Annotated in this window: 110 protein-coding genes, 1 riboswitch and 2 other annotated features; of the genes, 22 read left to right on the forward strand and 88 right to left on the reverse strand. The window is 29.7% G+C overall.

What is annotated here, in order from left to right; all coding sequences use genetic code 11:
• Positions 1 to 441: 441 nt before the first annotated feature.
• The gene (locus tag B2S02_RS09645) at positions 442 to 1,092 is read right to left on the reverse strand and encodes a hypothetical protein (RefSeq protein WP_346847011.1); all 651 of its coding nucleotides are present in this window, start codon (positions 1,090 to 1,092) and stop codon (positions 442 to 444) included.
• Positions 1,093 to 1,189: 97 nt separating this feature from the next.
• Between B2S02_RS09645 and yyaC the strand changes: the two genes are divergently transcribed.
• Positions 1,190 to 1,720 (forward strand): spore protease YyaC, encoded by a 531-nt coding sequence (gene yyaC / locus B2S02_RS09650; RefSeq protein WP_035135412.1) that lies wholly within the window; start codon positions 1,190 to 1,192, stop codon positions 1,718 to 1,720.
• Positions 1,721 to 2,043: 323 nt separating this feature from the next.
• Here yyaC and B2S02_RS09655 read toward each other — a convergent pair whose 3' ends face one another.
• The 18 genes from B2S02_RS09655 to B2S02_RS09740 form a co-directional block, all read right to left on the reverse strand.
• Positions 2,044 to 3,078: a rod shape-determining protein gene (locus B2S02_RS09655; protein ID WP_346847010.1), complete on the reverse strand. Its 1,035-nt coding sequence runs from the start codon at positions 3,076 to 3,078 to the stop codon at positions 2,044 to 2,046.
• 96 nt (positions 3,079 to 3,174) lie between these two features.
• A complete protein-coding gene (spoIIID, locus tag B2S02_RS09660) occupies positions 3,175 to 3,429 on the reverse strand; it encodes a sporulation transcriptional regulator SpoIIID (protein ID WP_035135408.1) in 255 nt (84 codons plus the stop codon).
• A 121-nt stretch (positions 3,430 to 3,550) separates the two neighbouring features.
• Entirely contained in the window at positions 3,551 to 4,243 is a 693-nt protein-coding gene (locus B2S02_RS09665; RefSeq protein WP_346847009.1) for a M23 family metallopeptidase, read from the reverse strand.
• Positions 4,244 to 4,380: 137 nt separating this feature from the next.
• A complete protein-coding gene (gene spoIID / locus B2S02_RS09670; protein WP_346847008.1) occupies positions 4,381 to 5,490 on the reverse strand; it encodes a stage II sporulation protein D in 1,110 nt (369 codons plus the stop codon).
• A gap of 146 nt (positions 5,491 to 5,636) precedes the next feature.
• Positions 5,637 to 6,890 carry a UDP-N-acetylglucosamine 1-carboxyvinyltransferase gene (gene murA / locus B2S02_RS09675; RefSeq protein WP_035135404.1) on the reverse strand — a complete coding sequence of 418 codons (1,254 nt, stop codon included), beginning with the start codon at positions 6,888 to 6,890 and terminating at the stop codon, positions 5,637 to 5,639.
• Between the two features lie 28 nt (positions 6,891 to 6,918).
• Positions 6,919 to 7,623 (reverse strand): hypothetical protein, encoded by a 705-nt coding sequence (locus tag B2S02_RS09680; RefSeq protein ID WP_346847006.1) that lies wholly within the window; start codon positions 7,621 to 7,623, stop codon positions 6,919 to 6,921.
• A gap of 278 nt (positions 7,624 to 7,901) precedes the next feature.
• Entirely contained in the window at positions 7,902 to 8,429 is a 528-nt protein-coding gene (locus B2S02_RS09685) for a hypothetical protein (RefSeq protein ID WP_346920649.1), read from the reverse strand.
• An 18-nt stretch (positions 8,430 to 8,447) separates the two neighbouring features.
• Positions 8,448 to 9,092, reverse strand: coding sequence for a permease prefix domain 1-containing protein (locus B2S02_RS09690; RefSeq protein ID WP_346920650.1), 645 nt, complete (start codon positions 9,090 to 9,092; stop codon positions 8,448 to 8,450).
• On the reverse strand, positions 9,085 to 9,429 hold the full coding sequence (locus B2S02_RS09695) for a PadR family transcriptional regulator (RefSeq protein WP_346920651.1): 345 nt from the start codon (positions 9,427 to 9,429) through the stop codon (positions 9,085 to 9,087). Before B2S02_RS09695 ends, B2S02_RS09690 begins: the two co-directional genes overlap by 8 nt.
• A 321-nt stretch (positions 9,430 to 9,750) precedes the next feature.
• The gene (locus B2S02_RS09700; RefSeq protein WP_346847002.1) at positions 9,751 to 10,017 is read right to left on the reverse strand and encodes a hypothetical protein; all 267 of its coding nucleotides are present in this window, start codon (positions 10,015 to 10,017) and stop codon (positions 9,751 to 9,753) included.
• A gap of 23 nt (positions 10,018 to 10,040) precedes the next feature.
• Complete coding sequence (gene atpD, locus B2S02_RS09705) at positions 10,041 to 11,432, reverse strand: F0F1 ATP synthase subunit beta (protein WP_346847001.1); 1,392 nt, start codon at positions 11,430 to 11,432, stop codon at positions 10,041 to 10,043.
• Between the two features lie 92 nt (positions 11,433 to 11,524).
• Positions 11,525 to 12,388, reverse strand: coding sequence for an ATP synthase F1 subunit gamma (atpG, locus tag B2S02_RS09710; protein WP_346847000.1), 864 nt, complete (start codon positions 12,386 to 12,388; stop codon positions 11,525 to 11,527).
• Between the two features lie 32 nt (positions 12,389 to 12,420).
• Complete coding sequence (atpA, locus tag B2S02_RS09715) at positions 12,421 to 13,935, reverse strand: F0F1 ATP synthase subunit alpha (RefSeq protein WP_346846999.1); 1,515 nt, start codon at positions 13,933 to 13,935, stop codon at positions 12,421 to 12,423.
• A 38-nt stretch (positions 13,936 to 13,973) separates the two neighbouring features.
• Positions 13,974 to 15,017, reverse strand: coding sequence for a F0F1 ATP synthase subunit delta (locus tag B2S02_RS09720; RefSeq protein ID WP_346846998.1), 1,044 nt, complete (start codon positions 15,015 to 15,017; stop codon positions 13,974 to 13,976).
• Positions 15,018 to 15,019: 2 nt separating this feature from the next.
• Positions 15,020 to 15,499: a F0F1 ATP synthase subunit B gene (locus B2S02_RS09725; protein WP_035135392.1), complete on the reverse strand. Its 480-nt coding sequence runs from the start codon at positions 15,497 to 15,499 to the stop codon at positions 15,020 to 15,022.
• A gap of 130 nt (positions 15,500 to 15,629) precedes the next feature.
• Complete coding sequence (gene atpE / locus B2S02_RS09730) at positions 15,630 to 15,878, reverse strand: ATP synthase F0 subunit C (protein WP_035135390.1); 249 nt, start codon at positions 15,876 to 15,878, stop codon at positions 15,630 to 15,632.
• 83 nt (positions 15,879 to 15,961) lie between these two features.
• On the reverse strand, positions 15,962 to 16,642 hold the full coding sequence (locus B2S02_RS09735) for a F0F1 ATP synthase subunit A (RefSeq protein ID WP_035135388.1): 681 nt from the start codon (positions 16,640 to 16,642) through the stop codon (positions 15,962 to 15,964).
• Between the two features lie 4 nt (positions 16,643 to 16,646).
• Complete coding sequence (locus tag B2S02_RS09740; protein ID WP_035135386.1) at positions 16,647 to 17,021, reverse strand: ATP synthase subunit I; 375 nt, start codon at positions 17,019 to 17,021, stop codon at positions 16,647 to 16,649.
• 822 nt (positions 17,022 to 17,843) lie between these two features.
• Between B2S02_RS09740 and B2S02_RS09745 the strand changes: the two genes are divergently transcribed.
• The gene (locus B2S02_RS09745) at positions 17,844 to 18,392 is read left to right on the forward strand and encodes an NADH peroxidase (protein ID WP_035135384.1); all 549 of its coding nucleotides are present in this window, start codon (positions 17,844 to 17,846) and stop codon (positions 18,390 to 18,392) included.
• Positions 18,393 to 18,563: 171 nt separating this feature from the next.
• On the opposite strand, the gene upp is transcribed toward B2S02_RS09745, so the two are convergent.
• The 9 genes from upp to B2S02_RS09790 form a co-directional block, all read right to left on the reverse strand.
• Positions 18,564 to 19,193, reverse strand: a complete 630-nt coding sequence (gene upp, locus B2S02_RS09750; RefSeq protein ID WP_035135383.1) for a uracil phosphoribosyltransferase — start codon at positions 19,191 to 19,193, stop codon at positions 18,564 to 18,566.
• A 20-nt stretch (positions 19,194 to 19,213) separates the two neighbouring features.
• Positions 19,214 to 19,663: a ribose 5-phosphate isomerase B gene (gene rpiB / locus B2S02_RS09755; RefSeq protein ID WP_346877569.1), complete on the reverse strand. Its 450-nt coding sequence runs from the start codon at positions 19,661 to 19,663 to the stop codon at positions 19,214 to 19,216.
• Between the two features lie 14 nt (positions 19,664 to 19,677).
• Positions 19,678 to 20,727 carry an L-threonylcarbamoyladenylate synthase gene (locus B2S02_RS09760; protein WP_346920652.1) on the reverse strand — a complete coding sequence of 350 codons (1,050 nt, stop codon included), beginning with the start codon at positions 20,725 to 20,727 and terminating at the stop codon, positions 19,678 to 19,680.
• A gap of 28 nt (positions 20,728 to 20,755) precedes the next feature.
• Entirely contained in the window at positions 20,756 to 21,502 is a 747-nt protein-coding gene (locus B2S02_RS09765; protein WP_346846996.1) for a ZIP family metal transporter, read from the reverse strand.
• 45 nt (positions 21,503 to 21,547) lie between these two features.
• On the reverse strand, positions 21,548 to 22,132 hold the full coding sequence (locus B2S02_RS09770; RefSeq protein ID WP_150846296.1) for a hypothetical protein: 585 nt from the start codon (positions 22,130 to 22,132) through the stop codon (positions 21,548 to 21,550).
• Positions 22,133 to 22,164: 32 nt separating this feature from the next.
• On the reverse strand, positions 22,165 to 23,241 hold the full coding sequence (gene prfA / locus B2S02_RS09775; RefSeq protein ID WP_035135375.1) for a peptide chain release factor 1: 1,077 nt from the start codon (positions 23,239 to 23,241) through the stop codon (positions 22,165 to 22,167).
• A gap of 74 nt (positions 23,242 to 23,315) precedes the next feature.
• Positions 23,316 to 24,167 carry a peptide chain release factor N(5)-glutamine methyltransferase gene (gene prmC / locus B2S02_RS09780; protein WP_346877568.1) on the reverse strand — a complete coding sequence of 284 codons (852 nt, stop codon included), beginning with the start codon at positions 24,165 to 24,167 and terminating at the stop codon, positions 23,316 to 23,318.
• A 22-nt stretch (positions 24,168 to 24,189) separates the two neighbouring features.
• Positions 24,190 to 25,101: a DUF1385 domain-containing protein gene (locus B2S02_RS09785; RefSeq protein ID WP_346877567.1), complete on the reverse strand. Its 912-nt coding sequence runs from the start codon at positions 25,099 to 25,101 to the stop codon at positions 24,190 to 24,192.
• Positions 25,102 to 25,184: 83 nt separating this feature from the next.
• Positions 25,185 to 25,784, reverse strand: a complete 600-nt coding sequence (locus B2S02_RS09790; protein WP_035135373.1) for a thymidine kinase — start codon at positions 25,782 to 25,784, stop codon at positions 25,185 to 25,187.
• A gap of 229 nt (positions 25,785 to 26,013) precedes the next feature.
• Here B2S02_RS09790 and rpmE point away from each other — a divergent pair, with 229 nt between their 5' ends.
• Positions 26,014 to 26,223 carry a 50S ribosomal protein L31 gene (gene rpmE / locus B2S02_RS09795; protein ID WP_035135372.1) on the forward strand — a complete coding sequence of 70 codons (210 nt, stop codon included), beginning with the start codon at positions 26,014 to 26,016 and terminating at the stop codon, positions 26,221 to 26,223.
• A 95-nt stretch (positions 26,224 to 26,318) separates the two neighbouring features.
• On the opposite strand, the gene rho is transcribed toward rpmE, so the two are convergent.
• The 14 genes from rho to yabG all read right to left on the reverse strand — a co-directional run bounded on the left by rho (position 26,319) and on the right by yabG (position 41,840).
• On the reverse strand, positions 26,319 to 27,824 hold the full coding sequence (rho, locus tag B2S02_RS09800; protein WP_346846993.1) for a transcription termination factor Rho: 1,506 nt from the start codon (positions 27,822 to 27,824) through the stop codon (positions 26,319 to 26,321).
• Between the two features lie 383 nt (positions 27,825 to 28,207).
• Complete coding sequence (locus tag B2S02_RS09805) at positions 28,208 to 29,146, reverse strand: sigma-54 interaction domain-containing protein (protein WP_346920653.1); 939 nt, start codon at positions 29,144 to 29,146, stop codon at positions 28,208 to 28,210.
• A 75-nt stretch (positions 29,147 to 29,221) separates the two neighbouring features.
• Positions 29,222 to 29,638 carry a DUF1934 domain-containing protein gene (locus tag B2S02_RS09810; protein ID WP_346846991.1) on the reverse strand — a complete coding sequence of 139 codons (417 nt, stop codon included), beginning with the start codon at positions 29,636 to 29,638 and terminating at the stop codon, positions 29,222 to 29,224.
• Positions 29,639 to 29,724: 86 nt separating this feature from the next.
• Positions 29,725 to 30,705 carry a tRNA 4-thiouridine(8) synthase ThiI gene (locus tag B2S02_RS09815; protein ID WP_346846990.1) on the reverse strand — a complete coding sequence of 327 codons (981 nt, stop codon included), beginning with the start codon at positions 30,703 to 30,705 and terminating at the stop codon, positions 29,725 to 29,727.
• Between the two features lie 180 nt (positions 30,706 to 30,885).
• A complete protein-coding gene (locus B2S02_RS09820; RefSeq protein WP_346920654.1) occupies positions 30,886 to 31,908 on the reverse strand; it encodes a D-alanine--D-alanine ligase family protein in 1,023 nt (340 codons plus the stop codon).
• A gap of 120 nt (positions 31,909 to 32,028) precedes the next feature.
• Entirely contained in the window at positions 32,029 to 32,760 is a 732-nt protein-coding gene (gene spoIIR, locus B2S02_RS09825; protein ID WP_346846988.1) for a stage II sporulation protein R, read from the reverse strand.
• A 113-nt stretch (positions 32,761 to 32,873) separates the two neighbouring features.
• Positions 32,874 to 34,052: a Ger(x)C family spore germination protein gene (locus tag B2S02_RS09830; RefSeq protein ID WP_346846987.1), complete on the reverse strand. Its 1,179-nt coding sequence runs from the start codon at positions 34,050 to 34,052 to the stop codon at positions 32,874 to 32,876.
• Positions 34,042 to 35,142: an endospore germination permease gene (locus tag B2S02_RS09835; RefSeq protein WP_346846986.1), complete on the reverse strand. Its 1,101-nt coding sequence runs from the start codon at positions 35,140 to 35,142 to the stop codon at positions 34,042 to 34,044. The genes B2S02_RS09830 and B2S02_RS09835 overlap by 11 nt, the downstream gene beginning before the upstream one ends.
• 28 nt (positions 35,143 to 35,170) lie before the next feature.
• Positions 35,171 to 36,655, reverse strand: coding sequence for a spore germination protein (locus tag B2S02_RS09840; protein WP_346846985.1), 1,485 nt, complete (start codon positions 36,653 to 36,655; stop codon positions 35,171 to 35,173).
• A gap of 64 nt (positions 36,656 to 36,719) precedes the next feature.
• Complete coding sequence (locus tag B2S02_RS09845; protein WP_346920655.1) at positions 36,720 to 36,920, reverse strand: CLC_0170 family protein; 201 nt, start codon at positions 36,918 to 36,920, stop codon at positions 36,720 to 36,722.
• A gap of 232 nt (positions 36,921 to 37,152) precedes the next feature.
• Positions 37,153 to 37,995: a 4-(cytidine 5'-diphospho)-2-C-methyl-D-erythritol kinase gene (gene ispE / locus B2S02_RS09850; RefSeq protein WP_346920656.1), complete on the reverse strand. Its 843-nt coding sequence runs from the start codon at positions 37,993 to 37,995 to the stop codon at positions 37,153 to 37,155.
• 176 nt (positions 37,996 to 38,171) lie between these two features.
• Positions 38,172 to 39,734, reverse strand: coding sequence for a DUF3794 and LysM peptidoglycan-binding domain-containing protein (locus tag B2S02_RS09855; protein WP_346846982.1), 1,563 nt, complete (start codon positions 39,732 to 39,734; stop codon positions 38,172 to 38,174).
• Positions 39,735 to 40,044: 310 nt separating this feature from the next.
• Positions 40,045 to 40,281, reverse strand: a complete 237-nt coding sequence (locus B2S02_RS09860; RefSeq protein WP_035134339.1) for a Veg family protein — start codon at positions 40,279 to 40,281, stop codon at positions 40,045 to 40,047.
• A 650-nt stretch (positions 40,282 to 40,931) separates the two neighbouring features.
• Positions 40,932 to 41,840 carry a sporulation peptidase YabG gene (gene yabG / locus B2S02_RS09865; protein WP_346846979.1) on the reverse strand — a complete coding sequence of 303 codons (909 nt, stop codon included), beginning with the start codon at positions 41,838 to 41,840 and terminating at the stop codon, positions 40,932 to 40,934.
• 206 nt (positions 41,841 to 42,046) lie between these two features.
• Here yabG and adhE point away from each other — a divergent pair, with 206 nt between their 5' ends.
• Complete coding sequence (gene adhE, locus B2S02_RS09870; protein WP_346920657.1) at positions 42,047 to 44,683, forward strand: bifunctional acetaldehyde-CoA/alcohol dehydrogenase; 2,637 nt, start codon at positions 42,047 to 42,049, stop codon at positions 44,681 to 44,683.
• Positions 44,684 to 44,762: 79 nt separating this feature from the next.
• On the opposite strand, the gene B2S02_RS09875 is transcribed toward adhE, so the two are convergent.
• Positions 44,763 to 45,764 (reverse strand): CotS family spore coat protein, encoded by a 1,002-nt coding sequence (locus B2S02_RS09875; RefSeq protein WP_346846977.1) that lies wholly within the window; start codon positions 45,762 to 45,764, stop codon positions 44,763 to 44,765.
• A gap of 118 nt (positions 45,765 to 45,882) precedes the next feature.
• On the opposite strand from B2S02_RS09875, the gene B2S02_RS09880 reads away from it, so the two are divergent.
• Entirely contained in the window at positions 45,883 to 47,022 is a 1,140-nt protein-coding gene (locus B2S02_RS09880) for a glycosyltransferase family 1 protein (RefSeq protein ID WP_346920658.1), read from the forward strand.
• A gap of 34 nt (positions 47,023 to 47,056) precedes the next feature.
• Here the strand turns inward: B2S02_RS09880 and B2S02_RS09885 are convergent, their stop codons facing one another.
• Genes B2S02_RS09885 through B2S02_RS09900 form a run of 4 tightly spaced genes read right to left on the reverse strand, consistent with a single transcriptional unit; the run spans position 47,057 to position 50,132 of the window.
• Positions 47,057 to 48,094 carry a CotS family spore coat protein gene (locus B2S02_RS09885; protein ID WP_346920659.1) on the reverse strand — a complete coding sequence of 346 codons (1,038 nt, stop codon included), beginning with the start codon at positions 48,092 to 48,094 and terminating at the stop codon, positions 47,057 to 47,059.
• Between the two features lie 18 nt (positions 48,095 to 48,112).
• Positions 48,113 to 48,877: a hypothetical protein gene (locus B2S02_RS09890; RefSeq protein ID WP_346846974.1), complete on the reverse strand. Its 765-nt coding sequence runs from the start codon at positions 48,875 to 48,877 to the stop codon at positions 48,113 to 48,115.
• 10 nt (positions 48,878 to 48,887) lie between these two features.
• Positions 48,888 to 49,106 carry a hypothetical protein gene (locus B2S02_RS09895; protein ID WP_346846973.1) on the reverse strand — a complete coding sequence of 73 codons (219 nt, stop codon included), beginning with the start codon at positions 49,104 to 49,106 and terminating at the stop codon, positions 48,888 to 48,890.
• Between the two features lie 12 nt (positions 49,107 to 49,118).
• Positions 49,119 to 50,132, reverse strand: a complete 1,014-nt coding sequence (locus B2S02_RS09900; protein WP_346877512.1) for a CotS family spore coat protein — start codon at positions 50,130 to 50,132, stop codon at positions 49,119 to 49,121.
• Between the two features lie 136 nt (positions 50,133 to 50,268).
• On the opposite strand from B2S02_RS09900, the gene B2S02_RS09905 reads away from it, so the two are divergent.
• Positions 50,269 to 51,402 (forward strand): glycosyltransferase family 1 protein, encoded by a 1,134-nt coding sequence (locus tag B2S02_RS09905; RefSeq protein WP_346878033.1) that lies wholly within the window; start codon positions 50,269 to 50,271, stop codon positions 51,400 to 51,402.
• Between the two features lie 170 nt (positions 51,403 to 51,572).
• On the opposite strand, the gene B2S02_RS09910 is transcribed toward B2S02_RS09905, so the two are convergent.
• Complete coding sequence (locus B2S02_RS09910; RefSeq protein WP_346846970.1) at positions 51,573 to 52,640, reverse strand: mannose-1-phosphate guanylyltransferase; 1,068 nt, start codon at positions 52,638 to 52,640, stop codon at positions 51,573 to 51,575.
• Between the two features lie 232 nt (positions 52,641 to 52,872).
• On the opposite strand from B2S02_RS09910, the gene B2S02_RS09915 reads away from it, so the two are divergent.
• From B2S02_RS09915 to B2S02_RS09925, 3 genes are all read left to right on the forward strand, one after another.
• Complete coding sequence (locus B2S02_RS09915; RefSeq protein ID WP_346846969.1) at positions 52,873 to 53,985, forward strand: LCP family protein; 1,113 nt, start codon at positions 52,873 to 52,875, stop codon at positions 53,983 to 53,985.
• A gap of 198 nt (positions 53,986 to 54,183) precedes the next feature.
• Positions 54,184 to 55,497 carry an LCP family protein gene (locus tag B2S02_RS09920; RefSeq protein WP_346846968.1) on the forward strand — a complete coding sequence of 438 codons (1,314 nt, stop codon included), beginning with the start codon at positions 54,184 to 54,186 and terminating at the stop codon, positions 55,495 to 55,497.
• A gap of 14 nt (positions 55,498 to 55,511) precedes the next feature.
• A complete protein-coding gene (locus tag B2S02_RS09925; protein WP_346846967.1) occupies positions 55,512 to 56,474 on the forward strand; it encodes an LCP family protein in 963 nt (320 codons plus the stop codon).
• A gap of 39 nt (positions 56,475 to 56,513) precedes the next feature.
• On the opposite strand, the gene B2S02_RS09930 is transcribed toward B2S02_RS09925, so the two are convergent.
• The 10 genes from B2S02_RS09930 to B2S02_RS09975 all read right to left on the reverse strand — a co-directional run bounded on the left by B2S02_RS09930 (position 56,514) and on the right by B2S02_RS09975 (position 67,377).
• Positions 56,514 to 58,247: a phospho-sugar mutase gene (locus B2S02_RS09930; RefSeq protein WP_346878031.1), complete on the reverse strand. Its 1,734-nt coding sequence runs from the start codon at positions 58,245 to 58,247 to the stop codon at positions 56,514 to 56,516.
• Between the two features lie 32 nt (positions 58,248 to 58,279).
• Positions 58,280 to 59,746 carry a lipopolysaccharide biosynthesis protein gene (locus tag B2S02_RS09935; RefSeq protein WP_346846965.1) on the reverse strand — a complete coding sequence of 489 codons (1,467 nt, stop codon included), beginning with the start codon at positions 59,744 to 59,746 and terminating at the stop codon, positions 58,280 to 58,282.
• An 11-nt stretch (positions 59,747 to 59,757) separates the two neighbouring features.
• A complete protein-coding gene (locus B2S02_RS09940) occupies positions 59,758 to 60,498 on the reverse strand; it encodes an N-acetyltransferase (protein ID WP_346846964.1) in 741 nt (246 codons plus the stop codon).
• A gap of 258 nt (positions 60,499 to 60,756) precedes the next feature.
• Positions 60,757 to 60,987: a D-alanine--poly(phosphoribitol) ligase subunit DltC gene (gene dltC / locus B2S02_RS09945; protein WP_346846963.1), complete on the reverse strand. Its 231-nt coding sequence runs from the start codon at positions 60,985 to 60,987 to the stop codon at positions 60,757 to 60,759.
• An 87-nt stretch (positions 60,988 to 61,074) separates the two neighbouring features.
• Positions 61,075 to 62,235 (reverse strand): D-alanyl-lipoteichoic acid biosynthesis protein DltB, encoded by a 1,161-nt coding sequence (dltB, locus tag B2S02_RS09950; protein ID WP_346920678.1) that lies wholly within the window; start codon positions 62,233 to 62,235, stop codon positions 61,075 to 61,077.
• Positions 62,235 to 63,749 (reverse strand): D-alanine--poly(phosphoribitol) ligase subunit DltA, encoded by a 1,515-nt coding sequence (dltA, locus tag B2S02_RS09955; protein WP_346878029.1) that lies wholly within the window; start codon positions 63,747 to 63,749, stop codon positions 62,235 to 62,237. Before dltA ends, dltB begins: the two co-directional genes overlap by 1 nt.
• Positions 63,750 to 63,768: 19 nt before the next feature.
• Positions 63,769 to 64,953, reverse strand: coding sequence for a D-alanyl-lipoteichoic acid biosynthesis protein DltD (gene dltD / locus B2S02_RS09960; RefSeq protein ID WP_346920660.1), 1,185 nt, complete (start codon positions 64,951 to 64,953; stop codon positions 63,769 to 63,771).
• A 12-nt stretch (positions 64,954 to 64,965) separates the two neighbouring features.
• Positions 64,966 to 65,109, reverse strand: a complete 144-nt coding sequence (locus B2S02_RS09965; RefSeq protein WP_346846960.1) for a hypothetical protein — start codon at positions 65,107 to 65,109, stop codon at positions 64,966 to 64,968.
• A gap of 242 nt (positions 65,110 to 65,351) precedes the next feature.
• Complete coding sequence (locus tag B2S02_RS09970) at positions 65,352 to 66,905, reverse strand: cell wall-binding repeat-containing protein (RefSeq protein ID WP_346846959.1); 1,554 nt, start codon at positions 66,903 to 66,905, stop codon at positions 65,352 to 65,354.
• A 145-nt stretch (positions 66,906 to 67,050) separates the two neighbouring features.
• On the reverse strand, positions 67,051 to 67,377 hold the full coding sequence (locus tag B2S02_RS09975; protein WP_346846958.1) for a hypothetical protein: 327 nt from the start codon (positions 67,375 to 67,377) through the stop codon (positions 67,051 to 67,053).
• Positions 67,378 to 67,744: 367 nt separating this feature from the next.
• On the opposite strand from B2S02_RS09975, the gene B2S02_RS09980 reads away from it, so the two are divergent.
• Positions 67,745 to 69,235, forward strand: coding sequence for a 4Fe-4S dicluster domain-containing protein (locus B2S02_RS09980; protein ID WP_346920661.1), 1,491 nt, complete (start codon positions 67,745 to 67,747; stop codon positions 69,233 to 69,235).
• A gap of 66 nt (positions 69,236 to 69,301) precedes the next feature.
• Here the strand turns inward: B2S02_RS09980 and B2S02_RS09985 are convergent, their stop codons facing one another.
• On the reverse strand, positions 69,302 to 70,297 hold the full coding sequence (locus tag B2S02_RS09985) for a LacI family DNA-binding transcriptional regulator (RefSeq protein WP_035130868.1): 996 nt from the start codon (positions 70,295 to 70,297) through the stop codon (positions 69,302 to 69,304).
• 157 nt (positions 70,298 to 70,454) lie between these two features.
• Positions 70,455 to 73,556, reverse strand: a complete 3,102-nt coding sequence (gene ileS, locus B2S02_RS09990) for an isoleucine--tRNA ligase (protein ID WP_346846956.1) — start codon at positions 73,554 to 73,556, stop codon at positions 70,455 to 70,457.
• A gap of 178 nt (positions 73,557 to 73,734) precedes the next feature.
• Positions 73,735 to 73,949: a binding site (T-box leader), on the reverse strand.
• 263 nt (positions 73,950 to 74,212) lie between these two features.
• Between ileS and B2S02_RS09995 the strand changes: the two genes are divergently transcribed.
• The 4 genes from B2S02_RS09995 (at position 74,213) to thiT (ending at position 78,101) form a co-directional block, all read left to right on the forward strand.
• Complete coding sequence (locus B2S02_RS09995) at positions 74,213 to 74,845, forward strand: MBL fold metallo-hydrolase (RefSeq protein WP_346877502.1); 633 nt, start codon at positions 74,213 to 74,215, stop codon at positions 74,843 to 74,845.
• Between the two features lie 152 nt (positions 74,846 to 74,997).
• The gene (locus tag B2S02_RS10000) at positions 74,998 to 76,713 is read left to right on the forward strand and encodes an SH3 domain-containing protein (RefSeq protein WP_346920662.1); all 1,716 of its coding nucleotides are present in this window, start codon (positions 74,998 to 75,000) and stop codon (positions 76,711 to 76,713) included.
• A gap of 200 nt (positions 76,714 to 76,913) precedes the next feature.
• Positions 76,914 to 77,114 carry a cold-shock protein gene (locus tag B2S02_RS10005; protein ID WP_346847425.1) on the forward strand — a complete coding sequence of 67 codons (201 nt, stop codon included), beginning with the start codon at positions 76,914 to 76,916 and terminating at the stop codon, positions 77,112 to 77,114.
• A gap of 139 nt (positions 77,115 to 77,253) precedes the next feature.
• Positions 77,254 to 77,349, forward strand: a riboswitch (TPP riboswitch).
• A 110-nt stretch (positions 77,350 to 77,459) separates the two neighbouring features.
• A complete protein-coding gene (gene thiT, locus B2S02_RS10010) occupies positions 77,460 to 78,101 on the forward strand; it encodes an energy-coupled thiamine transporter ThiT (protein ID WP_346846953.1) in 642 nt (213 codons plus the stop codon).
• A 79-nt stretch (positions 78,102 to 78,180) separates the two neighbouring features.
• Here the strand turns inward: thiT and B2S02_RS10015 are convergent, their stop codons facing one another.
• The 7 genes from B2S02_RS10015 to B2S02_RS10045 all read right to left on the reverse strand — a co-directional run bounded on the left by B2S02_RS10015 (position 78,181) and on the right by B2S02_RS10045 (position 85,164).
• Positions 78,181 to 78,987: a hypothetical protein gene (locus tag B2S02_RS10015; protein ID WP_346846952.1), complete on the reverse strand. Its 807-nt coding sequence runs from the start codon at positions 78,985 to 78,987 to the stop codon at positions 78,181 to 78,183.
• Between the two features lie 93 nt (positions 78,988 to 79,080).
• Positions 79,081 to 79,665 carry a hypothetical protein gene (locus B2S02_RS10020; RefSeq protein ID WP_346846951.1) on the reverse strand — a complete coding sequence of 195 codons (585 nt, stop codon included), beginning with the start codon at positions 79,663 to 79,665 and terminating at the stop codon, positions 79,081 to 79,083.
• Positions 79,666 to 79,759: 94 nt separating this feature from the next.
• On the reverse strand, positions 79,760 to 81,298 hold the full coding sequence (locus B2S02_RS10025; RefSeq protein WP_346920663.1) for a hypothetical protein: 1,539 nt from the start codon (positions 81,296 to 81,298) through the stop codon (positions 79,760 to 79,762).
• Between the two features lie 101 nt (positions 81,299 to 81,399).
• Positions 81,400 to 82,242, reverse strand: coding sequence for a 16S rRNA (adenine(1518)-N(6)/adenine(1519)-N(6))-dimethyltransferase RsmA (rsmA, locus tag B2S02_RS10030; RefSeq protein ID WP_346846949.1), 843 nt, complete (start codon positions 82,240 to 82,242; stop codon positions 81,400 to 81,402).
• Between the two features lies 1 nt (position 82,243).
• The gene (gene rnmV, locus B2S02_RS10035; protein ID WP_035130849.1) at positions 82,244 to 82,786 is read right to left on the reverse strand and encodes a ribonuclease M5; all 543 of its coding nucleotides are present in this window, start codon (positions 82,784 to 82,786) and stop codon (positions 82,244 to 82,246) included.
• 267 nt (positions 82,787 to 83,053) lie between these two features.
• Complete coding sequence (locus B2S02_RS10040) at positions 83,054 to 84,079, reverse strand: 3D domain-containing protein (RefSeq protein WP_346920664.1); 1,026 nt, start codon at positions 84,077 to 84,079, stop codon at positions 83,054 to 83,056.
• 320 nt (positions 84,080 to 84,399) lie between these two features.
• On the reverse strand, positions 84,400 to 85,164 hold the full coding sequence (locus tag B2S02_RS10045; protein WP_346877498.1) for a TatD family hydrolase: 765 nt from the start codon (positions 85,162 to 85,164) through the stop codon (positions 84,400 to 84,402).
• 414 nt (positions 85,165 to 85,578) lie between these two features.
• Between B2S02_RS10045 and B2S02_RS10050 the strand changes: the two genes are divergently transcribed.
• Positions 85,579 to 86,346 (forward strand): histidinol phosphate phosphatase, encoded by a 768-nt coding sequence (locus B2S02_RS10050; RefSeq protein ID WP_346846946.1) that lies wholly within the window; start codon positions 85,579 to 85,581, stop codon positions 86,344 to 86,346.
• Positions 86,347 to 86,367: 21 nt separating this feature from the next.
• Here B2S02_RS10050 and B2S02_RS10055 read toward each other — a convergent pair whose 3' ends face one another.
• Complete coding sequence (locus B2S02_RS10055) at positions 86,368 to 86,616, reverse strand: TIGR04076 family protein (RefSeq protein WP_346846945.1); 249 nt, start codon at positions 86,614 to 86,616, stop codon at positions 86,368 to 86,370.
• 76 nt (positions 86,617 to 86,692) lie between these two features.
• Entirely contained in the window at positions 86,693 to 88,627 is a 1,935-nt protein-coding gene (gene metG / locus B2S02_RS10060; protein WP_346920665.1) for a methionine--tRNA ligase, read from the reverse strand.
• Positions 88,628 to 88,711: 84 nt separating this feature from the next.
• Positions 88,712 to 88,960, reverse strand: a binding site (T-box leader).
• Between the two features lie 411 nt (positions 88,961 to 89,371).
• Between metG and B2S02_RS10065 the strand changes: the two genes are divergently transcribed.
• On the forward strand, positions 89,372 to 90,757 hold the full coding sequence (locus B2S02_RS10065) for an MATE family efflux transporter (RefSeq protein WP_346846943.1): 1,386 nt from the start codon (positions 89,372 to 89,374) through the stop codon (positions 90,755 to 90,757).
• A gap of 320 nt (positions 90,758 to 91,077) precedes the next feature.
• Here the strand turns inward: B2S02_RS10065 and B2S02_RS10070 are convergent, their stop codons facing one another.
• Together B2S02_RS10070 and B2S02_RS10075 are read right to left on the reverse strand one after the other, a co-directional pair.
• Positions 91,078 to 91,611 (reverse strand): spore maturation protein, encoded by a 534-nt coding sequence (locus B2S02_RS10070; protein ID WP_346846942.1) that lies wholly within the window; start codon positions 91,609 to 91,611, stop codon positions 91,078 to 91,080.
• A gap of 14 nt (positions 91,612 to 91,625) precedes the next feature.
• Positions 91,626 to 92,201 (reverse strand): nucleoside recognition domain-containing protein, encoded by a 576-nt coding sequence (locus B2S02_RS10075; protein ID WP_346846941.1) that lies wholly within the window; start codon positions 92,199 to 92,201, stop codon positions 91,626 to 91,628.
• Between the two features lie 180 nt (positions 92,202 to 92,381).
• Here B2S02_RS10075 and B2S02_RS10080 point away from each other — a divergent pair, with 180 nt between their 5' ends.
• Entirely contained in the window at positions 92,382 to 92,585 is a 204-nt protein-coding gene (locus B2S02_RS10080; RefSeq protein WP_035130841.1) for a hypothetical protein, read from the forward strand.
• A 78-nt stretch (positions 92,586 to 92,663) separates the two neighbouring features.
• Complete coding sequence (locus B2S02_RS10085) at positions 92,664 to 92,849, forward strand: hypothetical protein (RefSeq protein WP_035130839.1); 186 nt, start codon at positions 92,664 to 92,666, stop codon at positions 92,847 to 92,849.
• A 98-nt stretch (positions 92,850 to 92,947) separates the two neighbouring features.
• Here B2S02_RS10085 and B2S02_RS10090 read toward each other — a convergent pair whose 3' ends face one another.
• Both B2S02_RS10090 and B2S02_RS10095 read right to left on the reverse strand, forming a co-directional pair.
• Complete coding sequence (locus B2S02_RS10090) at positions 92,948 to 94,441, reverse strand: leucyl aminopeptidase (protein ID WP_346846940.1); 1,494 nt, start codon at positions 94,439 to 94,441, stop codon at positions 92,948 to 92,950.
• Between the two features lie 86 nt (positions 94,442 to 94,527).
• Positions 94,528 to 95,403 (reverse strand): YitT family protein, encoded by an 876-nt coding sequence (locus tag B2S02_RS10095; RefSeq protein WP_346846939.1) that lies wholly within the window; start codon positions 95,401 to 95,403, stop codon positions 94,528 to 94,530.
• Between the two features lie 200 nt (positions 95,404 to 95,603).
• Between B2S02_RS10095 and cls the strand changes: the two genes are divergently transcribed.
• Positions 95,604 to 97,058: a cardiolipin synthase gene (cls, locus tag B2S02_RS10100; RefSeq protein ID WP_346846938.1), complete on the forward strand. Its 1,455-nt coding sequence runs from the start codon at positions 95,604 to 95,606 to the stop codon at positions 97,056 to 97,058.
• A 121-nt stretch (positions 97,059 to 97,179) separates the two neighbouring features.
• Here cls and B2S02_RS10105 read toward each other — a convergent pair whose 3' ends face one another.
• Together B2S02_RS10105 and B2S02_RS10110 are read right to left on the reverse strand one after the other, a co-directional pair.
• Positions 97,180 to 98,745, reverse strand: coding sequence for a hypothetical protein (locus B2S02_RS10105; RefSeq protein ID WP_346920666.1), 1,566 nt, complete (start codon positions 98,743 to 98,745; stop codon positions 97,180 to 97,182).
• Between the two features lie 115 nt (positions 98,746 to 98,860).
• Positions 98,861 to 100,420, reverse strand: coding sequence for a hypothetical protein (locus B2S02_RS10110; RefSeq protein WP_346846936.1), 1,560 nt, complete (start codon positions 100,418 to 100,420; stop codon positions 98,861 to 98,863).
• Positions 100,421 to 100,650: 230 nt separating this feature from the next.
• On the opposite strand from B2S02_RS10110, the gene B2S02_RS10115 reads away from it, so the two are divergent.
• Positions 100,651 to 101,223 (forward strand): hypothetical protein, encoded by a 573-nt coding sequence (locus B2S02_RS10115; RefSeq protein ID WP_346846935.1) that lies wholly within the window; start codon positions 100,651 to 100,653, stop codon positions 101,221 to 101,223.
• Positions 101,224 to 101,286: 63 nt separating this feature from the next.
• On the opposite strand, the gene B2S02_RS10120 is transcribed toward B2S02_RS10115, so the two are convergent.
• A complete protein-coding gene (locus tag B2S02_RS10120) occupies positions 101,287 to 102,462 on the reverse strand; it encodes an N-acetylglucosaminidase (RefSeq protein WP_346846934.1) in 1,176 nt (391 codons plus the stop codon).
• A gap of 169 nt (positions 102,463 to 102,631) precedes the next feature.
• Between B2S02_RS10120 and rluF the strand changes: the two genes are divergently transcribed.
• The gene (gene rluF, locus B2S02_RS10125; RefSeq protein WP_346920667.1) at positions 102,632 to 103,357 is read left to right on the forward strand and encodes a 23S rRNA pseudouridine(2604) synthase RluF; all 726 of its coding nucleotides are present in this window, start codon (positions 102,632 to 102,634) and stop codon (positions 103,355 to 103,357) included.
• A gap of 81 nt (positions 103,358 to 103,438) precedes the next feature.
• On the opposite strand, the gene B2S02_RS10130 is transcribed toward rluF, so the two are convergent.
• A complete protein-coding gene (locus tag B2S02_RS10130; protein ID WP_346846932.1) occupies positions 103,439 to 103,984 on the reverse strand; it encodes a hypothetical protein in 546 nt (181 codons plus the stop codon).
• A 576-nt stretch (positions 103,985 to 104,560) separates the two neighbouring features.
• Between B2S02_RS10130 and ispF the strand changes: the two genes are divergently transcribed.
• A complete protein-coding gene (ispF, locus tag B2S02_RS10135) occupies positions 104,561 to 105,034 on the forward strand; it encodes a 2-C-methyl-D-erythritol 2,4-cyclodiphosphate synthase (protein WP_346846931.1) in 474 nt (157 codons plus the stop codon).
• 62 nt (positions 105,035 to 105,096) lie between these two features.
• Here ispF and B2S02_RS10140 read toward each other — a convergent pair whose 3' ends face one another.
• The 11 genes from B2S02_RS10140 to B2S02_RS10190 all read right to left on the reverse strand — a co-directional run bounded on the left by B2S02_RS10140 (position 105,097) and on the right by B2S02_RS10190 (position 115,298).
• The gene (locus B2S02_RS10140; protein ID WP_346846930.1) at positions 105,097 to 105,585 is read right to left on the reverse strand and encodes a YhcN/YlaJ family sporulation lipoprotein; all 489 of its coding nucleotides are present in this window, start codon (positions 105,583 to 105,585) and stop codon (positions 105,097 to 105,099) included.
• A 128-nt stretch (positions 105,586 to 105,713) separates the two neighbouring features.
• Positions 105,714 to 105,935 (reverse strand): hypothetical protein, encoded by a 222-nt coding sequence (locus B2S02_RS10145; RefSeq protein ID WP_346846929.1) that lies wholly within the window; start codon positions 105,933 to 105,935, stop codon positions 105,714 to 105,716.
• 186 nt (positions 105,936 to 106,121) lie between these two features.
• Positions 106,122 to 106,694: an orotate phosphoribosyltransferase gene (gene pyrE, locus B2S02_RS10150; RefSeq protein ID WP_035130817.1), complete on the reverse strand. Its 573-nt coding sequence runs from the start codon at positions 106,692 to 106,694 to the stop codon at positions 106,122 to 106,124.
• Positions 106,695 to 106,706: 12 nt separating this feature from the next.
• Entirely contained in the window at positions 106,707 to 107,603 is an 897-nt protein-coding gene (locus B2S02_RS10155) for a dihydroorotate dehydrogenase (RefSeq protein ID WP_346846928.1), read from the reverse strand.
• Between the two features lie 10 nt (positions 107,604 to 107,613).
• On the reverse strand, positions 107,614 to 108,357 hold the full coding sequence (locus B2S02_RS10160; RefSeq protein WP_346846927.1) for a dihydroorotate dehydrogenase electron transfer subunit: 744 nt from the start codon (positions 108,355 to 108,357) through the stop codon (positions 107,614 to 107,616).
• Between the two features lie 73 nt (positions 108,358 to 108,430).
• Positions 108,431 to 109,306 (reverse strand): orotidine-5'-phosphate decarboxylase, encoded by an 876-nt coding sequence (pyrF, locus tag B2S02_RS10165; protein WP_346846926.1) that lies wholly within the window; start codon positions 109,304 to 109,306, stop codon positions 108,431 to 108,433.
• Positions 109,307 to 109,325: 19 nt separating this feature from the next.
• The gene (locus tag B2S02_RS10170; protein ID WP_346846925.1) at positions 109,326 to 110,513 is read right to left on the reverse strand and encodes a dihydroorotase; all 1,188 of its coding nucleotides are present in this window, start codon (positions 110,511 to 110,513) and stop codon (positions 109,326 to 109,328) included.
• A 22-nt stretch (positions 110,514 to 110,535) separates the two neighbouring features.
• Positions 110,536 to 110,970 carry an aspartate carbamoyltransferase regulatory subunit gene (locus tag B2S02_RS10175; protein WP_150846193.1) on the reverse strand — a complete coding sequence of 145 codons (435 nt, stop codon included), beginning with the start codon at positions 110,968 to 110,970 and terminating at the stop codon, positions 110,536 to 110,538.
• Positions 110,971 to 110,991: 21 nt separating this feature from the next.
• On the reverse strand, positions 110,992 to 111,915 hold the full coding sequence (pyrB, locus tag B2S02_RS10180) for an aspartate carbamoyltransferase (protein ID WP_346920668.1): 924 nt from the start codon (positions 111,913 to 111,915) through the stop codon (positions 110,992 to 110,994).
• Positions 111,916 to 112,793: 878 nt separating this feature from the next.
• Positions 112,794 to 114,284, reverse strand: coding sequence for a methyl-accepting chemotaxis protein (locus tag B2S02_RS10185; protein ID WP_346891866.1), 1,491 nt, complete (start codon positions 114,282 to 114,284; stop codon positions 112,794 to 112,796).
• A gap of 117 nt (positions 114,285 to 114,401) precedes the next feature.
• The gene (locus B2S02_RS10190; RefSeq protein WP_346891868.1) at positions 114,402 to 115,298 is read right to left on the reverse strand and encodes an HD domain-containing protein; all 897 of its coding nucleotides are present in this window, start codon (positions 115,296 to 115,298) and stop codon (positions 114,402 to 114,404) included.
• Positions 115,299 to 115,343: the final 45 nt, after the last annotated feature.

The following is a 115,343-nucleotide window of genomic DNA, read 5'->3' on the forward strand; positions in this document are numbered from 1 at the left end:
GGCCACTCGGGAACTCCTCCATAATTTTAATATAACTAGATTTTCACATTAGCTTGACCTGAGCTAATTCCCAATCTTTTACATAAATAAAAATGTCACTAAACTGACAAGACTTAGTATACAATTATATTGATTTTTTTTCAACCCCTTTTTTCAATATTTTTATAAAAATTTTATTGTTTTTTTCTCAATTAATCATAATTTTTTCATTTTAGGCATTTCGTCACTTAAATTTAAATCATTATACTAATTAAAAGCATTAATAATAAACTATTATTTCAATATATTTAATTTATTTCTTACAGGATAATACCTGAAACCCGCATGAACAGAACAACTATTTTTATAGTTCTCTATTTTAATAGTTTTCTAGGAAACTAGATATCTATTTTCCTAGAGAACTATAAGTATAAGTTTATATTTAAATAGTTATTTATATAATTAATTTCCTTCTACTTTGTCCATATCTATATATTTAGAAAATATTTTCTTTAATTCTTCTATTTGCTCTTCATCTACCTTACGCTCTATTACATTGAGAGTTCTTAATACAGCTAATCGTTCATTATTATAAGTAAGGAATTCGTTTATCTCTGAATAGTCTTCTTCATTCAACGCTTTGCATATACCTATTATCTTTGCCTTCTCTGAAATTGTTAACTCATCTATTAATTCTTCTGGTGGTACCTTCATTACTTTGTTTTTTTCCTTAACCTGCTTATTATATTTGTCAAACTCGATTTCATCAGTTTTAACTATTTCATTATCACTCTTATAAATTTGATTTAGCTGATTTTGCCTTTCTCTATTAGCTTCAATTCTTCTTTTTTTTAATTCTTCATCTGATACACTAGTTTCATTAACCCCATTATTCTTAATTAAATCCTGTGAAGTATTTGCATCCATATTCTCCTTTTCTATACCAGTAGTAATTTCTTTATTATAATTTTCAGCTTTCTCACTGCTTTTAGCTATAACCTTATTTTCCTCTTTGTAATATAAGTTTTCATTACTTATATTAAAGCTCACTAACGCTATTATATTTACTATTGTATATAGAATTATGATTACAGAATATCCCTTTCTATTCATAACATATCCTCCTTAAATAAAAACTATCTAAATTATTCCATATTTTTTAGAATTTATACCGAAGTTGCTTCATATAAATTCATATGGAGGTGTTTCTGTGAGCAAAGTTAAGATTCATTACAAAGATTCATTAGGTTATTATACCTTATCCAACTTTTTAAAAGATGAATTAAATGCAAACACAATTATTGTTTGTATAGGAACTGATAGATGCATTGGAGACTGCTTAGGTCCTCTTATTGGCAGCATGTTAGAAGAAAAATTTTTCCCATTGCCAGTCTATGGAACTATAGCTAATCCTATACACGCATTAAATTTAGATAGTAAACTATCGGATATAAAATTAAAACATCCAGATTCTAAAATTATTGGTATCGATGCTTGTCTTGGTCCTCCTAATAAAATTGGCGAGATACAAGTTCGGGATTACCCCATTAATCCTGGAAAAGGTGTTGGTAAATCTCTTTCTCCCGTAGGTGATATATCAATAATAGGTATTGTCGATTCTAGCGATATTGATGAACCCTTTACAAGTAGAAATATACGATTAAATCTAATTTTGGAAATCTCTAAAGTAATAACTCAAGGACTTGTTCATGGGTATTATCTCAGCTCATTATGTGATTAATGATGAACGATTATCACCTAGATATTATATACAGTACATGGACTTATTTATACTATTAAAATCTTTTTAACAACCCTTAATTTCGAAGATATAATTATAGTTTTTATTAACTCTCCCTTTCATAGAAAATGAGTTCCTTACACCAACTAGAAATGATACAAAATAAAATATACCTACTATACAAATATTTTTTTTGCATAGTAGGTATATTAAATCACATTTTTATATTTATATAACCTTTATTTTTAACTTCTATTGTTGGACATCATATAAACTTATTTACATAATTTAAAATATAGGTTTAATATTCTAACTTGTACATCTTAACTATTTATTGAAACATTATATCCTGTAAACGAATCGTCTAACTTATCTACATAGTCAAGCATTTTTCCTGTTCCAACAGCTACACAAGATACTGAATCTTCTGCTACATATACTGGTACATTAGTAACTTTTTCAATGAGTTTGTCTAATCCATCTAATAAAGCTCCTCCACCAGTCATTATTATACCTTTATCAGCTATATCTGCAGCCAGTTCAGGTGGTGTTTTTTCTAGTACAGAATGTGCACATTCAGCTATGGAAGTAACAGCTTCTTTTAATGCCTCTTCCATCTCACTAGAACAAACTGTGATATTTTTAGGTAGTCCAGTTATAAGATCTCTTCCTCTTATCTCTGCCTTAATGTCCTCATCTTTAGGATATGCGCATCCAATGTTTATTTTAAGTTCTTCTGCTGTTCTTTCTCCAATCATTAATTTATGCTTTTTCCTTATGTAACGAATTATAGCATCATCAAAATCGTCTCCAGCAACTTTAATAGACTCTCTTACAACCATTCCTCCTAGAGAAATTACTGCTATATCGGTGGTACCTCCACCTATGTCAATAACCATATTCCCACTAGCTTTAGTTATGTCTAACCCCGCTCCTATAGCTGCTGCCAAAGGTTCTTCAATTAATAAAACCTTTTTAGCTCCTGCATTTCTTGCCGCATCCTCAACAGCTCTTCTTTCTACTTCAGTAGCCTCACATGGTACGCACATTACAACTCTTGGTGTTGACATCTTTCTCTTACCGCAAGCTTTTTTAATAAAGTGCTCTAACATTTTTTCTGTAACATCATAATCTGATATTACCCCATCTCTAAGTGGACGAATTGCAACAATATTTCCTGGCGTCCTACCTATCATTTTTCTAGCTTCTTCACCTACTGCTAAGACCTTATTGGCACTTTTATCTATTGCTACAACTGAAGGTTCTTTTAGTATTATACCCTTACCCTTTGTGTAAACCAGTACTGTAGCCGTACCTAGGTCTATTCCCATATCTGTTCCTACACCGAAAAAAAACATCTTAAAATTCACTCCTGCTCTCTAGTATTTTCTTCTTATTGAAATACTATACAATATTTACTAAAACAATATACACCTATTATATTACTATTCTACCTAACCTTCAATTGTTTTATATTTCATTTTAGTAGCTTTTCCACCTCTAATGTGTCTTTCAGCTTTATTTAGATCTAAGATGTTTTTTGCTTCCTCTGCTATTTGAGCATTTATTTTAGGTAATCTCTCAGTCATATCCTTATGGATTGTACTTTTACTTACACCAAATACCGATGCTGTTTTTCTTATTGTAGCCTCGGATTCTATTATATATTTTGCTACTTCTAGTACTCTATCTTCAATATAGTCTTTCAAAGCGTTACCTCCTTAACCCTTCTATAATTATAAATATGCTAACTTCCTTATTTAAATTACATTCTTGCTAGCCTTTTACTTTAAAGTTTTAAAGCTAGCAAGAATATTAATTCTATTTTAGTTATTTCTTATAACTAACATATTTAGCTGGGTCTACTTCTTTTCCATCTTGTAATACTTGGAAGTGAAGATAATCTCCATATTCCTCATATGCAAGGTTTGTAGTTTTACCTACAGCTCCTATTTCTTTACCAGCTGTAACTTTATCTCCAGCTTTAACTAGAACCTGTTCTTTAAGGTTTCCATATATTGTAGTTAGTCCATTTTGATGGTCTATTTCTACATAGGTACCTTCTGTATTTGCATCTACTTTTTTAACCACTCCAGCACTTACTGCTACAACTGCTGAACCTTCTGCAGCTTTAACATCCATAGCTAAGTGATTTTTATAACTCTTAGTTGTTGCCCAATATACTGGATCTTCAGAATATGCTCTACCTAAAGTACCCTCTACTGGATTTTTAAAACTAACTTTAGTTTGAGATGAAACTGCTGCAGTATCATTATTCTTAACTGTTGGTACTGGCTCAAGCTCCTCTTTAACTTGTAGTGCATTCTCAGGTTTTTCTGGTTGAGTTACAACTTCTTTTTCTGTTTGTTCTAATGCTACTTTATCTTCTTCAGAATTTTTATTGTTATTTCTTCCAGCTGTTATAGCTGCAACTGTAGCAACAGCACATAGACAAACAAATAAAATTACATAGAAGCCTTCTTTTTTGAAAAATTGCTTCACTTTGTTAAGTTTATTGTTCATAAAAACACCTCCATCAGTATTGTGGACGTTTATTGGGAAATTAATACACTATAAGAAAATTTTTTTCTTATTTATCTCATTTTTTTCATATTTTTTTGCTAAAAACTAAAAAAATAGGGCAAAAGCCCTATTTCTTTCTAATTTTCATTGATTTTTTTTATTTCAATACCTGTATAATAATGTTTTAAAATCTCTTCACAACTCTTGCCTTGACTAGCCATTACATTAGCTCCCCATTGACTCATACCTACTCCATGACCAAAGCCATTACAATTTATAACAACTTGATTATTTAAAAACTCTAAAGAGAAGTTAGCGGAATTCAATCCAAACAACTGTCTAAATTTAACCCCTGTTATAGTAACATTACCAAGGGTTATTTCTTTCACTGACCCACCATCTGTATAATTATTTACTTTAATATGATCTTCTAGATTAGCTGGTGATAAATTTGCATTACTATAACTGCTATTAACCACTTGCGCAAATCTGTTTATGTCTATAGTTTCCGTACTTTTATATCTTGGTGCAATATCTTCACCTAAACTTTCAACACTTCTAAGATAAGGTAGTGCTGTAGAAAATACATCTTCAACATTTTCAGTTTTTCCACTACTTGTAGAGAAATAATACGCCCCCAATACTAATTCATTATTATATGTTAACACCTGTCCTCTAGTCTCATTCACCACATCTTCAACTAGTTTCCATTTATTTTCTCCACCTATACCTAACTGAGCTATTTTTACTTCTTTGGGTGTATATACCTGACAATGAACAGTATCACACAAATCTGCTCCTCTTCCATTGGCACATCCACTTGATACAGCTTTTGTATGAGCTAAGGTATATGTCCTTGCTGCTATAGCTTGTGCCTTCAAAGCCTCTTTATTAAAGTTTAATGGCATCTCACTACATACTACTCCCTTAATATATTCTTCTAAAGGCACCTCTATAATCCTATTTTCCTTTGTCAAATAAACCTTTATTGTATCTACATCTAGCTTAAAGGAAATGCCCTTATTTGATTTCTCACCTTTATTTTTAGATTGCATCACTTCTATAGCCTGTGATGAGTCATTTCCTTTTTTACCTATATTACCTCCTTCACCTAATATCAATTTATAGGATAATATTAGAAATCCTAGTAATACTGCTGAATAAATAGCCACCATCAATATTGGTTTAATAACAACTATAGCTTTATCATAATTAATATTTATTTTAATCCTCCCATAGTACTTCACTTTTCTTCCTCCTAATAAATAAACTTCTCTCCTATACTAGATAGACTTAGTTATATTTATTATTATATTTATGGTAATATGCTTATAATTTTGTAAATATAAAAATGCCCAGCCTTAAATTAAAAGCTGAGCTATATAAAGTATAATTATATTCTAGTTATTTCTGCGCCTAGGGCATTGAGTTTATCCTCTATTGTTACATATCCTCTATCTATATGGTATATGTGATCTACTATAGTCTCACCCTTAGCACATAAACCTGCCAAAACCAGTCCTGCTCCTGCTCGAAGATCTGGTGCTACTACTTCAGCTCCTGTAAGCTCTTTAACACCTTCTATTGTCGCAATTCTTCCGTTAACATTAATATTAGCTCCCATCCTTCTTAACTCTGCCACCTGCATAAACCTATTTTCAAATATAGTTTCTGTCACACTGCTTCTTCCAGGGGTAATACTTAATAATGTCATCATTTGTGATTGCATATCTGTTGGAAATCCTGGATGAGGCATAGTCATAATATCTGTGGGTTTTAATTCTACATCTCCATCTACAACAATTTTATTTCCGAATACATCAATCTTAACACCCATTTCACGTAATTTAACTATCACTGACTTGAGATGTTCTTCATCCACACCTTCTATTGTAATTTTACTTTTTGTAATGGGTGCTGCTATTATAAATGTTCCTGCTTCAATCCTATCAAATATAGGCGTATACGAAACTCCTTCTAATCTTTTTACTCCTGTTATGCATATCTTACCACTTCCTGCACCTTGAATCTTAGCCCCCATTTTATTTAAAAAATTTGCTAAGTCTACTATCTCAGGTTCCTTAGCTGCATTCTCTATAAAAGTATCTCCTTTAGCAAGAGTTGCAGCCATCATCAAGTTCTCTGTGGCTCCCACAGATGGGAAGTCTAAATAAACTGTATTACCCTCTAATTGTTCTGCAACTACTTCAACATATCCGTGTTCCTCTTTAATTGTTGCTCCTAAAGCTTTTAGTCCCTTCAAATGCAAATCTATAGGTCTAGATCCTATTTTACATCCTCCAGGCAGAGAAATTTTTGCCTTTCCAAATCTAGCTACCATAGCTCCTATAACTAGGAAAGATGCTCTCATTTTTCTTACTAAGTCATTATCTATACCTTCATATTTTAAGTTTTTTGTATTAATATCAATTTTATTATTATCTCTATCTATATTAACCTCTGCTGAAAGAGATCTTAATACCTCACATAGTACAAATACATCTTCTAGCATAGGTGATCCATTGATGGTTGATACACTATCTGTTAGTATAGTGGACACTAGTATTGGTAATACAGCATTCTTGGCTGAACTTATGTTTACACTCCCTTTTAATCTACGGTTTCCATTTATATAAAATTTACTCATGTTAATCCTCCATTTAAAATGCTATTTCTTAGTATGTTATCCTGATTACAGGTGTCCCCATTATTAAATAGCATCCTGAGGAATATCTAACTATAGCACAGTTAAAATCTATCTCCTCACCTAGTATTATTTCTTTATCGTATAAATTTGTATTGCTTATAATACTATATCCATTACTTATTTCTACTTCATCAATATTTTGTGCTTTATTTAAATATAATTGCTTTAAAATCACATCTCTTGTTTCATCTATTGTGCCGTTTAAGATTTTACTTTTTACATATAGCGAGTATTCCACCTTACTACTAATTGGGGATAAAATTTCTTTAATTTTCTTTTCTACAGTTTTTTCTTCATCAATATCTAAATTAGGTTTACAAATAGAAATTCTTAGTACAACATCATATCCTTTACCATAATCAGCTATTGAAATCCTTCCATCATATTCTTCATGGTTATAATCTATTTTAAAACTTAAGTCCTTATTAACTTCTTGGTAAACTTGTCCCATAGCCTTTTCTATATTAGTTATTATAGTTTCATATATATTTTCTTTACTTTCTTGACTATAAAACCTGCCCTCCACTACATATTCCTCAGTAGAAGCATTTACACTATTTAATATTCCACTAAACATATCCTCTTCACTCTTCCCATAAAAAGTTTTATCCCGTATAATTAATATGCTTAATGTGAACATCACCACAATTAATAACTTAATATATAACTTCATACATATCCCACCTTAATATAAGAATAAATCCACTTATATTAAATCATTAACCTTTTTACTTTTTTTATTCGTATTTACATATAATGTAAGAAGTTATATTTTTATTTATACTAATAATATATAGCAACTTTTAAAATGTGTTCATAAATAAATTACTTTTCAACGTAATGTAGAAAATAAAAAGATAATTTATGAAATCACATAAATTATCTTTCTATTTTCTCCCTCTATGGTACATATTTAAGATAAGGTTGGCTTAATGTATATAAAAATATTAACTATACCATATTAAAGTCACCATGTAATATCTCTAACTTGTTATACTGGTTTATAAGCCAACTACCATGTTCTTCTGAAAGATATATATCTTTATCTATCCTATGCTCCTTAACTATCTCATCTTTATCATTTTTTATAATCCAATTGAACTTAAGATTAAACCTTCTCATATCCTCTGACTTTTCTTTTTCCACTATCTCTACATCTTTTATTTCTGATGTGCAATTTTTTTCATAAAGTAGTTTAAATCTATAAAAAAGAGTCCTATCAATTCTATATCCATCAAATCCTTCTTCAGTCATATACTCTGCCATCTCTTTATCTTTTTTGTTTAAATTGTCCCCTATACCAATTCCATTTTTAACATAATCACCACAGGCTTCTAAATCATCTTTATCTGCTACATAGTGCCCTTCTATAAATCCTCTTATGTTTTCTTCTGCATCATCTTTCTTCGGTGTGCAGGCTACTAAAAACATGCCTACCATCATGAATGACATTATTGCTGATATAATCTTTTTTATCATAATTCACACATCCTAATTTTATTTAAATTTAAAAACCTTTTTACTATATACAGTAAAATATAAAATCATATCTAAAAATAACGCTATATAAAAACTTTTTTCTACTCTAAAAACATTGACTATCCCTTTAGAAGCCATAACCCATAACATACTAATGAAAATATTTAAGATATTTATAACAATAGCTTGAATCTTAAACTTAAAGGTTCGACTTGTAAAAATAAAATTCATAAATGTCCATATAAAAAATATGATAGTTCCTATTATGAATACTATAAAACTAAATTTAGACATGATTCTAAGGTTATAATGTGATATATCTATAATGCCTATAATCTTTAGTCGCACAAGCAATTGAATAATTATATATATGATCATACATACATAACTAGATTTAAGGATAAATAAATATTTAGTATTATTAAATATACCTGATATTCCTTCCTCAAAGTCAGAATTATTCCCTATATTATTTTTAGCTATTTCAAAAGCCTCCTCCTCAGATTTACCCGATTCCACTAAATCACTAACTTCAGTTATAATGTAACTTTTTAATTCTTCCTTTAATTCTTTAACTTCTAATGTATCTTCAAAAGCTGAACTAAAGAGCTTTCTTAAGTATCTATTTATTTTCCTCTTTAACTTAATACTTAAATTATTCACTATTAACTGCCCCCTCTCTAAACTTTAAAATAAGCTCTGTTATCTTATTAAAATCTCCATTCAATTTATTAAGTTGAACTTCACCTTCTTTTGTAATTAAATAATGCCTTCTTTTAATTCCATTATCTCCTTCTATTACTTTAGATGTGATAAAATTTTGTTTTTCTAATCTTTTTAAAGCTATATATAAAGTTCCTGTTTGAAGTTCAAAGTTATCTTCAGCAGCTATATTAACTAGTTTCATTATGTTATATCCATAAATATAATCATTACCTTTAATAATAGATAAAATTAAAATGTCTATAAACCCTTTTAATAACTCTTTATCTATTTCCAATAACACCCCTCCTTTTACTTAATATGTATAATAATATTATATGTAGTAATACTATATATAGCAATACTATTCTCAAAATATTTTTATTATTTTGAATTATTGTTGAATTTTATTCCAAGGTAATTTAAAGGAGCACATTAAATGATTTTCATATCATTTAATGTGCTCCTTTTAGTTTGTCCGATGACTACCAGCTCTAATACTCCCATCTTCTTCAAAGTGGCAGTAAAGAGCTGCTACGTCCCTGGATAACGAGTTCTAAGCTTCGAAGAAGCTAAGAACTCTGTTTATATGAATATTTGAAATATATGGTACCGAAATTTATTCTACCCATTGTGCTATAGTACAGAGAATACTAACATTATTTTTCCTTACCTTTAGGACTCCGTCAGAAGTATTAACTTTGTACTTCTTTCCATCTACATCTTCAAAGGTTGTTATTGTTGGTACAAGTCCTGCAATTATAGCAGAATGATCTGGAAGAATTCCTAGTCTGCCTTCTGTAGTTTCACAGTTTAAAGAGACTGCATCTCCTTTAAAAAACTCACTCTCTGGAGTAATTATTATAAGCTTAAAGACCTTTTTCATATTTTATCACATCCAAAATAATATTAACCCAAAGTCTTAGCTTTCTCTATAACATCATCTATTGTTCCTGCAAATAAGAATGCTGACTCTGGTAAATGATCATGTTTACCTTCTAATATTTCCTTGAATCCTCTTATTGTTTCTTTTATAGGAACATATCTACCTTTTAAACCAGTGAATTGCTCTCCTACTGTAAAAGGTTGAGATAAAAATCTTTGAACTCTTCTTGCTCTATTAACAAGAATTTTATCTTCATCTGATAATTCATCTACACCTAATATAGCTATAATATCTTGAAGTTCTTTATACCTTTCAAGAATGTACTTTACTTGAGTAGATATTTCATAATGTTCCTCACCAACAATTCTAGGATCTAGTACTCTTGAGCTTGATTCTAATGGATCAACCGCAGGATATATTCCAAGCTCTACTATAGCTCTAGATAGAACTGTAGTTGCATCAAGATGGCTAAATGTTGTTGCTGGTGCTGGGTCAGTAAGGTCATCAGCAGGAACATATACTGCTTGAACAGAAGTAATTGATCCACTGTTAGTAGATGTTATACGTTCTTGTAATGCCCCCATCTCTGTTGCTAGGGTTGGTTGGTATCCTACAGCACTTGGTATTCTACCTAATAATGCAGAAACCTCTGAACCTGCCTGAGTAAATCTAAATATATTATCTATAAATAATAATACATCTTGACCTTTATCTCTGAAGTATTCAGACATAGTAAGTCCTGTAAGTGCAACTCTCATTCTAGCTCCTGGTGACTCATTCATTTGTCCAAATACTAAAGCTGTCTTATTTATAACCCCTGAATCTAGCATCTCATTGTATAAGTCATTTCCTTCTCTTGTACGCTCTCCTACACCAGTGAATACTGATAATCCACCATGTTCTCTAGCTATATTGTTGATTAATTCTTGTATAAGTACAGTTTTACCAACTCCTGCACCACCAAAAAGTCCTATCTTTCCACCCTTTTGATATGGTGCTATTAAATCTATAACCTTTATGCCAGTTTCAAACATTTCTGGTTCCACAGATTGCTCAGCAAAGCTTGGAGCTGGTCTATGAATTGTATAATAATTATTAGTATCAAGAGGACCTTTTCCATCTTTAGTTTGACCTAATACATTGAACAATCTTCCAAGTACCTGTTCTCCTACAGGCACTTCAATAGGTCTTCCTGTATCTATAGCCTTAACTCCACGTTTAAGTCCTTCTGTTGATTCCATAGATATAGTTCTAACTATATCATCACCTATATGTTGTTCAACCTCAGCAACAATAACTCTACCATCCATCTTAATTTGGATTGCATTATAAATGTTAGGCAATGAGTCTGTGTCAAATTTTATATCTATTACTGGTCCAATAATTTGAACTACTTTACCAATACGTTGTGCCATATTAATTCGCTACATCTAACTATATTAATATATAAGTTAAATATAACTCCTCCTATCTATACTTTTTATATAGGTTACTATATAATGGCTTATTAACTTTGTGCTTGAGCTCCACCAATAATTTCTGAAATCTCTTGAGTGATAGCCCCTTGTCTAACCCTATTATATTTTAACCTTAAAGAAGCTATTAATTCATCTGCATTTTGAGTCGCACTATTCATTGTCTCCATTCTATTTCCCTGTTCTGAAGCCTTAGAATTTATCATTGCATTAAGTATCATTGCATTACAATAGGATGGTACTATTGACTCTATAAGCTCTTCTTTGTTTCCTTCTATATCAAATTCATCTTCACCAATATGGTCTTCTTCGCTTTCTTCAAAAGTAAGAGGCAATAATCTACACTCTTTTGGTTCTTTTACTATTGGATTTTTAAACCAAGTATAAAGTATACTTACTTCTCCTACTTTTTCTTCACTAAACATATTGAAGCTATACTCAAAGATACTCTTAGCTTCAGTAGCTGTAGGCACATCAGAGATAGTTTGATTATATTTATCTAATGTCTTAATCCTATGTCTCTTAGCTAAGCTTTTACCTTTTTCACCAATAACTGCTATTAAATAATCCTCTTCATGGCCTTTAGTTATCCCTTTAAGCTTATCTATAACATTATTATTATAAGCACCGCACATTCCCATATCTGAAGTTATAACAATGATTAATTTCTTTTTACTTCCATTGGATTGCATATATCTATTTTCTTTTGGCAGTGATGGAATTACTTCATTCATAACTTCTCTATAGCTTTTAAAATACGTGTCATTTGTATATAAGGATACCCTTACCTTTTTTAGTTTAGATGTTGCTACTAAGGCCATAGCCTTAGTAAGCTTTTTTGTATTCTCTATAGATTTTATTCTCTTTTTTAAAATAACTAATCCTGCAACGCCCATATTTTCACCTCCTAAAAATTTAGGTGATATCTCTAAATTTCAGTTAAAAATACTTTTTTAAATTCAGTTATGGCCATATTAAGTCTTTCTTTTATTTCTGAATCTAATTCTTGTTTTTCTTTTATAGAACTTGGGATGTCTCTATAATGAGTACCTATATATTCTAAAAATTCCTTTTCAAAGGCTTTAACCTTATGAACTGGAATATCGCTTAAGAAATCATTCACTCCGCAATATATTATTATTACTTGCTTTTCTACATCCATAGGAGCATATTGTCCTTGCTTTAATATTTCTATAAGTCTTTTACCCTTTTCAAGTCTCTTAACAGTTTCCTTATCTAAATCTGATCCAAATTGAGTAAAGTTCACAAGTTCTCTATATTGAGCAAGTTCTATTCTAAGGGTTGATGATACTTGTTTCATAGCTTTAATTTGCGCATTTCCTCCAACCCTAGATACTGATATACCTGCATTTACCGCTGGTCTTTGACCTGCATGGAACAAGTCAGATTCTAAGAAAATTTGACCATCTGTTATAGATATTACATTTGTAGGAATATATGCTGTAACATCTCCTGCTAAAGTTTCTATTATTGGAAGAGCAGTTAATGATCCTCCTCCTAAGTCATCAGAAAGTTTTGAAGCTCTTTCTAAAAGTCTTGAGTGAAGATAGAATACATCTCCTGGATAAGCTTCTCTTCCTGGTGGTCTACGAAGTAATAATGACATAGTTCTATAAGCAACAGCGTGCTTAGACAAATCATCATATACTATAAGTGCATCTCCACCTTTATACATAAAATATTCAGCCATTGAACATCCTGAGAAAGGTGCTAAATATTGAAGAGATGCAGATTGTGATGCCGTTGCAGCTACAACTATTGTATAGTCCATAGCCCCCTCAGCCTTTAGTGTATTAACTATATTAGCAACAGTTGACTGCTTTTGACCTATAGCTACATAAACACAAGTTACATTTTTACCCCTTTGATTTATGATAGCATCTATTGCTAATGCACTTTTTCCAGTCTGTCTGTCTCCTACAATTAACTCTCTTTGACCTTTTCCAATTGGAATCATAGAGTCTATAGCCTTTATACCTGTTTGCATAGGACTTTTTACTGATTGTCTCTCTATAACTCCCGGAGCTTCTACTTCTACAGCTCTATATTCTGAAGTTACTATCATTCCGTTACCATCGATAGGATTTCCTAGAGAATCTACAACTCTTCCTACAAGAGCTTCACCAACAGGTACTTCTACTACTCTACCCGTTCTTTTTACTATATCGCCTTCTCTGATACCTTCTTCAGAACCTAATAATACGCATCCAACATTGTCTTGCTCTAAGTTAAGGGCAATTCCGTATACGTTATTAGGAAATTCTAATAGCTCTCCTTCTAAACAATTATCTAATCCATATATTCTAGCTATACCATCTCCAATTTGGATTATGGTTCCAGAATCTATAGTGTTAATGTGACTTTCATATCTATCTAATTCTCTTTTTATAATAGATGTTATCTCACCTGGTTTAATATGCATGATTCCACCTCTATTCTCACCACGATTTAAAGCCTGTATTACATGTCATCTCTAACATATCTAAGCTTACTTTTTACTGTTCCATCAGTAATATCATTTCCTATTTTAACTAATACTCCACCAACTATACTCTCATCTATTTCTTCATGGATTACTATTTTTCTACTATAGAACTTCTCAAGTCCTTTAGTTAACTTAATTCTCTCTTCATCAGTTAGTGGAATTACAGTCCTAACTGTGGCATTAAGAATTTTACCTTTTTCATCTAAATCTATAATACACTCTTGAGATTTAGCCTTACCAATCTTACATTTTTCACTATTAACTATCTCATCAATTGTAGCTTTAGTAGTTATATCTTCACCTATAATAACTTTGATATCATCTTTGTAAGACTCATCTACTATATTATTTATGACAATTTCTCTACTATAGAAATCCATTAACCAACCTCTTAATTTTTTTGTTTCTTCTTCATTTAGAGGTTTATTTGTTATAATATCTGCTAATAATTCTTTATTAAGCTCACTAAAGTTATATCTACCTACGTTACCTTCTGATATATTCTTAAGATCCATAAGTTTAGTCTTAATAGTTCCATCTATGGTTTCATCTCCTACAGAGATTAACATTCCACCTAATAGAGATTTATCTATTTCTTCCTCTATTATTACTGTCTTTTCATAACGTTTTTCTAACTTACTTTTAATAGTTTCTCGTTCATTATGATTTAATGGAATTACAGACTTAATTTTAGCTACAACGGTATTATTATTTTTAAGGTATACTAATCTAAACTGATTATACTTTTCCCTCAGATAAAGTATCCTTCCTTTGTCAATAAGTAATAGTAAAAAACTTAAAAGTTCATCCTCTATCTTACCCTTAAATAATTCCTCAAATATTCTCTTTTTATTGTGCTTATTAATTTGAGGATTTCTGATAATCTTTATAAGTCCTTCATTATTATCCATTTCCTCAACTACTTCACCTAGTTCTTCCAAAACAGTTTCTATATTACCTGCTTCTTTACACATTTCATAAAGAGCTAGAGCATACCGCCTATCTAAAAATTCATACATTTTTAAATACCTACCTTAGCTATAAATTTATCAATTAACTCTCTGTGACTTTCTTCATTGATTTCTTTCTCTAAAGTTTTCTCAGCAAGTTTCATGGATAAATCAATAATTTCTTGCTTAATTTCTTTACTAGCTTTTTCTCTTTCTCTTTTTATTTCTTTAGTAGCTCGTTCTTTTATGTTAGCTACTTCTCTTTGTGAGTCTTCAACTATCTCAGCATATACTTTATCAGCTTTTTGCTTATAACTCTCTACTAATTTCAAGCCATCATTTCTATATCTTTTAACATCTTCATCATACTTTTGTTTTAATAACTTCGCTCTTTCTTCTTCATCCCTAGCCTTTTTGAAAGCACTTTCCACTTCTTCTTTTCTAGTATTGATAACTGCTAAAGTCTTATTAAACACAAATTTTCTTAGTATTAAATAAAATATAAAGAAATTGATGGTTGATGGTACTATAATACTCCAATCAATATTCATAAGCTACGTTCCACATCATCCTCTTAATTTAATCACAAATATATACTACACTACCTACTATATCTTCTTCAAAATGTAACTAATTAAGATATGGAACTACACCCTCCTTCTCAATATTTTTACTAAGATATTAACCTTTTACTCCGAATAATATTAATAATAATCCAAGTAAAAATCCATATATAGCTGTTGCCTCTGATAAAGCTCCCCCTACTATTAAAGCACTCATAATTTTACTACTAGCCTCTGGTTGTTTTGCTATACTCTCTACTGCTTTACCAGTAGCATTTCCTGTTCCTAATCCTCCACCAATAACTGCAAGTGCTGCTATACCTGCTCCTAATGCTGACATTCCTGCTATAAAAGCTGCTGAATCCATTTATAATTCCTCCTCAAAAATAAATATTTTTTATATTTATAGTAATTTACTATTAATAATTTTTATTTAGTTAAATTTAGTTTTTAATGTTCTGCTGTAATCTTAATATTAATCATTGTTAACATTACAAAAATAATCATTTGTATGGTTCCATCAAATATATCAAAATAGAAATGGAACGGTATAGGTAATCCTATTGCTGCAATAAAATTTAATCCTGTAAGAGCTCCGTATAGAAGTTCCATAATCATTGTTGCTGCAAAGATATTTCCAAAAAGTCTTAGACTTAATGATATTGGAAGCATAATCCTCTCCATTATATTTATTGGTAACAATAATGGAACAGGAGATGCATATCCTTTAAAGTAACCCCAAAGACCTAACTTTTTAATAGTATGCCCTTGAATTACAAAAAAAGTAGTAAGTGCAATTCCTAAGCTTACACTAAAATCTGATGTAGGAGGCTTTATTCCAAATAACCCTACCATATTTAATAAAAATAAATAAATTCCTAAGGATCCTATGTAAGGAATAAAAGGACTTGAACCTGGTCCCATGTTATCTTTAACTACATTAGATAAAAATTCTATTCCAACTTCTACAATACTTTGTACCTTACCTGGAACTTTTTTAACCTTTCTACTATATAGAATGGATAAAACCAATGCTAATGCAATAAATACCCATTGTATAAAAACACTTGACATAACTTCATATTTATATCCAAAGATATTAATTGCAAACAAAGGTGCCATTTCTTCCATAACATCATACTCCTTTCTGGCTCTTCAAGCTAAAACCATAACATAATATAGCTAATAGCTGAGCCGTATATCCTGCAATAAAAATAAAAAAGCTCACCTCACTTTTCTTAATTATAGCGAGAGATATTCCACAAACAAGCCCTATTCTAACTATATAGGATAAAAGTATTAATAAACCTTTAAATCTCTTATCCTTCATAATAATCATTTCAGTTGTCAGTGAGTTAATAATAAAATTCACAAAACTACAAATTATCCCCAATAAAAAAAACCAGGATATCCAGTTAAAGAATAACATTAAAATTAATGAAACTATAATTCCTATAATAGAATCAAATAAGCCAACAAGCTTAATAACCTCTGAGCACTCTTTATTCATTGGATTGGACCACCTCGCTTTTGCATATATGATATTATACATCTAGGTTCAAATCTTCTAAAACCTAAATTTTCACCAAATTAGGTCAAATTAGTTCTAAAGAAGTAAATAATCAATAATAGTACAAGTTCTCTCTGCTTTGCTACATTTTTTGAGGTTTTACAATAAAAGGATTATTCCAAAAAACTTTTATTCATTTGTCTGTTAAAACTGAAAATTTACAATAAGTAGTCAAAAGAATTTAAAATATCAATTATTTTCTGAATTAAAAGATTTCTTACCAAAATGTTCCCTAATAAACTCTAATAAATCAATTTAAACCTCTACATTACACTTTATATATAAAAAAGTATATAATTGTATATTCATTGTATGCAATTTTTTATGCATTGCATTTATTAGAAAAACGGATGCTCCGTTTAATTTTACTTAATATTGATTAAATATTTACTAACTTATTCAAAATTCTAACTAATGAGGGCTACTCTCCTCTATAGAAACATTGTTTTTTGGCTTATTGCTTTATTTTTATCCCTTTAAGGTTATTTTTATTGTATCATATCGGTGCTATTTCTATACTAAACTAAATTATAAATATTTGAACTTTATATTAAAATACAGAATATTATATAATCTTAACCTTATTAAGTAATATAATAAAGTTATATTATTTTTTTATTACCTAAAAAAAATAATAAAAAATAATAATTTTCTCTTGATAATTATTATTTAATAGTATATAATAAGTTCATAAGATAAATACATCGAGAAAATCTAAAAACAAAAATTATTATAATATGAAGATTTAAGGAGGAAATATTTATGAAAAAATTTGTATGTACAGTATGTGGTTATATTCACGAGGGAGATTCAGCTCCAGAGTTTTGTCCAGTATGTAAGGCAGGTGCTGATAAATTTGTAGAAAAATCAGAAGGCAACCTAGCTTGGGCTGATGAGCACAGAATAGGAATTGCAGCAGAAGTTGATCAAGAAGTAATCGAAGGATTAAGAGCTAACTTTACTGGAGAATGTACAGAAGTTGGAATGTACTTAGCAATGAGTCGTCAAGCAGATAGAGAAGGATATCCTGAAGTAGCTGAAGCTTATAAGAGAATAGCATTTGAAGAAGCTGAACACGCAGCTAAATTTGCTGAATTATTAGGAGAAGTAGTTGTAGCAGATACAAAAACTAATTTACAAATGAGAGTTGATGCTGAGCATGGTGCTTGCCAAGGTAAAAAAGACCTTGCTACATTAGCTAAAAAATTAAACCTAGATGCAATTCACGATACAGTTCATGAAATGTGCAAAGATGAAGCTAGACACGGTGCTGCTTTCAACGGTTTATTACAAAGATATTTTGGTAAATAACTCCCATTCCCCCAATTTGATAAAATTTACCTAAATAATATATGGAGCTCTAGTATTAACTAGGGCTCCTTTTTGTATGCAATCTAATATGTTAATATTATTTTTATTAGAAAAATACCCTGATTAGAAATCTAAATCTAATCAGGGCAATATTACAATTGTAATAATATACTACTTAGTTCCGAATAAACGATCTCCAGCATCACCTAATCCTGGAACAATATATCCATGTTCATTTAATTTCTCATCTATTGAAGCTAAATATATATCTACATCTGGATGTGCTTCCATAACAGCTTTTATTCCTTCAGGAGCTCCAACAAGACACATAAGTCTTATATTTTTAGCCCCTCTTTTCTTAAGAGCATTTATTGCATCTATAGCTGAACCTCCAGTTGCAAGCATTGGGTCAGTTACTATAATATCTCTATCTTCTATATCTTGAGGTAACTTACAGAAGTATTCTACTGGCATTAAAGTTTCTTCATCTCTATACATACCTATATGTCCAACTTTAGCTGCAGGTATAAGCTTAAGCATTCCATCAACCATTCCAAGTCCAGCTCTTAATATAGGTACTATTGCCATTTTCTTTCCTGCAAGAACTTTACACTTTGTAATTCCTATAGGAGTTTCAATTTCTACTTCTTCTAGTTGCATATCTCTAGTAACCTCATAAGCCATAAGCATAGCAACCTCTTCTACTAATTCTCTAAAGTCCTTAGACCCCGTATTTATATCTCTCATGAATGCTAATTTATGTAGTATTAATGGATGGTCTATTTGTGTAACTTTACTCATATGTTCTTATCCTCCTAAAATTATTTATTATATTTTTTTTCTATCTCCATTATCTTGTTAACCCTATTCTCGTGTCTTCCACCTTCAAAGGTTGATCCAAGAAATGCATCAACTATATCTAAAGCAAGTCCGGTTCCTACAACTCTTTCTCCCATTGCTAATATATTGGCATTATTATGTTCTCTAGTAGCATGTGCACTAAAAGTATCACTGCATAGCGCCGCTCTTATTCCTGGTATTTTATTAGCTGATATACTTATTCCAATTCCTGTACCGCATATTAAAATTCCATAATCATATTCTTTAGCAACTACTGCTTCAGACACTTTTTCAGCAAAATCTGGATAGTCACAAGAATCTTCTGTATATGTACCATAATCCCTAACTTCTATATTCTTTTTTTCTAAATGTTTAATTACTTCTTTTTTTAATCTTAAACCACCATGATCACTACCTATTGCTATTTTCATATTTATCCCTCCAATTATACTTTTAATATGTTAAAGCCAGCACTTTTTTTTAGTCTATTCATTACTGCAGTACCTACTCCACTCTCTTCAAATGCTTCACAAAGAATTATATCAATGTCTATACTATCAAAACTTCTTAAAACTCTAAATAAATTTTTACCTATATCTTCCATATCACATCTTGCTCCAATAGAAATAACAGTTCCTTTATTATATAAAGATTTTGTTTCATCAGTTGCAATAATTCCAACTTTTTTACCTTGTTTAATATAATTTAATACTATTTCATTAACTTTTGCAACAACTTTATCTATATCACCGTCTACTATCTTCACAGGAGCCTTCGGTGCATAATGTCTATATTTCATTCCTGGTGCCTTAGGCTTAAAATCTTCTGTAGGCTTTGATAATACAGATGGATCTATATAAACCTTATTATCTATTTCCCTTAACATCTCTAAGGTTATAGCGCCTGGTCTTAAAATACATATAGGTGAAACTGTACAATCTACTATAGTTGATTCTACACCTACAATACTATTTTCTCCTCCTAATATATAGTCTACCTTTCCCTCTAAATCTTCAACACAACTTTCCATGTCTGTAGGACTAGGTCTACCGGATATATTAGCTGAAGGTGCTGCTATAGGTACTCCAGCGGCTTTTATTAAACCTATAGCGATATTATTTTGTGGCATTCTAATTCCCACAGTAGGCAACTTTGCACTAGTAACCTGTGGAACTAGTTCAGTCTTCTCAAGTATTATGGTTATTGGTCCTGGCCAAAACTTTTTTATTATTTCTCTTGCTACAATTGGTACATTTTTAACATAGGGCTCTATATTATAATCCCCTACATGAATAATCAGAGGATTATCTTGTGGCCTACCCTTTGCCATAAAAATTTTAGCTACTGCTTCACTATCTAACGCATTAGCACCTAATCCATATACGGTTTCCGTAGGGAAGGCTACAAGGCCACCATCTTTTATAACTTTTCCTGCTTCTTTTATCACACTTTCATCTGGAGTCTTCTCACTTAACATCACAACTTTTGTTTTCATACCTATTAACACCCACTTCAATAATCCATTAAAATAAATTTATCATTACAAACCCAAATATAATTCCAAATATAATCCACATTGCATTTGTATAACTACTATGCAATTCATTGCTTTCCGGAAGCATTTGCCCAAAAGCTACATAAAGCATAATTCCACTGGCAAAGGCAATACTATAGCCTAAAAATGCAGATGATATAGAATTAATTAACATACCTATCCAGGCTCCTATAACAGTTGGAAATGCTACTAAAAAACTATACCATAAAATTTTAAATGGTTTCTTTCCAGCAGCTATTAACGGTGTTGCCATGGCAATTCCTTCTGGGATATCATGAATTGATATTAATATACTCATCTTTATACCTAATCCCGAACCCTTAACAAATCCAAAACCCATTATAATGCCTTCTGGAAAGTTGTGCATCATTAACCCTAAAGCCATTAATATTGCAACTTTTGTATGATTTATCATATTTGGATTTCTATCATTACTGTGGCTACTTACTTTAATTAAACAATCTATAAAATATATAACTATTACTCCAATAATTATAACTATGAGAGTTCTAATAAAGCCAATCTTATCAATTGATTCTGGTATAAGTTCTAAGAAAATTATTGATATAATTATTCCTGTAGCAACTGCCAATAAAACTCCTAATAACTTGTCAGTAGGATTTTTTAAGGATACTCCAATTAATGCACCAACCATAGTTCCTATTAGAGATACTATAGCAGAAAAAACTCCTATTATAAATATAGTACTATTCATAATTTCTCCTTGAAAATTATTATTAGTAAAATATATTTATAAACTCTATATTTTATTCTGTTTTCTATATTCTTTTATATTAGCTATAGCATCCTCAGTAAATACAGCAGTTACACAATACTTAAAAAGTAAATCTAATAGCATATATTTCTTTACTCCACCTCTTTTTACTACAAAGTAATAATAGTCATCATCCTTAGGCATCTTTACTTTAACATAATATTTCCCTATACCACTGAATCTCTCTAGCACTTTATTCGTAACCAATCTCAATCTTTTATTTCTAAACTTAGACTTTGTTATTATCAATATATCAAAGTACTTTTCTTGAGGTATTGTATGAATAATTGCTACTTTACTATAGTGAATTTTATATTTTATTCTACCACCTAAAATAGATATCAGTATTTTATCTTCATATAATTGAAACTTTAAATATTCTTCATTGTATCTCATTAGTACAGAAAATAATATTAAACTTTCAATAACACAAAGATATATAATAAAAAATATATTTATTTGTTTAGCTATAAGCAATACTATAGGCAATATTATAAAAATAAAGCCCATAGATAGCATAAACCTTTTGTAAGATTTTCTTTGCTTCTTTAGGACTTTATCTATATCCATTAAGTAATCCTCCACCTTACAAAATTTAATACCTAAATACCATTTCCCATTGCCTTCATTTTTTCGGCTTGGTCAGCAGTTATTAACCCATCTAACATCTCATCTATATCTCCATCTAGGAAAGCTTCAAGTTTATAAAGAGTTAATCCTATTCTGTGATCTGAAACCCTTCCTTGAGGATAGTTATAGGTTCTAATTCTTTCACTTCTATCTCCAGTTCCAACTTGACTCTTTCTATCATCTGCAATTCCTTTAGCTCTTTCTGCTTCTGCTGCTTCATATAGTCTAGCTCTTAATATTTTCATAGCCTTTTCCTTGTTTTTAAGCTGGGATTTTTCATCTTGGCATGAAACTACAAGTCCTGTTGGTAAATGAGTCATTCTTACTGCTGAATCTGTTGTATTAACGCACTGTCCACCATTTCCTGAAGCTCTAAATACGTCTATTTTTATATCATTCATATTTATGTCGATATCTACGTCTTCAACTTCTGGAAGTACTGCAACAGTGGCTGTAGATGTATGGATTCTACCACTTGATTCCGTGTCAGGTACCCTTTGAACTCTATGCACTCCACTTTCATATTTCAGTTTACTATAAGCCTTATCACCTTTAACCATGAATACTACTTCTTTAAATCCACCGATATCAGTTTCATTAGCACTCATTATTTCTACTTTCCATCTGTTACGCTCTGCATATCTTGTATACATTCTAAATAAATTGGCTGCAAATAAAGCTGCTTCATCTCCGCCAGCTCCACCTCTAATTTCTATAAATACGTTTTTATCATCATTAGGGTCTTTAGGTAATAATAATATTCTTATTTCTTCCTTAGACTTCTCGCATTGTTCCGTTAATGCCTTTATATCTTCTTGAATCATCTCTCTCATTTCTCTATCTGATTCTTCATTTAGCATTTCTTTATTTTCAGCTAATGCATTTTCAGCATCTCTGTATTCTCTATACCTTCCTACTATTATCTCTAATTCTGCATGCTCTTTACAAAGTTTTTGCCACTCCTTTTGATTAGCCATAATACTAGGATCACTAATCATATTTGATAATTCATCATATTTGTTTTCTAAAAAACCTAATCTCTCTAACATATATTAACACTCTCCGTAATTTAATCATAAATCTTAATTTTTTACATCATTACATTATATCATAAAAATATTATTTATGGTAACTTTCCTATGACAACTCGATGATTTCCACCCAAATCCCTTAAACTATATATATCACTAAATCCTTCAGTTTTCATGATAGATTTTACTTCCATTTCCTGATCATGTCCTATTTCAAAACATAAATATCCATCAGAGGAAAGTACCTCTTTTCCTTCTTTGCATATCCTTCTATAGAAATCAAGTCCATCTTGTCCTCCCGAAAGAGCTAGGTGAGGTTCAAAGTCTTTAACATCTTCCATAAGGGTAGGAATTACTTTCTCCTTAATATATGGTGGATTTGACACTATCATATTAAATTTTAAACCTTCTTTTATAGGTAATTGAAATAAATCACTTTTATTTACATTGGTCTTTTCTCCTAAATATAAATTTGAAATATTTTTTTTAGTTACATTTAATGCTATATCACTTACGTCATATAACCATACTTTGCTATTTTTTACATAATGGCCTATGGAAATTCCAATAGCTCCACTTCCACAGCACATATCACATATTAAACTTATATTATTTTTCTTTATTATAGAAATACACTCTTCTACTAAAATCTCTGTATCTGGTCTTGGTATCAACACTCCCTCTTCTACGAAAAAGTTAATACCCATAAACTCAACTTGCCCTAGAATATATGCCATAGGCTTTTTGCAACTTCTTAAATTTATAAGTTTAAAAAACTCTTGCTCTTTATCTAAAGTTAATACTTCTGACCTGTTCATAATTATATACAACTTTTCTACATTTAAAACCCTACATAATAGAAGCTGTGCATCTATTATGTATGATTCAATATCACTACTCTTTAATATATCATATGCCTTTATTAACGCTTCATTTATATTCATATTGTTCCTCATTCACTATAATTCATTCTAACCCCTCTGCAGCTTTTAATGAAGTTATTGCAACTTCAAGCATAGATTCATCAGGTTCTTGTGTTGTTATCTTTTGCAAAAGTAACCCTGGCCATGCAATAATTTTTGATATTTTACTATCACTCTTTCCTAGCCATTTTATAACCTCATAAGTTACTCCAGATACCACTGGTAGTAATAATACTCTAGAAATCACTCTCTGACCTATAGATTGCCATCCCGTGAAGGAAAATATAATTATACTAATAACCATAACTAAGAATAAAAAATTAGTTCCACACCTTGGATGGAGTCTTCCAAACTTCTTAGCATTTTCTGGTGTTAAATTTATACCACTTTCATAGCAAAATATAGTTTTATGCTCAGCTCCATGATATTGATATACTCTTTTTATGTCTTCTAGTTTTCCAACAATAAATATATAGCTTATAAATATTATAACTCTTATTATTCCTTCTATAATATTTAAAACTACCACATTAGATGTTATTGTTTTTTTTACCAAACTAGTTAATGCCGTTGGTAAAATAAAAAAGAGTAGTATAGAAAAAGCTAGGGAAAGAACTAATGATATACCCATTAGTACACTATTTCCTTTCTCCTTAAAAACTTTATCAAACCATTTATCAAATTTGGATTCTGACTCTTCCTCATCATCCTCAAAGAAGGAAGCTGAATACTCTAAGCTTTTTATACCTATAATTAATGATTCTATAAGAGATATAAATCCTCTAATTATAGGAAATCCAAAAAATTTATTTTTCTTAGTCAAGCTTTCACTTGATTCTTTTTTAACTTCAATACTACCATTAGGAAGCCTTACAGCAGTTGCAAGCCCCTTAGATCCCCTCATCATTACACCCTCTATAACTGCCTGTCCCCCGACCGTTGTCTTCTTTTCCATTTTAACACCTGCCTTCTATTTCTTATTTCTTATTTCTAACTTCATAATATTATCTTAATATAAGCATCCTATTATTTTAGTTGTTATCTGCTATTTGCTGCTTCCTCTTCATACTTAATATAACATTCTGCACAAAGAGACTCGTACTCTACATTATCTTCATTATCAATGGCAACTTGATTACCTTCAAAAACAAATTTACCATTAATCTTTCTTCCATTTAATATAGCTTTCTTACCACATTTACAAATTGTTTTTAGCTCCTCTAAACTATGAGCTACTAGTAAAAGTCTTTCACTACCTTCAAAGCCCTCCATCTGAAAATCTGTTCTTAAACCATAGCATATTACTGGAATATTTAATTTAACAGCTATCATAAACATTTCATCAACTTGAGCTTTTGTAAAAAACTGAACTTCATCTGCTAGTATGCAGTGAATTTGTCCATTTTTCTTTATATAATCTTCTACAGTAGTAAAAATATTCTCTCCTTTAGAAAAACTTAAATCTACTTCTTTTGTAACTCCAAGCCTAGATACAATTTTATTTCCTCCCTTTGTATCAGTCTTGGGTTTAATTATTATTACTTTCATTCCTCTTTCTTCATAATTATAAGCTACTTGAAGAAGATTTGTAGACTTTCCACAATTCATTGCTCCATATCTAAAATATAGTTTACTCATAGTAATATTCCTCCAAAGTCCATCAATTAATCACATAATATTATTTTAGTAGAAAAAACTCCATTAATCAAATTAATATTATAAGTACATTTTCAAAAATAAATATTTTTATATACACTAATACTATATAATACAATTAATAATCATATTGACCTTATTTTATCTCTATGTTATAATCTAATAGTTGATAATACGGGTATGTATGTTATATCGAAAGAGGTGAAATGAAATGCAAGAAGGAATACATCCAAACTATAACGACGAAGCTGTTGTTAAGTGTGCTTGTGGTAATACTTTTGTAACAGGTTCTGTTAAATCAGAATTAAAAGTTGATATTTGTTCAAAATGTCATCCATTCTTTACTGGTAAGCAAAAGAATGTAGACGTTGGTGGAAGAGTTGACAAGTTTATGAAAAAATTCAACCTTAAAAGCGAATAATCATATATATTTTTATGTAGGAGAAGAATACTTCTCCTATTTTTTTATGTCCAAAAGCCATAGGTATAAACTCTACCTATGGCTTTTCATATAATCTATTTTAATATGTCTTGGTTTTTAGATACAATTTCAAAAAATTCTTCATTATTGTTAGTTTTTGATAAAATTCCTATAAGTTTTTCAGTAACAGCTTGAGGGTTCCCTGTCTTATACATAATCTTTCTTATGTTATAACTAACTTCAAGCTGTGATTTTGTAAGAAGCAAATCCTCTCTACGAGTTCCTGACTTATAAATATCTATAGCTGGGAAGATTCTACGTTCTTGTAGCTGTCTATCAAGGTGTACTTCCATGTTACCAGTACCCTTAAACTCTTCAAAAATCATATCATCCATCCTACTTCCAGTCTCAACCAAAGCTGTAGCAAGAATAGTTAAACTTCCGCCTTCCTCAACATTTCTAGCTGCACCAAAAAACTTTTTAGGCATAAGTAAAGCTCCTGTATCTAATCCACCTGATAGAGTTCTACCCGTTCTAGTTATTGTTAAGTTGTAAGCTCTAGCTAATCTTGTTAAACTATCTAAAAGAATTATTACATCTTGTCCTTGTTCTACCATCCTTTTTGCTCTTTCAAGTACCATATAAGCTACCTTCGCATGATGTTCTGGCTCTTCATCAAAGGTTGAGTAAATTACATCTCCCTTAATAGATCTTTGCATGTCTGTAACCTCTTCTGGTCTTTCGTCGATAAGAAGTACTATAACTTTAACTTCTGGATGATTAACTGCTATACTATGAGCAATTTTCTTTAAGATAGAAGTCTTTCCCGCTTTAGGTGGAGCAACTATTACACCTCTTTGACCTTTCCCTATAGGTGATAATATGTCCATTAATCTAGTTGATAAATCTTTAGAATCTTCAGTTTCTAATTTCAATCTCTCTGTAGGATATATAGGAGTTAGTCTCTCAAAAGATGTTCTCCCAACAGCTCTCTCTGGATTTTCACCATTTATTTTTGTTACTTGTAGAAGAGCTTGATACTTTTCTCCTTCTTTAGAGCTTCTTACTTTACCTTCTACTTCATCACCATTCTTAAGATTAAATCTTCTAACTTGGGATATTGAAACATATATATCGTTATTTCCACTTAAATAGTTATTCATTCTAAGTAATCCAAAATTAGCATTGTCACTTAATTCGAATATTCCTTTTGATGTTTCTGATTCACTTATTAAACTCTTTAATCTTTCACGCTTTTCTTCTATACTATCAACCTTTTCTTCCACTACAGTTTCCTTTGATTCTTCAATGTCCAAACCTTTACTAATAACTTCATCTTTACTATTATCTTCTTCTACATCTTTCTTAGTAAGTTTCTCCTTAAGAATTATACCTTCTTTTTTTATTTGAGCAGGTTGTATTTTTTCATCATCCTTATGGGAATCTTCTTCATTTTTAATCTCAACAGATTTTAAAGATACTCTTTCAATTTCTTCAATTAATTCATTCTTTTTAAACTTAGTAATATTTTTTATTCCTAATTCCTTTGCAATACTCTTTAATTCTATAACACTCATGCTATGTAAATTTTCACTATTCAAAGGATCACCTCCTAATTGTATATTTCATTTAAATGTAACTTTGGAAAATAATATTTATATGATTAATATAATTCGATATTATTTATAAATGATAGAAGTTTGAAGCTTTCTTTTAAAATGTATTAAAATTTTGTATTGTTTATTTTATTTGTTTAATCTATTCATATAATTATATATAACTAAACTTGCTGTAGTATAGATTTTACTATATAAGTATACACTATATTTTCAAAAAATCTATTACCAACTAAAATATTTATTGTTATATCAATAAATATTTTACTTTAAATTGAAAAATCTAAGAACTCTGTTTATTATTTTAACCAAATATTTCTATACATATACAGAACTAAGCTATTTAAATAATCTATAATAATTTAAAACTACTTATCCTTATCTATCAAATCCATTATATTATACTTAGTTATTTTATATTGAAGTGTTTGCCTTGGTATATTAAGAAATTTACTTGTTTTACTTACATTATTACTATGAATAATTAAAGCTTCCTTTATATATTTAATTTCCATATTCACAAGTTTATCTTTAAGGGACAAACTTTCAATAATATTTCCTAATTGCAAATCAGATATTTCAATAATTCCATGCCTTTTATAATTTAAAGCACCTTCGATTATATGTTCTAATTCTCTCACATTTCCATCATAGTCTTTTTTCATTAAAATTTCTAATGCATAACTATCTATTCCATTAACATTAGTACCTAATCTTTTATTATGCTTTTCTATAAACATTGATACAAGTATAGGTATGTCTTCTTTTCTAGAATTTAATTCAGGCATGTTAATTCTTATAACATTAAGTCTATAGTATAAATCTTTTCTTAATTTATTGCTCTTAACTAAAAAATCAGGATTCTCATTTACTGATGCTATTATTCTTATATCTGTTTTTCTAGTGTTAGTCTCACCGATTCTTCTAAATTCTCCTTCTTGAAGAACCCTTAAGAACTTTCCTTGAAACATTATATCCATAGAATTTAACTCATCTAAATACAAAGTACCACCATTGGCTATATCAAATAACCCTTCTGACTCTATAGCTCCAGTAAAACCACCTTTTCCTACTCCAAAAAAAATACTCTCTAATAAATTGTCTGGAATTGCAGCACAGTTCTGTGCTATAAAGGGCTTTTTTCTTCTTATTGAACTATTATGTATAGCTTGTACTATCAATTCTTTGCCTGTGCCAGTATCACCATAAACGAAAATTGGAGATTTTGAATTACATACCTTCATAGCTAATTCTTTAACATTTCTTATTTCTTTACTATTCCCAATTATATCTTCAAAGCTATACAAAATTCACAACTCCTTTAATAATAGAAGCTATGCATTATATAATTATGCATAGCTTCTAAGTAAAACATTTTTGTACTATTTAACATTTATGGTAGCTACAAGCTTAGTATTAATAATTTGGTCTTTGGCTATTATTACATCATAGTCAACTTTTACTTTTCCACCAGCTTCATTAATATCTATGTTTACATCATTAGTTTTAATTTTAATAGATAATCCACCATGAGGAGTATTATAAAGAATAGACGAACTACTCCCATTTTTAAACTCCATATTAGTATTTACATCCCCTTCTCTTATAAGATTAAAATAATTTTCACCTATTCTAAAAGTAGTTAACGTATCCCCTAACCCCGAAAGTTCTGTTTCTTCATACGTAGCAACATACTCATCATCTTCTTTGAAAAATGATCCTGGACTAACAATTTCAATGCATTCATCCTCATCATTATTCTGTATACTACTTACTCTAATTATAGCATCCTTATCCATAATATTTACCTCTATTCTTCCTAAGAATCTTATTTAAAATATATTTAAACTCTAAGGCTATTTTATTTACTCTTCTAAAAACTTTTCTATATAAGATAAGAATTTATTTCCTCATCAGTTGCACAAGTCTCTTCTACAATCCTGTGATCCTTACTTCCAAACTCTGAATATCTAACAGTGACCTTTGGTTCATCTTTACCTTTACTATATCTTATAGCAATCTTAGCTGCAATAGATATTACTTCTTCTGTAGCTTCACCTATAATTACTATCATAGAACCATTAAAGTCCTGAACTAATAGTATTGTATCACCTTCCTTAAGAAGACTTTTTATCATTTCTCCTTCTTCTTGAGTTCTTGTAGATATAACCTTAGCCTTAGGTGTAACTCTAAAATGACGACCTATTCTAAGTAATTCAAGCTCTCTTTCCTCTGGATTTTGGTTATGAGATAAAAGTTCTTTTAACCTAACAGAATAATTTGGCTCTGTTAATTTGCATCCTCCTGCTGGTGATGGATATTCCTTTATACCCCACTTATCAGCAAGCTCCATTTGAATCTTTCTTCCTCTACCTTGAATATTTAAAAGTCTTTCCCTATCTACAAGGCCATTCTCTTCCATCTCTGTAGGTTTAAGATTTTTAGCACAAAGAGGACGAAGAATTTTGCTTCCTATTCCACTTTCATTCTTAACTTTATCTAATGCACTTCTATTTTGAGACATAGGTCTTTGATTTAAAACCTCTCCAGTTATAATAAAATCTGCATCTAATTTTTCTAAGAGTTGTCCACAGTACTTCATCATCATAGCATGACAATCAATACAAGGATTCATATTTTTCCCATATCCGTTTTTAGGATTTTTAACCATCTTAAAATGTTCTTCCTTAAAATCTACTACTTCTAAAGGAATATCTATCTGTTTTACCATTCTTCTTGCATTTTCTTCGTTAAAAAAATAAGATTTAAAGCATATTCCAATAACCTCAATTCCTTGATCTTTAATTAACTTTGCTGCAAGAATACTATCTAAACCGCCTGAAACCATAGCTAATGCTCTTGTCATTTTTTTCTTCACCTAACTCTCTTAGTTTCTTTATCTTGTATCTTTTACTCTAATCTATAGTATATTAATCTCTTTATATCATATTAACTTATAGAAATATTAAAAATAACACATATAATAATATTACTATTTTCTTTTATTACTAGCAACTTGAAAGTAATGGTTAGTAAATTTTACTTACTAACCTCTTTCAACTGCCAATTCAATTAATCTATCTATAAGATTACTATAGGATAACCCTGTAGCTTCCCACATTTTAGGGTACATGCTTATACTTGTGAAGCCTGGTATAGTGTTTACTTCATTTAAATATATTTCTCCACTTTCCTTATCTACTAAAAAGTCCACTCTAGCCATGCCTGCACAATCTAATTTCTTATAAATTTTAAGGGATAAACTTCTTATAGTAGCCATCCCTTCATCATTTAAATTAGCTGGAATTAAAAGTTTAGATTCTGCATTAGAATACTTAGCTTCATAATCATAAAATTCCTTAGCTGGAATTATCTCTCCTGGAACTGAAGCTTTAGGGTCATCATTTCCAAGTACAGAAACTTCTATTTCCCTAGCATTTAATCCTTCCTCCACAAGAATCTTTCTATCATGTTTTAAAGCTTCTATTAATCCATTTTCAAGACTTTCTCTATCATGAGCTTTGGTTATTCCTACCGAAGAACCACTGTTAGCTGGTTTTACAAAACAAGGATATCCTAGCTTATGTTCAATTTTATTTATAAATTTCTCACTATCATTTCCATAATCAAAGGCATTTACCACTACATAGTCTGCTTGTTTTATACCTTCATGTTCTAAAAGATATTTCGTATAAACCTTATCCATACATACAGCTGAACTCATAACTGAAGGACCTACACATGGTAATTTCATAAGTTTACATAGCCCTTGAATAGTACCATCCTCACCATACATACCATGAAGTACAGCAAAAACTACGTCTACCTCTTTATTTAGTAATAATTTAATTCCATCTTCAACTTGATTTTTATAGTCTTCTTCCCATTTTCCATTTCCTATATTCTCTATATCACCTTTATAAAGAAACCATTTTCCCTCTTTGGTTATACCTACTGGAAATATACTATATTTTTCTTTATCTATATGATTTAGAACAGATGTTGCCGATACCCTAGACACCTCATGTTCTGTTGATTGTCCTCCAAATAGTATCGCTACCTTCTTCATATTTATCACTCCTAACAATAATTTTATCCTTGGTACAATCTATTCACTGTAAAATTAAATAGTGAACATAAATAAATTATACTCCTTATATTTTATATATGTTCACTACCATATTCAATATTATTTAAACAGATTTTTCAATATATCTTCTATTTTAAATTTTATTACTATATTATCATCTTCCGTATTATCCGCTAAAGCATCACTTACTTCTTTAATCTCTTCTATTTTTTCACTACTAACATTTTCTGAATTAGTGTTATCCACCATATTGAATTCTTCATCATCTAAAACTTTTTTCATTTCCTCTTCAGTCTCTTCATAGGCAACTTCACCTTTTGTTATATCTACAAAACATATAGGAGGAAACATAACACACCACCAATTTTGGCCTTCACCAGTTCCAATTATTATTCTATATGCTTCATATTCTCCTTGAGGCAAAGTAATATTACCATAGGTTTTAACAGGAAAGTTCTCTTTATCTAGGGTAGATTCTACAGAATAGTCATAACCATTTTCTTTTATAACTTCTCTAGCTATCTCAAGAACTTTTTCGTTTTCCCTATTTAAAATCTCTCTTGATTCTTCTATATTCTTACTGTCTTTTAAAAGTGGTTGTACATATTCTAAAACTTTATCTCTAACTTTAAGCTTTAGATTTTGATCTTTCTCACTATCACTATTAGCAATAACGTGAAACCTAATTAACTTTCCTGATATATCATCTATTGAAACATTATTAGACATCTTATTTTCAGAAATAAAATTAGCTGCTTCAACTCCCTGTACCTTAACTAAAAGTATAACTATAAAAAATATGGTAACAACTATAGATATAATCTTTTTCATTGTTTCTTCCTCCTAAAACTTAAAATCATATCTTAATTGTTACCACATGGACAAGTTATATTCACTTTTAATAATATTTTTATTAATATTTTAGAACATCATACTTTTAATATTTAATTTGATAACCCTATATTTCTTATATCATTGTTTACTTCAATAGATATTTCTGCATTTTCAAGAGCCTGTGGCCAGTTATCTTTTACTTCATTCCAAATTCCTTTATGAAACCTTCTTATATCACTTCCAATATCTAATACATCTACCTTTAAATTATTTCTAGTAAAATCTATAAGCTCTTGGAAGTCCTTTTTCATAGACTCATTAAATTGTTGTTCAATCTCCTTTATAACCTCACTATCTAAAGATTCAGCTTTAGAATAATACCCCTTTAAAGTACCTTCTGTATCAATGGTGTACTTAAGCTTTAATTTATTATCTTTATAATCTATATGTAAATCTCTATCTACATTTTTTATATAGTAGTCTATATTATGCCCTTCTTTATTTATAGCCTTTCTACAAGAACCAATATCTCCTCTAAGTATTTGAATATCTGTCATCTGATTATTATCTAAATAATCCTTTATGGTAAAATCTTTTATAACAGCCATACCTGTAAGCTGTATATCTTTTTCATTTTCAAGGGAAAAGACTGGTAACGCACTGGAATTGTAAGATTTAACCATATCTATATATTTTGTTAAATTTACAGGTGCTACTGTCCCATTTTTACTACTGTTACCCATAAGACTAGTAATATAATTATCAATATTTTCTTCAGTTACAGGCTTAACTTCTACATAATCCTTGGCCTTTCCTTTAACTATAGTCATCATAATTGTTCTATTTAAACTTGGTTCTCTTTCAATATAATCCATTACTTCTTGTAAAACTTCAGGATACTTAAATAAGTCTTCACTTAAAAGTAATAGTTTACTATGTCCAAAGTGAAGAGTTCTACTACTCTTTGCAAGAGCTTTAAAGTATGTATCCGTCATTGAATACCCTTCTACCGTTATAGAAAGTTCTGAAGCAGTACCCTTTTTAGAATCCATATTTCTAATGTCTGGAAATCCATAAGTAACTCTTAATGTATTATTTTTTTCAATACTCTCTTCTGATGTATTCTCCTTAGAATTTATTATTTCACTCCTAGCTTTAATATCTTCACCTACATCTATTGCTATGGTAGATACAAAGGCTTTTCTATCAATCTCTACACTATCCCAACATCCAGTAAGAAGTAAAGATATCATCATTATAGGAATAAGTTTTATTATCTTATTCTTCACTTTGCATCCTCCTTTTCTTTATATAGCTTAATAATAGAGTTATTCCTATCACAACTATAATTGTTGTAATAAAACCAATTCTTAAATAGCCAAACTTAAAATTTCTTACTTCTATAATACTTTTAGGTATCATAGCTGCTAAATATACTATAGGAACATATATCATAGATGACGTTCTAATATCATCTAAATTAAGACTCTCTTTTAATATGGAAGAAGCAAAGTAATATATATTAGCAAAGGATGTAAAATAGAATATTACCCACAAGGACATAACTAAACCATCCCATTTTTCCAAAAATCCACTTCTTGAACTTATAGATTGTAGCATTGTTATGGTTGGGAATATACTTTCAGCAGTTTGTACTGATGATAAAGTAGCAGACACTAAGATAAATATTATCACATAGAACAGACCTACAAAAAGACTACTTCTTCTCAAAATAGGACCAATCTTTCCTTTTTCTCTTACATAGGGTATCAAAATAAAAGCAATAGAAAAGCCATTAAATAGAAATAGCATTTCAAAACTAGATATAAAGTAGTTTTGAATAGGCGAAGCACCTATTGGTAAAAGATTTTTAAAATTTGCTTCAGGTAAAGTTAACAATAAAATTATTGCTAAAGGTAAAAACATAACCCAGAAGGCTATTTCATTAAAATGTACCACATTAACAAGGCCTCCACGACTTAAATACATTCCTATAAATATAAATGTTATTATTATTACTTCAGTAGGTGTGTTAACTAAAAGATACATGGTTATAACCTCAGAAAATACCCTAAGAGAAAATGCTAAAACAATTATTATCACCAATGAATATATTAAAGATATTATTGTTCCTAAAACCCCTCCATAGGTATCTTTTAATATAGGTGTAATATCCTTATATTTATTTATTTTAACTATTTCATATATACAAAAAAGAATTAAACAAATTGCAATTCCTGCTATTATTGCAGATATCCAACTATCCGCTCCTACATATTTAGCTACAATAGCGGGAGCATAAAAAACACCTACCCCTATCATGGATACTGATAAGCTAGCAAAGAGTGCAAATTCTTCAATAAATTCTTTATTTTTCATATTTCAACCTCCCAGCTATGGTAACACCTTATTTAGTACCACCTTGTCTTTTAGTTTTCTGTCTCACTTCATCTCGTGGCTTTAAGAAATGTGGCCTATCCTTAAAGACTTTAAGTGGCATTCTTACATATAGATCCTTTAAATCACTCCAAATTAAATCTACTGCTGGAGCAAGGTAAGGTATTCCAAAACTTTTTATTCTCGTTAAATGAATTATTAAGAATATAATACCTAGCATTATTCCATACAAACCAAAAACTGCTGCTAGAATAATAATCATTATTCTAAAATAAGTAAAGGCCGAAGTTACTGTATAGTTAGGTATTAAAAATGTTGTTATTGCTGTAAGTCCTAAAACTATAACCATTATAGGACTAACGAGTCCTGCCTCTACAGCTGATTGACCTATTATAAGTCCTCCAACTATACCAATAGTAGAACCAACTGGTTTCGGTAATTTTATAATAGCTTCAACTAAAAAGGCTAAACTAGCTTCCATGAGTAATACCTCTACATAGGCAGCAAAGGGTACTCCCTCTCTAGATGAAGCTATAGTATATGCTAGTTTTGTAGGAATTAAGTCTGTGTGAAATGTGGTTACAGCTACATACAAAGCGGGTAAAACTAAAGATACCAGTATTCCTACAATTCTGATGAACCTTACCATACTTCCACTTATCCAACTTGTATAGTAATCATCTGGTGATTGAAAGAAATCCACTAACACCGCTGGAACAATTAATGCAAAAGGTGAGCCATCTACAATTATTCCTATTCTTCCTTCATATAAAGCAGCAGCTACCACATCTGGTCTTTCAGTACTTTGCACTTGAGGAAATGGAGTTCTATCATTATCTTCAATAAATTGCTCAACATAACCACTATCTAAAATTGCATCAATATCAATTCTATCTAATCTTTTCTTCAATTCTTCTAATACATCAGTATTTACTATGTCATCTATGTATACTATAGCCATATCGGTTTTAGATCTAACACCACATTGTCTTCCCTCAATTTTAAGGCCTACATCCCTAATTCTTCTTCTAAGAAGTGCTGTATTAAACCTAATAGTTTCTGTAAAACCTTCTCTAGATCCACGTATTACAGTTTCTCCTGAGGGTTCACCAACTCCACGATTAGGCCAAGCTCTATTAGCTACCACTAATGCTCCTTGTAGGTTATCTATTAAAACTAAACTTTCACCTGATAATATTGCAGTAATTCCATCACTTAACTTATTAACTTCTCTCATATCAGATATAGCTATAATTCGATCTTTTATCTCCTTAGAATCAGTTACATTTCCACTCATCTTCATCATAGGTTCAAGTAAAAAATCATTTAATAATTCCTTATCTGCCATACCATCTATATATATGACTCCACAAAGAATGTCTCCAAACTTAAATTCCCTAAATACCATGTCGGATGTATCTTTAAATAATTTCTTAAGATAATCCATATTCTCTCTTGTGCTATTAGAAATATGTTCACGAATTTGATCCTTCATATAGATATCTCCTTCCCTTCAGTGCCACAAAATTAAAAATCTAATTTCTTCTGTATCTATTATTTTAGATAACGATTCCTCTCAGAATAAACATTCCAACCACAACTAACATCATAGCTATCCCAATTACTAAACTTTGTTTTTTAGCTTTTTGCTTATCCTCTCTTGAAAAATACCTTACATCGCTACCTACCATCATATACCCAGATACTAATATTAGTATTATTAGGTATATATCAAATCTTTCAATTAAAAGTCTCATCATAAATTATCATCCTTCAAATTTATATTTTAATTTATCAGCTATCTGGAACCTTAACAATTTCCTGCAAACCTAGTTTTACCTTAATATAAAGTTTATATTCATAAACAGAATTCTTTGCATAAACCTTTAACCTTCTTAAAATCTAATTTAACGAAAAAAATAAGAGTGCAATTCTCCTTGAATCACACTCTTATCTCTAATTATATTATGGCTATTATTTTCTAAAGAAATTCTAGATGGTTCTTGTAACAAAAACCTCTTTATACTGTTCCAGTAACCTATCCGCACACTGATTTGCTTTATTAATGTCATTAAAAAAGCCAAAAACAGTAGGTCCACTTCCACTCATCATTGCTCCTAGTGCGCCTTCTTTGCACATAAAGTCCTTTATATCCTCAATTTCCTTATGACCCTTTATTGTTACAATCTCTAGTAAATTCATCATATTATCAGCTACATATTTAACATCATCCCTAGCCATAGCTTTTATAACACCTTCCACATTAGGATGAACCTTTACCTCATTAAGCTTAAAACCCTTATAAGTATCCACTGTAGATACCCCAAAGTTGGGCTTAACAACTACCATTAGTTTATCTTTAAAATCCTTAAGGGGAGTTATAACTTCTCCAATCCCTTCACAAAGAGCCGTTCCCCCTTCTATACAATATGGTACATCTGCTCCTAGTTTAACTCCAAGTAATCTAAGCTCTTCATTACTAACATTAGGTTTATATATATCCCTCATAGCTCTTAAAGCTGCTGCTGCATCAGTACTTCCTCCTGCCATGCCAGCTTCTACAGGAATATTCTTTTCAATATGAACTTCCATCTCTCTTTTTATGCCATAGGTATCACAAAATAACTCTATTGCTTTATACACAAGGTTTTTATTATCTGTAGGGACAAACTCCTTATTACTTGTAATATGTATTCCTTCTGCTCCTTTATTAAAAGTTAATTCATCATATATATTAACAGTTTGCATAATCATCCTTAAAAGATGATATCCATCTTCTCTTTTCCCAATAATATCAAGGACTATATTTACTTTACCATAAGCTTTTACCTTCATCTATTCATACACCTCACTACAAATGAGAATAATCCTTTTTACTCTTTACGTCAAGAACTCTGTTTATAAGTGTGATACTCAGCTTATCAAAATAAAATGCCATGAAGTATAGAGCTAATACTACCCTTCATGGCATTTCTACTTAATAAATATTAAATATATCTAATTTAAAATCTTTAAACTGTAGCTCTTCCTGGTATAATTAATTTCTGAGATGGCTTAACTTCTTCCCCCTCAGCTAATTCATTAATATTCATAATTTCATCAACTGTAGTCAAGTATTTCTTAGCTATGCTCCAAAGCGTATCCTCTGGCTGAACTACATATATTATTATACTTGCTTTTTTCTCTGGAACTTCACCATCATTAATTGCCATGTTAACAACAAATTTATTTTTAATATTGTAATATGCCTTACAATGAACTTTAACAATGGCTCTAATAGATACATTTCCAGCTTCTAAACTTCCCTCTATCATCTCTAGAGATATATTAGCATTTGCTTGCATATTTGGATTTGTTCCAGCTATATCAACCTTGCAACTAAAAGGAATCTCATCCTCTACAGTAACTAAATACTGCTCTTCATCCTCAGTTGAATATAGCACATCAACCTTTAATAATCCTTCAATTTCTATCTTATCATTTTTAATATTTTTGTCAGTAATAGATACATTTCCTGTAGTCATTATAACTTTAATTGGTTTTAAATCATCATTCTTTACGTCAATATCTCCTTTAACCAAACTTTCAGTATATCCATGACCTTGTATCACATTAATATTATTTTCTTTAATATCCATGTTTAATAGTTTTGTAGGGCAATATACATCTTGTATAACTTCTACTTCTTCTTTATACATTACATGAGTAATAGCTTTAACTACAAATTCTACATCAATTACTCTGTTTTCACCCATATCATCTTGTCTAACATCATATTCAAAGGATTGAACTTCAAATTCAGTGAAGTATTCCATATTTGGTTTTAACTCATCAACGGTAACTTCTTTATATAAAGGTACACTTTCTGAAACACAGAACAAATCTCTTCCATTCTTGCCTTTATATAATATAGCTACATTAGCCATAGCCTCTATCTTGAGTCCACCATCATATATTCTTACATCCTTCTTACCAATAGTAACGTCATATTTTATAACCTTTAGACACTCATTTTTATCCATGTCGATTTTAACTTCTGCTTTTCCAACTAATTCAGTTTCTATAGGTTCCATAACCTTATCTACAGTCATAGGATTCTTTAAAAACTGAATATCCTTTCCTTCATGTACATCTTTAACTATCTCAAAGGAATTTATATTATATCCATTGCACTTGCATATAATAAATCCTTGAATAGCTATCTTTCTTTCATTAATAATAACACAATCCATATGTTCAATGTTTAGCTCTATATCGCAATACATATTTGATTGGGCACCAATCATGTCAATAGACTCAAAAATGTTACCATTATATACTACTGAATGAGCTTCAGTAGCTCCTCCATCTTTAGCCATATAAAGGATAGTATACTGAAGTTGCCCCTCTAAATTTACCTTATCAGTTCCAACCTCTTTATTTGTTATCATAGGCTTTACATCTAACATTAGTATATTATCCACATCTGGTAGCGTATCAGGTATAACATATTCTTCCTTTATGAACATCTTTGTGTCATTTTCAGCTATTGATTGCTCATATTCTATATAGTCTTTTATCAAATCCAAATCCATAACTTTCCCTCCTAAAATACCTACTAATAATGTATATATGAGAATGTTATGAAATATAACTACTTATATTAAATTTTCTTAAAAGAATAATTATTTATCCGATGACTACCAGCTCTAATACTCCCATCTTTTTCAAAGCTGGAGTAAAGAGCTGCTATGTCCCTGGATAACGATTTCCTCTAAAGGACAACGAATTCTAAGTATCAAAAATACTGATACTAAGAATTCTGTTAGTAAAGCTTCGAAGAAGCTAAGAACTCTGTTTATACGCAAAACAAAAGAGGCATTCTTAAAAGAACACCTCTTCATTTTACCCTGCAAACACTAGCTGAACAGTTTTTGTTAGTACATCACTATAGCTATAACTAACAGTACGTTGCACATTATTATCAAGTCTAATTGTAAATATACTGTCATATGTTTTTTCCAAAACACCATCATTTACTACTACTTTACGTCTTCCTCCATTTGCCTTCAATGTCACTTTTTCGCCAACATGACTTTCGATATCTTTTTTTATCGTAGTCAATACATTTCCCATCTTCACAGTAGACACCCTCTTTCTAATATTTCCATAAAGGCTTCCAACTTTATTATAGCAGTTACCTCTCCTTATGTCAAGCAAACTAAATATTTTACAACATTTTAATAATACTTGTCAATGTTAAATATTCGTTAAATTTTTATGTATTATTTTGTTTTTTTAATCCTATGTCATTTATTTAGCTATAATGGCCAGAAACCAACTTGACATTATTATGTGTAGAATTTTTTAGAATATTCACATATAACTATATAAATCTATATTTTTAGATAAAAATGTATGGGAGTTTTAAAAAAATCTGTGGTATATATTAAAACTATGCACTTTGCACTATTAAACCATACTGGATGTACCACAAAGAGCACCTAGAAACTTGATGTGACCCTTATAATTAAGTGTTTTATATTTTATAAATTTGTCCTGTTTTTATCAGCATTTTTTTAAATGTATCTTCATATATAAATATTTATATATGAAAATAGGTATATATAAACCTATATAACTTTATACCTATATACCTATTTAACTTCATAACTATTTGCCTATATAACTATATAAATAGTTAACTATTTGTTCTGTTCATGCGGGTTTCAGAGTTTTCACCCTATACATACTATAGTTAAAATTGTATAAATCACAGCTCATTTTTCATTTCACTTTACATACTGAGATTTAGGATATCCTTCTCTGTATTTACCTCTTGTTTGTAATCCTCCTACCCCTTTAATACCTGTAATTGTATTTTTAATTACATCTTCAATATTTACTATATCTTCGATATTTGTGTAAGCTACCTTCTCACAAATTAATACTGGATCTAAACAATGGATGAGGACCCTACTGGGGGAAGATGCAAAATTAGCACCTGCATCAAGCAATGCTTCGTAGTTTGATTGACAGGCACCTGCAAAAATAACCAAATCATCATAATTTGAATTATAGCTTCTTAATAAAGAAACACATTCTACAAAGTATTTTGAGTTTCTATAGTTTCCAAGATCCATATAATCTGATATATTCTTACTCATTCCATCATGACCCGTAATTACAACTATATCTGGGTTTATTTCCTTTACTAAATCTAGTATCTGGGAGGGCTGATCCTTTTCTGCTATGACTTTACCTACAGCCTCAATAGATAATTGCTTATATGTTTTTAAACAAATATCTAGGTATTGAGGATCACCATCAATATGAAGAATTTTACCTGGTCTTCCAAAGAATAATTCACTATTTTTAAAAGATGTACCTTTCTTTTCTTTTCTGTTTATCTCAGTGTCTATAACTCTTAATGCAGCGGAACTCCCTCTTGTATATGACCTTGATAGTAAAACTTTCTTTAGAGCAGTATTTACTTTTTTATTAAATACTTTATCCTTCTCCCCAACTCCCTCACTGTCAATAACCTCTAAATCATCTTCTATGCTATCTGCCTCAATTCTTATATTTAACCCCTTTAATAAATATTTTTTAACACCCTCATCATCAATTTCTATATCTATTATTTTAAATACTATATCTTTATTATAAGATTTTCTTACTACTCTATCACCTATATTCACCTATATCTCTCCTCATGATTTCCTCTTTATATCATATGAACTTTACTTAATAATTGTGAGATATTAAACCTATGGAACTCGGTAAACAAATATAAAAATATAGTAAAAGATTGATAAAAATTTAACTAAATATGTTGAAATATTATTTTCATGGGTTATAATATAATTAGTTAAATAAATAACAAAGTTTAGGGGGTATATACTAAATGTCTACTGAAAAAATTGATACAAAATCTGTTAAGGAGTCTAAGAATGATTTCATTTCAAACTCTAGCAATTCAGCTGATAAAGCTATATCATCTGTGGATTCTGAAATTAATAACCTTGTTAAAAATGCTCGTGATGCCTACGAGGAATTTTTAACCTTTGATCAAAATTCCATAGATAATATAGTTAAAAAAATGACAATCTCTGCCCTAAGTAAACACCGTGAACTAGCTAAAATGGCTATAGATGAGACAGAAATGGGTGTATATGAAGATAAAATAACTAAAAATATATTTGCCTCTGAGTATGTATACAACAGTATAAAAGATTTAAAAACTGTGGGTATTGTGAATGAAGAAGAAGATTATATGGAAGTTGCAGAACCTATAGGCGTAGTAGCAGGAGTTACTCCAACTACTAATCCTACTTCCACTACAATCTTTAAATCCTTAATAGCTATAAAAACTAAAAATCCTATAATATTTAGCTTTCATCCTAGGGCTCAAAAATGCAGTATAGCTACTGCTAAGTTGCTTTTGGATGCAGCTATTAAAGCAGGTGCTCCTAAGAATTGTATTCAATGGATTAGTAGTCCTTCCATTGAAGGTTCACAAAAACTTATGCTTCATCCTGGAGTAGATATTATTCTTGCAACCGGTGGTCCTGGTATGGTTAAATCAGCTTACTCTACTGGAAAGCCAGCTCTTGGTGTTGGTGCAGGAAATGTTCCTTGCTATATAGAAAAAACAGCCAATATTAAAAGATCTGTTAATGACTTAGTACTATCAAAATCCTTTGATAATGGTACCATTTGTGCCTCAGAACAGGCAGTTATTATAGATAGAGAAATTAGTGATGAAGTAATTTCTCTCTTAAAAGAACGTAACTGTTACTTTCTTAATAAAGAAGAAATGTTAAAACTTCAAAAGGTTGCTATAGATGGAAAAAGGCAATCTATGAATCCAAACATAGTAGGTCAAGGAGCTACAAAAATCGCAGAAATGGCTGATATTAAAGTTCCAAAGGACACAAAGGTTCTAGTATGTGAACCTGGCGGAATCGGTGCAGATTATCCTCTTTCAAGAGAAAAGCTTAGTCCTATCCTTTCAATGTTTATAGTTGATAGTACTGAAGATGGAATAAAAGCCTCTGAAGATATGATTGCTTTTGGTGGTCTAGGTCACTCTGCTGTTCTTCATTCTACCAATGACCAGGTTATTGAGGAATTCTCTAGAAGAGTTAAGGTTGGTAGAATAATAATAAACTCTCCTTCCTCTCAAGGTGCTATAGGAGATATTTATAATGTAAATATTCCTTCATTAACTTTGGGTTGCGGAACCATGGGTAGAAATTCAACAACTCAAAATGTTAGTGCAAACAACTTAATAAATATTAAACGCGTAGCTAAAAGGAGAGTTAATATGCAATGGTTTAGAGTTCCGGAAAGAATTTTCTTTGAACCTGGGTCTCTTTCATACCTTGAAAAACTTAAGGGTAAAAGAGCCTTCATCGTAGCAGATAAATTCATGGATAGACTTGGATATGTATCTAAAGTAATGGGACATCTTAAGAAAGCTAACTTTGATGTAAATGTGTTTTTAGACGTAGAGCCAGACCCATCTACAGAAACTGTCATGAGGGGAACCGCTCAAATGAATAGCTTTGAACCTGATGTTATAATAGCCCTTGGTGGAGGGTCAGCAATGGATGCTGCTAAAGGTATGTGGCTCTTCTACGAAAATCCTGATATAGACTTTAATGGTCTTAAACTTAGATTTATGGATATAAGAAAAAGAGCTTTTAAGTTTCCTTCTCTAGGTAAAAAGTCTAGATTAGTTGCTATTCCTACAACCTCTGGAACTGGGTCTGAGGTTACAGCCTTTGCTGTTATAACTGATAAAGAGAATAATATAAAATATCCATTAGCAGATTATGAGCTAACCCCTGATATTGCTATAATAGATCCGGAGTTAGTTATGACTGTACCACCATCAGTTACAGCAGATACTGGGTTAGATGTTTTAACTCACGCTATAGAGGCTTATGTATCTGTCATGGCTTCCGATTATACGGATGCCTTAGCTCTTAAAGCTATAGAGATTGTTTTTAAATATCTACCTATTGCATATAAAGATGGAAGTAATGCTCTTGCTAGAGAAAAGATGCACAATGCTTCTTGTATTGCAGGTATGGCATTTACCAATGCATTTTTAGGAGTTAATCATAGTATAGCTCATAAATTAGGTTCAGAATTCCATATACCTCACGGAAGAGCAAATGCTATCATGCTTCCACACGTTATAAACTATAATGGAAGTAATCCAAGTAAGTTAGTAGCCTTCCCTAAATATGAATATTATAAAGCTCCTGAAAAGTTCATGGAAATAGCAAAGTTTTTAGGTTTAGCTCACTCTACCTGTGAAGAAGCTGTAAATAATTTGGTGGAAGCTATCAGAAACCTAATGCTAGAGTTAAATGTTCCAACTACCCTTAGTCAATGTGGTATTACTAAGGAGCATCTAGATTCTGTACTATATTCATTAGCCGATGAAGCTTTTGAAGATCAATGTACTATCTCAAACCCTAGACTACCTCTAGTTTCTGAAATTGCAGAACTAATTAAGGATGCCTTTTAATAAGGATTTAAATTAAAAATGAAAAGTTGTGGTATATCACATATTCCACAACTTTTTTATCTTCTCAAGGATAATCTCCTTAAATATTATAGAATTCTTTAAATTGTCTCATAAAACTTTCAAATTTTTCTCTTTCTTGTATAAGCTCCTCCATTTTCTTATTAAAAGTGTTTTGTACCCAATTTACTTCATTATAATAATACCTATTACATATTCTCCAATATCTTTGAGGGAACATCAAGAATGCATATAGCACCATATATTCATCATCTTCTATTGGAGATATTTCATTATAATTATCAATTATAAGCTTTGCTAACTCAAAATCCCATTCTCGTCTCTTTAAAACTTTAATCATAAAATTAGATAAATCAAAAGCTCTGACCTCTCTTTTACAGTAATCGAAATCTATTATACTTACTTCATTTTTTTCGTCTACTATTATATTGTGATAAGTAAAGTCATGATGACAAAAACTTTTTTCTTCCTCAGATATCCTACAAATATTATAATAATTAGATTGATTTAGAACCTCTAGGGCCTTTTGCCCTAAAACTTTATAATAATCCATTGATTTTATATAATTTAAATCAAACTCCGTCTTATGATTCCTTTTCTTTCTAACCATTTCTTTCATCTTATCAAAGGATTTTATTCTTTTTTCCATTAAATGAGGCCATCTTCCTAAGTCAGATTTTAATTTACTATTCTCAGATGGTTCATATCCCTTTGACGCTAAATGAAAATTAGCTAGAGCTCTAGATGCCAATATTAAATCATCATCACTATGGAAATCACATTCTCTCCCTTCTATCCATTGAGATAAAGTATAAATATCTTCGTTTACTAGAGCATATGGTTTTTCCTCTGTATTAAGATAATATCTATCTATGTTCTTAAACCCATTATTGTATAGATGTTCTTTAGCTCCATATACAAAGAATAATTTTTGAGTACCATAGCTTATTTTCTTTAAGCACCTGACACCTTTATTAGTTTTTAATTGATATACACCCTTATTAGGTTTAATATTTTCAATTTTAATATCAAATTGACGTTCAATTTCAAACTCTCTCATCATAATTTCGCACCCCCTCTATAATTTATATGTATCAACAGCATAATTTAGAATAGCCATAACATATTTGAGTTTAAGTGAATAGTATGGATTATAATACCTATTGTAAAGGAGCATTTATATGAATATTGGTATAGACATTAGAGCTGCCAAGTGGTACAGGGGTACAGGTATAGGAACTTATTCCTATCAGCTCATAAACGCTATTAATAAAATTGATACCTTAAATGAATACACCCTCTTTAGTGATTGTAATTCTACACCCATAAACTTTAACTCTAATTTTAAAATTTGCTCTACTCCTATTATAAATACTAATAATTTTTGGGAAAGTGTAAGTCTTCCTATAAATTTAAACAATGAAGATTTAAACATATATCATGTACCTCAAAATGGTATTGGCTTACCTTTGGATCATAATCTTCCTTTTGTTATCACTCTCCATGATACAATTCCAGCACATATGCCAGAAACAGTTGGTGATAAATATCTTAGTCTTTTTAACAGTTCCATGGAGAATATAGTAAATAGATGTGATGGTATAATTACTGTTTCTAATTTTTCTAAGGAAGATATATCAAAGGATTTTAATTTCCCAAAAGAAAAAATATATGTTACCTATTTAGCTAGTGAAGATATCTATAAACCCCTTGATAAAATTCTATGCAGTACTATAATAAAAAAATACTATTCTTTACCTAAAAATTATATTTTGTATACAGGTGGTTTCAGTCCTCGAAAGAATATTTCTGGCCTTATAGAAGCTTTTAGTAAAATTCATGGTAAACTACCTAATGAAATGAAATTAGTCATAGCAGGAACTAAGGGTAAATCCTATAGTATTTATAAGAATCTTTGTGAAAAGTTAAAAATTACTGACAAAGTCATATTTCCTGGTTTTATAGCAATGGAACATATGCCTTATCTATACAATAATGCAGCCCTTCTAGTTTATCCTTCCTTTTATGAAGGCTTTGGACTTCCTCCTCTAGAGGCTATGGCATGCGGTATTCCTGTAGTTGCATCCAATGTAACTTCTATACCTGAAATTTTAGGTGATAGTGCACTACTATGCTCTCCCTATTCTATAGAGGAACTGGGAGAAAGTATTTTAAAGGCACTACTAGATAATGTATTGAGAAATGATTTAATTAATAAGGGTTTTATGAAAGTAAACTCTCTATCCTGGGAGAGAACCGCAATACAAACTCTAGATAGCTATAAAAAAATAACTTCATCAGATAAAAAGGAAGATACATAGAGTATCTTCCTTTTATGCTACATCCTAGGGGGGGCTAGGGTGTAGCCAATTTGTAAATATTTTTGAATGTTTCTACCATATCTTGTCTTTCCTCTATATCTTGCACTTTTTTTTGTATTTTATACAGGTAACTATTAAATTTCCAAAGTTTTTTTCTATAAAAATAATCTCTAGATATAGAGTAAAATCCTTCTGGGAATAATAACATTCCATAAAGCACTTCGTACTCTTCCTTTGATATAGGTGATATGGAATTATATTCTTTTATAATTTGTTTCAACATATTGAAGTCATAGCAACTATTCTTTGTGGTCTTATTTATAAAATTACATATATCATGAACTCTTAAATCTATTATGGAATAATCAAAATCTATAAAATATCCTTTATTATCCTTTATTAAAATATTGTGATAAGCTAAATCATGATGACAAAGAATAAAATTATTTTTCACCTTACATAGCTCCATGTAAGGTGACTTTTCTAATACTTCTATACTCTTTTTCATTCTTTCAAGGAAATAATCTACGTGAGTAAGAAATATTTCATGAAACTCATTTTTATTCTTATAACTTAAAGCCATAGTCTTCATATTTTCTAAATCCTGAAGCTTTTCCTTATAACTATTTATAAGTTTAAAACCTTTAAATCTGCTACAATCCTTAGAAAATCCTATGTCTCTTGATGCTTCATGCATCTCTGCTAGACTCCTAACTGCTATATTAATATCTAAAGGATTATTGTATTCACACTCTCTGCCTTCTATCAAATCCATAACTACATAGGTACTGTCCTTCCACACTGTGGTGATATGTCCCATATTATTTCGATAAAAATTTATGATTCTATCAAATCCATTGTTTGTTAGATAATCTATACCGTATACTATAAAATATAAATCTTCCTTGGTATAATCTATTTTCTTTAATATTTTATTTCCCTTATCTGTTAACAGAATAAATACCTTTCTTAATGGAATTACATCCATTACTAAAAAATCATAACTATTAAAAAGTTTTATATCTAAGTTGTATTTACTAAGCCATTCCTTATAAGAAAATCTATTTTCCATAATCTTTCAGTCACCTCCTTATATTAAAGACATTTCATCCTCTTTAATACCATTTAATAACCTTCTTATATACTCCTCTTCATTCCAACTTTTTTTATTCTTCTTATATTTCTCATATATCTTAATAAATTCATATGGATAAGATAACAGTGCTCTAATGAATACTTTACTACTTTCACCCAATCCTTCTAACTTACAAAATTCATCTATACACTTATTAAAATCCACCTTAAATCCCTTTCTCTTAAGCTTTACTAAAAAATAATAGCAATCCATCTCTACCATGTTATATGCTATGTCATCGAAATTTACAATTTCTATGGTTTCACTTTTTCCTAGATTATCAAAATCTACATTAGTTAAACATATCTCTACATTATCCATACTTCTTGCAACTAACTCCATATAGTCATTATTCATTATTGTATCAATAACCTTTTCACCCCTAGCTAAAACTCTGTCTCCTCTTTCTAAAACTATCTCTTCTACTCTATCTATTGGTCCATTTTCTTTAATTTTTTCTAGGCTACGCCTAAATTTTTTAAGCTGAATTTTATCATCTTCAATGAGTTTACAAGTGTGATTATTTATTCTTTTTCTTAAATATCCATTAAAGCCACAAGATAACTTATGGACTTCATTTATAATGTTAATTTGGTTTATTACTTTTTCCTCTAATATGCGTCTACTTAAGGTCTCATTGCTTTTCAGCATAAAATTTACTTTTTTAACACCCTTAGTACATAAATATTGCTGAAAGCTATCATAAAAAAATCTATTCATTTTAACACCTCTACTTACGTTTATTTTTTTCTACTTTATTTATCTTCTTCAGTATTTCTTCTTTCTCCATTTCAAGCTCCATCATCTTCTTTTTTCTTTTTTTTATTTTCTTTAATTCTTTAACGTAAGCTTCCATATCCTCTAATCTTTTATCATAATCCTCTATGGTTTTTAGTTCTTCCAGCTCTTCAATAAATTCATCATAATTTTTGTTTTCATTCTTACTCACATAACCCCCTCCTTAAAGATTATCTAACTTAAATTCTCTAAAGCTATTTATAAATTCCTGTCTTTCTTCTCTGTCATCGTCATAGGCTTTTAATTTTCTTAAAAAGAAATCCTCTCCCCACATTTTTTTCTCCCAATAATATTGAATACCTCGTTGCCAATAATCTTGAGGAAATTCCATAAATGCAGCCATGATTTTAATATCATCTTGTTCTAACCTATGGGTTGATTTATAAGCTTTTAATATAATTTTTACTCTTTCTTCATTCCATCTTCCATACTTCATAGCCCTAATTAAAAGGCTAGATAAGTCATGTAAATGTGTATCTAAAATACAATAGTCAAAATCAATGATATTAACCTTATTATCCTTGCCTATTAATACATTGTGGTTGGCATAATCGTGATGACAAAACCCCCCTAGCCTTATCTCATCAAGGATCTTAATTTCATAATTTGTATCACAAAGATTATTAATTGCTCTGTCACATCTCTGAAGCTCCTCTTTCATCATACTTAAATAGTACAAGTCAACATCTGTCTTTTTGTCTCTTCTATCTATAATATCTTTGAAGCTCAATATTTCTCCCTTTCTTGTCCTATACACTTCTATCCACTTAAACCAACCAACTCTAGGTTTCATATCTCTACTTACTATAAATCCTTCACTACATTTATGAAGCTGTCCTAATTTTTTAGCAGCTATAGAAAGTTCAATGGGATTTTCATAAGAACTCTCCCGCCCATTAAGCCATGGCGTTACATAGGCAAAGTTCTCATGGAATTTTATATAATCCATCCCTCTTGTTGTTCTTATTATGTTTGGTACATACTGAAATCCATTGCTATCTAGATGTTTCATAGCTCCTAATATGAATAAAAAATGTGGAAGTTCATATTTTACTACCTTTAGACAATATATCTGTTTACCTGCCTCTACTCTATAAACGCTTTTTATTTTTTCTATAGAAGTTAGTCCAATGTTATATTCTTTTTTCAATATTTCTGATATCTCTAAATCTTTCAAAAAAACCTCCTCCATAAACCTTCTATAGGTAATATATGATAACTCCAATAAATGTGTGTTTAGTTTTCAAGTATTTGTAACACTTATTTATTCCCTGATTAATATGTAATATATGGTTTTAAAAGGAGTGAAATTTATGAAGTTAGCCATAGATGGTAGAGGCATAAACTGGTATAACGGAAGTGGTATAGGAACATATACAGAAAACCTTTTGAAAAACTTACTTAACATAGATAGAAATAATTTTTATCAAATTTATTGGTCTGGTGAAAACTATGAAAGTTATCAAAAGGAAAATACTAATTTAGTTATGTGCTCAAAAAAATATCAAAGATTCTTTCAGGATAATTTTTTCCCTGAAGACTTAAAAAGAGAAAATATAGATTTATATCATATTCCACAAAATGGTATAGGGTTGACTCCTGAAGTTCATTGCAAAACAGTAGTTACAATTCACGATTTAATTCCCTATATAATGCCTGAAACTGTAGGCAGGGGCTACTTATTAAAATTTTTGAAAGAGATGCCTTATATCGCAGAAGCTAGTAACGGAATTATTACAGTATCAGAATACTCAAAACAAGATATATTAAGATTTTTCCCAATAGATGAGAGTAAAGTATTTGTTACTCCCTTAGCTGCCGATAAAAAATATATGCCCTTAGACAAAGAGCTGTGCAAAAATATAATAAAAGAAAAATATGATATAGATAAACCTTTCATTCTTTATGTTGGGGGTTTTAGTAAAAGAAAAAATGTATATTCCCTTATAAGTACCTTTAGTAAGTTAGTAAACCATATGGATAAAGAATATAATTTAGTAATTGTAGGCTCCTATAGAGATGAATCTCAGGAGCTAGTAAAATTAGTTGATAAACTTAATATGAAACGATATATAAAATTTACAGGTTTTGCACCTGATGAAGATTTGCCTATTTATTACAATGCCTGTGAATGCTTTGCATATCCCTCATTATATGAAGGTTTTGGATTACCACCACTTGAAGCAATGAGTTGCGGTACCCCAGTAATTTCTTCAAATACAACCTCTATCCCAGAAGTAGTTGGACATAGTGGTATTCTAATTGATCCACATAGTGATAAAGCTCTTTTAGATGCCCTGGAGCTTATGCTTGGTAGTGAAACCCTTCGAAATGAATTTAGCAAAATATCACTTTTAAGAGCAAAAGAATTTTCTTGGGAAAATACAGCTAAGAAAACTTTAGATATATATAATGAAATTTATAAGAGAGCCCTGGAAGAAAGGTGATACTCTTCTAGATGACTTTATTTTAAATATATATTTTCTGTTCTCATTGAAACATATAAAACCCTACAGTGTATATTGACTGTAGGGTTTTATATGTTTGAAAAAGTTTAATTATTAAGCTTAGTTTTAGTAAGATATTATTCTCCTCTAAAACTAAGCTTAAATTCATATTACAAGAACTCTTCTAACTCCTTTTCTTCCTTCATTTCATTAATCAGATGCTTTAACTCTTGATCCTTATTTTTATCCATTACTAAAATAACATCCCCTGCATCTACAATAACTAAGTCTTTAATTCCAAAACCTATAATTAGATTTTTCTGTCCAAATACTGCACAGTTCTCACTGGAATTTAAGTATGCAGAACCAACTATCCTATTACCATTGTGTTCATCTAAAAATCTAGTTAAGGATGCAAAACTTCCAATATCATCCCACTGAAATTCACTTTTTATTACATATCCTTTTCTAGTTTTCTGCATTATTCCAAAATCAACTGAGATACCATCGATTATCTTATATTCTCTCTCTATAACTTCTTCTTCATCCTCTTCTCCAACATGTTTATAAATTTCACTTACAGAGCTATACATCTTTGGTAAGTACTTTTGCATTTCTCTTAGAAATACATCCGCTCTCCATACAAACATTCCAGAGTTCCATAGATAGGTACCTTTTAAAATAAAATCCTTAGCCACATCTATATTGGGCTTTTCTGTAAATCTAGCTACCTTATAAGTTTTCATAGAGCTTACCACTGGGTCTCCCATTTCAATATATCCATAACCTGTTTCTGGCCTACTAGGCTCAATGCCTATAGTTATAAGCCCTCTTCTTTTTTCTGCAAGCTCTACTGCATTCCTCAAGGTATCTATAAATTCCTTTTCTCCCTCTATATAATGGTCAGATGGTAACACTACCATAACAGCATCCTTATCTCTCTTTAACAGCTTGGCTGCTGCAAGACCTATGCAAGTAGCAGTTTCTTTATTGCTAGGCTCTATAAATATATTTTCTTTATTTAGTTGAGATAATTCTCCATGAATTTTTTCAATATATTCTTTATTAGTAACTACAAATATATTTTCTTTATTTATTAAAGGTTCTATCCTTTTTACTGTATTAGTCAAAAAGCTATCTTCATTAAAAACTTTTAAAAACTGCTTGGGATTATTAGAGCGAGACAGTGGATACAACCTTGTACCTTTGCCTCCTGCCAAAATTAACGCGTATAACACAAGTATCACCTTTTATATTGCTTATTTTCATAATATGAACTTTAAAAGAAATTTGTGAAGAATAAAAAACTTCTTTTAATATACCATTATAAGAAATTTTATCGTATAATTATAGAATAGTTTATGGAATAAGTTTAATTTTGTAATACTTTTGTAATCTCTATATATACCATAGTTGTTAATATATAATTGACATCTAGTATAAAAAATACTTAGAAAGGGTGGTTTTACATTGGGTGATGATAAGACTTCTATTAATAGAAGAACCACTGTCAATAAAACAGCATCTATAGATGCTAAAAAAAATAGCTTAAAGAAAAAAAGAGCAAAGCAACGTAAACGACGAAGAATTATATCCATTACAATAATCTCATTAATTATATTACTTATTATATTCTTAGTAAGTATAAATTCTACTCTAGGTAGAATGAAGCGTACTACAATCAATGATGACAATTTAGAAATTAGTGATAAATTTAAAGAGGGCAATAATAATTATATTCCATTTGAAGGAATTATAAATATAGCACTATTTGGAATAGATAAAGAAGAAGATAATATTCAGCGTTCTGATGCCATAATGGTAGGTACACTAGATACCACAACTAATAAAATTAAAGTTACTTCATTTATGAGAGATACCTATGTTAATATTCCAGAGTATGGTTATGATAAACTTAATCATGCTTATGCCTATGGTGGACCTGAACTTGCTATATCTACTCTAAATAAAAACTTCGATCTTAATATAACAGATTATGTTACTGTAAACTTTGAAGAATTGCAACAAATTATTGATGCTATCGGTGGTATTGATATGAGTCTTGATGCAAGCGAAATTAAAGTTCTAAATGAATATCTAGATTACTTAAATGACTTCTACAAAAAACCTATCAAAAATGTTTATGTTAGTAAAAATGGGAAAGTTCATTTAACTGGATTTGAAGCACTTGCTTACACTCGCAACAGAAGTACAAATGGTGGTGACTTTGATAGAACTGCTAGACAGAGGCACGTTATGGAGGAAATGTTTAATAAAATCTCTAGTTCCGGTGTAGCAAAATTAACTTCTATGATAAATAAACTTCTACCACTTGTTGAAACTAGCTTATCTAACTCTGAAATTGTAAATCTCAGCACGCAAGTACTAACCCTCGGAAACTATAATATTGAACAAGAAAGATTCCCCAGAAATGGATATTGTGAAGATTCTTATATTAATGGTATTTTTTATCTATGTTATAATGAAAATATAACAAAAGAACAAGTTTACGAATATATTTTCCATGACAATAAAATGTGGGATTCACTTAATAATAATAAAGACGCTAATGATAATAACTAATAGTATTCTGTAAACTGTTTGACATTAAATCCCACCTACCAATATATACGTTTCATGTAATTTTATTTGAATTATTTCGAACTATCTACTTAATTGTTATTTTTTACAGCAATTGAGTGGATGCCAATTTATTTTATTATATATTTAATTTTAATGTTTATATAATTAAATATAAATTCAACTTAGGATGTGATAATTTTGGAAGATTTGAAAAATAAAGAAAGAATGAGAAAAAAAAGAAGAAAAAAGCATTTACCAATAAAGATATTTATCGCTTTGGTAATAGCACTTGTTTTACTATTAGTTACTGGGTGGTTATATGGAAATAATCTACTGTCTAAAATAAAAAGAACTGAAATTAATGAAAATGATCTTGGAATAAAAGATGAAGTTAATGAAAAAATTCAAACTAATAATATTAAAGATATAGTTAATATAGCAATTCTAGGAGTAGATGAATCTGAGAATGATGCAGGTCGTTCTGATGCAACTATGATAGCAACCTTTGACCCTATTCATAAGAAATTAAAAATTACATCCATAATGAGAGACACCTATGCAGATATACCTGGTTATGGAAAAGATAAACTCAATCATGCCTATGCTTACGGTGGTCCTCAGCTTTCAATAAAAACTCTAAATCAAGATTTTGGACTTAATATTAAAGATTATGTGAAAATTAATTTTGAAGAGCTCGAAGGACTTATAGATGCTATCGGCGGTATTGATATGAAAATGGAATATATGGAGATGTACGAAGTTAATAACTATATAGAACGTTACTCTGAAGCCAGAAATATTACAGAGGAAAAACTAGTTAAGGATGAGAAAACCGGGAAATATCATCTAACTGGATTCCAAACTCTGGGTTATTGCAGAATTAGAAGTATTGGTAACGGTGACTTTGATAGAACAGAAAGACATCGTAAGATTATGACTGAAATGTTTAATAAAATCTCTAAAGCCGGCACTGCAGAGCTTGCTTCCATGGCAGCCAAACTATTGCCTTATGTAGAAACCAGTCTATCTAACAAAGAAATAATTAATCTAGCTACAAATGTACTTAACCTAGGAACTAAAAATATAGAACAAGAAAGATTCCCAAGAGATGAATATACTCATAACTCAAAAATTAATGATATATTCTACTTATGCTATGATGAAGATTATACCGAGGAACAAATTCATGAATATATTTTTAATGATAGAAAAATGTGGCTAGAACCTAACCCAAAGGTATATAATCACGATGCTGAACACTCACATGGTAATGAAATATCAGATTATCAGAATACAAATACCGAAACTACAGCTCCTAATACCAATGTGGAAACAGAGGCTTCTACTCCGAGTAACAATGGCAATGCTATTGAAAATAACACTAATGATACAGGTAACTCCTCAAATGGTGATGGTTCCAATAATGTTGATAACACTGAAGGTGAAGGGACATCTACAGATACCCCAGTGGAACCACCTACAGAAGGTACTGACCAAACAACTAATCCTTAATGGGAGGAAAATTTATGAATAAAGATAAAAAAATAAAGTCTAAAAAAAAATCTAAAGGATTAACCACTGGCAAAAAGGTACTTATTATAATAGCAACGATCTTAATATTTTCCTTATCAGCTTTAGGTAGCTATTTACTATCTATGGTTGGTAAATTAAACAATGTTGGTTTAGATGATTCAGACTTAGGAATAGAAAAATCTAAGAATACATCCTCTAAAATTAAAAATATAGTTTTATTTGGTATTGACCAAACTGAGGGAGATATTGGACGTTCAGATGCAATAATAATTGCTACTGTTGATTCTCTTCATAAAAAATTAAAGTTAACCTCTATATCAAGAGATAGTTATGTTAATATAGAAGGTCATGGATATGATAAATTAAACCACGCTTATGCTTATGGTCAAGAGGAACTTGCTATAAAAACTATTAATCAAACCTTTGGTTTAGATATTACAGACTATGCAAAAGTTAATTTTAACAACCTTAAAGATATTATAGATACTTTAGGTGGCATAGATATTACTGTAGAAGATTCTGAACTAGGGGATTTAAACGGAGTAATTTCAACTTCTGGTAGACAACATGTAAATGGAACTCAAGCCTTAGCATACTCTAGAATAAGAAAAAATAGTGGTGGCGATGATAGTAGAACTGAAAGACAAAGAATGTTACTTACAGAAATATTTAACAAAGTATCTACTGTGGGCATTCTTAAATTACCTTCGATGGTTAATGATATATTACCTCATGTTCAAACTAGTCTTTCAACTTCTGAAGTTTTAAGTCTGGGAACTAAGGTATTAACCTCTGGAATGACTGATATAGAACAACTAAGATTCCCACTTGCAGAACATAGTAAAGGTGATAAAATAAATAATATATACTATACTACCTTTGATGAAGAAATTACAAAAGAACAAATACAAAAATATATATATGAAGATATAAAGCCAGAAACATCTTCTAATTAATAAGAGCTACATGGATTAAATTCCATATAGCTCTTGCTTTTATTGTGGTAAAAACTCTTTTATACTATTTAAAACAGCATCTTCTAATTTTAATAAATTCCTATCTGAAACTTCATTGTTCTCCCCAGTTACACCTAAGTATATTTTCATCTTAGGTTCTGTTCCTGATGGTCTTACTACAAAATAGCATCCATTGTGGAAGATGAATTTAATAACATTTGACTTTGGTAAATTTATAACTTCTTTACTAGAATCTTCAACATTAATCCTATAACTTAGTTTATAGTCTTCCTTAACAGATATTTTATAATCTCCAAAACTTCTTATATTCTCACTTCTGAAATACTCAATTATATCTTTAATTTTTTCTTGACCATCCTTACCTTTTAGCTCTATGGATATTAACTTTTCTTTATAATATCCATAACTTTCATATAGTTCTATTAATCCTTCATATAAAGTCTTACCTATGGATTTATAATAAAGAGTCATTTCACATATTAAAGCTGCTGCTATAACTGCATCCTTATCTCTAACGAAATCCCCTGCTAAATATCCATAACTTTCTTCAAATCCTAATAAGAATTTATTATTACATGGAGCTTTTTCAAAGTTTCCAATAAGCTCTCCTATATACTTAAACCCTGTTAGAACTTCCTTAATCTGAACGTGAAATTTCTTGCATATAGGTTTTATCATATCTGTGGAAACTATAGTTTTAATTATAGTGCCTTTAGAATCTAAATTTCCTGTTTCTCTTAAGGATGATATTATATAATTAGTTAATAATACTCCTACTTGATTACCCGTAAGAACTCTATACTCTCCGTTATTATCCTTCACCACAGCCCCTATTCTATCACAATCAGGGTCTGTACCAAGAATTATATCAGGATCAAAATCCCTTGCCATTTCTAAAGCTAGCTTAAATACTTTACTATCCTCTGGATTTGGATATGGTGCTGTTGGAAAAGCTCCATCTGGTAGTTCTTGTTCCTTAACTACTGCTACATTCTTATAAGACAGTTCATCTAGTACTCTTCTTACAGGAATATTGCCAGTACCATGGATAGGAGTATATATTATTTTGAGATCCTTACCATGATTTTTTACTAGCTCTTTTCTTATGGTAAGCTCCTTAACTCTTTCTATATATGAAGTATATATTTCTTCCCCTATATAGTTAACTATTTTTTTTTCAACTGCTTCCTTAGTATCCATTACTGTAACCTGAGCAAAGGAATCAATATTATTTACAAAGGTTATAATTTCATTAGCTGATGCATCTGTAACTTGACATCCATCACCACCATAGACTTTATATCCATTATACTCTTTAGGATTATGTGAAGCTGTTAATACTATACCACCTTGACAGTTTAACTCTCTTACAGCATAAGAAAGCATAGGGGTAGGAGTAAGCCTATCATATAAGTATACTTTTATTCCATTACCAGCTAAAACCCTGGCAGCATACTCTGAAAACTCCTTAGACATATGACGAGAATCATACGCTATTGCAACCTTTGGAGAAGTATATTTATCGTTTAAATAATTAGCAAATCCTTGTGTTGCCTTTCCTACAGTATATATATTTAACCTATTACTCCCTGCTCCAATTATTCCTCTTAATCCTCCTGTTCCAAACTCTAGATCTTTATAAAATCTATCTTCTAGTTCAGTTTCATCAATAATGTTTTTTAATTCTGCTCTAGTTTCATCATCAATTTCAGGTGAATTAACCCATAAATTATATTTATCTCTATAATTCAATTATACCCCTCCCTATTATATATTTTACGTTCTTACACTTTTATTTTTTTGTCTTTAAATATCATATCTTTCATACTTTTAATAGTATTTCTATATAAGAATAAAACTATTAATATAACTATAACGCCAATAATTACTGTAATAATAGAAAATTCCATAAAACTTGAATGTAAAGCAAGAATTGATATAGCTAATATAGCTTTTGAGGTTCTCCCTATACTATAATCTACCTTATAAAGTCTTCTAGATATTAAAGTTCTTGCATAATAAAATACTATATATGCAATTCCTGTAGAAATACCAGCCCCCTTAACTCCTAACATTGGTACCAAAATACTATTTCCTATAACGTTAAATAGACAAGCTATTGAAGCTATTATTATGTGATATTTAGGTTTCTTTTTAAAATTTATACCTCCTACTGATACCTCTGACATTGTGTATAATACAGGCATAAATACTAAAAATGGCATTATGTAAGATGCAGATCTATACTTATATCCTAAAAGCAATACAATTACATCTTTAAACAATATTAGACCGATTCCCACTCCAAACATAAAAAAACTAACTATATCATTGATATTTGAAAAAAACTTTGTATCCTCTGGAGCTTTTTCGTACTTTTCAAAAGCCACTGGTATCCAAAAGGTTGCAAATGACGTCTGTAATATGTTTAATATGGCTATTATACTATTAGCTGAGCTATATATTCCAACTTCATAATCACCGTAAAAAGCTTTTATTGCCATCTTATCAGCAGATTGGAATAACCATGTAACCAATACTGTAAAAATTAATGGTATTCCGTATTTTAAGATATCTAATTGGGAATTTTTAAGTTTTTTATCTTTAATGTTCTTAAAGTTCCAACTATCTCTCTCAGTAAATATAGATATACCTGCTACTACAACATTAGAAATCAAGGTTGCATAAGCAAGAGTTAAGAAACTATTATTATATATCATAAAGAACAATGCTATAGACATAAGATAACTAAGCTTTTGCATTACCTGTAGCATAGAATATAGTCTTCCCTTTTGCTTCATTCTTACTGTCAAAAGTGAAAATCTGCTTATAGAAGCTAAAGTTATATTTAATATAAGTAATATTATAAAATTTGGATTATATTCAGATATTATATACTTTGATATAGGAATTTTAAATATAATTATTATAATTGATATTAATATATTTAATAAAAAAGGAATCTTTATACTTTCAAATAATAATTTATTTCTATTTACTTCATCCTCTTCATAAAAAAATCTTACATAAGATTGGTCTAATCCACAGGTTATAATTAACATAAGTATACTAGCATATAAATTGAACATTCCAAACTTACCATATTCCACAGGGTCTATTATCCTAGTTATAATTGGAGATGATATAAGTCCTATGATTAATACTAGCCAATTCCCTACAGAGAAAGATATAAACTTTCCAAGTAAAGAATTCTTTTTTATACCACTTAATTTTAAATTTAAATTACTCATAATTTTTAAACCTACTGATTCTCTAGAAGTTGATCCCCTGGTACATCTCTTAAAACTTTTGCTGGACTTCCAACTACTACTTTTCTAGCTGGTACATCCTTTGTAACTAAAGACCCCGCTGCTGCAAATCCTTCCTCTTCTACAATCTTACCTGGAAGTACTACTGCTCCAGCTCCAAGTCTACCACCATTTTTAATTGTAATACCTTTGAACTTTCCAAATCTCTCCTTTGAACGGGCTGCATAATTATCATTCGAAGTTACAACACAAGGTGCTATAAATACATAATCCTCCACAGTAGAATATGCAGTTAAATATACATTAGTTTGAATCTTACAATTTGATCCCACAACGCAGAAGTTTTCTACAGTTGAGCCTCTTCCTATAACTGTTTTTTCTCCTATAGTTACATTTTCTCTTATAGTTGCCATGTCTGCAATTAATGTTTTATCTCCTATGATTGCTCCTCTATAAATTATAGTAGTAGCACCGATTAAACACCCTTCTCCTATGGTGCAGTTTGGTAACTTCTCTTCATCTTTAAATATACTGTTTATTCCCCTCATCGGAGTTTTACCTATAACAGTATTATCATCTATCCTAACATTATCTTTTATTATAGTATCCTCATGAATAACTACATTATGACCAATAATGCAGTTATCTCCTATAGTAACGTTATCTTCAATAACTGTAAATTTTCCTACCTTAACATTGGTACCAATGGTGGCTTTTTCCGATATATAATTCATAAATTACACTTCCTTTTTTTCTTTTAATTGATTTATATTGTCTTATGAATCATAAGCTTTGATACAAATCCATATATAACCTATTATGCACTCTATTTCTTATTCCTATCTAACAGATATATTATATCCTATTTCACAATTATGTTCTATAAAAATAAAACTCATCTCTATTTATATAAATAGAGAATGCTAAGATATTTTAATATACATTAACATTCTCTACTTATAAAACCTTTATATTTATGTTGATATTTTATATTAAACTCTACTACTTAGAAATGCACTCAAATTATTAGTAGTAGCCATATCTTTTCTTTCTAAATCTGTTGGTTGAAGCTTAATACCAAATACCTCTTCTATTTTTAGTAACACTTCTATAATTCCTAATGAATCTAATAATCCAGCCTCAAATAAATCTAAGTCTAAATCCTCTCTTATTTCATCAGTTCCAGTTACTTCTTCAAATATATCTAATACCTTTTCTTTCATTTAATTTTCCTCCTAAAACTTAATTTATCTAATTTTATTATACATTCTATATATTATATATTTATCAATATTATTAAATTTTTATCTTTATTTATGAGTAAATAAGTACCCTGAGAATAACAATAATCCAAAAGAAGCTACATGGAAATTAATTAAAACCTGAACTCTTTGAAACCATTTCTCTTTTTTATGTTTTTTATAAAACTTAGATTTTCTTTGTAATATATCTGTAAGTACCAAAACAGTACCTTGATATATTCCATATATTATATAGAATACTTCTAATCCATGCCAAACTCCCATTATAAGCATAGTTATCATTTGAGCAAAATGAGATGCCCTAAATCTATCTTTAAATCTTTTCTTTCTCATAGAGTTTAAAAGAATTCTAGAGTATAGATAATCTCCAAACCACCTTGAAAGAGATATATGCCATCTTGTCCAAAACTCCTTCATATCCTTACTAAGAAATGGTTTGTCAAAATTCTCTGGTGTTTTAATACCAATAATATAGCTTGTACCCACTGCGAAAGAGCTATATCCCGCAAAATCAAAGAATAAATATAAACTATAAGCATACATATAGTTCAAACTATTTAAGAATGTTATATCCGCTGGAATTTTACTCATCCATAGAGTATTTATAATATACGCTATTACAAACTTATATCCTACTCCCCTAATTATTCTTTTCAATCCTTCAAATAAGTAATTATTTATATAATCCTCTTTCTCTATTTTAGTATTTATATTTTCTTCAAACCTTCTATACCTATCAATGGGACCTGAACTTAATGTTGGGAAAAATATAATAAAATATACTAAAGTAGAAAACTTAATTCCTTTTATAGTCCCATCATATATCTCTATAATTATCTGTATAGCCTTAAAGTTCAAATAAGATAATCCAATAAATCCTATAGGCCCATAGATTGATTTAACTGATACCTTTGTTATTATTATTGGTAACATTGATAAAAATAGTACTAAGTAATATATAAATTTATTATCTGTTCTATCCCGTATCTCTAAGTATGAATTGATTAATATGATTTCTCCTAGTAAAAACATTATAAATAATACAATTCCTACTGACTTTACTCCTATAATCACTCCTACCATAAATATGGATAATAATATACCATAGGGTTTTATATTCTTGCCCTTTATACCCAAGACTATAGCTGGAATAAGTGATAATAATAGTATATACAGATAGAAATAATCTCCATACTGTGTTAACTTTATCATTTTATTTCCTCCATAAGTCTTTTTCTATCTATTTTCCCATTAGTATTTATAGGGAATTGTTTTATTATCTTAATATTTCTCGGAATCATATAAGATGGTATATACTGCTTTAATTCATCTTTTATTAATATAGAGTTTCTAAGATTACTTAATCCGTTATCTTCATTTAATGTAACTGCACCCATTATATGAGATATCTTGTCATCCTTATATATAGGAAATACTGCACAGTTATTAACAATATTTACTCTTCTTAAATTATTTTCTATGTCTTCAAGCTCTATTCTAAATCCATTTAGTTTTATTTGGAAATCCTTTCTTCCGCAATAATAAATCATATTACCATCATAGTAAGCTAAATCTCCAGTTCTATAACCTCTAAGTAGTTTACCTTCTATATCTTCGTTGAAAAATACCTTTTTAGTAATTTCCTCATTCTTAAAATATCCCTTACTTATGCTATTTCCAATAGCTAGTAATTCTCCTTTTTCTCCTTCTGTCACAGTATTACCATTTTCATCTACAATTTTAAGAATAGCACCCTCCATTGGATATCCTATTGGTATTTCTCTACTATCTTCAATCATTTCTTCATTTACATCAACTGCTGATAATAATACTGTTCCCTCAGTTGGACCATATCCATTTATTATCCTAGCTCCAGGAAATCTTAACATAAGTTCTTTTACTAGCTTCTTAGATAATACCTCTCCAGCAAATACGAATGTGTTTAGTTTAGGCATTAATTCCTTATTAAAATTACTGTCTTTAATACATATTTCAGCCAATGCAGGTGTAGAAACCCATATCTTTATGTTTGAAGTCTTTAAAGCATTAAATAATCGTTTAAAGTCCTCTAGTGTATCTTTTGATAAGCTAAATAATGTTTTACCACAAATCAACCCTAAATAAATTGGTATTACTGATACATCAAATGAATAAGATACTTGATTCATAATCACATCATTCTCTTTATTTATTTTAAGAAATTTTTCAAACCAATTTGTAAAAGAGTCTATATTATTTTTAGTTATCTGCACTCCTTTTGGTAAGCCTGTACTACCTGATGTAAATAATATATAGGCATTCTCATTTTCTTTTAGCCAATTATCCGGAGATACTATAGCTCCCTTATATCTTTTTATTTCTGTTAACATTTCTTCTTTACTAAAAACATTATCATTATCTATAAGACTATTTGTAAAATTTACTATAACTTTAGGATTCACCTCGTTTATTACCTGATTAACTCTTTCTATAGGAAACGTTACATCCAAAGGAACATATGCTCTACCAGATTTCAATGCTCCTACAATTAATACTAGTATAAGATTATCCTTATTACCGTAAATAACAATAGGTGACTTATCATCTCTATACTTTTCTATCATGTATGCTGCAAATTCATCAGAAAGCTTGTCTAGCTCTTCATATGTAAGTTTTTCTTCATCGCAAATAACTGCCATTTTTTTATCTATTGAATACTCTCTTATTTTAAGTAATAAATTCACTTTTGTTACCACCTTTATATTAATCTTTAAAATGATTACTCATTTCTTCTGATACATTTAGCCAGCCTTTCCATCCTAAATGCATTACATCAGTTAAATAATACTTTTCATATTCATGCTTTTGTAAGTTTAATACATCAAAATTATTATCTTTAGCTATACTTTCTAATTTATTATAAAACTGTGTTCTTTCCTCCTCTAAAATTCCTGTATAATCATAATACCAACCATTTACATTCATTAAAATTATATATGGTTTAATGCCTAAATCCTTACATACACTTAGTAGAAACTTAAAATCTTCAAATTCTGCTGAATCTAAAATATCTATATCTTTATATGCATTTTTAAGACTAGACTCTTTATCTTTTAAATATTTATTGTAATATTCATCAGATGCATTAAACATATTATTAGAAACCTTCTCCATACCCTGGCTCTCAGCAATTTTATACTGCTCCTTAAAGTCTATTGATTTTACAGTATTAACATTAGATTTGTCTGGTAGTGATTTCATCTCTTTTAAAAGAGCAATCTTATCTCTAGTTTCAAGTAACTTCTGTTTTGTTTTAAAATAAGGTAGAAGACAATTATATTTTACTTTATCAATGAAAGTTTCTCCTATAAATAATTCTGCATAGCCTCTCTCCTCTTGATATATATCAGAGTCTTTTAACAAAGTAGCAACTCTCTTTGCTAAATATGTTTTATTTTCCTTTGATATTTTAGGATTATTTAGAAACTGATAGAATTGCAAATCAGAAAATAATGGAATAAATTTTTCACTACCTATGCCATCCTTATTCCAAAACCATTGTAGCGAAGCTACCAATGCTACCTTAGAATTATTATAATTGTCACCTCCACCTAGCATAATTGCATGTTGAAGATCTTGAACATGTGCACTTCCAAATATACTTATGTCATATTTACTATCATTAAACGGAAATAAGTTAACAGGATTTTGTGGAACAGGATTGTTTAATTCTGATGATCCCAATAGCATTAAATCATTGTTTTCTAAAGATATATCTCTAAATTCAACTCCATTTTTCTTAATATCTCCACCATAAGCATGCTTAATGGTTGCTAAATCTTTACTACTTTTTAATTGTTCAATTTCTCTGTTTACTATTAAATTAAATATAGAAATAAATATTATTGCTACTATTATTGGTATAACTATAATAAATGATTTTTTCATAACTTCCTCCTACTAGAACTGATTATAAATAAATGGTATTTCCTTAGCTTCTTGAAGTACATAAAGTAAATACGCGCTAATTAAGAATAAAGTTAACATAATCATTGCTAAGATCTCACCTTTATTTAATTTATACTTCTTAAAAAATTTCTTCATATTATCTACCACCTAATTTCCTATTTTATATGAATATATAAAATTATATTTTAATCAAGAATTATAAGTAATGTGTTTATCTAATTCCTTAAAACAATTTTACATACTTAGTATTTTACTACAATATATATAATATAATCAATATAATGTATTATTTTATAACTTTTAATAAATAAGATTTATTAACTTTATTAACAATATAAAAATTGACCTAAGACTAACTATCTTAAGCCAATTCTTAACTATATCCCAGATTCATGAATATATGACGGTACTTTTGGATTAGATGTTAATCTTATAAATAATTTACTTACCGATTTATAACCTATCCCTTCTCTTATCATATCTTTATTATCTAATTTATACTCACTACATGCATTAAGAACTTTTTTCTTTTCTTCATTATTATCTGCAACACTTTCTATTAATTGATGTCTTGAAATTCCTGAGATTTTATCCTCTCTAGCTAAAAATCTACAATCTTTTATAAGTCCATTTACATACAAACTGTTAACTGTATTTCCTGTAGCTATGTGTTGCAGATGGGTTTCATATTTATAACTATGGGTAATGTGTGTTACATTTTTAAAGGTATTTTCAAAATACAATACAGTATCTTTTAAAAGTTCATTATTTATTTTATCTTCTGGTTGATTTAGAAATACTACATTTTCTAATTTTACCCCTAATCTACCTATTGCTGCTTTAAATTCATTGTATCTTAAATTTACCTTCTGCTCATGTGTAAGACCCTTGTATCTTTCGTAATTAAATACGTTAGATCCACTTCCATCTGTAACTAGAACCATATAAACATTGTTACTTCCTACAGACTTTATAGCATCTATTACAGTGCTTCCCCCAAAAATAGTTTCATCATCTTGATGTTGCACATAGAATACCACTTTATCTCCGTATAAATAACTCTTAGCACGACTTATAGCAATATCACTTATATTTCCTAAAACAGTAGCACTGTTAGCACCTGCAATTATACTCTTATCCGAATCATCCGAAACTAAAACTACAGGTTCCTTTAATACTGAAGCTGTTAATGCATCAACTAATACATGGGACTTGCTTAAATTAACATGACTTTTATCGTGGAAAAATTGATTAATAACATTCCTATTAGTATCAAATCTATCTATTCCATCAACCCTAGTAGAAAAACTATTAAAATTAGCGCTCATAACTCCAGTACCACCTATAGAGTAAGCTTGTACATTTTTTCTATACTTAGTTGAATTACCATCTGTTAAGATTACAGGATTTCCTTTCCTTGCTGCTACTGGTGCTATACTCATAGCATCAGCTTCTCCATTAATTCCATTTACATAATATATTTCTTCTATATCATTTATTTCTTCAATTTTATTTGCTATTAAAATAGATGTATCATATCTATCTTTTCCACCAATCCTTATAGCCTTTTTACCCATCTCGGTTATCTTTGACTCTATATTGGAGGAAATTACGCCCTTTCCACCTACAATGTATACAGTACTTGCTTTTTTCAGCCTGTTAAGCGTTACTTCTGGTAGGCTATTGGATTGAGTCAGTAAGATTGGAGAGTTTACTGCACCACTTAACCCACTAGCAGAAAGTCCATCTGCTAATGAATTTCCATTAACTAAAATAACAGAAGAATATTGCATTTTAGATGCAATAATAGATGCTGTTTCATACCTATCTATACCACAAATATAGTCCATATCTATTCCATATGCACTCATTATATTGAATGTTAACAATATAAATAAACAACCTAATATCTTTGTCCAACATCTTATCATATCAACTTCCTCCAAATATCGATAAATTATCAGTATAATACTATTATTATATCATATATTTACAAGTTACATCATAACTTTCCTATATTGACTTGTTTCATTTAAACAAAGAGCAAAACATAATAAATATATTTTGCTCTTTCCTTTATGCTATTTCTTCATTACTATATTTATTATTCTCTTCAAATCTGAATTGCCCATAAGCAAATCCTTTAAACATATCAAAAGTTAAATCATTAACTTTCTGATCTTCTTCAATCCAATTAGTAAATAATTTAAATGGTTCTTCACTAAAATATTTTGAATTTACTCTTGGGAACCCTTCTAATAGATTAAATCCTTCTTCCATAGCCCTTTTCACTTCTTCTAGATTATATCTAAAGTAGTATCTATGGTCACTATTTAAAATCTCCCCTATTACAAAACTATTGTTCTCTTCACTTTTCCATATAAGATTAATTTTATTACTCATTATAATCTCCTCCTTCTCTCAGTCTTCTTATAGTTAAAATATTTTCTTCATCATAAAATTTTATTATAATCCTTTTAATACCACGTTAAAATATCTTCTTTATTAATTCTATGTTTTTATTATTATATTTATTTCTATTTTAAATAAAATAAATTTCATGGGTATAAATACTTAATTTTTTAACCAATAATTAAACCTTTATTAGTATATAACTATGTGACCCTAATTTCAAATATATTTATCATCACTATTATATTTTTACCAAATTTTATTTTTCAATGCTTAACCTATTGCATAAAAATTAAATGATGCTATAATTAGTTTTGGTTAAAAAATTAACAATGTTATGAAATTAGGAGGGATTTTATTGTTTACTTTTGATACATCGTTAAAAAAGATTAAGCATGAGGTTCTAAAACAAATTGTCCTTTTATCTATTAATGATAATCTAAATACCAAAGAAATATTCAATATTCATAAATTTATAGTTGATAAAGATACTCCTGCATATAGATGCTGTATTTTCAAAGAGCGTGCCATAGTAAATCAAAGAGCTAAACTGGCTGCTGGATATATGCCTATAGGGGATGAATATAGTGATCTTATTGATATTAAAAATAACGAACAAATTATGTACGTCATAGAGGCTGCTTGTGATAGATGCCCCATAGACAAATATACAGTTACAGAGGCTTGTAGAGGTTGTATTACTCATAAATGTAAGGAAGTATGTCCTGCTAATGCCATGATGACTGTAGGTGGTAAATCATATATAAATCAAGAATTATGTAAAGAATGTGGACTTTGTAAGAAAATTTGCCCTTACAATGCTATATCCGAAGTTCGTCGTCCTTGTAAAACTTCATGTCCAACTGGAGCTCTCAAGGTAGATGAAATCACTAGACGTGCTATTATTAATGAAGATGACTGTATTCAATGTGGAGCTTGTATGACAGCTTGTCCTTTTGGTGCTATATCTGATAAAAGTCTTGTAGCTCCTGTATCTAAAAAATTATATCAGAAAAAGCACAACATGATTGCAATCGTTGCCCCATCAATTTCAGGTCAAATGGGCAATAATGTTTCAATAGGTCAAATTAAATCTTCATTGAAAGCTATTGGATTTTCTGATGTGTTTGAAGCATCTTGTGGTGCAGATATGGTAACAATGCGCGAAGCTAATGAATTTGTAGAGAGAATGGAAAATGGACAAAATTATATGACTAATTCTTGTTGTCCAGGCTTCTTTAGCTACATTGAGAAAAAGTTTCCTACTGAGATTTCTCACATCTCCAATACGATATCTCCAATGATTGCAATGGGACGTGCTATAAAAAATGAAACTCCTGATGCTAAAATAGTATTTATCGGTCCATGTACAGCTAAGAAAGCTGAAGCTAAAAGACCGGATGTAGCTGGAGTTATTGACTACGTGCTAACCTTTGAAGAGCTTTGTGCTATATTAGATGCTTTCAATACCAATCCTGAAAACTGCAGTGAAGAGACCCTTGAAGATGGCTCAACTTTAGGTAGGGGCTTTGGTATGGCTGGTGGACTTACTGCTGCTATAGAAAATTATGTTAGCACAGAAAATATTAATATAGAATTTAAACCAGTAAAAGTTTCAGGTTCTACAGAAATAAAAAAAGCTTTAAACATGGCAAAAATAAATAAACTACAAGGTAATTTTATTGAAGGAATGATGTGTAATGGTGGATGTATAAATGGTGCTGGAGTCTTTTCAGATCCTATGACCACTAAGGGAACCTTTATTAAAGAAGGTAAAAGTTCATCTATAAAAAATGTATCTGATAATAAGGCTAATAAACTTATGGGGAAAGTATCCTTAGATAGATAAACAATAAAAAAGTGGATTTTAAAATCCACTTTTTTATTGTTTAAATTATTTTATATTTAATTCTATTTATTTCTTACAAGAATCTCTTTCAACTATGTTATATGGTAATCTATAATAAGTCTCTTCAACTGGAATTTTATTTACAAGCTTTATAAGAAGTCTCATTCCCACAGAGCCCATATCGTATAGGGGACGAGAAACTGTAGTAAGCTTAGGATAAAATACTCCTGATAATGCTATATTATCAAAGCCTATAACATTTATATCTTCTGGTACCCTAATTCCTTTTTCTCTTAAAGCATTTATAACTCCAAGAGCTGATTGATCACTTCCACATAAAACTGCATCAACCTTATTATCTTTTATAATATGAGTGATTCCTTCAAAGCCGTCCTCATATTTTAAACTTCCAAGATAAACTAGTTTTTCATTGAAACAATTCTCTTCATCCATGGCGTCTTTATAGCCATGATACATCTTTTTATATTCAGTAGCATTTTCTTTAATGTATCCTATATATGCTATGTTTTTATTATTTTTTGAGAATAAATAATTTACAGCATCATAGGCAGCAGTATAACTATCTATACCTACACTAGGAACATCCCCTTCATCATCCATAGCACCTATTGATACTACAGGAGTGCCAACAGATTTTATAGCTGCCTTTATCTCTTTATCTAGACGGTCTCCCATATATATTATACCGTCTACCATCTTCTCTCTTAATATATTAAAACTTTCTTTTTCTCTACTCTTGTCTAGATCAGTATTACATAACATTATATTATAATTATAAATACTGGCTAAGTCCTCTGCCCCTCTTACAATCTCAGGGTAAAGGGAATTTGATATATCTGGTATTATTATACCAATTGTGCTTGACCTTTGAGTCTTTAAGCTTCTTGCTAAAATATTTGGTCTATAATCTAACTTGTCTATTGCATCTAGAACTCTTTGCTTTGTCTCTTGATTAACTACATCTATATCATTTAGTACTCTTGAAACTGTTGCAATAGAAACATTTGCTTCTTTTGCTACATCTTTAATTGACGCTGCCACTATATATCACCTCTCTTATTATTCTGCATATTTTTTAATACATATATACCTTATTTATACTATAAAGTAAAGTATAATTATAAAGTTTAGATGGAGCAATCTATTATCATATTAACTCCATCTAAACTACTTAATATTTTAATTTAACATATTATTACTAAACTCTTTCTACATGTAACAATAACTTTTCACCATTAATTTTAACTTCATTTATAGCCTTATCACTATTATAGGCTACGGTTAATGCTAATGTATCTTTCTTTATTTGATTTTCAAACTTTCTTATTACATTCTCTAAGACTTCATTTCCAGCAAAGTATAAGTTTATCTTGTCTGAAACTTCAAATCCTGTTTCTTTTCTCATGTTTTGTATTTTGCTTAGAACTTCTCTTATGTGACCTTCTTCTCTAAGTTCTTCTGAAATATTTGTATCTAATACTACACCTATTTCACCTTCTCCAGCAAAAGCAAATCCTTCTAAGCCCTGCATTGTTACAAGTAGATTTTCTTTATTTAACTCTATTTCAGTTCCATCTACATTTATTGTAACCACATTACCATTATTTACTCTTTGTGCAAGATCCATTTGATTCATTGAGGCTATACCTTTTCTGATTCCTGGAATCATTTTTCCGTAAGCCTTTCCTAGTACTGGAAGATTAGGTTTTATTTCAAAGTTAACATATTTAGAAAGGTCTGATCCTAGTTCTACTTGTTTAATATTAAGCTCATCCTTAACTATGTCTCCATAATATTCTGGAAGTGAGTCTACAGATACAAGCATTTTTCCAAGTGGCTGTCTATTCTTAATATTAGCCCCATTTCTTGCACTTCTTCCAAGCTTAACTATCTTATACGCCTTATCCATTTCATCTTCTAATACCACATCTACATCAGCTTTAACGTATTCTGGCCATTTACATAGGTGAACACTCTCTTCTGCATCCTTATCAAAAGCAACAACAAGATTTTGATATAACTCTTCAGTTATAAATGGTATAAACGGTGCAGCTATTTTAGAGAATGATACAAGTACTCTATATAAAGTCATGTAAGCACCTATCTTATCCTCTGTAAGCTCTTCACCCCAGAATCTTGCTCTGTTTCTTCTAACATACCAGTTAGATAATTCATCTACAAAATCTTCTAGTTCTTTAGCTCCTTGAGTTATTCTGTAGTTTTCTAAATGCTCATCTATATTTTTAACTAATGTATTCAGTTTAGACATCATCCATTTATCCATTACATTTTCTGATTTAAAATCTTTATAATCTATTGGATTAAAATTGTCTAATTCTGCATATAGAACATAGAATGAATACACATTCCATAGAGTTCCTATAAATTTTCTTTGAGCTTCTATAACAGCCTCTTCATAGAATCTTGATGGAAGCCATGGTGCACTACCAGTATAGAAATACCATCTTAAAGCATCTGCGCCTTCATTTTCAAGTACTGTAAATGGACTAAGTACATTTCCTTTATGTTTAGACATCTTAAGTCCATCTTTGTCTAAAACGTGTCCTAGTACTATACAATTTTCAAAAGGATTATTCTCAAACACAGTTGTAGAAATAGCAAGAAGTGTATAGAACCATCCTCTTGTTTGGTCTACAGCTTCAGAAATAAACTGTGCTGGGAAGTTTGCTTCAAATAGTTCTTTATTTTCAAAAGGATAGTGATATTGAGCAAATGGCATTGAACCTGAGTCAAACCAACAGTCTATAACTTCTTCAACCCTTGTCATTTCTTTTTGACAGTGTGGACAAGTAACCTTAACCCTATCAATATATGGCTTATGGAGCTCTATACCATCTGGTACACTTACACCTTTTTCCTTAAGTTCTTCAACACTTCCTATTAACTCTCTGTGTCCACATTCACATTCCCAAATTGGAAGTGGAGTACCCCAATATCTATTTCTAGAAATTCCCCAGTCAATTACATTCTCAAGGAATTTACCCATTCTACCTGTTTTTACATTGTCAGGCATCCAATTTATTTTATTATTATTTTGAATAAGTTGATCCCTTACTGAAGACATTCTTACAAACCAACTTTCTCTTGGATAATAAAGAAGTGGCGTATCGCATCTCCAGCAATGTGGATATGAGTGTGTAAACTTCTCACTTTTATAAAGAATATTATTTTCTTTTAAATAAGCTAAAATCTTCTCATCTGCTTTTTTTACAAATATTCCAGCCCAAGGAGTTACTGCTGGAACAAAGTTACCTTCCCCATCTACTAGATTAATCATAGGAAGACCATATTTCTTTCCTAATTGATTATCGTCATCTCCATAAGCAGGTGCTATATGAACTATTCCAGTACCATCTGTTAATGTTACAAAGTCTCCATGAACTATATAAAATGCTTTTTCTTCAGGCACTTCGAACTTAAACATTTGCTCATATTCTTTTCCAAGCAATGTTTCTCCTTTAAATTCAGATACTACTTCATATTCGCCTCGAAGTTTGTTTAAAAGAGTTCTTGAAAGAATTAGATATTCACCTTCATGTAAAACTTCTACATAATCATAAGATTTATTAACAGCAAGAGCAACGTTACTTGGTAATGTCCAAGGAGTTGTTGTCCATACTAATACATATTTGTCCTCATCTTTTAGTTTAAATTTTACATAAGCTGAGCTATCCTTTACATCTTTATAGCCCTGTGCTACTTCGTGAGATGATAAGGTAGTTCCACATCTTGGGCAATAAGGCATTACTTTGTGTCCTTTATATAATAAATCCTTATTCCACATTTGCTTTAAAGCCCACCATACTGATTCTATATAATCATTGTGATAAGTTACATATGGATTTTCCATGTCAACCCAGTAACCAAGCCTTTCAGACATTTCTCTCCACATTTCAACGTAAGAGAATACACTATCTTTACATTGAGTAACAAATTCTTCTACTCCATACTTTTCAATCTCAGGTTTTCCTGAAATTCCAAGTTTCTTTTCAATTTCAAGTTCTACTGGAAGACCATGAGTATCCCATCCAGCTTTTCTTAAAACCTTATAACCTTTCATAACTTTATATCTTGGGATTATATCTTTCATAACTCTAGTTATAACGTGACCTATGTGTGGTTTACCATTAGCTGTTGGTGGACCATCATAGAACGTAAAATATTCACCTTCATCATTTAAGTCGAAGTTCTTTTGTATTACGTCTTTTTCTTCCCAAAGCTTTAACATATCTTTCTCAATGTCCATAAAAGACTTTGAGTTATCAATTTTCTTATACATATATTTTTCCTCCTTACATAGTTTATCTGTACCATTTCTGGTTAATCTCATGGAATCATTTAAATATTGTTAAGTAATTATAAGGTAAAATTAATTTAATAGTATCTAGCCTTAATTTTATCCATAGCATTAATTAATTAATCTCATATATCATGGATAAAAATTAAAACTCCGCCCTACTAAGGACGAAGTTACTTCGCTATACCACCTACAGTGTTAATAATTTCGGATACTAACATATCCTATTCCTTAACGCAGAAATACGGAAAAACTTACTAAATTTCAGTTCTCAGCTCCTAGGTGATCTTCCTCTAATTATTCACTATGGGTTTTCACCTACCCCCACTCTCTTTAAGCTACCTTTTAGAGTACTGTCCTATTCTCAGCTTTTATATGTACTATGTTGTAAATTAATTTTACATCTATTATATTATATAAAAATTTTAATGTAAAGGGCTTTATTTCTAATAACATACTAAAATATTATTTAATCTATTACAATTGCATCTACTCTTATTATTGTAGTCATCTTATTATTGTAGTCTTCTTATTAAATTAAAATGTTCTTTTTACATACTAAAGCATAAATTAAGCAAAGCTGTTAATAATTAAAATAGACTAAATAGTTAACTTTACTTAATTAGGAGGTACTAACTATGGTAATTACTTGGTTTGGACATTCTTGCTTTCTACTTGAAAATTCTCATGGAGAAAAGATACTTATGGATCCTTTTAATAAATGTTTAGGTGGAACGCCCTATAAAGGTTCTGTAGATATAGTTACCATCAGTCATGACCATTTTGATCATAACTATACGGATTTAATAAACCCTGGTGCAATTATTATAAACACACCTTGCTCATATGAAAGCTCTTCTATTAAAATTCAAGGCTTTCCATCTTATCATGACAATATAAAGGGAGCTAAACGCGGTGATAATATAATTTATTTAATAGAAACGGATAACTTAAAACTATGTCATTTAGGCGATCTTGGACATATGCTAACAGCTGAAGAATTAGATTTATTAGGTACTGTAGATATACTCTTCATCCCAGTAGGGAGTAATTTTACCATTGCTCCTGAAATTGCTGCCACTCTTTGCAATAAAATCCAAAGTAAATTAGTAATTCCAATGCATTATAAAGTTCCACATATAGATTTTCCTGTTCATGGAATAGAAAATTTCATATCTTTTATGAAAAATGCTGTGAATATAAAATCTCATACATTAACTATAAACCCACCTTTAGAAGGTGTAAATTTAGTTAAAATTTTTGAACTCTAATCTTAAAACTAGATTAGAGTTCTATTCAATTAAAAAAATATAAATGTATTTGATGTTATTTGTTGTTATATATCATTTTTTACCTTATAATTTAAGTAATAATATGAAATATATTCTATGGGGAAATATTATTGAGAAAGGACTGTTAATTAATGAATGATAAAGCATTGAAAGTTTTATGTACACTTGCAACGGGTACAGCCATTGCTACTTCTATGCAAGTTATAGCTATAGCTGATCCAGCTCAAACTTCGAATTCTTCATACAACTCTACAGTTACAGGAACTATAACTGCAGATGTATTAAATATAAGATCAAATCATAATACTAGTAGTAACATTATTGGTAAAATAAATTATAATACTAAAGTATCAATTCTAGAGATAGCAAATGGATGGTATAAAATTAAATATAATAACACTACTGGTTGGATTTCTGGAGAATATGTAAAGCTAGATAGTAATTCTAATACAGTACAAGCATCTAAAACTGGAATTGTTACTGCTACTGCCTTAAATGTTCGTTCTGCAGGTAATACTAGCAGTAGAATTATTGGATCTCTTTCTAAAAATGCCAAAGTGCAAATAATATCTACTAGCAATGGTTGGCATAAAATTAAATATAATAATACTACTGGTTTCGTTAGTACTGAGTACATTAATACTTCTTCAAGTAATTCAAACTCAGGTAATGGTAATACTAATAATAACAATAGTAACTCTTCTGATAGTACCGTTAAATCTAATGGTATCGTTAATGCAGATGCTCTAAATGTTCGTTCTGGAGCAAGCACTAGTAATAAAATTATTGGTTCCCTTCGTAAAAATGCTACAGTACAAATAATATCTACTAGTAATGGTTGGCACAAAATTAAGTATAATAATGCTATTGGCTTTGTCAGCGCTGAATATATTACCATTTCTTCAAATAATTCTGGTAATAATAACTCAAGTAGCGGAAACAATAATTCCTCTAACAACAATACCGTTATATCTACAGGCATTGTTAAAGCAGATGCTTTAAATGTTCGTTCTGGTGCAAATACTAGCTCTAAGATAGTTGGTACTCTATATAAAAATTCTAAAGTTGAAATATTATCTACTAGTAACGGTTGGCACAAAATTAAATTTAAAAGTGGTACGGCCTTTGTAAGTTCAGAATTTATATCAAACAATAATAATACTGAAACTACTCCTGGTACCGTTACCCCACCTGAGACGACTCCACCTTCTCACACTGTGGAAGGTAAAGTTGCAATTGTTAATGCTGATGCTTTAAATGTTCGTTCTGGTGCTAGTACTAGTTATAGTATAGTTACTACAGTAAGATATGGTAGTAAGCTACCTATAATTTCTTATACTAATGGTTGGTATAATGTTAAGGTAGGTAATACTAATGGATATATTAGCGGTGACTATGTAACCATAGCTGATGAAAATCAATCATCAAATCCCATAGTAAAGGAAACTCCTCTTATACAAAGTAGTTATACTGGAGAAGATATAGTTGCTAAAGCTGAAGAATATCTTGGAGTTCCATACCTTTGGGGTGGATTTACCCCTGTAGGCTTTGATTGTTCTGGTCTTGTTCAATATGTGTACAAGCAACTAGGAATATGCCTAGAAAGATCTACATACTATCAAGTACATCAAGGTATCGTCGTTGATCGTAAGGATTTAAAACCTGGAGATTTAATTTTCTTTACTACTAACGATGATGATCCTAATGATATATCTCACGTAGGAATCTATAAAGGTAATGATTTATTTATCCAAGCTCCTCAACCTGGTGATTGCGTAAGAGTTTCTAATTTAAATTCTGCTTATTATAGTAATAGATATTATGTTGCTAAACGTATAATAAAATAGTATAAAAAGTTTCAAATTGAGAACACTATAGTTAATATCTAAGAAGTTAGATATGGTCAAATATTTTGAAAGGAGATTCCGTGCTTATCTTAATAATATTAAGATTTGATGCCCTCGAGTACACGACCAACAGGAGTAGCACCGCAAAACTGAGTATGTTGAAAAGGGTGCAACTATTTAAGTTGCTTAACGGAGATTATATGGAAGTAGGAACAGTAAAATGGTTTAATAGTGAAAAAGGGTTTGGATTTATATCTATGGAAGGTCATGAAGATGTATTTGTACATTTCTCTGCTGTAACGGGAGATGGCTATAAGGTCCTTGATGAAGGACAAAAAGTTCAATTTGAAATAGTTAGTGGGGATAGAGGCCCTCAAGCAGCAAATGTTACAAAATTATAGATATATATTTTAAAGAAATATGTATTATTCATCATTTTAGAGACACGATTTAAATTCGTGGTCTCTATTTTTATTCGGTTTATATAGGGCTCTATTGAACTATAAAACTATGTATGCTATTATGAAAATATAAAATAATATATTGTGCTAGGGGTGCTCCGGCTGAGAAATGATTTTTCATTACCCTTTACCTGACCTAGATAATGCTAGCGTAGGGAAGCGATTAATAAGCTTAAGTTAATGCTTAGTTATTTAGCCGTGTTCTTACGAACATGGCTTTTTTCAGAGTATAACTTCTGCTTTAACATTAGTCCTTAGCACTACTTAATTTAAGGAGGACTCTTTATGAATATCTTAGAAAATATGAAAAATATTCTAGCTAGTTGGACAACTCTTGCCACCTTACTTGGTGTCCTAATTCTATTATGTGTGTTTATAAAAGTTAAACACATCAAGTTTACTTCTAGGTTAACAACTCATATAGCTTTAGCAGTTGCCATGTCGGTAATTCTTCAATTTTTCAAATTTTTTGAATTTCCTTTAGGTGGAAGTGCAACTCTTGCTAGTATGCTACCTATAATTATAATATCTTTAATTTATGGACCTACTATAGGAATGTTCACTGGCTTTGTGTATGGTATATTAAACTTCGTTATAGGGCCTACATATATTCTTCACCCCATTCAAGTTCTTTTTGACTATACTCTGCCTTTTATGGCAATTGGACTTTCAGGATTTTTTAAGAAAAATAAATATTTAGCTATAATAGTTGCTTTCTTTGCACGATTTACATTTCATTACATAGCTGGAATAATTTTTTGGGGAAGTTATGCTGCTAAATATAACTTAACTCCAGCAGTATATTCACTAGTATATAATGGTACTTATATTCTTATAGATTGTATAATTTGCATAGCTGTATGCTCAGTTATAAATTTAAATAGTCTTACAAAAAGATTAGCTCCTTATACTAATAATTCTATATAAAATAATTTAAAAAGGATATAGCATGACGATCATTCAATCATCATGCTATATCCTTTTAATTACTATATTTATTTTACTTTTAGAAATCTTCCGGTTTTTCATCACTTATGCTAAACTTCCATTCTCCACGATCATAAACGTTACTTATATAATAGCTAGTAGAGGAAGCATTTTTAGTCTTTTCAAATGTAACAATACCTTTATATTTCTTAGATGTATATCCTTCTGTTTTTATATTCATAACTACATTAAAATCATCTCTGGTAACAGAGGTATCCATGAATGTTACTGATTTAAGTTTATTTACTTTCTTCTTAAATTCCTCAATCTCTGTGGATATTTGAAAACGTGCAGCCATATTATCACTAGATACATTAACTCCAACATTACCTGCATCTTTATTAGCGGATACGTACTTATCTATACAACTTAAAATAGAAGTATAATATACATACTCAAAGTCGATAGGTTTTCTTATATTTGCAAAGTTTTTTATGATATCATTATCAAGCCTCTTAGAAACAATATACTTATTATCATCATTATACAGATTTGCCCCATCCTTTTTGTCAAGTCCAGCTACATAATTAAAGGTCTTAAATTCTGTTGGGCTCTCATATATCTCCAGAGTATAGTCTGGGTCTAAAGTTGACTTTTCTTCAACAACACTTGCACTAGAAAGTATACTATATATATCATTTATTACATCTTTGTCAGTAACAGTAAACTTATAACTTTTATCTCTAGTACTCTGAATTGTAACCTTCATAATGTTCCTTTCTTGCATATAGTTAAAATCACTATTTCCCCTTATACCACAAGCGGAAATTAGTAATGATGATATTATTAATAATATAACTATAAAATTACTTTTTACTCTTCTCACCTTTGCCCTCCACTTGAAAAATTCTTAGAATTTTTCATTCTTTATCATATGTTTTATTATAATAGTTGTTATACATTAAATCAAATAACTCTTTTACTTTTCAAAGGAAAAAGTTTTAACTATATTTTCAAATACCACTTGTGTATTCTCTCTAGCTTTTTTATCACTAATTATAAATGTTATTCTAGCCACATAATCATCGTATGGAACATAATATTCATAGGTTCTTTTTACATTTTCTTTACTACTTTTTAAATCATACTTAATATAATCTAATTCTATATTATCTATCTTCACTTTTTCTTTTTTATAGTCTTTTATTCCCATACCCTCTACATCTGCTATGCACTTATCTATTGTTGCTTTAACACCTTCGCTGTTACTTATAAGCTCTATAGAACCATAAGTATTAGCATCATCTGAAACAAATTCATTTAAGTATACAATTTTATCATCTTTATTCTCTTTTATTGTAGTTAACCAGCTACTAGGCAACTTATATTTTATTTTACCATCTAGAATATCATATTGCTTAAATTCAACCATACTATTCTGAGTTAATGTAGCTGTTCTTAGACTTTCTTCAAAATATTTTCCAACTCCTAATATAACTATCATAAGCCCTGCTAGTATTATTGCTAATCCTAATTTTCTCATATTATCATCTACTAATTTCATATGTTACCCTCCCTTTATTAATATACTATGTCCCTTTTTCAAAAAATAGAATAAACTCCGAATAAAATTCGGAGTTTTAAATTCACATATTATCTTACCTCTTAACTGGTACAACCACAGTATTGCCTTTTATATCATAATACATTAACCAATGACCTGTTTTATCATTATCTTCATCTGGCATGAAAGTTACGAAACCAGTCTTTCCTTCATATGGTTGGTCTGCCAAATCTCTTGTGCCTGGTATTGCATATATAATATATTTTAAATTACCTTCATCATCACATTTATATCCAACCATGAAATTTCCATGTCGTGATATATAAGGATAATAGCAAATCATAGGGTAGAACACCACAGAATATTTATTGTAATCATAAACACAATACATATCCTCTAATTTTTTTACATGAGCTTTGTACCAAAAACAATTTTTAATATTCTCATTACTACCAATCTTTTCTAAGCCATAGATAACTTCTTTAAAAAATTTACCCATAGTTCCCATTGGATAATCCTTATCATTCCATTCACTTTTTTTATGTTTCTCAGGTTTGCAATCTTCACATTTTTTATCTATATCGTCATAATCATATGATTTTTTCACCTTACAATCATCATATTTATTCTTCTTTTTAGAGTGTTTTTTTCTATAATCTTTTAACCTTTCTATTTCTTTTTCATATTCTTCAAATATTCTATTCTCATCATCAATATAGTCTTCATCATTACTTTCTAATTGTTCATTTATTAGATCATTCTTTACTAAAGGTTCAATTTCTTCAACATCAATAATATCTACTTCATCACTTATATAATTTTCATCGCTCCTTGTATTAGACATTGGAGTAGGGGTGATTCCAGGTATATTGATATTAGGAATAGGAGTAGAAGTACTTCCAGGTATATTAGGAATAATTCCACCATATGGAGTATTAGTAATGTTTGTATTATCAGTTCCTATATTTTGTGGCATTCCTGTTTGTTGTTGAGTATTATCAGTTCCTGTATTTTGTGGTACTCCTGTTTGTTGCTGTATATTATTGGTGTTGTTTTGTATAATTCCAGCATTACTTTCTTGCTGCCCTAAATTTGTATTTTGAATTTGAGGCACTACTTTATTCATATTTCCATTATCTGATTTTGGAGTTTCTTTTACTGGTGTAGTTGTACTATTATTTTCTTTTACAGTATTACTATCACTCTTAGCTAGAGGATAGTTCTGCCAGTTTTTAAGCTCTTCCCCTCCAATAAACCCTACCATTACAGGCATAACTTTATCTGCACTTATCTTACCAATAGCTGCTCCTTGCACCTTGTTCATACCTATGTTTGTATTTACTAAATTATTGGCATCAAACTCATTGCTAACATCAGCTTTTCCGCCATCATCTATATTGATTCGACCAAGATTTATTAGTTCATTACCATTGTTTCCTTGAACTATTAAAATCATAAAGTATGGGCCCTTTTGCTTTTTAAGATTTTGAGCATAAAATGAGGCTTTTGCTTTATCATTTCTTACCTCTAACTTAGCGTAGCCTGAAGGTGTTTTATTGGAATCTAGTCCATATCCTTTTTGATCTTCTTGTAATATTATAAAAAATCTATTATAGCTTTTTCTAGACGGCATACTCTCTACCTCCATTTTTATTTATACATTATAATATATGACTATTATGTATAAAAAATGAAGGATATTCTTTATTTATTTTTATAAGAAAAAAGATTCGTCTATTTAAGGCGAATCTCGTATATCTTATTTGCTAAAGTAGCAAACTCTTCTATTGTTAGAGTTTCACCTCTTCTAGTTGGATTAATACCCGCATCTTCAAAAGCCTTTTCTTGCAGTTCCTTAGATAATCCTATAGCCTTCATACTATTCCATAGAGTTTTTCTTCTCATATTAAAAGACTGCCTTATTATATTAAAGAAAAGTTTTTCATCCTTCACTTCAACTCTAGGTTTATCTAATTTATCTAATCTAATAACTATAGAATCTACTTTAGGAGATGGTATAAAACAACTTGGAGGTACATTCCTTATAATTTTTGTATCACAATAATACTTTGCAAGTAGAGTAAATGCTCCATATTCTTTAGTACTTGGTTCTCCATTAATTCGTTCTGCAACTTCCTTTTGAATCATAATAGTTATAGATTTTATATCTAATTTATCATTTAAAAGATTTGCTATTATAGGCGTAGTTACATAATATGGTAAATTAGCTACTACCTTTACACTTTTTTCTTCACCTATTAGTTCTCTATAATTTACCTTTAAAGCATCTTTATTTATTAAACTAAAATTCTCATAACTAGATAACTCTGATTCCAAAATAGGTATTAATCTAGAATCTAACTCTATACTAGTAACTCTTTTAGCCCTTTTAAGTAACTCCCTAGTTAAAGTTCCAACACCTGGACCTATCTCTATTACGTAGTCATTCTCAGTTATATTTGCACCTTCTACAATATCCTCAAGCACTGTGTAATCAGTTAAAAAATTTTGTCCTAAACTTTTAGTAAACTTAAAATTATATTTTTCAACTAGTTCTTTTGTATTTAATTTATCCATACTAAATCTCCTTATCTACCTTCTTCATAGCTTCTACAAACTCATCCTTAGATATACCATAATTATTTAATCTAGTTAATAGCTGATTTGTATTACTATACCCTATTCCTAATTCTCTTCCAATAGCATCTCTTCTTTTTTTAGCATCTTTATCTGCTGTTAATCTAAAATAGTGCATATCTTGTATAGTAAACTCATGTCTAGGCTCTTTTAATTCACACTTTGCTCCATTTAAAGCCTTGATAATAGTTTCTGGTGAAGCATTTTCAACTCCTATATTATCACCTTTTCTTCCTTCACTTTGAGTTATATAAGCATGCTTAATATTAGGGACTCTTTTAGCTATAATTCTTCTTATTTTTTCTCCAGCAAAATCAGGGTCTGTTAAAACTATTACCCCTTGTCTCTTATTAGCCTCTTTTATTCTTTCAATAACTTTACTATTTATACCAAATCCACTAACTGATATTACTTCAGCATCAACAGCTCTTTTTACAGCTGTCACATCATCTCGTCCCTCTACCACTATTACTTCCTTAATCATAAAAGCCTCCGTCCTGCATTATGCTATATAAAATATTATGTAACCTTTATATAAAAATTATCCTATGACTACCTGCTCTAACCCCCCCCATCTTCTTCAAAGTGGGAGTAAAGAGCAGCTACGTCCCTGGATAACGATTTCTAAAGCTTCGAAGAAGCTAAGAACTCTGTTTATATATTTCTTTGTATTTTAAAATTTCTCAATGTAATTATATCATAGCATATTTAATTTTAGGCATCTGAAATAAAAAAATAGGAGCCTATGCTCCTATTTTAAAATATAAACGTTAACCTGTCTTCTTCCCCAGTTAACAGCTTCATCATAGCTATTAACATACACATCAACCTTATTACCTACTATGGCTCCCCCTGTATCTTCTGCAATGGCAAGTCCATATCCTTCGATATAAAGTTTTGTTCCTAATGGAATTACTCTTGGATCTACAGCTACAGTGCTGTATCCATTTGGATTACGTCTAACAGTTGTACCTGTTGCTGTTATAGTACCTGAATCTCCCCTATCGGAAGTATATGCAGTTGATACACAAGATATCATACTTGAATATGCAAAGTCTTTTGCATTGCCACCACGTGATGGTCTTACAACAGCTAAGGTTCCTATATCTATTATCTTATTTATAGGATTTTTACTAACAACCTCTTTTACAACTCTTCTATTAACCTCTTTACCATTTTCATACACAACCTCTGTTGTGATAGTTCTCTCACCCATAGAGCCTTTTTGAACTTCTTTTTCTACTCCTTGGTTAAGTTCAGAGTTTTTTCTTGTTTCAGTTTCAAAAGCTATTGGTTGAACTTCTTTTAAAAGCTCCTTCTTTACTCTTGTAACCTCAACAGTCATACCTGCTTGTAGATTTTCATCCATAGACGGAACTATCTTGTCCTCTTGACTTATTTTAATATTCTCAGCTTCTAACATATCTTCTACTGTTTTCTCTGCTGATGCTATTGATAAGTTTTTTCCGTCTACCACTACTTCTACATCTACTGCCTTATTAATATAAATTATGTCACCATCATTAACTTCGCTGTCTAGTTCCACAGAAATTTTATCCTTCTGAGCAACTGTTATGCCGTTGTTCTCTAGTATAGTATTTAAATTTTTTGATAATGTAGTTATTTCTACTTTTTGACCATCAACTACTACTTTAACGGTATTCCTTAACCCCCAAATAGTAACTGCGGCACTTAATAGAATTAATACAACAACGAACACCGTCTTTGGCCAAATTGAAAAATTGCTTTTCAATTTATCTTTGAATTTAATCATCATAAAGATTACCTCCCTCAGACAAGAGTACTTTGCTATTATATATTAGATACCATAGTTATGTCAAATTTAGCACTCTAATCATTGAATTGACTGAACTTAATGCATACTATGCATAATAAAATAATAATTAAAATAATAGCTTTTCTGTGTTTTAGTTTCAGTCTTTCCGGGGTGATAAGTACAGGTTTATATTATACATATGCAAAAATAAGTTCATTTATTCTTTATATACATTTGACTTAAAAACTAATGAAATTTATATCTATAATTTAATATATCTAAAACTACACTTTCAAATTTATATTTCAAATTATACCTCACTAATTTAAATTAAACAAGCTTTTTGTGTTAAATATTGTAATTTCTTCAATTTGTTTTCTGCTTGTACCTTTAATGTTAGCTATTTCTTCTATGATAAACTTTATATAATTTGATTGATTTCTCTTTCCTCTATTTGGTGTTGGTGCCATATATGGACAATCAGTTTCTACCAATAACCTATCTAGGGGTAATTCCTTTACCACTTCTTTTATAACCTTAGAATTTTTAAAAGTAACTACTCCAGTAACCCCTATATAATATCCTAATTTTAAACATTCTTTAGAGAATTCTACACTTCCTGAAAAGCAGTGAACTACACCTATTACATCAGGAAATTCCTTTAATATTTCTAGGGTATCTCCATGGGCATCTCTATCATGAATTATAACAGGCAAATTAAATTCTTTAGCTATAGCCATTTGCTCTCTAAAAACTTTCTTTTGTACTTCTCTTGAAGGGTTTTCTTCCCAATAGTAGTCTAATCCTATTTCTCCTATTGCAACTATCTTCTTGTCCTTAGCCAAGCTACGTATTCTCTCTTTAACTTCATCCCTAAATTCATCAGCATTCTCTGGGTGAATTCCCGCAGCGGCATAAATGAAATCATAATCTTCAGCTAACTTTACAGACATTTCAAGACCCTTCAAGCTAGAACCACAATTTATTACGCCTATAACCTCTTTATCTTTTATCTCTTTTAAAATAACATCTCTGTCATCATCAAATTGTTCATCATCATAATGAGCATGTGAATCAAATATCATATTATCCCCGCTTTCATAAGTTAAATTTTTATCAATTCCATCTTTATCATTTAATTTATCATATATGGTAAATTAATCTTTGTCCATAGCTAAAATTCACTAATAAACAGAGTTCTTTACTTCAGAGGGAGTTTTTTACTCCCTTTGAAGGTTACTAACAGAATTCTAAGTATCAATTTATTTGATACTTAGAATTCGTTGTCCTTTAGGGGAAATCGTTATCCAGGGACGTAGCAGCTCTTTATTCTCTCTTCAAAAAAGATGAGAGCATTAGAACTGGTAGTCATCGGATAAATATAAAAGCTAGTAAGGTATTTAGATTTTATCCAACATATGTAAATTTATTCATGATACCAAAGGAGTAAATTTCATACTGTGTTATAATTATATAGTAATATTTAAGGGGGTAATCTTATGATTTTTGATAGCCACATACATACTTGTTTTTCTACTGATTCTAACATGAAGCTAACTGATGCTATTAATACAGCAGGTAAACACAACATAGGTTTAGTTATTACAGACCATATGGATTTAAATTATCCTAAGGAAGCTGGATTTCGTTTTAATGTAGATGATTATTTTAAAAAATACGGAGAATACAGAAGTAATAATCTATTATTAGGTATAGAAGTTGGAATGTCTCTAGATTATAAAGAAGATAATGAAAAGCTTATAAATTCCTATGGCTTTGATCAGGTTATAGGTTCTCAGCATACAATAAGCAATATTGATATTGGATACTGGGATATTTATGAAGGCTTATCCTATAGAGAAGTTCTAATTAAGTACTTTCAAGAAATTTGTGACTGTATAAAAACTCATCCTTACATAGATACTTTAGGTCATATAGATTATATATCCAGATACGCACCTGTAAGTGATAGTGAGATTTACTATGATAAATATAATGATTTAATAGATAGTGTTATAAAAACTTGTATTGATACTAATACTGCTATGGAAATAAATACTCGTAGAATAAAAAGCAATGTAACCTTTGATAATCTAAAAAAAATCTATAGTAGATATAAAGAATTAGGAGGAAAGTATATAACTATTGGTTCTGATTCCCACAACCCTTCTGCTATTAATAACAATTTTAAAGAAGCTCTTTTATTATGCCATCTATGTAATGTTAAACCAATATATTTCAAAAATAGAAAGCCTGAATTTTTCTAAATACTCAGGCCTTCTATTTTTTTATTCTATAACTTCTCCCTTAACTTTCACCCTTCCTCCATCTGGACATGAAAGCTGAAACATCTTTCTACGTTCATCTCCAAAATCTAAATCTCCTCCATTAAGTAAAGTATATACACTTGGATAAATATTTTGCCACAATTCATGACAAATAGGAGGACAAATATCTTCCACTTCATATATGTCTCCTTTTTTATGATATCCACACCTACACTTACTTTCTAAAACAGTTATTCTTACCTTTCCCATATAATTCCCCCAATGATTTATTTACCTTTAATTATATAATAAAAAAAGCTACATCCAAAGGATGTAACTTTTTTTATTATCGTACTATTGAACCTGATTCAATGTCACCTGGATCTACTACACATAATTTTGAATCATCATCTGTAGCTGCAGAAAGAATCATACCTTGAGATATTTCACCTCTTAAAGTTACAGGTTTAAGGTTAGCAACTAAGACTATGTTCTTTCCAATTAACTCTTCTGGCTTGCAGTGCATTGCAATACCTGATATAACTTGACGAATCTCTCCACCCATATCTACCTTAAATTTCAAAAGTTTTTTAGCTTTCTTAACTGGCTCACATTCTAAAACTTTAACTACTCTAAGGTCAATTTTTTCAAAATCATCTATAGTTATTTCTTCCTTTATTGGAGTTATTTCTCTTTTTTGTGCAGCTTTTTTAGCTGCTTCAGCGATTTCTTCAAGTTCTTTTATTTTAGCTTCCACATCTATTCTTGGGAATATTACAGCGCCCTTATTAACATTAGTTCCTGCAACAGTACCATCAAAAGAAGTCAAACTTTCCCATGTAAAATTAGAAATATTTAATTGCTCATTTATTTTGGCACTTGTTGTTGGTAAAAATGCTGAAGTTAAAGAAGATATTATTCTTAAACTTTCACATAAGTTATAAAGAACTGTAGCAAGTCTTCCTTTTAAGTTTTCATCCTTACCTAATATCCAAGGAGTTGTCTCATCGATGTACTTATTGGTTCTTCTAATTAATGTCCATATATGATCTAGTGCATCAGAAACTCTTAAATGCTCTATTTCAGCTTCAACCTTCTTAGGTACTTCTAATGCAACGGAAATTAACGCTTCATCGATAGCCTCCTTAACATCTGGAGCTGGAATTACTCCTCCAAAGTATTTCTCTACCATAGTTACAGTTCTTGAAACTAAATTTCCAAGGTCATTAGCTAAATCTGAATTAGTTTTCTTTATGAATATTTCATTATTGAAAAGTCCGTCAGAACCAAAAGGTATTTCATGTAGTAGGTAATATCTTACAGCATCTACTCCAAAGTGATCTACAAGTATCACTGGATCTACTACATTTCCTTTAGATTTAGACATTTTACCACCATCAACTAAAAGCCATCCATGACCAAATATTTGTTTTGGCAACTCTAATCCTAATGCCATTAACATAATTGGCCAATATATAGTATGGAATCTTAATATATCTTTTCCTATTAAGTGTACATCTGCTGGCCAGAACTTCTTATAAAGCTCCGTGTTTTCTTGGTTATAACCTAATGCAGTTATATAGTTTGAAAGAGCATCTATCCAAACATAAATTACATGACCATTATCAAACTCAACCGGTATTCCCCAATCAAAAGATGTTCTTGATACACATAAATCTTGTAATCCTGGTTTTAAGAAGTTATTTACCATTTCATTTTTTCTTGATTCTGGTTGTATAAAGTCTGGATGAGATTCTATATACTCTAAAAGTCTATCTGCATATTTAGACATTTTGAAGAAATATGCTTCTTCTTTTGCCTTTTCTACTGGTCTACCACAATCTGGGCATTTTCCATCTACTGCTTGAGTCTCTGTCCAGAAAGCTTCACAAGGTGTACAATACCAACCTTCATAAGAGCCTTTATATATATCTCCTTGTTCATATAGCTGATTGAATATTTTTTGTACAGAGCTTTTATGATAATCATCAGTAGTTCTAATAAATTTATCATAACTAATGTCCATAAGCTTCCAAAGATCTTTAATTCCAGATACTATTTCATCTATGTATTCTATTGGTTTAACGCCCTTGTCTTCAGCTATTCTTTGAAGCTTTTGACCATGTTCATCTGTTCCTGTTAAAAACATTACTTCATGACCTGTAAATCTTTTAAATCTCGCTATAGCATCAGCTGCCACAGTTGTATAAGTATTTCCTATATGAAGATTAGCTGATGGATAGTATATTGGTGTAGTAATATAAAATGGTTTATTTGTCATATTTCTTCCTCCTAAAATTATTGTATTTTTATTATATCTTTTGGCTTTAAGTCTAAAAAAAATCTCTATGCAGAAATATTTCTACATAGAGACGTTATATACGTGTTACCACTCTAATTCATATCTACTTCACAGTAGACACCTCAATAAGTAACTTAGCCTTAGCCTTTATTACTTTGTCCTATAAGGGGGACTTCCCTATTTTCCTTGGTGACTACACTTCAGAAAATCTGCTCCAAGACCATGTTCCTAAACTTCTTTTTCGCTAGTTTTCACCTATTCTAGCTCTCTTTAGAAAATTTCATTTAGTACTCTTCTTTTCTTCGCATTAAATATCAATATTAATTAATATGATAATACTATAATTATTTTATGTCAACGGTATAATTAATATATTATGTTTATTAATATATTATTAAATAGTAGCAATATAATTATTCATAACTTCCCTTTAGATATATGTTTAATCACACCTTCAAAGGGTAGAATAGCCCTGAAACCCGCATGAGCACAACAAATAGTTAACTATTTAACTAGCCTTATAGTTTTATATACAGCTATTTATATAGGTATATATTTATATAGTAATTTATTCACTTTTATGAATTTTTATACTTTATTTATTTTTATTTGTATTACATCTATTTTTTTTTGGAAATATGAATTATCATTATATATGTGCCATAATTTTCTTACATTATTATTAGGCAATTAAAAGGGTATTTTTTTAAAGGAGGTAGTTATATGGAATTATTAAAAAAGAACCTTTATTTAAATAAATCTACAGTAAAGGATGTACTTAAACTATCCTTACCAGCTGTAATAGAAATGTTATTATATACAATGATATGGACTGTTGATACTATGCTTATAGGTCAATATGGAGGGGATATTGCTGTTAGTACTGTAGGAATGTCTAGTGAAGTTATTTATACCTTTACTAATATTTTAGTTGCTCAAAGCTTATCTGTTGGAATCACTTCAATTGTAGCAAGAAGATACGGTGCTAAAGAATTAGATAAGGCTAATGAATATGCAACCTTAGGATTTTCTTTAGGATTCCTAGTAAGTATGGCTACTACACTATTTATATTCTTATTTAGTAAAAAATTGTTAGTTCTAGCTGGTGCTGAGCCAAGCATAATAGGATTAGGTACAACTTATATAAACATTGTATGTATTGGCTTGCCCTTTAATATGTTATCTAGTATGTTAAATGCTGTTAATAGATCCTATGGAAATACTAAAACTCCAATGATTGTTTCTATTGTTATGCTTGTAGTTAACCTTTCATTAGATACTATATTAATATTTGGTTTACTTGGTTTTCCAGAACTTGGAGTTAAGGGTGCCGCTATTGCTACAACTATAGCTAATATATCAGGATTTATTTATTCAGCTATATATACCTATAAAAAATCTCTAATAAAAATTGAATTTAAGTACTTAAAGAAATTCAGCGGTGCTAGAATAAAAAATATTACTTCTTTATCTGTACCTGCTGGAATGCAAGAAGCTGCCTATAGTTTAGCTAGACTTTTTACAAGTATGATGATTATGCATCTTGGTACCATCGCCTTTGCTGCTAACCAAATCACTTTAACCTTAGAATCTATTTCTTTTATGCCTGGGTGGGGATTTGCCGTTGCTGCTACAACTCTAGTTGGAAATAAAGTTGGTGAAGGCGACTATAAAAAAGCTAGAGAGTATGGTCGTACTGCTATGATTTTAGGAATAGGTGTAATGTGCATATTTACATTACTATTCTTAATATTCCCAGCACAACTTATTAAAATGTTTATAGATAGTAGTAATACAGAAGTTATTTCTCTTGGAGCAGCTTGTTTAATGATAGCTGCTGCAGAACAGCCTGCCATGGCACTATCGATGATTGTAGGTGGAATTTTCAAAGGTTATGGTGATACTAAAACTCCATTTATTATAGCCTTCGTAACCTCTTGGTTTATAAGACTTCCACTAGTATTTATATTCATTTATTTACTAGGCACATCAATAACTGTGTTCTGGATTATATGTTTTGTTCAATGGTCTGTAGATGGACTTCTTCTTTATATATTCTATGTGAAGAAACTGAAGCCTATCAATAGTCATATAACAAAGCTAGACTAAAATATTGATAGCTATATATTAAAAACTGCCTAATAAAGTATGCTAATGCTCTTTATTAGGCAGTTTCATTTACTATTATTTTCTTAAGTAATCTCTTATATAATTTAATTCCTCTCTAGTGTAAAATTCTTTTTATTGTTGCAACTACAGCTCCTATTATAAAAAACAAGATAAGAAGATAAAAAAAATTCTCCATAAAAACATCCATAACTTTTTCTCCCATCTAGAATCTACTTATATATCATACTTTACAAAATATGTTATATATAGGCAAATTCTATACTTTTAATTAAACTCCTCCCCTGTATTAACAAATTTCTTTATCTCATTAACATTACTGCTAAATTAACTGCTAAGAGTACAGCACATAAATCAACTATTAGAGCTACCCATAAACTGTGTCTTACCTTCTTTATACCAACAGCTCCAAAATACACAGTAATAGTATAAAATATAGTTTCTGTACCACCCATTATTATAGATGATAGAAATCCTAAGAAAGAATCTGGTCCATAGCTTTTTACTATATCTGTGAAAACCCCAATTGCTCCACTACCTGATAGTGGTTTTATAAATATTAACGGAACGATTTCTGGAGGTATACCTACCACGTTAACAGCTGGCTTTATTAAGTTTATAACATAATCCATAGCCCCTGAAGCCCTAAAGCAATTTACTGCTATAAGCATAGCTAAAAGATAAGGGAAAATCCTTACACATACATTTATACCTTCCTTAGATCCTTCTACAAAACATTCATATACTTTTACCTTAGCAATAATGCCATATAGTACTACAGCACCTATAATTATTGGAATTATTCCCTTTAAAAAATAATCAAATATATTTCCCACGGCATTTTCCTCCTTTAAAAGTATCTTTGTAAAAACTTACATAAAATAATTCCAAGTATAGATGCAAAGGTTGTAGTACATAGTGCTGGTAGAATTATTGAACCTGGATTTCCAGAATTAAATGCAGCTCTAATAGAAACAACTGTAGTTGGCACAAATTGAATACAGGCTGCATTTAAAACTAGAAATAGTACCATATCGTTGCTTGCCACATCTTTATGCCCATTTATTCTATCCATTTCCTCCATAGCTCTTATACCAAAAGGAGTTGCTGCATTAGATAATCCAAACATATTAGCTGTAAGATTCATAACTATAGCTCCTAAAGCCTTATCATCTTTTCCTGCTTCTTTAAAGATTATTCTAAGTATAGGTTTTAACAATCTGGCTAATTTGTCTGTAAGGCCACTTCTCTCCGCAATTTTCATCACCCCACACCAAAGACACATCATTCCTAATAGCTCTATAATAAGCTTAACTGTATCTGATGTAGTTGATACTATGGTTTTAGATAAGAGCTCTCCATCTCCTGTAAGTACGCCAAAAGCTATACCTATAAATAAAATTCCGAACCATATTACATTTATCATACAAACTCTCCTATATCTTTAATAAATTAATATATATTTATATGTAATGTATATGTTCTTCCTTTAAACAATATTTAGCTTTTTTATTATATAGAAAATTCTATCCTCTATTTTATCATGCATAAAAACTGTCAATTTAGGAAAAACTATTAAAAATCATACTAGGAGGTATATTATGTTATGGATTTAAACGAAATAATAGAAATGAAAAATCAAAACCCTGGAGCTACTGGTTATTATAACAATAGAGAGTTATTCATTAGAAAAGTTTATGATAATTCTGGTCTTGTAGAAGTTGTTGATTTAGTTAATGGAGAAGTATACTCCCTTCATAGTAGCAAAATTGATAAGTCTTATACTAACTCCTATAATTCATTTCAATAAATTTATAGTTGAATTTAAATCTTCTCAATGATAACATTTAATGTATAGATTAAATAAAACAACTAAAGGAGATTTTTTATGAATGAAACTAATTTAAAGCAAGCGCAAAAAGAGATTGATGAAGCACTTTCTACTATTGAAAAACTAGAAGAAAATATTAAATTTAATTCTGTATCTGAGGATATGATAAAAGAAAACTTTATTTCTCTTGCTAAGAAAGTTCAAGAAATTGAATCTGTTCTTAAAAATGAAGGTATCTTATAATTAAATATTTACATAATGAAAGAGTATAACTTTATAAATTCAAAGTTATACTCTTTTATCATTAAAAAACCTGTGTTTCCACAGGTTTTTTATGTTTATTAATATTTTTTAGCAATTTCATATAATAATCTTGACCCTACTCCTGTTGCACCCTTTGAGAAATATTCTCTATTTGGTGTCTGTGATGTGAAAGCTGTAGCTGCAATATCAAGGTGTAACCATGGCTTATCTTCTACAAATTCACCAATAAATAATCCTGCTGTAATTGCTCCTGCACCTACAGGGCCAGTTGAGTTAACTAAGTCTGCATTACCAGTTTTTATTTTTTCTTTATATTCATCAAAGGTTGGGAATCTCCAAACTCTTTCATCACAATGTAAAGAAGCTTCCTCTAAAAGTGAGTAGAATTCATCATCATTAGTTACAACTCCTGTAGCGGCACTTCCTATAGCACCACCTACAGCACCAGTAAGAGTAGCAATATCAACTACCTTAGTTACATTTTCTTTTCTTATTATATAAGTAACTGCATCTACTAAAGTTAATCTGCCTTCAGCATCTGTATTTATAATTTCTATGGTTTTACCATTCATAGTATTAATTATATCTCCAGGTCTATATGCATCTCCTGAAATTAAATTCTCACAAGCAGCCACTACAGCTACAATATTTTTCTTTAATCCCTTTCTTGCTATGGTAGACATGGCACCGATAACAGCACCTGCTCCCCCCATATCACTCTTCATAGTCCACATACTTCCTGCAGTTTTTAGGCAATATCCACCTGCATCAAAGGTTAATCCTTTACCTACAAGACCTAATATATTTTCTTTATTATCAGCATCACCCATGTATCTCATTACAATTAGCTTGGGTTCATTTGAAGAACCTTTACCAACGGATAAAAATGATTCCATACCAAAGTTTTTAATTTCTTCTTTATTATATACTTCAACTTGGAATCCATGATCAAGGCCTAACTGCTGAACTTTTTTAGATAATGCCTCTGGAGTTAAAATATTTGCAGGCTCATTTACAAGTTCTCTTGAAATTAAATTTCCTTCTGCAAGTAGTCTTCCTTCTTCTACAGCTTCATTTAATTTAGCTAAATCTTGGTCCTCATGAAATATAATTCTTACTTCTTCTAATAGTACTTCTTTTTTATCACTTTTATATTTATCAAAATTATAAGTAGTCATTATAATGGATTCAGTAATAGCTTTAACTTTTTCATAATTACAACAACAATCCATAGATTTCACATGTAAATCTAGAGTTTTTATTTTTTGTTTAATTACTTCCTTGATTAACTTAGAAGTATTATTTCTAACATTATCTACTTTACACTTAGATTTTTCACCAAGACCTACAAGTATAGTTTTTTGTATAGACCCATCTTCTATATTAGTTAATGTATATAAATCTCCTTTTTTGCCAGCGAACTCTTTACTTTCACTTAAGCAACTAAGGATATTATCTAATTTGTCACATGAAAATCCTTGTTGTAGTTCCATATAACTTTCAAATAAAAATATACCTTTGGAATTGTTATGTGATTGAACATTTTTTAAGTTCTCCACTTTTATATTCATATTAATCACCTATCCTTTCAAAATTGAATATACATCTTATACTTAAATAGTTTCTATACTTATTTTCTAAATCCTTCTATAATGTTCTATTTTTCTTCTTTGTATCCATCATACTGTGGTTGAGTAAATCCTCTTCCTACTACTTCTCTTACATCATTTATTATTATAAAAGCTTCAGTGTCTACTTCTTTTACAATTCTTTGAAGCTCAATTAATTCTTCTGTAGAGCATACAATATACAATATATCTTTACTTTTTCCAGTATATACACCCTTGCCATTTATACTTGTTATTCCTCTATTTAAGTGCTTCATTAATTCTTGTGCTATTTCACCAGACTTTTCTGAGATTATATGTACTTCTTTAGAGTAATTTACACCCTCTACTAAGGTATTTACTACTTTAGAAACTATAAATATAGATATCAATGCATACATGGCTTTTTCTACGCCAAAAACAAATAAACCTACTACTATTATCATTCCATCTATGCACATCATTATTTGATTTATAGGTATTTTCTTCAAATAATGCTTTATAATTATTGCAAGTAAATCTGTACCTCCTGTTGATGCAGATGATCTTAATACTAATCCAACTCCAGCTCCTACAAAAAGGCCTCCAAATACACTTGATATTAATAAGTCAGATTGAACCGGCGGGATAAAACTAGTATACCAAAGGGCAACAGATACAAAAGCTGCTCCAAATATAGATTTTTTTGCAAAATCCATCCCTTTTATTTTTATTCCTACTATAAATAATGGTATATTTACAATTACATTAGTTAACCATAGTGGAATGCTAAATACATAATCTAATATAATAGCTAAACCTGATACTCCTCCGGTAACTAAATGTTGTGGTGAATAGTATACGTTTATTCCTATAGCCAGTATTGTTATACCAACCATTATCATTAGATAATTTTTAAGTTCACTTTTGTTAAAAAACTCCTTCATTTTGCCCTCCCGTTTATTTTATGTTATACTATATTATTTATGTTACACTAGTTTTATAGCATAGAATTATACATGTTGCAAACACTAATTTCAATTATACTTTTATTATTATAATAATTATATAGTTTTTATAGTTTTTTATATGTATTTTTTATATGTTATGCTAAAATTTAATTATTATATTATAATAAGGAGTTTTTATGGATAATTATACTGTTTTTTTAAATATTATAAACCTTATATTTGTTGTAAATATTGCTTTTGCTATAATTGTAATTATATTTGAAAAGAGAAATACTAGTAATACTTGGACATGGCTTATGATAATGTTGTTTATACCATTTATTGGTTTTATAATGTATTTATTCTTTGGTCAAAATCTTCGTCGCAAAAAATTCTTTGTTCTAAAAAAGGAAGAAGAATCTGTTCTTATGCAATTCTCTGAAGAGCAAAAGCGCCTTCTCAGCGACAAAGCTATAGTTAATAATAACTCTCTATTAAAAGAATATCATGATGTAATAAATTTAAATCTATATAGTGATAATTTTATTGTTACTAATAACAATAAAGTAGATATTCTTAATAATGGAAATGAAAAATTTCCTATCATGATAGATTGTATAAAGAATGCCAAAAATTTTATTCATATTCAGTACTATATCTTTAATGATGATAATCTAGGCACTGAAATACTTAATCTTTTAGTGAAGAAAGCAAAGGAAGGTATTGAAGTTAAACTTCTTTACGATGGTATGGGTTGCATTCATAATAAAAAGCATTTTTTTGATCCACTGGTAAAAGCCGGTGGAGAAGTGTATTGCTTTTTTCCACCTTTTATACCTTATATAAATGTGAGAATAAACTATAGAAATCATAGGAAAATCTGTGTTGTAGATGGAGAACATGGTTTTGTTGGAGGTTTAAACGTAGGAGATGAATATTTAGGCCTATCTAAGAAATTTGGCTTTTGGAGAGATACTCATCTTCATCTTCAAGGTGACTCTGTAAATTATCTAGAAGTCAGATTTTTGATGGATTGGCGTTTTGCGAGCAAAAAAGACTTTTTCATGGAAGAAAGGTATTTTCCTAGAAAACCATACATAGATAATACAGCTGTTCAAATAATTTCTAGCGGACCTGATTCTGAGTGGTGTAGTATAAGAAATACTTACCTTAAATTAATAAGCAAAGCTGAAAATTCCATTTATATTGAGACTCCATATTTTATTCCAGATGAAAGTATCTTAACAGCTCTTAAAATAGCATGCCTATCTGGTGTAGATGTTAAAATTATAATACCTTGTAAGCCAGATCATCCATTTATTTATTGGGCATCTAAGTCCTATATTTGGGAACTTGTAGAATGTGGTGCTAAATGCTACACCTATGACAATGGATTTATTCATAGCAAAATGGTATCAATAGATGGTAAAATGTGTACTATAGGAACTGCTAATATGGATATACGTAGTTTTAATCTAAATTTTGAAGTTAATGCCATAATATATGGTACAATAACTACTTCTGAGGTTGATAAAGCCTTTGAATCAGATATATTGCAAAGTACTTTACTCACTCCTGAACATTATTCTAATAGATCTCTAATAATTAAATTCAAGGAAGCTATATCTAGACTACTATCTCCTATTCTATAAACAGGATTTTAGCTATTCTATAGATCATTTTATTGAGTATAACAAAAGTACTGTGATTATTAAATAAACCGTCATATCTATAACTATTAGAAGTTTAAAATAGATATGACGGTTTAAATTTTTATATTATTAATGGAGCATATATCATCAAAGTTAATAATGCATCAATTAATAAACTTAAAACAAATTTTGATATAAATATTCCCTCAAATTCACTTGTATAAGTACAGTATCCATAACTATATGTTATAACTGCTATTAATATACATAAGACAATACCAACATAAATAGGGGCTATAGCCAGTGGTAACATATATACATATTTAACATAGAACATTTTTATTATAAAAAAGATCTTTGCACAAGTTGTTAATATAGCTACTATTATATATGCAATCTTCTTTTGCTTATTAGATAGCTTATAGTCTAGGAATGTAACTGCTCCACTTAAAACTAAACCTATTGCTATCCATGGGAATCCAACAATTATTATAGATACAAAGCTATTCATAAGTCCCTCAATAGTATAAGTAAGTGCACTTTTCTTCTCTGACTCTCTTGGTAAATTATTTATAGCCTTAAATCCTTCATCTGTTGATGCTATGACAACATCATATAAATCTTCATCTCTAAAACTTAAGTAACTAATATAATCCTCATTTACATAAGGATTAATGCATACTCCTCTTGTTCTTGTAACTGGCTCAACTTTATTTATCTTACCATCTTTTACAACAAAGGATGCTATTCCTCTTCTTTCCTCTTTCTTCCCATAAGAGTTATCTATTGTAGAAAAAAACTTCCCACCTTCTTCGTCAGAGTAAGTTCCTATAGCATTTATTAGTTCATTTGATTCATTAATTCTTGGTTTACTTTCCTTAACCTCACCTCCAGCTATAGGAAACTCGAATAACCTACAAGAGTGAAGTTCACCTTTAACATATTGCTCGAACATTGTATATCCATTTTCTCTATCTGAAGAACAGGACATATTCTTATAAGTAACTCTATTATTCTTAGCTATTTCTTCCACTAATATAGGTTCTGAAACCCTATCTTCATTAAATGTAATTGCTTTAATATATGAGTTGTCTTCCATGTAACATATTAGAAAACCGTCTTTATTCTTACTGGCTGAAATCATGTCTGTATTTTTTGCTGGAATAGATATCATTTTATCTTCTACTGTATTTATTATCTCAAGTTTATCTTTGTAAGCAACTACTATATTGTTATTATCTAATTGATAAGTACTATTTATTCCTTTAATATTCTCTCTACTAACCTCATTTAAATCTTTATCTATATATACCTTTAATAAGTATCCCTCACAATCTTCTATGGAGTTAAGCATTAGTATATACCCATCTACACTTTTAGCGAGTAATACATTGTTTATTAATTCTTCATTAACTTCATATTGTTTATTATTCAAAACTTCTCCTACAGTATTGGTTTCAACAATATTAAGATTTTTATTATTATCATATGCTACAAGTATTCTATTATCTTCTTTCAAAATTACTGGAGCATTTTTCGTTGTTGCAGTTGCTATCCTTACTTCCTTACTCCATGTTTTAGATGGTGGTTGTATTTCTAAATTATAGTTATTCTTATAGTTTCCAGTAAGTATTAATATACACGTCACAATAATAAGAAAAATTAAAAGCATTTTTTTCTTTTTCATTTATATATCTCCTTAAACTATTTATTATTATGCATATGTTTTATATAACTTTAAGAGATTATTTCAATTAATTATAAGAAATAATCTCTTTTTAAATTCTAATTAAACTTTATTATTATATTATAAGAGGTACAAATATCATTAATGTAAACAATGCATCAATTAACATGAATATACTAAACTTACCTAGAAATATGCTCTCAAAATCATCTGTATAGACCATATATCCATATCCATATACAACTAGTCCAATTAAGGAGTTTATCAATATGCCTACAAATGATGGAGCTAAAATAGTAGGTAACATATGTGAATATTGCACATAAAAAGCTTTATTTATAGTATATATTTTCATTACTACAACAATAGTAGCTAGTATGATATACATATACCTTTTCTTTTTATCATCAAATTTGTAATCCATAAAAGATACTGCTCCTGCTATAACTAAACCAGGAACTATCCATCTAAATCCTATTATTATAATATAAGATATACTATACATAAAACCTTCTACTAAATACCCAAGAGATCTCAATCTTTCATCTCTACGAGGTCCATTATTTGCATCCTTAAAACTCTCATTACTAGATGCTATATTAACACTATATAATCCATCCTTCTCAAAACTAAGAAATGCTATATATTCTTCATCATTATATGGATGAATACATAATTCTCTTAGTCTAGTTATCTTCTCTGAACTTGAAACTTCACCATTTTTTATTTCAAAAGAAACTATAGCTTTTTGAAATTCCTTTTTACCAAAAGGCACTCCCATGGTGGCATAAAATCTTGCACCATTTTCTGAATAGGCTCCTTTAGTATTTATAACGTAACTGGATTTATCAACCACAAGCTTACTAACCTGGCCCTCTCCTCCACTTATAGGAAACTCCATTACTTCTGTAGCAAAGTATTCATTTCTATCATATTTCTCAACAAGCAAATATCCATTTTTTGCATCTGAAGACAATGACATTGCTCCATAAGTAATTTTGTCAGTTTTAATCATCTCTTTGATAAGAAATGGCTTTGATACCTTTCCACCTTTAACTGTGAATCCTTTAAATAATTTCTCTTTTTCTAAGTAACATATCAAAAGTTCATCTTTACTTTTATTAGCAGTAAGCATACTTAAGTTTTCTACTGGCACTTCTATATTTTCATTTGATACTGTGTTTACTAACTTAATTTTATCTTTATAGGCTAAAACTATATTTTTACTATCAATTTGTTCAGTAAATGTGATTCCTTCTTCTATTTCTCTTTTTACCAAATTTAACTCTTCATCTAAAACTAACTTTTCTAAATAATCTATACTTAATTTATTAGAATTATAAATCAAAGTATATCCTTTATCAGTTTTGGTAAATATTAAATTCTTAAGTAGTTCTTCTTCTACAGCATATTCTTTAGTTTTAATTTCTTTCCCATTTAAATCTGTTTCACATACTTTAATCTTTTTAGTATCCCCATATGCTACTAATAAACGATTTTCTTCTTTTATGATTACTGGTGTATTCTTTCCTAACCCACTTCCAATTTTTACTTCTTTGCTCCATTTTTCTGACGGTGGCTGTTTCAATAAATTGTAGTTATTTAAATAATTACCAATTACAATTATTAAAAATCCCATTATTATACTTAATAATAATATCCTTTTTTTATTCATATTAACTCTCCCCCAAGGTCTTAATAATTCTCCTTTTTTATCTATTAGTATAAATTATACTCCCGGTATACTGAATATTCAAACACTTTTTGCAAATATTAGCTAATATAATATTTTTTTGTAATAAAATATTTTCTTATGATGATGATTACTTTTGCTTTTATATTTTAAAATTGTATTGTAAAATATACTTATGTTGTAAATAAATTTAATTAGTGAAAGGTATTTATATGCGAAAATCTGGTAAAGTAATTAATTTTGATGATGATAAAGTTTATATAGTAACAAATAATAAAGAATTTGTTACATTAGAGAGAAATGATAAAGCTCCTATTAAAGGTAATATTTATGATGGTACTGTATATGTAGATAGGTCAAATCTTATAAAAGTATTTATAATACTAATATCTATTTGTGCATTAGTATTAAGTTGTATTTATTTTATCTTCTTTTCACCTAGAGCTAATATAATCCTCTCTTTAGATTCCAATATCAAAATAGGTATAAATAGAAACAAGATAGTTAAAATTACAGATTCTAGTGGGTCTACTTTAGGATTGGAAAGTTTAAGTTCACTAAAAGGAAACGAACTAAATTTAGGCTTAAATCTTTTATTTGACTCAGCATTAAAAGAGGAATTAATCCCGAAGTGTGATGAATATTCACCTGGCAGTATATATATATATATAACTAAGGATAACAAAAGAGAGCCTCTTAATTTTGATAATTTTAAAAAATATGCTGGAAAATATAATTATAAAGTTATAATTAATAGAAATGATAATGATCTTAATATTGACTAATATATTGATTTTATAATTTTAAAACCCTAGTCAATTTATGACTAGGGTTTTATACTATACTTATTATTTATACACCGGTATTTCAAATTGTGGTTTAACATTAGAATGCTTGTCCATTATTAATTTAATATTAGTTACTTGTTTATATGACCATACAATATCTGTAGCGTATTGATGCCATGGACTACTATAATTGTGAACATTCCATCTCATTTCATATATAGTATCTTGAGCTGGTCTAGGGTTCTTTGCATTTTTATCTGAATGTATATAATTTTCAGCAATCCATTTAATACCACCTTTAATAGCTGCTTCTGGTGAAGTCCACCCATTTTTATAGGCTGATTCTGCTCCAGAGCTTACTGGTGAATTATCAAAGGCACAAATTCCAAAGAAATTATAAACCTTAACGGTAGTTCCATCTTCTTTTTTATAGTCTACTCCTTTTGCCAAGGTAGATGTACCATTTCCAGTCTCTAATAGTGCATGTGCCACTGCATAGGCTTGATTTACATTATTGGTTTTACAAGCATCGTAAAATGCTTGTCCCATACTAGATAATGTACCTTTACCCACTAATACATTATTTAGCGTACTTACACTTATATCTTGTATGAAGTTTAGTTTCATAAACATATATATACCATTTTTATCATTTTTATATCTGCTTGGTTCTAAATACTGTGCTATATCTGTTTTTCTTGCATCTCCAGAATATAAAGCTCTAAATATTGGTGGTTTCTTATTATATTGGATATTTGCAAAATTATCTACTGTAGTTCCTACTGAATAAGTAGACATTGTACCTAATGTGGATACATTATGGTTTGATGGCACTGTAGAAAATTCCTTTACTGCAGGTAATTCAATATATTTTCCTTCACTATCATATAAGCCAGATTTTACAATTATACTATAGGTAGTGCTTGTACTATATCCTCCAGAAGGCGGTGTTATTTTTATAGCCTTGTTAGTTGCATTGTAGCTTAAACCTACCTTTAATTCACCACCATTAGGTGAAAAAACTTTTACATAAGTACTAAGGTTATTTATTAAGTTTGTATGTAGTCTATTACTAAGCTTTATTGTCCAAGTTTTATTTGTTGGTATATTTATTTGATGGTTTAAATCCTGTATATTTACTGCTGCAAAGGCACTACCAGTTAATGCCAATGGTGTCATACACATTATAATTACTATTAAAATACTAGAAATCTTCTTTACTACTTTATTATTCATAGTTCCCCCCATATCCTCTAAAATTTTATTTATATAATATCTATTATATTGTATAATACTAATAACATTGATATTATGCTATAATTATACAATAAATTTAAAGTGAATGTAAGTAATTATATAATAACTAACATTCATTAAGTCTTATGCTAGGTGGTGATATAACTATATGGATAATAAAAACTTACTTAGACTTAATAAGTACATAAGCGAAAGTGGAATTTGTTCCAGAAGAGAAGCAGATAAGTTTATTGAATCTGGTAAAGTATATGTAAATGGTATCTTAGCTACCCTTGGAACAAGAGTTAGTCCTACTGATACTGTAGTAGTTGATGGAAAAACTATTAAACCTAAGTCAAATAAAGTATATATAGCCCTTAATAAACCTGTAGGGATTACTTGCACAACAGAAACTCATGTTAAGGGAAATATAATTGACTTTGTTGACTATCACGAGAGAATATTCCCTATAGGACGTCTCGATAAACCCTCTGAGGGATTAATATTTTTAACTAATGATGGAGATATGGTAAATAAAGTATTACGTGCAGGAAATAATCATGAAAAAGAATATGTAGTTTCCGTTGATAAACCTATTACAAAAGAATTTATTAATTCAATGGAAAATGGAATTCCTATACTTGGTACTGTGACAAAGCAATGCAAAGTTAGAAAAATTGGCAAATGTACTTTTAATATAATTTTAACCCAAGGTCTAAATAGACAAATTAGAAGAATGTGCGAATACTTAGGATTCAAAGTAACTAGTCTTAAACGTATTAGAATTATGAATGTGTCCTTAAGTAATCTTCCTACGGGGAAATGGCGTTATCTAAGCTCTGAAGAAATGTCCACAATCATTAATCTTACTAAAGATTCAATAGGTACTATTTAAATTGAAACTCAAATATAAGTAAAAAAATAAAAAAGAAGAAGATATTTATTCTATCTCCTTCTTTTTTATTTTTTATTTTAATTAAAATTCACCTTTAAATAATTCTGCAAACTGTTTATGCGCAATTATGTCACTATTTTCTTTCACTTCTTTAAAAGTTATTTCAAAATCATCAGATACATCTGAATAAACTTCATATATTTTCTCTGCAGTATTATTATCTCCATAAGTAATTACATATGCAACTTGATCTTTTTTACCGTTTACATTTCTGTAATATTGATATATTTTTGCCTTTGATTTGTCTATTTTTTCATCAGTTAATACTTTATCAAGAGCAGTTTCTGCCTTTTTTACATATGCAGCTTCATCTTCATCAGTAAGTAATTTTAAAGTGTTTGCTTCATTATAATAATATTCTTTGTTAGCAAAACTATTTAATAGTGATTCAAAGCTTTCATAAGTAACCTCTGGTACTTCTGTGCTTTCTTTTTCTTTACTATCTTCAGTAGAAGCTTGCTCAGTAGTTTTAGCTGATGAATCCTCTGAAGTATTAGTTTTTGTTCCACATCCTACTAATGCTAAACCTATTGTTGCTGTTAATACTAATGCAATTATTCTTTTCATTTTAAATCCTCCATATTTCCAAATAAATTTAATACTTAGTAAATGATATACCAAATAGTATATAACCTTTTGTATACATTTACATAGTTGATACAAAATATTAAGAGTATTTCTACTCTTTATAAATCCATATAAAATTATATCATATTTTGTAATATTTTCAATACTAAATTTCTACATATTATTTTATTAACATACATTGTTAATAAAACTTTGTCGATGCTTCATAATATAATTTTATATACTGTTAAATTATCAACTTGTCCATATTATTAACATTATCCACAGGTATCCTGTTTATAACTTAGTGAATTCAATGTTAATACATAGATTTTCATCTTATAATTCTATAATTTCTCTTCTAGACTCCATATATACCTTATAAACACGTGAAATTTTATCAACATTATCCACACTAATGTGAATAACATGTTTATAACTTTTTAATTATACATCTTTACTCGGGAAATTAGATGTTACACACTTAAACTTTTTTATCTTTCTAATAGATACTAATGATTAAACTGTGTTAAACTTAAGTTGATATATTATTTATTATTTATTGGAGGTTTATATATGCGAATTGGTTTAGGATATGATGTACATAAGTTAATTCCTAATAGAGATTTAATTATTGGTGGAGTTAAAATACCACATACACTTGGGCTTTTAGGTCATTCAGATGCTGATGTTCTTATTCATGCAATTATGGATAGTTTATTAGGTGCTGCAGCACTTGGTGATATAGGAAAGCACTTTCCTGATACAGATGCTGAATTTAAAGGCATTTCTAGTATTAAACTTCTTAATGAAGTTAGAGAGTTATTAAGTAAAAATAATTATAAAATAGAAAACATAGATGCAACAATAATTGCACAGCGTCCTAAAATGTCTCCTTATATTACATCCATGAGAGAAAATATTAGTGAAGCATTAAGAATTTCTATAGATCAAATTAATGTAAAGGCTACTACTGAAGAAGGTCTCGGTTTTACTGGTATTGAAGAAGGAATTTCCTCTCAATCTATATGTTTAATAAGTAAAATATAAGATATATAAAAATACAAGTCCAAGGTTATTAAAATTCAACCTTGGACTTTTTAAAATGTTTATTACATATTCTCTATTATCTCTTCTAAATCTTTCTTAAATTCTTCTAATGGCTTATTCTCCTTAAAAGACTTCAACAATTTGGCTATTGACTCATATACATATTCGTCATCACTTATAGCTATGGTTTTGGCATTAGAATAGATGTCCTTAACTTTTTTTTCAACTTCCATTCGTAGTTCCGGAGATATATTATTGTAGTTATCCTTTAACTTTAATGCAACTAATACAGATTCATGGTTTATATAGGTTACTGATGATTGTATTTCTGGAATTTCTTCAATGTCTGCCATAATTCTCTCACAGGTGGATATAGCATTTCTAATTTCTACTTCTTTATCTATAGGCTCATCACTCATATCTTCAACAGTAGGACCGGCTCCCACAGTATCACTTTTTTTACTATTACTATTACATCCCATTAATACCACCGTTACTATAATTAATAATACTACAATAAATAATAATATATCATTTATTTTTCCTTTCATTTTATATCCTCCTATATATAATTATATTAATTTAGTTTCTATAATCTATAGAATTAATAATAAATAACTATATATAGTTTGGCTTATAAGCATAAGTATATTCCTATTTTAAATTATATCTCCACCTTTTACATCATATCTGAATTCTCAAATATATCTTTCGTAACAACAAAATTCCCATTGTTTTCAACTAAGTCAAATTCACTTATACTTGTTATTCTTTCCTCCCTTTCAACATGAAATACATATCCAACTCTTCCATGTTTCTTAAAGAATACTCTTGATGATTTTATAACTCTAAGAGGATTTTTATTTTTATCATATATAATACTAGGAACATCATTAATCATATTTACATTCTCCTTACACCAGTTGTTAATTAATGATATATAATATTATCCTATTATATAATTTATGACTATAATCATTAGTTATAACATAAAATTTATTTGCACCATCTCTTATAAAAAAATTCACCTCCCTATATAAAATCTATAAGTAAGGTGAACTTTATTACAACTTGGTTAATTATTCGATTATTTAATGTTTCTGCTACCCGGTTTTATATAAGGTATATCCTTTTTACATAGTGGGCATTCTTCCTTATCAAAGCTTTCTATTTCCAATTTACATGCACTATAAACCGGAAGAGTTAAAGCACAATTTTCAACTCTCCTATCGACTATACAACATACACCTACAACTTCTGCACCTAAACCTCTTAGTACTTCTACAACTTCCATAGTAGATTTTCCTGTTGTAACTACGTCTTCTGTAATTAAAACTCTTTGTCCTTGCTTAATTTCAAAGCCTCTTGTTAATGTCATTACACCGTCTTTTCTTTCAGTAAATATCCCTGGCTTTCCTAGTTGTCTTGCTAGCTCATAAGCAACTATTATTCCTCCCATAGCAGGACCTACTAACATATCAACATCTAAATCTTTAACCTTGTTTGCAACTACTTCCAATACTTGAGCTGCCTTATCTGGATACTGTAGTAATTTTGCACATTGACAGTATCTATTACTATGTTTACCTGATGATAGCAAGAAATGCCCTTCTAATAATGCCTCACACTGAACTAATATATCTACAATTTTATTTTCCATAATATTTTCCTCCTATACTATTCCTCTAATTTCACTAATATCTTTAATATTTTCTTTTATTAAAAAGTCTTCTATTCCTTTTATAATTTCTAATGGTGCAAAAGGATTTATAAAATTAGCTGTACCTATTTGGATCCCTGTAGCTCCTGACATTATAAACTCTATAGCATCTTCCCAATTTGTAATACCGCCAAGGCCAACTACTGGAACCTTACATGCCTTACACACTTGATGAACCATTCTTAAAGCCATAGGCTTTACTGCTGGTCCCGAGAATCCTGCATAGATATTATCAAATACAGCCTTTCGTTTTTTGTAGTCTATAGACATTCCTTGAAAAGTATTTATTAATGATAGTGCATCTGCTCCCGCTTCTTCACAACTAAGCGCCATCTCTACTATATTTTCTGCATTAGGAGATAACTTCACCATCAATGGTTTTTTACATACCTTCTTCACTTCTTTTACTGCCTCATAGGCAACCTTTGATTTTATTCCTAGAGCCATACCACCATGTTTTACATTGGGGCATGAAATGTTAAGTTCTATGATGTCTACATCAACCTGGTTTAACTTCTCGATTATACTTATATATTCTTCTACTGTAGCTCCACCAACATTAGCTATTATATTAGTGTTATATTCTTTCATCTTTGGAAGTTCATCTTTTATAAAGTTTTCTACTCCTGGGTTTTGAAGCCCTACACTATTAAGCATTCCACCTGTTGTTTCTTTGATTCTTACACCATCATTACCTTGTCTTGGATTTAAGGTTAAGCCCTTACTACAAAATCCTCCAAGTTTTGCTATATCATAAAACTTACTATACTCTTCACCAAAGCCAAAAGTACCTGATGCTGTCATTATTGGATTCTTGAATTCCTTATTACAAATATTTACCTTAAGCATAATTTCTCCTTTAAAACTCTAAATCTAATCCATTAAATACAGGACCATCTTTACATGTTCTTTTATTTCCACTAACTGTTTTACATGTACAACCAAGACAAGCTCCTACTCCACAAGCCATCTTCTTTTCTTCTGATACATATATCTTTGTACCCACTTCCTTGCACATATCAATTACTCTATACATCATAATCTCTGGTCCACAGCATAAAACTAAGTCATAATCTTTAGGATTAAATAGTTCCGTTACATATCCTTTATGTCCAACACTACCATCTTCTGTAGACACCTTTACTGATAAATCTAACTCACTTATTTCTTCTAACCCATAAACTTCATCTCTAAAGCCAGCAAATATATGAACTTCTGAATCCTTTATGTTATCTACCAGGTATCTCATTGGAGCAACCCCAATTCCTCCTGATACTACTGCAACCTTGCCTTTTATCTCTTCTACGTCAAAGCCATTTCCTAATGGACCCATAACCTTAACCTCTTGCCCTTGTATAAGATTACTTAATAATTTTGTTCCTTCTCCAACTAGTTGATATAGGAATTCTATAGAATTTGATGTTATATTATGAATACTAATAGGTCTCCATAATATAGGTTCCTTTTCCCAGGATCTTAGCATATAAAACTGTCCCGGTTCTCCTTGAAACTTACCCTCTATAGATAATTTAAATATTCCTTTAGCAACTTCTTTGTTCTCTATTACTTTACAAACTTTGTATTCATAATTATCTTTTTTCATTCTAATCTCCTAATAATTTATTCTAATATAATGCCATACAATAAAGTTGTATGGCATGAACTGTAGTTATAATTTATTTTTTTAGATTTCCTATAGCTGTTAGAATTTCATTTTTCATTCTAATTGCCTCTTCTTTTGCATACTTAGCAAAGTTTTCTTCACCATCTAGTTTTCCTTTATATGCAAGCATTATACCCCTTGAAGAGTTAATAACTCCTCCATTTCCATCCTTAAGATAAAGGGCTACATCTTCTGCTTTTCCACCTTGAGCACCATATCCTGGTATTAAAAAGAATGTACTGTCTAAGGAATTTCTTATTTCTATACCTTCATCTACATGGGTACATCCTATAACCCCACCTATAGAACTATACCCACACTTACCTATATAATTTTTACCTAAATTATTTATAGTTTCCCCTACTACATTAAATACTTTTCTACCACACTTAGTTTCTATATATTGAATATCCTTGCTACCCTTGTTTGAAGTTCTTATCAGTACAAAAACTCCTTTTTCACTATTTTCAATATAAGGTAAGTATGGCTCTATACTATCTAATCCCATATATGGACTTAGCGTTATAAAATCAGCTTCAAATTCTCCTGCAAAATGTGCTTTAGCATACATTTCAGCCGTTTTAGCAATATCGCCTCTTTTTATATCTCCTATAGATATTGCTCCCTTTTCCCTTATATACTTTAATGTATTAGAATAAGCTCTTAATCCTTCCAATCCATATGCTTCATAATATGCTATTTGTGGTTTATAGCAAGCTACATGGTCTATAGTTTCATCTATTATAGCTTTATTAAATTCGAAAATTGCATCACCTATGTTTTCAAATTTCTTCATAAAACTTTCTGGTATATATGATATATCTGTATCTAGTCCCACACATACATGTCCTTTTTTTGCAATTATATCGAATAGTCTATCTATAATCATATGATACTCCCTCACTTTTCTATTTTTTATAAACAATTTTACCACCTTTTATGGTAGTTATAACTTCTCCATATACTTTCATACCATTAAATGGAGTATTTTTACCTTTTGATAAAAATTCTTCCTTACGTATCTCATATTCTTTTTCTAAATCTAGTATTACTAAATCTCCATCATAACCTATATCTATTTGACCCTTATTAACTCCTAGTATTTCACTAGGTCTCTTACTCATGATTTCGCTTAGCTTACTTAAATCTATATGACCTGACCTTACAAGCTTTGTATAAGAAACTCCAAAGGCTGTTTCTATTCCTGATATTCCTGGAGCTCCTTTTTTCTTATCCTCTTCAGTATGAGGTGCATGATCTGTAGCAATGCTATCCACATATCCACCTTTTATAGCTTGGATTAAATATTCCATATCTTCCTTTTCTCTAAGAGGTGGATTTACTCTATACTCTACATCATTTATTAAAGCTATATGATGGGGAGATACTTCACAAGTAACTTTATGACCTTTTTCCTTTGCTTTAATGATATATTCCATAGATTCTTTGGTACTTACATGGGAAAAGTGAACTTTACACCCTGCATGTTTTGCTAAAGTTATATTTCTCCAAGTCATAGTATTTTCTGCCAGTCTCATATCTATATCAGATAGATTATGATTCTCACAATGGCACATAATAGTTATATCCTTCTCTTTAGCCTTAATCATAGCATTTAACATAACTTCGCTGTGCATAACATCTTTTCCATCTTCTGATATTACTTTTATATCACCTTTTTTTAGCTTATCTAAATGGCTTATGTCATCTCCACTAAACTCATTAGTTATAGATATAACTTGATTAATATCTATAAGTCCTACTTCCTTACCCCTATTTATAACATAATTAACTGTATCCATAGTGCTACATACTGGATTTGTATTTGCCATAAGGTTTACCATTACATATCCACCTTTAACTGCAGCATGAGAACCTGATTGTATATCTTCCTTATGTGTAAGTCCCGGATCCCTAAAATGCACATGTAAATCTACAAAGCCAGGCATTACTATCTTTCCTGTTGCATCTATAGTTTTACAATCCTTTATGAGATTTCTTCCTAGCTCACAAATTACTCCGTCCTTTATATAGACATCTCCAACAAAAGTTCCACTCCAGTCAACTACTGTACCATTCTTTATGCAAATTTCCATAAGTATTCTCCAATCCTATCTATTAATATAATGAAGTTACCTTTTGTAAATCATCACAGTAATGACATCTATATTCTTTTGTTTCTTCATCTACTAAGTAATGTATATGCTTTATGTTAGGTTCTATAGATGTAACGCATCTAGGGTTCTTACATTTAATAACATTTTCAACCTTTTCAGGAAGTGTAAGCTTAATTTTTTCCTTAATTTCTTCATTTTCTATTATATCTATAGTTATATTTGGATCTATTACTCCTAATATTTCAAAATCAATATCTATTCTAGTTTCTATTTTTATTATATCTTTTTTCCCACACTTATCACTATTAGCATTCATTATAAGAGCTACAGTGAAATCAGCTTTATCTAAGTTTAAGAAGTTAAATATTTTTATTCCTTCTCCAGCTTTTATATGATCTATTACTAATCCGTTTTTTATACTATTTATAGTTAACATATTACTTCCTCCTTATATACCTTAGTAAATTCCTAATAGTTTTAGTATTAATGCCATTCTCACATACATTCCATACTTAGCTTGCTTAAAGTACACAGCTCTATTATCACTATCTACTTCATATGCTATCTCATTTACTCTTGGTAATGGGTGAAGTACTATCATATCTTCTTTCGCAAGATTCATTTTCTCATTATCTAATATATAAGTATCCTTAAGTTTTATATAGTCCTCTTCATTAAAAAATCTTTCTCTTTGTACCCTTGTCATATATAAAATGTCTATTTCCTTCATAGCTTCTTCCATAGTTCTAACTTGCTTAAACTCTATATTTTTCTTTTTAAGGACTTCTTTCTTTATATACTCTGGTATTTCTAATTCTTCAGGTGAAATTAGTACGAACTTGTTGTTTTCATATCTACTTAAAGCTTTTATTAACGAATGTACTGTTCTTCCAAATTTTAAATCTCCACAACAACCTATTGTTAAATTATTTAGTCCTCCCTTTAGAGTTCTTATGGTTAGTAAATCAGTTAAGGTTTGAGTTGGATGTTGGTGTCCACCATCCCCTGCATTTACTACGGGAATATCACTATATTGTGCTGCAACCTGTGGTGCTCCTTCTTTAGGATGTCTCATTACAGCAATGTCTGCATAGCATGCAACAGTTCTTATGGTATCTGCAATACTTTCTCCCTTAGCTACTGAACTAGCATTGGGTTCTGAAAATCCGATTACGCTTCCTCCTAATCTATTCATAGCAGCTTCAAAACTAAATCTGGTTCTAGTACTTGGCTCATAAAATAATGTAGTAAGCAAGTACCCATCACAAGCATGTATAAATTTTCTTGGATCTTTTATTATTTCATCTGCTAGGTCAAATATTTCGTCTAATTCTTCTAAAGTAAGGTCCATTGGTTCGATTAAATTTCTTCCTTTTAACATATAAAACACTCCTTTTTAGCCTCTCTGGGATAATTTAAAGGTATTAAGATTTACTTATAAAATTCAATAAAAAAAAGCTTTCCTCAACAAGGAAAGCTATAAATATCTGTAAATACAACTTTGTATATGAATATATTATTGTAAATTTTATCATATTACAAATGTATTCATACCAAAATATTATCTTCCCTTGCCGGCATCTCTGTACCGTTTTTAAAAGGATTCTTTATTAAATTTTTACTATTTTTATTTTACTTTAAATAAACTGTAATGTCAATATAGTTTATCATAATACTAAATTTTTTAATTTAGCTTATTTATGTGATTAAATCACATATCTTTCTATATAAATATTGTATTATAAATTATATAAACAGTATAATTTTTACCCTAGTTTATCTTAAGAAGTAAATACCAAGCTTATCAAATATTTATCAGCATAAATGTAAAACCACATGGTATACTAAATAAAAGCAAATTAAAAGGAGGATATTAAAATGAAAATAACTTTTGATAACGAAACTAAAGATGCACTTTTAGAAAATTTAAGCAAACAAGGCAAATCTGTTGTTAGACTAGCTATTGCAGGTTTTGGTTGAGGTGGCCCTAACCTAAGCGTTGTTCTGGATGAACAAAAATCAAATGATAATGTAGAAACTGTTAATGGAATAACTTTTGCAGTTGATAAAGATGAAGAATATATTTTTGAAGATTGTATTGTTTCTTACAAAAAAACATTCTTTGGAAAAACTTTTAGAGTAATATCTAAAGCTATAGGTGAAAGTTCTTGTAGCTAAAATATAAAAAATAATGCACTCTTTAAAATGAAGAGTGCATTATTTTTTTAATATGTTAATCCCAATGACTAAAAACTTTATTTATTTGAAGTACTTACTTATTTCCTCTATTGAACTATTTAACACTGCTGCTATATTTTCTAATTCCTTAGAATTATTTAGATTTTCATGAGATATGGTTGAAGTTTCTTCCGAACTTGCCATGGTTTCTTGGGCTATACCCGATAGATTTGTAATGTTATCATGAATTTTTTCACTGCTATCTAAAATTGTAGATACCTTAGAAACCACACCTATCATTTCCTCTTTTACTGTAGATACATTTTTCTGAATAGTTGAAAATGCTTTATTTGTATCTTTAACCAATTGTTGTTGTTCATCATTAGCATGAACTAATTCTTCTACCTCTAAAACTGATACATTAGTATCTTCTTCTAGAGACTTCAGTATATTTCCTATCTCTAGTGAGTTATTTTTACTCTCAGCTGCTAATTTCTTTATTTCATCTGCTACCACTGCAAATCCTTTTCCACTTTCACCAACCCTAGCTGCTTCAATTGCAGCATTTAGTGCTAGAAGATTAGTTTGCTCTGAAATAGATGATATAACATTAGTTATTTCCGCAATATTAGATGATTTTTCAGCTAGTTCCTTCATAATGTCACTAACCTTTTTATTTTTGCTCATAATATATTCACTTTTTTTAGATAATTCATGAACAATTTTTATTCCATTGTCTATTACCTCATCAGCTTCCTCAGAGGATTGTTTAACAACAGTAGTTACCTTTTCAGTCTCTGTTATTTCATGCTTTATATTATTTACTAAATTAGTCTGACTCTCAATTTCTTTGCTAGTATTAGTTGCCCCTATTGCTATTTCATCTATAGATGAATTTACAATTTCTGTGCTTTGACCTATTAAAGAAACAATTCCTCTAAGCTCATTAGATTTTTCTTTAACTACATTATATACATTGGATAAATCTATTAACATCTTTTGTTGTATCTTACTATTTTCATTTAATTCTTCTACATTTTTATTTATATCTTTATTCATTTTAGAAATAAATTGTGTAACTATTACAAGCGTTGGTAAAAACATTATAGTAGTACCTAAAATCCCACTTAATTCAGCACTATTTCCTAACTTTACCTGCATATATGCATATATTAGTATAGATATTAAATTTATTCCACCAACAGTAGTTATTAATTTTAAATCCAAGTATAAAACTAAACTTAGTATAAATGGAAATCCAGCTGCAAAAGCAGATGCACAGGATGATGTGAGTAATATATATGTATCTACTAATAAAAATCCTGTAGCCAAAACCCATCTCATTATGTTATTTGATGAGTTTTTCATATATAAGAATATGGCTATAACATAGGCTATACCTGCTACTAATATATTATATATTGCAAATCCAATCCTTCTATCTCCCCTATAAACTTGTAGAACTGAACCTGCTACTGTAACAAACATAATGCTGAAAAATACAATTAACATTAATTTATTTACTTTAGTAATATAATTGTTATAGTTATCTTTATGTTCATTTTTCCCCATAGTAATCCCCCCATATTTTTACTTGATTGAATTATCGTACCATTGTATATACATCTTAATATATATTTTGAAAATAAAACCATAAAACAAACTACCTAAATAATTCGCTCTATGGTTTTATATAAATAATTTAGTTTCTATCTTTTTTTCATAATCCGACCATGTATCATGTATTGTTTTATCTTTTACCTTTGATACCTTATTCATAGTAGCATCAAGATAATCTGCATAATGCACTATAAAAGCCTCTTCTGTATTTGGTCCTTTAGGAGATCCATACTCCGGTTTTCCATGATGTTGAACAATGCATCCTTTAATTCGATTTTTAAAGTCCTCACTATAAAATCCAGGATTATTTTTAAATGCTTCTTCTATCATAGTTATACCTATAACTATATGACCTTCCATTTCACCTCTAATGGTTGTTTTAAACCTTCCAATTGACGAATATTCATATATCTTTCCAATATCATGAAGTTTTGCTGCTAATATAGCAATTTCCTTATATCTACAATTATACCTATATGCAAGTTTCTTTGCCCAATAGGTTACATTAAGAGTGTGTTCTGCAAGCCCACCTATATATGTATGGTGTTCTAACCCTCCAATTCCTTGAGAAAAAATATTTATAAAACTCTTATTACCAAAAAAATATTTATCTAAAGACATAACCTCTTCACATTTAAATTGTTGAGTTGTCATTTCTTCTAATTCATCTAATATAAATTTTACATCTCTTTTTACACAGTTCATAAAATCATTTAAATTATAACTAGATTTTGATAAATCTAGCTTCCCTATACTATTATCTTTTATACTAACATTTACTACATCACCTATATTTAATACTTTATTGTAATTATTTTTAACTTTAAGCCTTAATTCGCCTGTAATATCTCCTAGGGTATACATTATCTCATCTTTATATATTTTTTTATCTTTAACCATAAGTAACAATTCTACTAAATCCTTATTAGTACTATTAGCTACTTGAATCAAATATATTGATTTCATAACCTCATCTCCTTATAAAGCCATCTATTATGTATCTTTTCATAA

This window comes from Clostridium sp. UBA7339, assembly GCF_002470865.1.
GTDB classification, from domain to species: domain Bacteria; phylum Bacillota; class Clostridia; order Clostridiales; family Clostridiaceae; genus Clostridium_J; species Clostridium_J sulfidigenes.

Excerpts from the sequence above, each read along its gene's own strand:
- B2S02_RS09645 (WP_346847011.1), bottom strand. The coding sequence starts at position 1,092 with ATGAATAGAAAGGGATATTCTGTAATCATAATTCTATATACAATAGTA.
- B2S02_RS09655 (WP_346847010.1), bottom strand. The coding sequence starts at position 3,078 with ATGTTTTTTTTCGGTGTAGGAACAGATATGGGAATAGACCTAGGTACG.
- B2S02_RS09665 (WP_346847009.1), bottom strand. The coding sequence starts at position 4,243 with ATGAACAATAAACTTAACAAAGTGAAGCAATTTTTCAAAAAAGAAGGC.
- murA (WP_035135404.1), bottom strand. The coding sequence starts at position 6,890 with ATGAGTAAATTTTATATAAATGGAAACCGTAGATTAAAAGGGAGTGTA.
- B2S02_RS09680 (WP_346847006.1), bottom strand. The coding sequence starts at position 7,623 with ATGAAGTTATATATTAAGTTATTAATTGTGGTGATGTTCACATTAAGC.
- B2S02_RS09685 (WP_346920649.1), bottom strand. The coding sequence starts at position 8,429 with ATGATAAAAAAGATTATATCAGCAATAATGTCATTCATGATGGTAGGC.
- B2S02_RS09700 (WP_346847002.1), bottom strand. The coding sequence starts at position 10,017 with ATGAAAAAGGTCTTTAAGCTTATAATAATTACTCCAGAGAGTGAGTTT.
- atpD (WP_346847001.1), bottom strand. The coding sequence starts at position 11,432 with ATGGCACAACGTATTGGTAAAGTAGTTCAAATTATTGGACCAGTAATA.
- atpG (WP_346847000.1), bottom strand. The coding sequence starts at position 12,388 with ATGGGCGTTGCAGGATTAGTTATTTTAAAAAAGAGAATAAAATCTATA.
- atpA (WP_346846999.1), bottom strand. The coding sequence starts at position 13,935 with ATGCATATTAAACCAGGTGAGATAACATCTATTATAAAAAGAGAATTA.
- B2S02_RS09720 (WP_346846998.1), bottom strand. The coding sequence starts at position 15,017 with ATGTATGAATTTTTAGATAGGCGGTATGCTCTAGCTCTTTATGAAATG.
- B2S02_RS09725 (WP_035135392.1), bottom strand. The coding sequence starts at position 15,499 with ATGAATATTGATTGGAGTATTATAGTACCATCAACCATCAATTTCTTT.
- atpE (WP_035135390.1), bottom strand. The coding sequence starts at position 15,878 with ATGGATTCAGCAGCTTTTATAGCAGGAATGTCAGCATTAGGAGCAGGT.
- B2S02_RS09735 (WP_035135388.1), bottom strand. The coding sequence starts at position 16,642 with ATGGAAGAAATGGCACCTTTGTTTGCAATTAATATCTTTGGATATAAA.
- B2S02_RS09740 (WP_035135386.1), bottom strand. The coding sequence starts at position 17,021 with ATGAATAAAGAGTGCTCAGAGGTTATTAAGCTTGTTGGCTTATTTGAT.
- B2S02_RS09745 (WP_035135384.1), top strand. The coding sequence starts at position 17,844 with ATGAAAAAATTTGTATGTACAGTATGTGGTTATATTCACGAGGGAGAT.
- upp (WP_035135383.1), bottom strand. The coding sequence starts at position 19,193 with ATGAGTAAAGTTACACAAATAGACCATCCATTAATACTACATAAATTA.
- rpiB (WP_346877569.1), bottom strand. The coding sequence starts at position 19,663 with ATGAAAATAGCAATAGGTAGTGATCATGGTGGTTTAAGATTAAAAAAA.
- B2S02_RS09760 (WP_346920652.1), bottom strand. The coding sequence starts at position 20,727 with ATGAAAACAAAAGTTGTGATGTTAAGTGAGAAGACTCCAGATGAAAGT.
- B2S02_RS09765 (WP_346846996.1), bottom strand. The coding sequence starts at position 21,502 with ATGAATAGTACTATATTTATAATAGGAGTTTTTTCTGCTATAGTATCT.
- B2S02_RS09770 (WP_150846296.1), bottom strand. The coding sequence starts at position 22,132 with ATGGATATAGATAAAGTCCTAAAGAAGCAAAGAAAATCTTACAAAAGG.
- prfA (WP_035135375.1), bottom strand. The coding sequence starts at position 23,241 with ATGTTAGAGAGATTAGGTTTTTTAGAAAACAAATATGATGAATTATCA.
- prmC (WP_346877568.1), bottom strand. The coding sequence starts at position 24,167 with ATGAATATAAATGAAGCGTTAATAAAGGCATATGATATATTAAAGAGT.
- B2S02_RS09785 (WP_346877567.1), bottom strand. The coding sequence starts at position 25,101 with ATGGAAAAGAAGACAACGGTCGGGGGACAGGCAGTTATAGAGGGTGTA.
- B2S02_RS09790 (WP_035135373.1), bottom strand. The coding sequence starts at position 25,784 with ATGAGTAAACTATATTTTAGATATGGAGCAATGAATTGTGGAAAGTCT.
- rpmE (WP_035135372.1), top strand. The coding sequence starts at position 26,014 with ATGCAAGAAGGAATACATCCAAACTATAACGACGAAGCTGTTGTTAAG.
- B2S02_RS09810 (WP_346846991.1), bottom strand. The coding sequence starts at position 29,638 with ATGGATAAGGATGCTATAATTAGAGTAAGTAGTATACAGAATAATGAT.
- B2S02_RS09815 (WP_346846990.1), bottom strand. The coding sequence starts at position 30,705 with ATGACAAGAGCATTAGCTATGGTTTCAGGCGGTTTAGATAGTATTCTT.
- B2S02_RS09820 (WP_346920654.1), bottom strand. The coding sequence starts at position 31,908 with ATGAAGAAGGTAGCGATACTATTTGGAGGACAATCAACAGAACATGAG.
- spoIIR (WP_346846988.1), bottom strand. The coding sequence starts at position 32,760 with ATGAAAAAGATTATATCTATAGTTGTTACCATATTTTTTATAGTTATA.
- B2S02_RS09835 (WP_346846986.1), bottom strand. The coding sequence starts at position 35,142 with ATGAAAAATAAAGAATTTATTGAAGAATTTGCACTCTTTGCTAGCTTA.
- B2S02_RS09840 (WP_346846985.1), bottom strand. The coding sequence starts at position 36,655 with ATGAAGGATCAAATTCGTGAACATATTTCTAATAGCACAAGAGAGAAT.
- B2S02_RS09845 (WP_346920655.1), bottom strand. The coding sequence starts at position 36,920 with ATGATGAGACTTTTAATTGAAAGATTTGATATATACCTAATAATACTA.
- ispE (WP_346920656.1), bottom strand. The coding sequence starts at position 37,995 with ATGAAGGTAAAAGCTTATGGTAAAGTAAATATAGTCCTTGATATTATT.
- B2S02_RS09855 (WP_346846982.1), bottom strand. The coding sequence starts at position 39,734 with ATGGATTTGGATTTGATAAAAGACTATATAGAATATGAGCAATCAATA.
- adhE (WP_346920657.1), top strand. The coding sequence starts at position 42,047 with ATGTCTACTGAAAAAATTGATACAAAATCTGTTAAGGAGTCTAAGAAT.
- B2S02_RS09875 (WP_346846977.1), bottom strand. The coding sequence starts at position 45,764 with ATGATGAGAGAGTTTGAAATTGAACGTCAATTTGATATTAAAATTGAA.
- B2S02_RS09880 (WP_346920658.1), top strand. The coding sequence starts at position 45,883 with ATGAATATTGGTATAGACATTAGAGCTGCCAAGTGGTACAGGGGTACA.
- B2S02_RS09885 (WP_346920659.1), bottom strand. The coding sequence starts at position 48,094 with ATGGAAAATAGATTTTCTTATAAGGAATGGCTTAGTAAATACAACTTA.
- B2S02_RS09890 (WP_346846974.1), bottom strand. The coding sequence starts at position 48,877 with ATGAATAGATTTTTTTATGATAGCTTTCAGCAATATTTATGTACTAAG.
- B2S02_RS09905 (WP_346878033.1), top strand. The coding sequence starts at position 50,269 with ATGAAGTTAGCCATAGATGGTAGAGGCATAAACTGGTATAACGGAAGT.
- B2S02_RS09925 (WP_346846967.1), top strand. The coding sequence starts at position 55,512 with ATGAATAAAGATAAAAAAATAAAGTCTAAAAAAAAATCTAAAGGATTA.
- B2S02_RS09935 (WP_346846965.1), bottom strand. The coding sequence starts at position 59,746 with ATGAGTAATTTAAATTTAAAATTAAGTGGTATAAAAAAGAATTCTTTA.
- B2S02_RS09940 (WP_346846964.1), bottom strand. The coding sequence starts at position 60,498 with ATGAATTATATATCGGAAAAAGCCACCATTGGTACCAATGTTAAGGTA.
- dltC (WP_346846963.1), bottom strand. The coding sequence starts at position 60,987 with ATGAAAGAAAAGGTATTAGATATATTTGAAGAAGTAACTGGAACTGAT.
- dltD (WP_346920660.1), bottom strand. The coding sequence starts at position 64,953 with ATGAAAAAATCATTTATTATAGTTATACCAATAATAGTAGCAATAATA.
- B2S02_RS09965 (WP_346846960.1), bottom strand. The coding sequence starts at position 65,109 with ATGAAGAAATTTTTTAAGAAGTATAAATTAAATAAAGGTGAGATCTTA.
- B2S02_RS09970 (WP_346846959.1), bottom strand. The coding sequence starts at position 66,905 with ATGATAAGATGTTGGACAAAGATATTAGGTTGTTTATTTATATTGTTA.
- B2S02_RS09975 (WP_346846958.1), bottom strand. The coding sequence starts at position 67,377 with ATGAGTAATAAAATTAATCTTATATGGAAAAGTGAAGAGAACAATAGT.
- ileS (WP_346846956.1), bottom strand. The coding sequence starts at position 73,556 with ATGTATAAGAAAATTGATAACTCAAAGTCTTTTATGGACATTGAGAAA.
- B2S02_RS09995 (WP_346877502.1), top strand. The coding sequence starts at position 74,213 with ATGGTAATTACTTGGTTTGGACATTCTTGCTTTCTACTTGAAAATTCT.
- B2S02_RS10000 (WP_346920662.1), top strand. The coding sequence starts at position 74,998 with ATGAATGATAAAGCATTGAAAGTTTTATGTACACTTGCAACGGGTACA.
- B2S02_RS10005 (WP_346847425.1), top strand. The coding sequence starts at position 76,914 with ATGGAAGTAGGAACAGTAAAATGGTTTAATAGTGAAAAAGGGTTTGGA.
- thiT (WP_346846953.1), top strand. The coding sequence starts at position 77,460 with ATGAATATCTTAGAAAATATGAAAAATATTCTAGCTAGTTGGACAACT.
- B2S02_RS10020 (WP_346846951.1), bottom strand. The coding sequence starts at position 79,665 with ATGAAATTAGTAGATGATAATATGAGAAAATTAGGATTAGCAATAATA.
- B2S02_RS10025 (WP_346920663.1), bottom strand. The coding sequence starts at position 81,298 with ATGCCGTCTAGAAAAAGCTATAATAGATTTTTTATAATATTACAAGAA.
- rsmA (WP_346846949.1), bottom strand. The coding sequence starts at position 82,242 with ATGGATAAATTAAATACAAAAGAACTAGTTGAAAAATATAATTTTAAG.
- rnmV (WP_035130849.1), bottom strand. The coding sequence starts at position 82,786 with ATGATTAAGGAAGTAATAGTGGTAGAGGGACGAGATGATGTGACAGCT.
- B2S02_RS10040 (WP_346920664.1), bottom strand. The coding sequence starts at position 84,079 with ATGATGATTAAATTCAAAGATAAATTGAAAAGCAATTTTTCAATTTGG.
- B2S02_RS10045 (WP_346877498.1), bottom strand. The coding sequence starts at position 85,164 with ATGATATTTGATTCACATGCTCATTATGATGATGAACAATTTGATGAT.
- B2S02_RS10050 (WP_346846946.1), top strand. The coding sequence starts at position 85,579 with ATGATTTTTGATAGCCACATACATACTTGTTTTTCTACTGATTCTAAC.
- B2S02_RS10055 (WP_346846945.1), bottom strand. The coding sequence starts at position 86,616 with ATGGGAAAGGTAAGAATAACTGTTTTAGAAAGTAAGTGTAGGTGTGGA.
- metG (WP_346920665.1), bottom strand. The coding sequence starts at position 88,627 with ATGACAAATAAACCATTTTATATTACTACACCAATATACTATCCATCA.
- B2S02_RS10065 (WP_346846943.1), top strand. The coding sequence starts at position 89,372 with ATGGAATTATTAAAAAAGAACCTTTATTTAAATAAATCTACAGTAAAG.
- B2S02_RS10075 (WP_346846941.1), bottom strand. The coding sequence starts at position 92,201 with ATGATAAATGTAATATGGTTCGGAATTTTATTTATAGGTATAGCTTTT.
- B2S02_RS10080 (WP_035130841.1), top strand. The coding sequence starts at position 92,382 with ATGGATTTAAACGAAATAATAGAAATGAAAAATCAAAACCCTGGAGCT.
- B2S02_RS10085 (WP_035130839.1), top strand. The coding sequence starts at position 92,664 with ATGAATGAAACTAATTTAAAGCAAGCGCAAAAAGAGATTGATGAAGCA.
- B2S02_RS10090 (WP_346846940.1), bottom strand. The coding sequence starts at position 94,441 with ATGAATATAAAAGTGGAGAACTTAAAAAATGTTCAATCACATAACAAT.
- B2S02_RS10095 (WP_346846939.1), bottom strand. The coding sequence starts at position 95,403 with ATGAAGGAGTTTTTTAACAAAAGTGAACTTAAAAATTATCTAATGATA.
- cls (WP_346846938.1), top strand. The coding sequence starts at position 95,604 with ATGGATAATTATACTGTTTTTTTAAATATTATAAACCTTATATTTGTT.
- B2S02_RS10105 (WP_346920666.1), bottom strand. The coding sequence starts at position 98,745 with ATGAAAAAGAAAAAAATGCTTTTAATTTTTCTTATTATTGTGACGTGT.
- B2S02_RS10110 (WP_346846936.1), bottom strand. The coding sequence starts at position 100,420 with ATGAATAAAAAAAGGATATTATTATTAAGTATAATAATGGGATTTTTA.
- B2S02_RS10115 (WP_346846935.1), top strand. The coding sequence starts at position 100,651 with ATGCGAAAATCTGGTAAAGTAATTAATTTTGATGATGATAAAGTTTAT.
- B2S02_RS10120 (WP_346846934.1), bottom strand. The coding sequence starts at position 102,462 with ATGAATAATAAAGTAGTAAAGAAGATTTCTAGTATTTTAATAGTAATT.
- rluF (WP_346920667.1), top strand. The coding sequence starts at position 102,632 with ATGGATAATAAAAACTTACTTAGACTTAATAAGTACATAAGCGAAAGT.
- B2S02_RS10130 (WP_346846932.1), bottom strand. The coding sequence starts at position 103,984 with ATGAAAAGAATAATTGCATTAGTATTAACAGCAACAATAGGTTTAGCA.
- ispF (WP_346846931.1), top strand. The coding sequence starts at position 104,561 with ATGCGAATTGGTTTAGGATATGATGTACATAAGTTAATTCCTAATAGA.
- B2S02_RS10140 (WP_346846930.1), bottom strand. The coding sequence starts at position 105,585 with ATGAAAGGAAAAATAAATGATATATTATTATTTATTGTAGTATTATTA.
- B2S02_RS10145 (WP_346846929.1), bottom strand. The coding sequence starts at position 105,935 with ATGATTAATGATGTTCCTAGTATTATATATGATAAAAATAAAAATCCT.
- pyrE (WP_035130817.1), bottom strand. The coding sequence starts at position 106,694 with ATGGAAAATAAAATTGTAGATATATTAGTTCAGTGTGAGGCATTATTA.
- B2S02_RS10155 (WP_346846928.1), bottom strand. The coding sequence starts at position 107,603 with ATGCTTAAGGTAAATATTTGTAATAAGGAATTCAAGAATCCAATAATG.
- B2S02_RS10160 (WP_346846927.1), bottom strand. The coding sequence starts at position 108,357 with ATGAAAAAAGATAATTATGAATACAAAGTTTGTAAAGTAATAGAGAAC.
- pyrF (WP_346846926.1), bottom strand. The coding sequence starts at position 109,306 with ATGATTATAGATAGACTATTCGATATAATTGCAAAAAAAGGACATGTA.
- B2S02_RS10170 (WP_346846925.1), bottom strand. The coding sequence starts at position 110,513 with ATGGAAATTTGCATAAAGAATGGTACAGTAGTTGACTGGAGTGGAACT.
- B2S02_RS10175 (WP_150846193.1), bottom strand. The coding sequence starts at position 110,970 with ATGTTAACTATAAATAGTATAAAAAACGGATTAGTAATAGATCATATA.
- pyrB (WP_346920668.1), bottom strand. The coding sequence starts at position 111,915 with ATGTTAAAAGGAAGAAATTTAATCGAACCAATGGACCTTACTTTAGAA.
- B2S02_RS10185 (WP_346891866.1), bottom strand. The coding sequence starts at position 114,284 with ATGGGGAAAAATGAACATAAAGATAACTATAACAATTATATTACTAAA.
- B2S02_RS10190 (WP_346891868.1), bottom strand. The coding sequence starts at position 115,298 with ATGAAATCAATATATTTGATTCAAGTAGCTAATAGTACTAATAAGGAT.